A 115,343-nucleotide genomic window follows, 5' to 3' on the forward strand; every position below is an offset into this window, starting at 1 on the left:
GGGGCGAGCCGTTGATCACCCGGGACACCGTCCCCCGGCCCACACCGGCCCGTGCGGCGACCTCTTCCAACGTCGGCCGCCCACCGCTCCGGCCCCGTGCTCCGTGGCCTGCCACCATGGTCGCCTCCCGTTCACACCGCGCTGGCGTGGAATCTAACAGTCCTGATCCTCGTACGACGTCCGGAAGGTGGCCCTCGGGCTTTCGGCGCGACCGGCGAGACGACTGGTTACACGAGTCCAACGGTCCCACAGTCCTTCACGTCGCCCCCCGGCCCCACTCCCGTGGGCCCCCGCCCTCACTCCCGTCAGCCCCTGCGGCCGCACCGCGTCGCGACCGGCCGCGTCAGCGCGGGGACGACGCCTGCGCCCCCGCGCACGGGCCGTCGGCCGGTTCCGGACATGCCCGACCCTCGGCCCTCAGGTTAGTTAACAGCCCGATAACCGAAGACATCTCTCCGCGCTCGCTCCCTTGACACCCCCGCAGGAACCGACGACTCTTCAACACATCACTTGTGGGAGCGCTCCCACAGTACCTGGCACTTACACAACCCGCACGTTCCCCGCCCGAGCCGCTGTATGAGATAACGGGCCCAACAACGCCGTTGGCCGGGGGGTCGGCACGTCAGGGCATCAGGAGGACGCAATGCGAGCACGTACCCGAACCGCCCGCAAGACGGTGGTCCTGGCAGCCGTCGCCGCCCTGGGCGCGGGGCTGCTGGCCGGCTGTGCCGAGGACTCGGACGGCGGCTCGTCGAACGAGAGCGACGGCGACACCGGGGGCAAGACCACACTGACGGTCGGCACCTTCGGCGTCTTCGGCTACAAGCAGGCCGGCCTGTACGACGAGTACATGAAGCAGAACCCGGACATCGTCATCAAGGAGAACGTCACCACCAAGACCTCGGTCTACTGGCCCAAGACGCTCACCCGGCTGCAGGCGGGCTCCGGCACCGACGACATCCAGGCGATCGAGATCGGCAATGTGGCCGAGGCCGTCCAGACGCAGGGCGACAAGTTCGTCGACCTCGGCAAGGAGGTCGACAAGTCGCAGTGGCTGGACTGGAAGAACCAGCAGGCCACGACCAAGGACGGCAAGCTCATCGGGCTCGGCACCGACATCGGCCCGATGGCGATCTGCTACCGCAAGGACCTCTTCGAGAAGGCCGGCCTCGAAACCGACCGCGCCAAGCTCGCCGAGCAGTGGAAGGGCGACTGGGGCAAGTACGTCGACCTCGGCAAGGAGTACATGAAGAAGGCGCCGAAGGGCACCAAGTTCGTGGACTCGGCGTCCTCCGTCTACAACGCGGCCCTCGGCGGCGCGGCCGAGCGCTACTACGACGAGGACGGCAACCCGATCTGGGACAAGTCCAAGGGCGTGAAGGACGCCTGGGACGCGGCCATGTCCGTGGCGACCAGCGACATGTCGGCGAAGCTGAAGCAGTTCGAGACGCCCTGGGACCAGGGGTACGCCAACGGCACCTTCGCCACGGTGGCCTGCCCGGCCTGGATGATCGGCTACATCCAGGAGAAGTCCGGTGACTCGGGCAAGGGCAAGTGGGACGTGGCGGCGGCGCCGACCGCGGCCAACTGGGGCGGCGCGTTCATCGGTGTGCCGACGGCGAGCAAGCACCAGAAGGAGGCCGTCGCGCTGGCGAAGTGGCTGACCGCTCCCGAGCAGCAGGCCAAGGTCTTCGCCAAGCAGGCCAGCTTCCCGTCGACCCCGTCGGCGTACGCGACCCTGAAGCCGAGCCCCGACACCACCGCGTACTTCTCCGACGCTCCGCTGACGCAGATCTTCTCCGACTCGGCGAAGACGATCCCGGTGCAGTACTTCGGCACCAAGGACCAGCCGATCGGCACCGCGATCGCCGACATCGGCATCGTGCAGGTCGAGCAGAAGGGCAAGAGCCCTGAGGAGGGCTGGGAGGCCGCCAGCAACGAGATCAAGGACGTGCTCGGCCAGTGACCAGCTCCAAAGAGGCACTCGCGCACCCCGCGGCGAGCGCCGAGACCGCGCCCGGCGATGAGCCGGGCGCGGCCCGGGGCGCTCAGGGTCGTGGTACGCCGCCGCCCGGCACCGACTCGTGGCGCAGCCGGCTGTACCGCTGGGACATGAAGGCCTCCCCGTACGTCTTCATCTCCCCCTTCTTCCTGATCTTCGGGGCGTTCTCGCTCGTCCCGCTGCTGTACACGGGCTGGTACTCGCTGCACAACGTGCAGCTGGCCGACCTGGACAACCAGACCTGGGTGGGCCTGGACAACTACGAGAACCTGCTGTCCTCGGACTTCTTCTGGAACTCCCTCTGGGTCACCTTCTCCATCGGTGTGATCGCGACGGTGCCCCAGCTGCTGGTGGCGATCGGCATCGCCCACCTGCTCAACTACCGGCTGCGCGGCTCGACGGTGTGGCGGGTCATCATGCTCACCCCGTACGCCACGTCGGTGGCGGCGGCCACCCTGGTCTTCGTGCTGCTGTTCTCCTGGGACGGCGGCATGGTCAACTGGCTGCTGGACTTCGTCGGGATCGACCCCGTCAACTGGCGTGAGTCCAACTGGGGTTCGAAGTTCGCCGTCTCCACGATCGTGATCTGGCGATGGACCGGCTACAACGCGCTGATCTACCTCGCGGCGATGCAGGCGATCCCCGGTGACCTGTACGAGTCGGCGTCCCTCGACGGGGCGAACCGCTGGCAGCAGTTCATCCATGTGACGATCCCGCAGCTGCGGCCGACCATCCTGTTCACGGCGGTCGTCTCCACGATCGGCGCGACCCAGCTCTTCGGTGAGCCCCTGCTGTTCGGCGGGGCCGACGGTTCCAAGGGCGGCTCCGAGCACCAGTACCAGACGCTCGGCCTGTACATGTACGACCAGGGCTTCATGATCGGCAACCTAGGCAAGGCGTCCGCCATCGCCTGGACGATGTTCCTGATCCTGCTGGTCGTGGCCGCGATCAACCTGCTGCTCACCCGACGGCTGAGGAAGACCCCATGACCACGAGCGAACTGACCCGTCCCCGGGCGCCGCGGCCGGCGCCGGCGACGAAGGCATCCCGCCGCCGGGTGATGGGCGCGGGCAAGCAGATGCACGCTGGGCCGCTCACCTATGTCGTCCTGACCGTCTTCGCCGTGGGCTCGCTCGCGCCGCTGCTGTGGACGGCGATCGCGGCCTCGCGCACCAGCCAGCGGCTCGCCGAGGCGCCGCCGCCGCTGTGGTTCGGCGGCAACCTGTTCAAGAACCTGGAGACCGCCTGGGAGCAGGCCGGGCTCGGCACCGCGATGCTCAACACGACGCTCGTGGCCGGGACGATCACCCTCGGTACGGTGCTGTTCTCCACGCTCGCCGGGTTCGCCTTCGCCAAGCTGCGCTTCCGTTTCTCCAGCGTCCTGCTGCTGCTGACCATCGGCACGATGATGATCCCGCCGCAGCTGGCCGTCGTCCCGCTGTACCTGTGGATGAGCGACCTGAACTGGTCCAACCAGCTGCAGGCGGTCATCCTGCCCACGCTGGTCAGCGCGTTCGGCACGTTCTTCATGCGGCAGTACCTGGTCCAGGCGCTGCCCACCGAGCTGATCGAGGCGGCGCGCGTCGACGGCGCGAGCAGCCTGCGGATCGTGTGGCACGTCGTGTTCCCGGCCGCGCGGCCGGCGATGGCGGTGCTCGGACTGCTGACGTTCGTGATGGCCTGGAACGACTTCCTGTGGCCGATCCTCGCGCTGAACCAACAGAACCCCACGGTCCAGGTGGCCCTCAACGCCCTCGGCACCGGCTACATCCCCGACCAGTCGGTGATCATGGCGGGTGCGCTGCTCGGCACGCTACCGCTGCTGATCGCCTTCCTCCTGTTCGGCAAGCAGATCGTCGGCGGCATCATGCAGGGCGCCGTCAAGGGGTGACCCGGCCCACCACCGGGCACGCACCTCACAACCCCTTCGGGGGCTGGGCCACCGCCGTCCCGGCCCCCTGTTCTCTCCTCCCCCCACCCGCCACTGTCGGTCTCCACGACCACTATGGGAGCGCTTCCATGCCTGAACCCGTGAACCCGGCCACCCCGGTGACCTTTCCTCCCGCCTTCCTCTGGGGCGCGGCCACCTCCGCCTACCAGATCGAGGGAGCGGTGCGGGAGGACGGCCGTACGCCCTCCATCTGGGACACCTTCAGCCACACCCCGGGCAAGACCGCTGGCGGCGAGACCGGTGACATCGCTGTCGACCACTACCACCGCTACCGCGACGACGTGGCGATGATGGCCGACCTGGGCCTCAACTCGTACCGCTTCTCCATCTCCTGGTCGCGGGTGCAGCCGACGGGCCGGGGCCCGGCGATCCAGCGCGGCCTGGACTTCTACCGGCGGCTGGTCGACGAGCTGCTGGAGAAGGGCATCAAGCCGGCCGTGACCCTCTACCACTGGGACCTGCCCCAGGAGTTGGAGGACGCGGGCGGCTGGCCCGAGCGGGACATCGTGCACCGGTTCGCCGATTACGCGCGGATCGTGGGCGAGGCGCTGGGCGACCGCGTCGAGCAGTGGATCACGCTCAACGAGCCGTGGTGCACGGCGTTCCTGGGCTACGGCTCCGGGGTGCACGCGCCGGGCCGTACGGACCCGGTGGCGTCGCTGCGCGCGGCCCACCATCTGAACGTGGCGCACGGGCTGGGTGTCGCGGCCCTCCGCTCGGTGATGCCGGCCCGCAACGCGATCGCGGTGAGCCTGAACTCGTCGGTGGTACGGCCGATCACGAACTCCCCCGAGGACGTGGCGGCGGCGCGGAAGATCGACGACCTGGCCAACGGTGTCTTCCACGGGCCGATGCTGCACGGCGCGTACCCGGAGACCCTGTTCGCCGCGACCTCGTCGCTGACGGACTGGTCGTTCGTGCAGGACGGTGACGTGGCGACGGCCCACCAGCCGTTGGACGCGCTGGGGTTGAACTACTACACCCCCACGCTGGTGGGCGCGGCGGACAAGGACATGAAGGGCCCGCGGGCGGACGGACACGGGGCGAGCGCGCACTCGCCGTGGCCGGGCGCGGACGACGTCCTGTTCCACCAGACCCCGGGCGAGCGTACGGAGATGGGCTGGACCATCGACCCGACGGGCCTGCACGAGCTGATCATGCGGTACGCGCGGGAGGCTCCGGGGCTGCCGATGTACGTGACGGAGAACGGGGCCGCGTACGACGACAAGATGGACTCCGACGGCCGCGTCCACGACCCCGAGCGCATCGCCTACCTCCACGGCCACCTGCGCGCGGTCCGCCGCGCGATCGCCGAGGGGGCGGACGTCCGCGGCTACTACCTCTGGTCCCTCATGGACAACTTCGAGTGGGCGTACGGGTACGGGAAGCGGTTCGGTGCCGTGTACGTCGACTACGCGACCCTCACCCGTACGCCGAAGTCGAGCGCGTACTGGTACAGCCAGGCGGCGAAGACGGGCGCCCTGCCGCCGCTGGTGCCGACCTCGGCGTAACGGGCACAGGGCCGGGGGCGGTTCGGGGGGGCGCCCCTGGTCGTCGTGGTCGCTCGGCATGGTGACGCGGCGGGGACCCTCCACGGGGTCCCCGCCGCGTTCATGGCCGAGAGAGCGAAGCGCTCAGCGCTCGCAGCTGTCCTCGCGGTCGCTGATGTCCCCGATGCAGGTGTCGCTGCCGGAGTCCCCGAAGGAGCGGTCGTTGCCCTGGGAGGAGTCGAGGGCGTCCAGGCGGTCGTCGCCGTTCCTGCCGAACATGACGTCGTCTCCGAAGCCACCGGTGATTCGGTCGACCCCGCCACCGCCGAAGATGGTGTCGTGCCCGCCCTGAGCGTCCACGGTTGTCCCCGCGGTGGCGGCGGGGTCGAGCGTGATGACGTCGTCGCCCGCGCCGGCGGTGATGTTGGCGGGCACGCTGCCCGTGATGGTGACTATGTCCGCGCGGTCCCCCGAGTCGAGGGTCAGGGTCCGACCGTCGAACGGGCACCGGACCGTGTCGACATCGACCTGGGTGCAGCCGGATCCCGCGGTGACGGTGTCTCCGTCGTCGCTGATCAGGACGGAGTTGTTGGAGCGGGTGATGGAAAGCGTGTTCGCCTTCCCCGCTACGGCGTTGACGTAGATGCGAACCGTGTCCGACCTCACGCCGGTCGCCGCGTGCGCCTGTCCGGCCGACAGCACCGTCGCCGCTCCCAGCACCATGGTCGTCACGCCGGCCTGTACCGCTCTGCGCATTGACGTCTTCACTGCTCCTCCTCTTCCCCCTGATGAACACTGGCTGGTCTTGCCGTGATCCACCGTAGGGGCCGGGGAAGTGACAGGGCATGGGGGGCGGACCCCCAATTACCTTCTACGTTGTGGGAGTTGGGGGTGATGGTGCCGTCACGCCGCCTGCCCGCGTCCGTCACAGAAAGCTGCGGCGTGATCACCGAAGCGCTCCATGCACGGCATGCTAGCGGCCTACGAAAGGACAGGTCATATGACTTTGCTGGTCGCCGCCGTCATCGTCCACGACCGGGACGCGGGGCGGGTCGCGCTCCTCCGGCGGGGCGAGAACGCCAGGTTCGCGCGGGGGAGATGGCATCTGCCGGTCGGCAAGAGCGAGCCCGGGGAGCCGATCACCCGGACCGCCGTGCGCGAGCTGTACGAGGAGACCGGGCTGACCGTGAAACCCGAGGCGCTGGAGGTCGTGCACCTCGTCCACGCGGCCCGGGGCGTCGACGCACCGGACGGCTTCCTCACCGTCGTCTTCGCCACCCACGAGTGGAGCGGGGAACTGGAGAACCGGGAACCGGACAAGCACGCCCAGGTCCGCTGGACCGACACCGGCGCTCTCCCCGACGACTTCGTGGAGGGCGACGCGGCCGCACTGCACGGCTATCTCGCCGGCGGCCCACGGCTGTCCCTGCACGACTGGGAGTGATGCACGCGCAGGGCCGTGGCCCCCGGAAGGGGCCACGGCCCTGCGTGTCTGCGCATGCCCGGTGGAGACGGGTCGCGTGTGACGGGTCGGTGTGACGGTCGGTCCGGCGTCAGCGTGGTTCGCGTACGACCGCCACGTCCCCGGGCTCCACCCGTACCGTCGTCGAGTCGGCGTTCGTGGCGATGCCCTTGCCCGTCAGCAGTTCGGACGCGTCCGGGGCGATCGCGACCTCGGCCGCCGTCCCGCCGTGGTTGATCAGGAAGAGGTAGTCGGCGTCGGGGCCCCGGCGCACCGCCGCCTCCACACCTTCCGGGGTCGTCCGGACCGGCTCCACACCCGCCTCGGCGCGGATCCGGTCGAGCAGGGACGTCAGGGTCGTCGGGTCCGGGCTGGTGGCCAGGTACCAGGCCGTGCCCGAACCGTGGGCGTGGCGGGTGACCGCCGGGACGCCGGTCAGCGGGCCGGAGGTGTACGTCGTGATCGGCTCGGCTCCCGCCAGGGCGACCCGTTCCGACCAGAGGGAAGCCGTACCGCCGTCGCTCAGGTCCACCGACTCCCCCGGCAGCAGCGGGAAGAGCTCGTCCGTGCGGACGCCCAGGGCCTCCCGGAACGCGCCCGGGTAACCGCCCAGCCGGACATGGCAGTTCTCGTCCACCGCGCCGCTGTGGAAGCCGACCGCGAGGGTGCCCCCGGCCGCCGCGAAGGCGGTGAGGTTCGCCGCGCCCTCGTCGCCCACCAGGTACAGGCTGGGGGCCAGCACCAGCCTGTACGAGGAGAGGTCCGCGTCGGGACCGACGAAGTCCACCGCCACGCCGGCCCGCCACAGCGGCTCGTACCAGGCGCGGACCAGGTCCTGGAAGCGGAGTTCGCCGCTCGGCTGGGATGGGAGTTCCACCGCCCACCAGGCGCTCCAGTCCCAGACGATCGCGACCTCGGCGACACCCGTGCTGCCCCGCACCTCCGCCAACGACCGCAGGTCCGCGCCCAGTCGGACCACGTCCCGCCAGATCTGGCTGTCCGTGCCCGCGTGCGGCAGCATCGCCGAGTGCCACTGCTCGGCACCGGCCTTGGCGGCCCGCCACTGGAAGTACGCGATGCCGTCGGCGCCCCGGGCCACATGGGAGAGCGCGTTGCGGCGCAGCTCCCCCGCTGTCTTGGCCCGGTTGACCGGCTGCCAGTTGACCGCGCCGGTGGAGTGTTCCATCAGCAGCCACGGGCTGCCGCCCGCCAGGGAGCGCACCAGGTCGCCGCTGAGCGCGATGTCGATCTCGGACTCGGGGTCCGTCGACTGGAGGTAGTGGTCGTTGGAGACGATGTCCAACTCCGGCGCCCAGCGCCAGTAGTCGAGCTTGTCGAAGTTGAACATCACCATGAAGTTGGTGGTGGCGGGGATGGCGGGGGCCGCCTCCAGCAGCACCTCACGCTCCGCCTTGCACAGCGACAGCAGTGCGTCGCTGCAGAAGCGGCGCCAGTCCAGCTGGTGGGTCGGGTTCGGGACGGCGCCCGTCGCACGGGGCGGGATGATCTCGTCCCAGTCGTAGTACCACTGGCTCCAGAACGTCGTGCCCCAGGCGTGGTTGAGCGCCGCCAGGTCGTCGCCGTACTTCTCCCGCAGCCAGACCCGGAACGCCGCCGCGCTCGTGTCGCAGTGGCACTCGCCGTTGTGGCAGCCGTACTCGTTGTGGACGTGCCACATGACGACGGCCGGATGGTCGGCGTACCGCTCGCCCAGGACGCGGGCGATCCGCAGCGCGGCCTCCCGGTAGGCGGGGCTCGACGGGCAGAACGTCTGCCGGCTGCCGTACGAGAGGGTGCGGCCGTCCCGGTCGACGGGCAGCGCCTCCGGGTGCTTGACGAAGAACCAGGCCGGTGGGGCCGCCGTCGGGGTCGCCAGGTCGGCGGCGATGCCGTTCTCGTGGAGCAGGGCGAGGACCTTGTCGAGGCGGGTGAAGTCGTACTCGCCCTCGCGGGGCTCGATGAGCGCCCACGCGAAGATGTTGACGCTCACCATGTTCACGCCCGCCTCGCGCATGAGGCGTACGTCCTCGGCCCAGACCTCCTCGGGCCACTGCTCGGGGTTGTAGTCACCGCCGTAGGCGATGCCGGGCACCTTCAGTTCGCGCTTCATTCAGCGGCCTCCAGGCCCTTGGTCAGCAGTCGGCGGGTCGTGTCCACGCCCCAGGTGTCGAGCGACAGAAGTCGGTCACTGGACGCCATCAGGCCGCCCGTCGCCTCGACGTGGGCCGCCCAGCGCTCGCGGGTCTCCACGGCGGGGCGGGCCATCAGGCAGTCGGGGTCGTTCACCCAGAGGCGGCCGTGCTGCCACTGGCGGCCGGCGCCGGTGAACTCGGCGGGGTCCTGGCCGGGCTGGCTGTAGTCGTCCGCCTCGGGGCGCCGGTGCGGAGCCGTGTCGGGGCTGACCCGCATCGCGTCGAACAGGCCGAGGGAGGGGAGGATCGGCGCGCCGCAGCCCAGGAGGTAGGCGTCGGGGCCGATGGCGGCGCGGATCAGTTCGATCCCGGAGCGGTACGCGGTGAGCGCGTCCACATCGGCGTGGCGTACGCCGTCCAGCGCGCCCGCGTACAGGAAGTCGACCTTGAAGTAGTCGTAGCCCTCGGCGCGCAGGGTGGTGAAGACCTCGGTGAGGTACGCCGCCGCCTCGGGGTGGGTGGTGTCGAGGGCGTACAGGTCGTGGCCCCAGTTGCGGCCGGCGTGGGCGAAGCCGCCGTTGTCGTCGCGCACCAGCCACTCGGGGTGCTCGGCGGCCAGGGTGCACGCCGGGTCGACGAGGAAGGGGGCCGTCCAGATGCCCGCGCGGCGGCCCCTGGCCCGGATCGCCTCGGCGATGCCCGCGCGGGAGCGGAAGCGGCCGGAGAGGGTCAGCCAGTCGCCCAGGGCCTTCTGGTAGCCGTCGTCGATCTGGACGACGTCGATGGGCAGGTCGAGGGTGTCCATCGCACGGAGGTTCTCGTGGATGTCGTCCTCGGTGACGGAGGTGAAGTACTCGTACCAGGAGCACCAGACGGTGGGGGCCGGGCGGGGGGCCGGGAGGCCGAGGCCCGCCGCCCACTCGCCCAGCACCGCCTGGATGTCCGTGCCGGTCCACTCCTTCACCGGGCCGTCGGCGCTGATCTCGGCGATCCCGTCCCGGACCGCCAGGCGGACGGACGGGACCTCGCGCACGGGGTCGGGGGCGGCCCACAGGCGGACCGGTGAGCCGTCGCCCGGGTCGAGGGCCAGCAGGCCCTCGCCCTGGAAGGTTCCGGCGGGGGCGGTGACCCCGGGGCGGTAGCAGACGGTCGCCCAGTTGTCGTCGGTCGGACGGTACGGGGTCGCGTCGAGGGCGTAGGAGCCGCTGGGGCTCCAGGACTGCCAGCCCTCCTCGTGGACCCGTGCCGTACTGGTGTCCACGGGCAGGGAGACCACGTGGGTGAAGGGGTGGTGCACGAAAGGATCTCTCTGACGAAGTGGCCGGTCAGCCCTTGTTGGCGCCGAGGGTGAGGCCGCTGACGAACTGGCGCTGGAGTGCGAAGTACACGATCAGCGTGGGGATGGCGGTGAGCAGGGCGCCGGCGGCGACGAGGTTGGGGTCGGTGAAGTACTGGCCGGAGAGGTTGTTCAGGGCGGAGGTGATCGGCATGTTCTCGCCGGTGGAGATCAGGACCAGGGCCCAGAAGAAGTCGTTGTAGATCCAGATCGAGAGCAGCGTCGCCAGGGCGGCCATCGCGGGCTTGCACAGTGGCAGCACGATCTGCCAGTACAGCCGCCACACCGACGCCCCGTCGACCAGCGCCGCCTCGGTCAGTTCGTGCGGCAGGGAGCGCATGTAGTTGCTGAGCACGAAGGCGCAGAACCCGGACTGGAAGGCCACGTGGATGAGGACCAGGCCGAGGGCCGAGTCGTACAGTTTGCCGCTCATGGTGATGCCGGGCAGGTCGATGAGCAGGTACATGCGGTACAGCGGGGTGATGATGACCTGCTGCGGCAGGAGGTTGCCGGCGGTGAAGACCAGCAGCAGGAAGAGGTTGACGCGGAAGTCGAAGCGGCTGACGTAGAAGGCCACCATCGACGACAGGAACAGCGTGAGCAGCACCGCGGGGACGGCGATGATCAGGGTGTTCACGAAGTAGTGCGTCATCTCCGACTGGGTGAACGCGTTCGTGAAGTTGTCGAAGCTGAGGCTGTCGGGCCAGGAGACGTAGCCCTTCTCGCTGGTTTCGCCGTAGGGGCGCATGGCCGCGTACAGCGCCCACAGCAGCGGCGCGAGCCAGGCCAGGGCCATGCCGGCCAGGAACAGGTGCAGCAGGATCCGGGCGGGGCGGACGGGCGTGCGCTCCTTGCGGGCCCCGGCGGCGGGCGCGGTGGTGGTCTGGACGGTGGTGCTCATGCGCGCCGCTCCTTGCGGAAGGTCGCGATCAGGTACGGGATGATCACGGCGAGGGAGATGACCAGCAGGACGACGGCGATGGCCGAGCCGTAGCCGATACGGCTGGACTCTCCGATGATGTTGTTGGTGACCAGGATCGACAGCAGCTCCGTGCCCTCGGCGCCCTTGTTGAAGACGAAGACGAGGTCGAAGGCGCGCAGTGCCTCGATGATGGTGACGACCAGGACGACCGTGTTGGTCGGGCGCAGGGTGGGGAAGATGACGTTCTTGAACGTCTGCCACTCGTTCGCGCCGTCCAGGGCGGAGGCCTCGCGCAGCGAGGGGTCGACGCCCTTGAGGCCGGCCAGGTACAGGATCATCATGTAGCCGGTGTGGCGCCACGACGCGGCGACGAGGATGGCCCACAGGTTCAGGTCCGGGTCGCCGATCCAGTCGATGTAGTGGCCGGGCTTGTTGGCGCCGATGAGGCTGTTGATCAGGCCGGTGTCGGGGTTGTAGATCAGCTGCCAGACGAAGCCGATGACCGCCAGCGACATCACCACCGGCAGGAAGAACGCGGTCTGGTAGACGCGGCTGAAGCGGATCTGCTTGTCCAACTGCACGGCCAGGAACAGGCCCAGCGGTGTGGGGATCAGGATCAGCGCCACGAACCAGACGATGTTGTGCTCGACGGCGGGCCAGAACTGCGGGTTGTTGGTGAACAGTTCCTCGAAGTTGTGCAGCCCGACCCACTGGATGGAGTCGAAGCCGATGCCGTCCCAGGTGGTGAAGGCCAGCGCGATCGAGGCCAGGGCCGTCACCCACACCAGGGCGACATGCAGGAAGGTCGGCAGACCCGCCATCAGCCCCAGCGTGAGCCGGTCACGGCGGGTCAGGAGCCGCCGATGCCCCTGGGGCACCTTCGTGGCGGTCGTTGCGGTCTTTGCGGCAGGGCCGGAGCCCGGAGGCGGCGTGGCCGCCTCCGGGCTCTCGGTGGGGGTGGTCGTCATGTCAGGAGGTCATCCAGTCGTGAGGACGTCGGTCGTCTGGACGGTCGGTCGTGAGGACGGTCTGTCGTCAGGACGCGAAGATCGTCTTCTTCTGCCGCTCGATGGACGAGAGCAGGCTGTCGACGCCCTTGGGGTCGCGGATGAACTTCTGCAGCGCCGGCTGCATCACCGTGGAGGTGAAGTCCGGGCGGCTGTCACGGTCCATGAACTGGGTGAGGCTCTTGGCGCCCGAGATCATCTCGTACGCCTTCTTCTGCAGCGGCGTGTAGGAGGAGGTGTCGGCCTTGGTGGAGGCGGCCACCACGTTCGGGTCGGCCTTGAGGTAGATCTGCTCCGCCTCGGGGGTGCCGAGGAACTCCATGAGCTTGACGGCGCCGGACTTGTTCTTCGGGGCCTTGCTCATCATGAAGCCGTCGGTGGGGGCCTCGACGGTGTCCTGGCCGTACGCCGGGTCGATCTCCGGGAAGGCGAAGAAGTCGAGGTCGTCCAGGTCCGCCTTGTTGGTGAACTGCTGGCCCACGAACGAGCCCAGCAGGTACATGCCCGCCTTCTTCGACACCAGGGTCTGCGCGGCGTCCTGCCAGGTGCGGCCGACCGCGCCCTCCTGGTGGTACGGCAGCAGCTCGGCCCACAGGTCGAACGTCTTGCGGACCTTGGCGTCCGTCCAGGAGGCCTTGCCCGCCATCAGCTCGACGTGGAAGTCGTAGCCGTTGTTACGGAAGTTGAGCTGGTCGAAGGTGCCCATCGCCGGCCAGGCGTCCTTGTCACCGAAGGCGATCGGGACGAGCTTGTCCTTCTGCATCTGCTTGCACAGGGCGATCAGCTGGTCCCACGTGGTGGGAACCTCGTAGCCCTTCTCCTGGAAGACGCTCTTGCGGTAGAAGAGCGCCCAGGGGTAGGTGTACAGCGGCACGAAGTAGGACTTGCCGTCCTCGCCCTGGCTGAGCTTCTTCATCGCCTCGGGGAAGTTGCCCCCGATCTTGTCCCACACGTCGTCGATCGGGGTGGCGAGGCCCTTGGCCGCGAAGAACTGCATGCGGTAGCCGGCGAACCAGTGGAACACGTCGTCCGGCGTGCCCTGCAGATAGGAGTTGATCTGCTCCTGGAACGTGTTGTGGTCCTTGGTGTTCACGTCGACCGTGATCCCGGACTGCTTCTTGAAGGCCGCGTAGATCTCGGCGAACGCCTTCTTCGGCACCGCGTCCGACGCGTTGGAGCCGACGGTGACGGTCTTCGGGTCGGCAGCCGTACCGCTGCCGCCGCAGGCGCTGAGCAGGGGGACTCCAGCGCCGAGTACCGCGGCCCCGCCTATGCCGCGCAGCAGGGTGCGGCGGCTCGTGCCGGGGACGGAGAGACCGGAAGGTGTGAGGTGCATGTACGGCTCCCTGGGGACAGATGGTTCGGTCTCAATGGCCCTCGCCGGCTACTGATCGAAAACAATCAGAAACCAACTCGACCGAACACGGTGGCCGCCATAACAGCTCTATGTCATGTCATGCGTCAAGACCTCTTGTCCCCCTTTGTTGAAACGTAATCCCTGGTTGTCGAAACGTGACCGTCACACACGTGAGCCACATCACTCACGGACATGCACCCCATACCGGAACACAGTGGCCACACGGGCGATCGCACAGGCCCGATCACGACGAGACACGCGACCGCCCGGGGGTGAACAGCGCCCTGGTGTGTTTGCGCCGGCGTATGGACGCGCCCCGGTGTCCCTTGCGCCCCGCCGCCCCACCGTCCCGTGTGCCGCCCCCGGTCAGCTGGATCCAGATCCGCACCTCGGTCCCGCCCAGCACCGACGACCCGATCCGCACATCGCCGCCGGTCGACTCGGCGAGGCGGCGCACGATGTCGAGACCCAGACCGGTCGAGCCGTCGCTGCCGGAGCCCCTTCCCCGGGCCATCGCGGCCTCCGGATCGGCGATCCCCGGACCGGCGTCGGAGACCAGAACGATCACCGCGTCCTCGCCGTTGTGAACGTCGACCGCGAACGCCGTGCCCTCCGCCGTGTGCCGGAAGACATTGCCGAGCAGGGCGTCCAGGGCGGCGGCCAGGTCCGCCCGGGCCACGGGTATGCGCACCGGGCGCTCGACCCCGGCCACCCGCCACTTGCGCCCCTCGTCCTCGGCGAGCGCCGACCAGAACGCCATCCGCTCCCGGACCACCTCGGCCGCGTCGCACCCGGCACCCGGCCCCGCCGCGGCCGTCTGCGGCTTGGCCTCCCGTGCCGTGCGGATGATCGTGTCGACCTCCCGCTCCAGCTGCTCGACCGCCGCCCGTGTCTGCTCGGCGGCCGGCCCGTCGCCGAGGGAGGCCGCGTTGAGCCGGAGCACCGTCAGCGGGGTGCGCAGCCGGTGCGACAGGTCCGCCGCCAGCTCCCGCTCGTTCGCCAGCAGCTGGACCACCTGGTCCGCCATGGCGTTGAACGCCACCGCGGCCAGCCGCAGCTCCTTCGGCCCCTTCTCCGGGACCCGCGCCCCCAGCTGCCCCTCCCCCAGCTCGTGCGCGCTCTCCACCAGCCGCCGCGCGGGCCGGACCATCCGCACCCCGAGCCGGTCGGCCACCGCGACCGAGCCGACGATCAGCAGCACGCCCACCCCGGCGAGCACCGCCCACGCCGTGGCCACCCCGTTGCTCACCTCCGACTCGGGCACGTACACCTCGACGACGGCTATCTCGCCGGAGCTGAGCGCGGTGGGCTGCAGCAGCGTGGACCCGCCGGGCACCTCGGTGGTGGAGGCACGGCCCAGCTTCCGCACGGTCGCTATGTCCTCGTCGGAGGCCCGCTGCCGGCCCAGGTCGAGCGCGGCGGTCCCCGCGCCGTCCGCCGGTAGGTGCACCGCCATCCCGTCGTCCGACCCGGCCGAGGCGACGACCCGCTCCAGCTGCTCGCGGTCGGTGGTGATGGAGAGCGCCGGGGCGATCGCGGCGGCCTCCCGCTCGGCGCCCGAGAAGGCCCGGTCCCGCGCCATCTCCTTGATGACCAGCCCCAGCGGCACCGCGAAGGCCACCACGACCATCGCCGTCACCGCCAGGCACACCTTGACCAGCGCCCACCTCATGGCCGCACCACCCCGCACGTCCCGACCGGCGCCCGCCTCATGGCCGCACCACCGTCCCGACCGGCGCCCGCCTCATGGCCGCGCCCCCGGCGGCTCCAGCTTCACGCCGACGCCCCGCAGCGTGTGCAGATAGCGGGGCCGCGCCGCCGTCTCCCCCAGCTTCCGGCGCAGCCAGGACAGATGCACGTCGATGGTCTGGTCGTCGCCGTAGGACTGCTGCCACACCTCCGCCAGCAGCTCCCTGCGGGCGACGACGACACCGGGGCGGCCGGCGAGGAACGCGAGCAGGTCGAACTCGCGCCGGGTGAGGTCGAGCCGTACGCCGTCCAACTCGGCCTGGCGGCGCAGCGGGTCGATCGCGAGGCCGCCGACCCGGATCACGGTGGACGGTGGCACCTCGCCGGCCAGGGCCCGGGAGCGGCGCAGCACGGCCGACATCCGGGCCGACAGGTGCTCGACCGAGAACGGCTTGGTCAAGTAGTCGTCCGCGCCCGCGTTCAGCAGCCGGACGATCTCCGACTCGTCGTCCCGCGCGGTCGCGATGATCACGGGGACGTCCGTGATGCCGCGCAGCATCTTCAGTGCCTCCGAGCCGTCGAGGTCGGGCAGCCCGAGGTCGAGGATGACCACGTCGAAGCGGACGTGCGCGACCTCGCGCAGCGCCTCCAGTGCCGTACCGACGCTGCGCACGGTGTGGGCGGCGTCCGTCAGATGCCTGATCAGCGCCGAGCGTACGAACTGGTCGTCCTCGACCACGAGCACACTTGCCATGCGCCGCACCGTACGCCAAAGGGGCCGGGCCGGTCGGGGCCTGTGGACAACTCACGCGACCCCGGCTCGGCCACGACACCACCGGGGCTGGTGGGGCAGTATGGCCGCGATGCGCAGAGGACTCCTACACGTACTGGCCTGGCTGCTCGCCACGGGCGCGGCGGTCACGCTGACGTGGTGGGGCGTCCACACGGTGATGGCCGGCACCGCCTACGACCCGCCCCGCGCCCTGCCCATCACGGCCGCCGACACCCAGGGCCGGGGCGCGCCCTCGCCGATCACGCCGACCGCGCCCCCGGAACCGTCGCGCAGGGCCGACGAGCAACCGGGGGGCGAAGGCGACGAGCCGTCCCCGCCCCCCTCCGAACCGTCGAAGTCCGCGAAGCCCGGCCCCCGTCCGGGCACCGCAGACGCGACCGGTTCGGGCGGCCCGGCCGACCCGGGTGACGTCAGGTCCTACGACACCGAGGGCGGCCGGGTGGTGTTCTCGCTCGGCGAGGAGTACGCGACCCTCGTGTCGGCGACGCCCGGCTCCGGTTGGTCGATGCAGGTGTGGAAGACGGAGACGTGGATCCGGGTCGACTTCGCCGCCGGTGCGGACCGGGTGTCGGTGTTCTGCACCTGGCACGACAGCGCGCCGCGGGTGGACGTCCAGAACTTCTGAGGACCGTCGGGGCGGTGGCTCAGCGGAACACCGACGGCGGCGGCGCCGGTGAGCCCGTCGCCGCCGCGTCCGTCACCGGCACCGCCCCGCCCGTGAAGTCGGTGAGCGCGCGGCCGTGTTCGACGCGGCCGGGGTGCGGGTCGGAGGCGGCGCGGCGGGTCAGTTCGGCGATCGGGAGCGGTTGGTCGGAGGCGACGAGGACCGCGTTGCCGAATCGTTTGCCCCGCAGCACGGTCGGATCGGCGACCAGCGCCAGTTCGGGGAAGACGACGGCCGCGGTGGCGATCTGCGCGCGCAGATGGGCCAGCGGCGGGCCGTCGGCGAGGTTTGCGGCGTAGCAGCCGCCGGGCTTCACCACCCGCCGTACGTCCGTGAGGAACTCCGTCGACGTCAGGTGCGCCGGGGTGCGTGCCGCGCTGAACACGTCCGCGATCACCAGGTCCGCCCATCCGTCGGGCACTTTCGCGAGCCCTTCGCGTGCGTCCGTCGACCGCACCCGCACCCGCGCATTGGGGTCCAACGGCAGCTCCCGCCGGACGAGTTGCACGAGAGCCGCGTCGCGCTCGACGACCTGCTGGGTGGAGCGGGGCCGGGTGGCGGCGACGTACCGGGCGAGGGTGAAGGCGCCTCCGCCGAGGTGCACGGCGTGCACGGGCCGTCCGGCCGGGGCGACCAGGTCGATCACATGCCCGAGCCGCCGCTGGTACTCGAAGGACAGATGGGCGGGATCGTCGAGATCGACGTGCGACTGGGGCGCCCCGTCCACCAGCAACGTCCAGGCCCGGGCACGCTCCCGGTCGGGGAGCAGCTCGGCGAGCCCCCCGTCGACCTCCTCGACCACGGCGTCGGCATCCTGCCCCCGCCGCCCGCGCCCCTTCTTCGACCTGCCCATTCACCCATTATCGGCCTGGATACGGACAGCCGCGCCGCAGGGTGGGCGCACCCTTCGGGCCGCAGGCCCCTTCCAGGGGCGCGGGGAACTGCGCGATCAGCCACGGCGAACCGCAGCCGCCGGTGAACGAGACCCCCACGGCGACTGGGCGCACCATCTCACCGACAGTTGTCCGCGGCCTCGATCAACCGCGCCGCCTCACCCAGCGCCGCGCGCAGCACCGCCGGATCCGTCGCGAGGTCCACCTCACCCGGCGGCAACAACCACCCCGCCCCCTCCGGAGGGGCCAGCACGGCCCCCCGCCCGTCGCTCTGCGTGCACGTGCTCCCGGGCACGTCCCACGCGTCCGCCGTACCGGGCGGCACCAGGAACCCGAGGGTGTCGCACGTGTCGTCGTGCAGCACGGGCCCGACGGTCATGACGGGCCCCACCGCGTCGAGGGCGCCACGGCGGAGGATGTCGACCGCCTCCAGGCCCTGCCGCGCGGGCACGGTCACCAGGTCGCAATCGGAACGGGGTTCGAGGTTCTTCATCCGGGCCTCCCACGCCTACCAGCGCCCTGCCCAACGCGCCTCCCCGTCAACGGCTACGGCGGAACTGCGCCGCAAAGGATGGCAGTTCATGGCAGATCGTGGATGAGATATCCGGTTTGTAGCCAAACCTCGCGTGGGGGCCCCGATGGGGCGGGTACGTTCTTGCCCCGCCGGACACAGCGGAACCAACCGTGCACCACGCATACAAGTCCTACTGAATCCGGCATGGTTCGACGGTTCGCGAGAGAGGGCCCGGCCATGACGTCGTCATCGGTGACCTCGTCCCAGTCCCCCCGTCCACAACGACCGAATCTCGTCTTCAGGCAGCTGCGCGGGCAGCGTTCGCCGGGCGAGTTCGCCGCTGCGGTACGACGGGCCGCGCGTGAGATCGGCGAGCGGGTGAGCTGTGACGCTCGGTACGTCGGACGGGTCGAGGCGGGCGAGATCCGCTGCCCCAACTACGCGTACGAACGGGTGTTCCTGCATATGTTTCCCGGCCGAACGCTGACCGACCTGGGTTTCGCGCCCCGCGCGGAGGTACGCGGTCGGGGGGCGCGCCCCGCCGACGAGGCGCCCTCCCCTCGCAACAAGAGCCGCTCGCACTCCTCATACGGAACGGGGGGTGAGACGGAAGGTGCGTACGAGCCGTATGACACGCAAGAGATGTACGACATGCAGGACCCGCGGGGCGACACGGGCTACGTGCGCGGCCTGCGGGGCACGCAGCAGGCGTACCAGAACGACGAGGAGAGCGACGTGCAGCGTCGCGCGTTCATGACCGGAGGTACCGCCGCGATGGCGGCCGCCTCCTTCGGCCCCTTCACCCTCGGCGGCGCGGCCTCGGCCGCGACCCGGCCCGTGCACCGGGCGGGCACGGGGGAGGCGGGGGCCCTCGAAGCGGCCGTGCGCAAGATCCGGCTGCTCGACGACCGGCACGGGGCGGACGGGCTGTACCGCAGGGCCTCGGCGCCACTGCGGGCCGCGTACGCGCTGCTCGACGCGGGCACCACCCGGCAGACCACGGCCGACCGGCTCTACGCGGGGGCGGGCGAACTCGCCATCTCCGTGGGCTGGCTGGCGCATGACTCGGGGCGGTTCGACGACGCCCGCTCGCACTACGCGGAGGCGCTCGCCACGGCCCGGATGTCCGGGGACCCGGGTCTCGAGGCGCACGCGTTCTGCAACACGGCGTTCCTGGCGCGTGACGCGGGCCGCCCGCGTGAGGCGGTGCGGGCGGCGCAGGCCGCGCAGCGGGTGGCCCGCCCGCTGGGATCCCCCCGGCTGATGTCCCTGCTGGCGCTGCGGGAGGCGGGCGGCTGGGCCGGGCTCGCCGACCGCACCGGGTGCGAGCAGGCGCTGGCCCGTGCGCACGCCCTGTTCGGGCGGGGGGCCGCCGAGGCCGACCCGGAGTGGATGAGCTTCTACGGGGAGGCCGAGCTGGAGGGCCTGGAGGCGCAGTGCTGGTCCACGCTGGGCGACTGGCCCCGGGCGGCCCGGCACGCGCGCCGGGCGGCCGGTCTGCAGAACCCGCACTTCACACGCAACATCGCGCTCTACACCGCCGAGCTCGCGGACGACCTCGCGCGCGGGGGGCGTCCCGACGAGGCGGCGGCCGCCGGTATGCGGGTCCTCGACCTCCTCGACGAGGTCCAGTCCTCCCGTGTCCAGCAGATGCTGGCCGGCACGGCACGGGTGCTGCTGCCGCACCGGCGGGCGTCGGGGGTGTCGGCGTTCCTGGAGCGCCACGCGGGGGTCGCGCGCACGGCCTAGGGCCGGCCGACGATCAGCCCGCCAGGTGCCCCGTGTCGTTCCAGGACTCGATCGCCGGGTCTCCGTAGGCCCAGCCGAGGACCGACAGGGACGTCGGATTGAGGCGGACGCGGGCGGCGAAGTCGAGGTCCAGGCCGAGCCAGCGGGCGGCTATGGAGCGCAGGACGTGGCCGTGGGCGAAGACGAGCACGTCACGCTCGGCGGACCGCGCCCACGCGACCACCTCGTCCGCGCGCGCGGAGAGCTGCCGCAGGGTCTCCCCCTCGGGAACACCGTCGCGCCACATCAGCCAACCCGGCCGGAAGGCCTGGATCTCGGCGGGGGTGAGCCCCTCGTACGCCCCGTAGTCCACCTCCATGAGCGTGTCCCACTCGGTGGCGCGGTCGCCGAAGCCGGCCAGTTCGCAGGTCTCACGCGCGCGAGAGAGGGGACTCGTACGGACATCGACACCGGGCAACCCGTTCAGGGGCGCCCGGTGCAGACGCTCCCCGAGGAGCTTGGCGCCGCGCCGGCCCTCTTCGAGGAGCGGGATGTCCGTCCTGCCGGTGTGCTTGCCGAGCAGGGACCATTCCGTCTGTCCGTGCCGGGCCAGCAGGATGCGCGGTGCCATGAGCGACCTTTCCGGGGACCTTCTGCGAGAAGGGAGAAATGGGAGGCGGATGCTTCCATCATCGCTCACGCTGTCGTGGGGCAACCCAACAGGCGATCCCAGCGTCTTGGACATCGTCTTGCTCAAGGGCCACACCAGCACCACACACAGATGAACATCGACGCGTCGACGCGCACAGACGGGGGAGGACGTTCGGATGCCGCAGACCGAGGCGACCGAGGCACCGGTTACCAGAAGGACCGGTGCACCGGTTACCGAGGCGACGCCGGACACGCGGCTCCGCTGGTGGACCGAGCTACCGCTGATCCTGCTGGTGTACGGGGCGTACTCGGCCGGCCGGCTGCTCGCCCGCGGCGACACCTCCCACGCCGTCGACCACGGTCTGGCGATCCTGCGGATCGAGAAGGCGTTCCGGCTCAACGCCGAGCATCCGCTGAACCGGCTGTTCACCCGTGAACCCTGGATCGGGATACCCGCCGACTTCTGGTACGCCTCGCTGCACTACCTGGTCACCCCCGCGCTCCTGGTGTGGCTCTTCCGGTCGCACGCCGTGCGCTACCGCGCGGCCCGCACCTGGCTGCTGACCTCCACCTTCATCGGCCTCATCGGCTTCACCCTGCTGCCCACCTGCCCGCCCCGGCTGCTGAACCCGGCCCACGGCTTCGTCGACACCATGGCGCACTACAGCTCATGGGGCTGGTGGGGCGGCGAGGCCAGCGCGCCCCGGGGCCTGGGCGGCATGACGAACCAGTACGCGGCCATGCCGAGCCTGCACGTCGGCTGGGCCCTGTGGTGCGGGGTGATCCTGTGGCGCTTCGCGGGCGGCTCCCGGCTCGTGCGGACCGCGGCCGTCGCATATCCGCTGATCACCACGATCGTCGTGATGGGCACCGCGAACCACTACTTCCTCGACGCGGTGGCGGGCGCCGCCGTGATGGGGGCGGGCCTGCTGCTGACCCCGCTGGTGCTGCGGCTCGCGGACCAGTGGCGGGACTCGCTCGGCCTCTCCGCCGCGGCCGCGAGCCGGTTCGACGGCGGCGGCCCGCGGCCCGTGACGGAGCCTGCGGTTCCCGCCACCGTCGCCTCTCGGCCCTCGATTTCCCCAATTGTCAGTGGTGAGTGCCAGACTTCCCCGGGTGAGCGAATTCCACGGCAGCGGATCACCGACCCCGAGCCGGGTGCCACCCCCTCGCAGACAGGGGACGGCGCTGCGGCAGCGGCTCGCTGAGCTGCGCGGACCCGAGGTTCCCCCGAAGGCGCTGGACGCGCGCGCCCTGGCCGCGCTCGCGGCCAACCCGGGCTGTGAGCGCCGCGCGCTGCTGGACGGCGCGGGGGTGAACAAGGCGGTGCTGGCGGGCGCGCTCGGCTCACCCTCCGCCTTCGGCCAGTCCCAGTTCGCCTTCATGCGGGGCAACGCCTTCGAGGCCCGGGTCAAGGCCGACGGCGGCGCCGAACTGCTGCGGCTGGTGCACGAGAGACTGGACCCCGGTGCCGAGCCGCCGGTCTCGGCCTCGGTCCCCGACCTCGCCGCCGTCGGCCCCGAGGGCCGCGCCGCCCGTACGGCACTGGCGTTGCGCGAGGCCACGGACGCCGGCGGCTGGACGCTGCTGGACCACCCCATGCTCGCGCTCGACGTCGCGGGCTCCCCCGCGTTCCTGGAACCGGACGCGGTGGTGGTCCACCCGGACGGCACCTGGTCGGTCGTCGAGATCAAGTCCTTCCCGATGCTGGACGGTTCGGCCGACCCGGCGAAGGTGGGCGCCGCCGCCCGCCAGTCCGCGGTGTACGTGCTGGCGCTGGAAGAGGTCGCCGCCCGGCTCGGCGGCGAGGCGCGCGGCGGCGCCCCCGCGCCCGAGGTGCGCCACCGGGTGCTGCTGGTGTGCCCCAAGGACTTCACCAACCTCCCCACGGGCGCGGCGGTGGACATCCGCAAGCAACGGGCGGTAACCCGCCGCCAGTTGACCCGGCTGACCCGCATCGAGGAGATCGCGGACGACCTCCCCGAGGGCACCTGTTTCGCCCCCGACCTGCCCCGGGAGCAGCTGACCACGGCCGTCGAGGCACTGTCCGCGACCTACGCGCCCGAGTGCCTCGCCGCCTGTGAGCTGGCCTTCCACTGCCGGGGCCGCTCCCGTGCCGAGGGCGCGGTGACGTCCCTGGGCCGTGCGGCGCGCGCGGAGCTGGGCGGCCTCACCACCGTCGACGACGTCCTGGCGGCGGCCCACGGCCTCGCCGGCGACCCGGACGACCCGGCCGTGGCGGCGCTGCGCAGAGCGGCGGAGCTGCGGGCCGAGGCGCTGAGGGCCGCGGCCGCGCGCGGGTCCGCCGCCTCGCTTCCCGGCCCGGCGCCGGAGGGGGTTCCGTGTCGCTGATCGCCACCCTCGCCCGTCTCGAAGCCGTCAGCTCGGGCCGCGCCCAGCCCGCCGCCACCGTCCTGCACCGGCATCTCTCCGCCCGCCCCCTCGTCCTCGTGCCGCTGACCACCGCCGGTGAGGCCGGGGCCCCGCTCGGCGCGCTCGTCGGCACCGACCGGGACGCGCCCCGCCTGCTGGTGGTGCCCCAGCCCCGCGACCGTGACCTGCGCTTCGCGTTCCTCGCCGAGCTGGCGGACATCGTCCTGCCGTACGTGGACGGCTACGCGGACGTGGTGGAGGCCGCCGAGCGGAGCGAGACCGACCCGGAGACCGGCAAACGGGTCAAGGTCGAGGTCGAACTGTGCGCGGACGCGCCGCAGTTGATCCTGCCCAGCCGGACGGGCATCGACTTCGTGCGGCTCCTCGGCCGTTCCATGCGGTTCCGTCGCACCGCCGAGCAGGACCCGGAAGCGCCCCATCCGGCGCCGCCGCGCGTGCCGTTGCTCGGGCGGTGGCTCACGCACTTCGGGGAGCGGGCGCGGGTGCCGGGCTCCTCGCTGCTGCTCGCGCTCACGGATCTGCTGTCGAAGCACTGGGCCACCGGCCAGTCCGGGGTGGAGGACCAGCACCTGGCCTCGCTGCTCGCCTGGATCGACCCGCCGGAGGGGGAGTCGGGCGAGGCGGCGGCGCGGCGGGCCGAACTGGCGCGGGACGCCGAGGGCCAGTTGCTGTGCCCGCCCGCCGGGCCCGCGACCGACCCCGCGTTCGACAACAAGCTGCTGGCCCCGGCCATCGAGCGGTACGACCGGGCGCGGCTCGCGCTGGCCGCCGCCGAGGACGGCCTGGAGGCCGACGACCGGCTGGGGGCGCTGACCGCAGCCGAGCGGGAGATCCGCGCCCTGGTCGAGAGCCGCACCCGGCCCACCTGGGACGCGGTCTGGCACGGGCTGGATCTGTTGCGCGCCCTGCCGGAGGGCGCCCACGCGGCCGACCGGTGGACCCGCGACCGCTGGTCCTTCACCGGCCACCGCGACCGGATCGTCGCCGGGGAGCCCCCGCAGCCGCGCGTCGACGACGCGGTCACCGCCGCGAACAAGCTGGCCGCGCGCGAGCGCGAACAGGCCCGGCTCGACGCCCAGGAGGCCCTGGACGACCCCCTCGTGATGGCCGGGCGCCGGCTGTCCGGGGAGGCGTTCGCCGGCGAGGTCGTGGACGTGGTGATGGCGTACAGCGAGGGCAAGCGCCCGAGCCCGCGGCCACTGGTCACGGTACGGACGCGGGACCGGCCGCATCTGGGGGAGCGCGCGAAGGTGTACCGCTCGCTGGGCGGGAAGCCGCAGACGGCGGAGTTCGTCGGGCAGGAGCCGGGCGGGCCCGACGGGGCGACCGACGCGGGCGAGACCCTGCTGGTGCTGCGGATCATGGACAAGATGGGCCGCGGCAAGGAGCCGGAGGTGGGGTCCGTCCCCGAGAAGGGGGACCAGCTCTGCTTCACCCTCTTCGAACACGACCAGCGGGGTGGGGCGAAGCTGCCGGACCCGGAGGAGACACCGTGGACGCACGGCGGGCCACCGGGTGAGCCGGACGCCGTACCGCTGCCGGACCCGGTGACCGAGGAGGACGTCCTGTGACCCCCACCGAGGCCGTGCTCGATCCCGGGGCGGCGGCCGGCCGCGCCACCGACGCGATCCTGCGCGACACGCTGCACGGCGACGCGCGCGGTGTAGTCGTGGACTCGCCGCCCGGCGCCGGGAAGTCGACGCTCGTCGTCCGCGCCGCGCTCGAACTCGCCTCGGCCGGGCGTCCCCTGATGGTCATCGCGCAGACGAACGCGCAGGTCGACGACCTGGTGCTCCGGCTCGCCGAGAAGGACCCGGAGCTCCCGGTCGGCCGGCTGCACAGCAGCGACAGCGATCCGTACGACAAGGCGCTGGACGCCCTTCCGAACGTACGCAAGTCGACGAAGGCCGCCGAGCTGGCCGGGCTGGACGTGGTGATCTCCACGGCCGCGAAGTGGGCGCACGTCAAGGGCGTCGAGCCCTGGCGGCACGCGATCGTCGACGAGGCGTACCAGATGCGGTCGGACGCGCTGCTGGCGGTGGCCGGGCTCTTCGAGCGGGCGCTGTTCGTGGGCGACCCGGGGCAGCTGGACCCTTTCGCGATCGTGGGCAGCGAGCAGTGGGCGGGGCTGTCGTACGACCCGTCGGCCTCGGCGGTGACGACGCTGCTGGCCCACAACCCGGACCTGCCGCAGCACCGGCTGCCGGTGTCGTGGCGGCTCCCGGCGTCGGCGGCGCCGCTGGTCTCCGACGCGTTCTACCCCTTCACGCCCTTCCGCAGCGGCACCGGGCACGGGGACCGGCGGCTCGGGTTCGCGGTGCCGTCGGACGGCTCCGGCCCGGACCGGGTGATCGACGAGGCCGCCGAGTCGGGGTGGGGGCTGCTGGAGCTGCCGGCCCGGCACACCCCACGGACCGACCCCGAGGCGGTTCGGGCCGTCGCGCTGGTCGTCCGGCGGCTTCTCGACCGGGGCGGGGCGGCGACCTCGGAGCGGTCCGAGGAACCCGTGCCGCTGACCGCCGACCGGATCGCCGTCGGCACCGCCCACCGCGACCAGGCCGCCGCCGTGCGCTCGGCGCTGGCCGAGCTGGGGATCGCGGACGTGGTCGTGGATACGGCGAACCGGCTCCAGGGCCGGGAGTACGACGTCACGGTCGTCCTCCATCCCCTCTCCGGACGCCCCGACGCGACGGCGTTCCACCTGGAGACCGGGCGCCTGTGCGTCCTCGCCTCCCGGCACCGGCACGCCTGCATCGTGGTGTGCCGGGCGGGCGTGACCGACCTGCTCGACGACCACCCGTCCACCGAGCCGGTCCAGCTGGGGGTGACCGTGAAGTTCCCGGACGGCTGGGAGGCGAACCACGCGGTGCTGGCGACGCTCGCGGAGCATCGGGTGAGCTGGCAGCCCTAGGGCCCTGAGGACGCGGGGCGGTCGGCGTGGGCCGGGACGTCGCGGGGGCGTGCGCGCGCGACGCCCGGCGTGTGGGGCACCGGTCGGACTCGATGCCCACTTGCGCGGTCACGAGAGAATGGACGGTGGCCCTCCCCGGGACGCCCCGGGGGCCGGCCGACTGAACCGTCGTACGAGGAGGAGAAGACATGGCGGAGCCCACGTCGCGTCGGAACGAACCGCGGCTGCGGCCCGCGCCCCTGCTCTTCGAGCCGGCGGAGGCGGCCGGCGACCCCGAGCACTTCTTCGATCTGGAGTCGATCGACGATCCGCGGGCGTTGCTGTCGCGGGCGACGGAGTTGGCGCAGGCGTTCCGGGCGGCGGCGGACCGGGCCGTGGAGTTCCAGGCGATCGCCGCGGCCCAGCTCGCCGATCCTCGGCGGTTCGACCGGCTGACCTCGGCGGACATCGCGGAGCGGGCGGAGTGGACCGAGGACTACGCCAAGAAGATGGTGGAGTTCGGGCGGGATCTGTTGCGGGGGCGGGATGTGAGCGGGCCGGAGTCCATCTGAGGGCACGTGCGGCGGCCGAGCCTCGGTGACTCGGGGTTGCGGCTCAGCTGGGTGGGCTGGGGTGGGGTGGCTTGTGCGTTGCCCGGGTCGGGGCTGGACTGGGGCGGTTTCGCTCACCGGCGCTTGGCGGGTGCCGCTGCGCCCACCCTCCCCCACTCTCGGCTTCGCTCGAGCGGGAGGTACCCCATCGCCCCAGCGGCACGATTGCCCGCAGCCGGGTACGGCCCGAAACACCGTCTGGCATATGCCGAGTGGGCAAGATACCCCACTTGCCCACCTCGCGTACCAGTTTCCGGTAACTGCTCGGGGGCGCGCGGTCACGGGCGGTAGATCTAGACGCATGAGCGGTGGAGCGAGGACGGGCAGGTATCCGGAGGACGGGGTCGATGTCGCCGGGGTCACGGCGGAGGGGGCCGCTTGGCTCGCCTCGGCAGGAACGTATCCGCGGAGCACGCTGACGCTGTGGGAGGAGAGACCGACCACCCCGGTGGCGCTGCCGTGCGGCTCCGTCTTCGACGTCGTCAGCGTGCCGGCGCTCTTCGGGCGGCGCATGCTCGACCGGTTATGGACCGAGGGCCCCGGCTCCGGACCGGTCGCCGTCTACCGCGGGCGAGTGCTCCTGTTCGCCGCACCCGGCACCGCCCAACGGCTGCCCACCCTGCTGGAGTGGGAGGAGTGGGGCTCCCCCGGCCGCACCGGCGCGGTCCCGCCCCTGCTCTGTCACGGCACCGGTGACGCGGTCACCGTCCCGGCCGTGCTCACCCCCGAAGGCTCCCGAGACATCGACGGTTCCGGGGCCTCCGGGACCTCCGGCGCCCCCGGTGTCAGCCGCCTCGGCTCCCGTTGGCTCGTCGCCCCGGACACCCGGCGACCTTGGCTTCCGGGGCCCGACGTACTGCTCTGGGCGGCGGTGCGGGCGGCCCGGTCGGGCGCCTCCGCGACCGTGCGCGTATCGATTTTTCCTCCCGCCGATCAGGGTGCTAAGGTCTACGACGTCAGCAGGCGCCGCTAGCTCAGTTGGTTAGAGCAGCTGACTCTTAATCAGCGGGTCCGGGGTTCGAGTCCCTGGCGGCGCACGACACGAAAGAAGCCCTTCGCGGAAGCGAGGGGCTTCTTTCGTATGCCGCCACACGGGCCACCCACCCCCTTGCACAGCGCCCCTCAACACACGGCGCCACTCACCACACCGCGCCCCTCACCACACCGCGCCCCTCACCGCCCCGTCGTGATCCGCACGGTCCACGCGCCGGAGGCCGTACGCCCCTCCACGTCCACCCGCACGGACTCCCCCGGCACCGTGAAGCTCTCGCCCACACCGACCGGCGCGTCCGCGAGGGGCGGGTAGACGGACTCCTCCCAGCAGGCCTCGGTGCGCGGGTGGGCGTCGAGGACCTCCATGGGGCCGCCGCCGGACTCGGCCCCGCTGCGGATGCGGTAGACGAGGACGCCCTGCGTGCAGACGGAGGCGTCGTTCCCGACCGCGCCCCGCGCCTCGATACCGAGCGCGCTGTCGGGCCCCGTACGGACGACCACCAGTTTCGTACCCCGGCCGACACCGAACCCCCGCACCCCGGGCGCCACGCCGGCGACACCTCCACGAGCGGTGCCACCACCGGCACCGACACTGGCGTCGGCGTCGGCGCCCCCGACGCGCCGCCCCCCGCCGCCCGCGTACCCCACCTCACCGGCGCCGGGCTCCGCGCCCTCCTCCGTCTCCCCCTCGTACGCCCCCCGAGGGCCCGCCCCCACCGCCTCCAGCGTCAAACGGGTCGTCCCGGCGCCGCGTACGCACGTCACCTGGTGGGCCTCCAGCCAGCCCAGCTTCCACTTGTGCCAGGCGAACAGGTCCGGGGCCAGGGCGAACTGGCTGCCCATGAGGTCCCAGTCGCCGACGTGGGTGTCCCAGTCACCCTTGCCGTCGGCGGGGCGGTGGTAGAGGTCGGGGAGGTCGAAGACATGGCCGGTCTCATGGGCGAGGACGAGGCGGTCCGGCGGATGCCGTTCGAACACCGTGACCACCCGGCGCAGACCCGTGCCGTCGACCTTCAGCGGGGTCTGGAGGTTCACCACCTTCGTCGCGTCCGAGTCGACACCGGGCGCGTGCGGATCGGCCACGAAGTACACGATGTCGTAGCGGGAGAAGTCGACGTGCGGGTCGGCCGTGGCGAGGGCGTCCCTGAGGTAGGCGGCCCGGTGCGTCGCATTCCAGTCACGGCGTATGGCGTACGCCGTCGACGGCTGCGGCATCTCCAGCCACTCGCGGCGCGGATGGGAACGGAGGGCGAACTTGCCGTACGACGCGCGTTCGAAGAACTCGCTGGTGGCCGGAAAGTGATCCGCGGTCAGCTCGGCCGGTGTGGTGAGAGGGGCCGCGTCCGGGAATGACAAGAATACGAGTACGGCGTCGAGGTCGCGGGTGGGGCGTGGATACGCGGAATTCCAGGTGTCGAGGCCCTCCGAGTGGTGCGCCTGGGTGCGCCGCAGGGTGCACGGCTCCGACAGCGGTACCGCGGAAGGGGCCGCGATCAGGGAGGTCGCGGCTAGTGCGGTGAGGGAGGTGAGCATGGCCGCTGTGCTGCGCAGCACGGGCGCCCGGTCGCCGAGGAGTTCCTTCCAGGGGAGCGGACGCTGCACGGAGACCTCCGGATACGGATCTTGGGGACACCGCGTCCAGATTTTCGGAATTTGTAGTACTACGCCCTGTTTGCCTGCACCAGAAGGGTGAGGAACGGTCACTCGACCCCGCCCGCCCGCACCTCGCGGCACGGCCGTCGACACCCCGGGTGCTCACGGAACGTCACAAGCGATCCACGGAACGGGGAAGCCGATCAGCTCGGGGCAGAAACGATCTGTCAGATCAGGTCGTTGTTCAGGGAGACTGGAGAGTGGCTAGAAGGCCCTGGGGTCAGCCTCTATGATCGGCACACTTTCCTGCACGGACACGGCTTGAGCGCCCCTACGTACCAGGTTCGGCCGCTCCGACGAGACATATGAGATCCGTACGAAAACGAGTGCACTGCGGGAGCGAACGGTGAGCGGAACGTCCCAAGGGCCGGCGCCCGCGGCAGATCTCGTCGGGCCGGCGATTACAGAGCGTCACGCCAATGCCTCAGTTCAGTCGTCTGAGCCGTCGCAGCCGCCTCAATCGCCCCAGCCATCTCAGCCGCCTCCGTCGTCGGAGGAGAGTCCCACGACACCCGCCGCTTTCTCCCTCGCGCCGCTCGCCATGGCCGTCGTCGACCGGGACGGGCTGGTCGTCACCGCCAACGGGGCGATGGAGACCCTGCTCGGGACGGCCTCCGAACCGCTCGTCGGGCGGGTGGCCGCCGACCTGGTGGACCTGGCCTCGGACACCCGCACCTGGCACGCGTACCGCGAGGTGCTGCGCGGACGGCAGGCCCGGCTGCGCTGTACGCGACGGCTGAAACAGCCGGACGGGGCCTGGTTGTGGGTACAGGTCTCGGTGGCGCCGCTGCCCGAGGAGGAGCGGGCGGTCCTGCTCTCGGTCGCCGACATCAGCGCGAACCGTCAGCTTCAGGCCAGGCTCCGCCACTTGCAGATGCACGACCCGGTGACCCGTCTCCCCAACCGCACCCTGTTCTTCGAACAGCTCTCCGCCGCCCTCGAACGGGAGGCGTACGACGAGGCCGGCACCGGCCGTATCGGCCTGGTCTACCTGGACCTGGACGGGTTCAAGGCGGTCAACGACACCCTCGGCCACCGCGTCGGCGACCGGCTCCTCACGGCCGTCGCCGAGCGCCTCACCCGCTGCGCCGACGAGGCCGCGCTGCTGCGCACGGCCGGAACGGCGGCCGGGGCACCGCTGGTGGCCCGGCTCGGCGGTGACGAGTTCGCGCTGCTCGTGGAGGACTCCACCGGCACGGAGCAACTCGCCGATCTGGCCGACTCGGTCCTCAAGGCGCTGCAGGCGCCCTTCGACCTGGCCGGTCAACGGCTGTCCGTCTCCGCCTCGATCGGGGTCGTCGAACGGCAGTCGGCGAGCACCACGGCGACGGGGCTGATGCAGGCCGCCGACACGACGCTGTACTGGGCGAAGGCCGACGGCAAGGCCCGCTGGACGCTGTTCGACCCGGAGCGCAACGCCCACCGGATGACCCGTCAGGCCCTGTCGTCCACACTGCGGGCGGCCGTCGGACGGGGCGAGTTCTTCCTGGAGTACCAGCCGTTGGTGGGCATGGCGCAGGGCGAGGTGCGCGGGGTCGAGGCGCTGGTGCGCTGGCACCACCCGCAGTTCGGCCTGTTGACGCCGAATCGGTTCATCTCACTGGCCGAGGAGGACGGTTCGATCGTCCAGCTCGGACGGTGGATTCTGGCCACCGCATGTCGGCAGGCCCGCCGCTGGCAGACGGACCATCCCGACCGGGCCCCGATCTTCGTCAGTGTGAACGTCGCCGTCCGCCAGGTCTGGGACTCCGATCTGGTCGCCGATGTCGCCGAGATCCTCGCGGAGACCGGTCTCGCCCCGCACCTGCTCCAGCTGGAGCTCACCGAGTCCGCGCTCATGGGCTCGGCCGGCCGCCCCCTCCAGGCGCTCAAGGCCCTCAGCGACATGGGCGTCCGCATCGCCATCGACGACTTCGGCACCGGGTACTCCAACCTCGCCTACCTCAGCCGCCTGCCCGTGTCGGTGCTGAAGCTGGACGGCGCGTTCGTCCGGGGGTTCCAGTACGAGGACGGCGAGGAGGGCGGGAGCCCCGGCGGGACCGGGGCTCCCGCCACCGCCGGTGACGTCGGGGACGCCGGACAGCCCAACCCCGCCGACGAGATCATCGTCGAGGCGCTCGTGCAGCTCGCCCACCGGCTCGGGCTGTCCGTCACGGCGGAGGGGGTGGAGACCGACGCGCAGGCCTCACGGCTGCGCCGGCTCGGCTGCGACACCGGGCAGGGGTGGCTGTACTCCCGCGCGGTGCCGCCGGAGCGGATCGCGGAACTGCTGGGGGCGGCGGCCTGCCCTCAGGCCTGAGCGCCGCCCTCCGCCGGCGGCACGTGCGGCAGGTCGTAGGCGTCCGCGATCAGCTCGTACGAGCGCAGGCGGATGTCGGCGCTGTGGGCGTGGGTGGTGAGCATCAGCTCGTCGGCACCCGTGCGCTTGTGCAGGTCGTCGAGGCGGGTGCGGACCTCGTCGACGGTGCCGTGGACGACGTCCGCGTTCCAGGAGTCGATGAAGTCCTGTTCGACCACGCTGAACGGGTACGCCTCCGCCTCCTCCGGCGTCGGGACGAGACCGGGGCGGCCGGTGCGCAGCCGGACCATGTTGAGCGCGGCGGCCCTGACCTGACGGCGGGCCTCCTTCTCCTCGTCGGCGGCGAGGGCGGAGACGCCGATCAGCGCGTACGGGGCGTCAAGGACCGGTGAGGGGCGGAACGACTCGCGGTACAGGTCGAGCGCCGGGATCGTGTTGCGCGCGGAGAAGTGGTGCGCGAAGGCGAAGGGGAGACCGAGGGAACCGGCGAGGCGGGCGCTGAAGCCGGAGGAGCCGAGCAGCCAGACCGGGGGGCGGTGCGGGGACTGGACGCCGCCGGGTGAGCTGGACTGGATCGGGCCGGGGACCGCGTGGATACGGCGGTAGGGGTGGCCGTCGGGGAAGTCGTCGTCCAGGAAGCGGGTGAGCTCCGCCAGCTGCTCGGGGAAATCGTCGGCGCCCTCATTGAGACGGGCCGAGCGGCGGAGGGCGGCGGCGGTCGCGCCGTCCGTGCCGGGGGCGCGGCCGAGGCCGAGGTCGATACGGCCGGGGGCCATGGCTTCCAGCGTGCCGAACTGCTCCGCGATCACCAGGGGGGCGTGGTTGGGGAGCATCACGCCGCCCGAGCCGAGGCGGATGCGGGTGGTGTGGGCGGCGAGGTGGGCGAGGATCACGGCCGGGGAGGACGAGGCCACGCCGGGCATGGAGTGGTGTTCGGCGACCCAGTAGCGGTGGAAGCCTCGGCGCTCCGCTTGGCGGGCGAGGGCGACGCTGGTGCGCAGAGCGTCCGTGGCGGTGCGGCCGGCGCCGACGGTGACCAGGTCGAGGACGGAGAGGGGGAACTGGGCCGTGCCCTTGGTTTCGCCTCGTATCTCGTCTGTGGTCACGGTGGGGCCTCCTGGGGGCGGGCGGGGTCGCGGGGTGCGCAGGCGCGTACGGGGTGGGTAACAGGAGGGTGGCTCCGGTTATTCCTCGCCCCCGCCGCCCCTACCCGTCCCGTCCTCAAGGGGCTGCGCCCCTTTGACCCCCTTTCGCGCTCCACCCGGGGTAGGTGGGTACGCGCGGGTTCGGTGGGGGCTGGTCGCGCAGTTCCCCGCGCCCCTGGGAATCGGCCCTGCGGGCCTCTTCCTCAGGGGCCTCAGGGGCGCTTGTCCGGCTGCTACGCCTGCACGATCGGTTCGCGCGTGAACAAGGTGCCCAGTTCGGGGGCGTTGACCCTTCTGTCGGCCAGCCTCAGAGCCTCCCAGACCGTGACCTGGTTGGCGGTGAGGACCGGCTTGCCGAGTTCCTTCTCCAGGGTCGGGATGTGGGAGGCGGTGTGCAGGGCCGTGTCCGGCAGGAGCAGGGCGTCCGCGTCGGGGTGGTCGGCCGCGCGGGCGAGGGCGAGGACGTCGTCCAGGGTCCACGTGCCCACCTCCGCCGCCGTGATGATGCCCGCGCCCCGGACGGAGAGGACCTCGATGCCGGCCGCCGCGAGGAAGTCGACGAAGAGGCGGGCCACGTCGTCGGGGTAGGTCGCCGCGACCGCGACCCTGGTGGCGCCCACCTCCCGGGCCGCGTGGGCGAAGGCGAACGAGGTGGAGGAGGCGGGGAGGCCCGCGGTGCGGGCGAGGGTGCGGATCTGGTCGTGCGCGCCCTCGTAGCCGTGGACGAAGCTGCCGCTGGTGCATGCCCAGACGACGGCCTCCGCGCCGGACAGACGGAGGGCCTCGCAGCCGGCGGCGAGCCGTTCGGGGGCGCCCATCTCCCGCAGGGCGTCGACGCGGTGGGCGTCCTCGCCGATGTCGGTGTGCACCACGTCCACCCGGATGTCGCTGCCGAGCAGTTGCTCCATGCGCGGATAGTCGTCCTCGGCGGAGTGGCCCGGATAGAGGAAACCGAGTGCGGTCATGCCCAACCTTCCTGTTCTTCCGGCAGTACCGGCGGTGGCGGAACAGGTCCCGCACCGAACGTCTGCCTGGCCGACTCGTCGAGCAGAGCCTGGTACGGACCCACCGCCCGAGTACCCAGCTGACGCAGTGCCGCCCATATCGTCACCTGGTTGGCCGAGATCACCGGCATCCGCAGTTCCGCTTCCAGCTGGGGGATGACGTCGTAGGTGGGGAGGTTGGTGCAGGAGATGAAGAGGGCGTCCGGTGCGGTCGCCCGTACCGCGCGACGGGCCATGGCGACCACGTCGTGGTACGGGACCTTCCAGATGTGCCGGACGAGGCCGAGCGAGGCGCGGCCGGTGACCAGGATGCCCGCCTCGGCGAGGTAGTCCTCCAGGGACTGGGTGACCGAGACGGTGTACGGGGTGACCAGGGCGATACGGTGCGCGTTCAGCTCGGCCAGGGCGGCGAGCAGCGCGCCGGAGGTGGTGACGGCGTGCGCGGCGCCCGCGCGGATCATCGCCTCGCCCATCGCACGCTCCCCCGCCACCCCGCCGACGAAGCTGCCACTGGTGCAGGCGTAGGCCACGACCTCGGGCGCGACCTCGTTCAGCGCCCGGACCGCCTCGTGCAGCGTCTCGTGCTCGGAGACCAGCCGGGCCAGGTCGAGGCTCACCTCGACGGGGACGTACGGGGTGCGGGTGAGGTGCAGGGAGACGTCGTCCGGGACCCAGCGCCAGAGCTCGCGGTCGAGGGCGAAGTCGAACGGAGCGATGACACCGACGCCGCGCTGCGGACGGGGTCCACCGAGGAAGGAGACGTTCATGACAGCCACCGGCCTCACGGAGAGAGATGTGCGGACGACGGAACGTGCACAAGTCCGTGTTGACGAAGGTAGGTTCGAGTGCGAGCGTGGTCAATCAGTGCATGTCACACGCATCTCCACCGCCCACGTCTCGCCCCGGGGGCCTCGCCCATGACCTCGTCCCAGCGTCCGCGTCTCCTCGTCCTCGACGCCGAACCGCGTCCCCGGCTCGGGCGGCTCACCGGGCGGGCGACGGTCGAGTACGCCGACGCCTCGACGCTGGCCGAGCGGCTGCCGTACGCCGATGTGCTGCTGGTGTGGGACTTCACCTCGCACGCGGTGCGCGGCGCCTGGCCCGGTGGCGGGCCCCGGCCGCGCTGGGTGCACACGGCCAGCGCGGGCGTCGACCATCTGCTCTGTCCCGAACTGGTCGCCGCCGAGGACACGGTGGTGACCAACGCGCGCGGCGTGTTCGAGGCACCGATCGCCGAGTACGTGGCCGCGCTCGTGCTTGCCATGGCCAAGGATCTGCCGCGCAGCTGGGAGTTGCAGGGGCGGCGGGAGTGGCGGCACCGGGAGGCGCTGCGGGTGGCGGGCGGCCGGGCGTGCGTGGTGGGGTCCGGGCCGATCGGGCGGGCGATCGAGCGTCACCTCAAGCTCCTCGGTCTCCACACGGCCCTGGTCGGGCGGGTCGCGCGGCCCGGTGTCCACGGTCCCGAGGAGCTGGACCGGTTGCTGACCCGCGCCGACTGGGTGATCGCGGCGGCGCCGCTGACGGAGGCGACGACCGGCATGTTCGACGCCCGGAGGTTCGGGGTCATGCAGCCGTCCGCGCGGTTCGTGAACGTGGGGCGCGGGCAGCTTGTGGTGGAGGACGCGCTCGTCGAGGCGCTGCGCAAGCGGTGGATCGCGGGGGCGGCGCTGGATGTCTTCGAGCGCGAGCCGCTGGGCCCGGACGACCCGCTGTGGGAGGTCCCAGGGCTGATCGTCTCGCCCCACATGAGCGGGGACACGGTGGGGTGGCGGGACGAACTCGGCGCCCAGTTCGTGGAGTTGTTCGAGCTGTGGGAGGCGGGAAAGCCGCTGCCCAACGTGGTCGACAAGCAGCGCGGGTACGTGCCCGGGCAGTGAACTCCCCTGGGAGGGGCCGGATGTCGGAACCGACACGACTGACGCAACCGACGCAACCGACGCAACCGACGCAACTGAGCGAACTGTCCGCCGTGCGGCTGGTCGAGGGGTACCGCAAGGGCGAGTTCAGTCCCGTGGAGGTGGCGCGGGCGGCGCTGGAGCGGGCCGAGCTCGTGCAGCCGGACGTCAACGCCTTCGTGCGGATCGACACCGAGGCGGCGCTCGCGCAGGCGCGGGAGTCGGAGGGGCGCTGGCGGCGCGGGGAGCCAGCCGGAGCGGTGGACGGGGTGCCGGTCACCGTGAAGGACATCCTGCTGATGCGCGGCGGGCCGACGCTGAGGGGCTCCAGGACCATTGCGGAGAAGGGGAGTTGGGACGAGGACGCGCCCTCCGTGGCCCGGCTGCGGGAGCAGGGGGCCGTCTTCCTGGGGAAGACCACGACGCCCGAGTTCGGCTGGAAGGGCGTCACGGACTCGCCGCTCAGCGGGGTGACGCGCAATCCGTACGACCTCTCGCGTACGGCCGGGGGGTCCAGCGGGGGTGCGGCGGCGGCCGTCGCGCTCGGGGCGGGGCCACTGGCGCTGGGCACGGACGGGGGTGGCAGCGTGCGGATTCCGGCCGCCTTCTGCGGGGTGTTCGGGCTGAAGCCGACGTACGGGCGGGTGCCGCTGTATCCCGCGAGCGCGTTCGGCACGCTGTCGCACGTGGGGCCGTTGACCCGGGACGCGGCCGACGCGGCGCTGCTACTGGACGTGATCTCCGGTCCCGACGCGCGGGACTGGTCGGGGCTGGGGCCGACCCCGGGGTCCTTCGTGGACGCGCTCGCGGGCGGGGTGCGGGGGTTGCGGGTCGCGTACTCCGCCTCGCTGGGCGGGCAGGTCGCCGTACAGCCGGGTGTCGCTCGCGCGGTGCGGCGGGCGGTGGAGGGGCTCGCCGGGCTCGGGGCGTACGTGAGTGAGGCCGACCCGGACTTCTGTGATCCCGTGGAGGCGTTCCACACGCTGTGGTTCAGCGGGGCGGCGCGGGTGACGCAGCGGATGGGGGCGGGGCAGCGGGCGCTGCTGGACCCCGGGTTGCGGGAGATCCGGGACGCCGGGGCCCGGCTGTCCGCGTTGGACTATCTGGCCGCGGTGGATGTGCGGATGGATCTCGGGCGGCGGATGGGGGCGTTCCATGAGCGGTACGACGTGCTGGTCACGCCCGCGTTGCCGGTGACGGCGTTCGAGGCGGGGGTGGAGGTGCCGGGGGGTTCGGGGCATCGGCGGTGGACGGGGTGGACGCCGTTCACGTACCCGTTCAACCTGACGCAGCAGCCGGCGGCGAGTGTGCCGGTGGGGGTGGACGGGGCCGGGCTGCCGGTGGGGCTTCAGGTGGTGGCGGCCCGGCATCGGGATGATCTGGTGTTGCGGGTGGGGCATGCGTTGTACGAGGCGGGGGTGGCGGGTGTGCCTGCGCCTGCCGGCGGTGGCTCCCGCGGCTGATTCGCCCCCGCCGCCCCTACCCGTCCCTCCCCCAGGGGCGCTGCCCCTTCGACCCCGAGGGGGTGGGTGGGGGCGGGTGGGTTGTCGGAGGGGATGGGGGGCTGGGGTGGCCGGGGCGTGTGCGGGTGGGTGGGGGTTGCTCGCGCAGTTCCCCGCGCCCCTGAAAAGCAGGGGCTGCGCCCCGTGCTTTTCATCCGCCAGCCCCGTCGCCCTTCAGGGCCCGCAGGGGGCCTGATCTTTCAGGGGCGCGGGGAACTGCGCGAGGAGCCCCACCGGGCCGGCAGTCGCCCACGCACCCGAACCCCCGAGCCATGAGGCGCCCCTACGCCCTGCTGAACCGTAGCGTCTCCCCCGCCGCCCCCGTTCTCCACAGGTCGTTGCACGCGGCCGCCATCTCCTCCAGGCCCTCGACCACCTGGCCCCACACGATCCCCGGTACCCAGCCCACGTCACCGTTGAGGAGCAGGTTGTTGCGTTCGTAGAAGAGGGCCAGGTCCACCAGGGTGGTGTCGGGGCGGACCTGTTCGTCGTAGCCGTACGCGTGCGTGGCGAGTTCCGTGCCGGCGAAGGAGAAGTAGCAGAGGTCGCCGGGGATGGGTGTGACGGTGGGGTTCTCGAGGGGTGGCTCGTGGGGGGCGAAGGGCGGGAAGAGCGCGTAGATCTCGTTGCGGGCGTATTTGGCGTGGTAGACGTCTCCGGACAGCGGCAGGGCGTCCCAGACGGCGGCGCACGTGCGCGGCGCGCGATCGTCGAGGAGCTTCGCCCGGCACACGACCTGACGCTTGAGCAGGGAGATCTCTATGTAGCGGTCGGTCATGTCTTCCATGGTGCGGGCGGGGTCAAGGGCGCCTGAGGGACACGGTCGATGCCGGACGGCTGTGTGGAAGGGGCGTGAAGGCACCGGCGGTGGCGTGAATACATCGCATCGGGTCGGGTAGCCGCGCGCCCATGGCTCCAGCAACGAAGACCTCCGGGAGAACCGGGAAGACACGCGACCCCAGCCGCCGGTCCCTGCTCGTCGGCGCCTCCGCGCTCGCCACGGCGGGCGCGCTGGGCGCCGCCGGGTGCAGCAGGGTGGCCACGGCCTCCGGTACGGAGGGGGGTGAGCTGCTGGACCGGCTGCGGGCACAGGGCGTCGTCAGGCTCGGTATCGCGGGCGAGATCCCGTTCGGCTACATCGACACCGACGGAGAGCTGACCGGCGAGGGGCCGGAAGTGGCCAGGGTCATCTTCAAGCGGCTCGGTGTGGAGCGCGTGCAACCCGTGCCCACCGAGTTCGGGTCGCTCATACCCGGGCTGAACTCCCAGCAGTTCGACGTCGTGTCGGCCGGGATGTACATCAACCCCGAGCGCTGCGCGGAGGTCATCTTCTCCGAGCCCGACCACCAGATGCTGGACGCGTTCGTGGTGAAGAAGGGCAACCCGAAGGGGCTCAACGACTACGCGGACGTGATCCGGGCCAAGGCGAAGTTCGCCACGGGCTCGGGGTACGCGCAGATCGCGCACGCCGTCGAGGCGGGGTACTCCGAGAGCGACATCGTCATCGTGCCCGACCAGGTGGCCGGGCTGAACGCCGTGGAGGCGGGCCGGGTCGACGTGTTCGCGGGGACCTCGCTGACCACACGCGAGGTGGTCAAGAAGTCCCGCACGACGGAGGCCACGAAGCCGTTCGCCGCGCTCGTCGACGGCAAGCCGCGGGTGGACGGCGCGGGCTTCGCGTTCCGGCCGGCCGAGACCCGGCTGCGGGACGCCTTCAACGTCGAGCTGCGGAAGATGAAGGAGAGCGGCGAACTGCTGCGGGTGCTGCGGCCCTTCGGGTTCACCAAGGTCGAGATGACCGACCTGACCACGAAGGAGCTCTGTCGCGCATGACACCGGGACTCTGGGAACTGGTACTGCGCGGCGTCTGGGTCACCCTCCAGCTGCTGGTGTTCGGCGCGCTGTTGGCCACGGTCGTCTCGTTCGTGGTCGGGATCGCGCGCACCCACCGGCGGTGGATCGTCCGCTTCGTCGCGGGCCTCTACACCGAGGTGTTCCGCGGTACTTCCGCGCTGATCATGATCTTCTGGGTGTACTTCGTGCTGCCGCTGGCCTTCGGCTGGCAGCTCGTCCCGATGTGGGCGGGCGTCCTCGCCCTCGGACTGACGTACGGGGCGTACGGCGCCGAGATCGTGCGCGGTGCCCTGACCGCCGTGGATCCGGCGCAGCGTGAGGGCGGTATCGCGCTGAGCTTCACCCCGTGGCAGCGGATGCGGCTGATCCTGCTGCCGCAGGCGGTCCCCGAGATGATCCCGCCCTTCGCCAACCTGGTGGTCGAACTCCTCAAGGGCACGGCGCTGGTGTCGGTCATGGGCATGGGCGACCTGGCGTTCAGCGGCAGCCTGGTGCGGCTGGCGCTCCAGGAGAGCGTGGAGATCTACGCGTACCTCCTGCTCATCTACTTCGTGATCGCCTTCCTGCTGACCCGGGCCATGCGGGTGCTGGAGCGGCGGTTGAAGGCCGGGGTGGGCAAGGCCCCGGTGAAGAAGGCGGCTGTGCCGTCGGCGCGTGTCCCCGAGGGCGCGGGAGCGGGAGGTGGTGCCTGATGAACTGGGACTGGAACGCGGTCACCGACTTCCTGCCGCACTTCTGGGACGGGCTGCTGGTGACGCTCCAGGCGCTCGCCCTGGGTTCGGTCGTCTCCTTCCTGCTCGGCCTGGTGTGGGCGCTGCTCGTGCGGACGCCGACCCGCTGGGTGAGCTGGCCGGTGGGCGTGGTCACGGAGTTCATCCGGAACACTCCCCTGCTGGTCCAGCTGTTCTTCCTCTTCTATGTGCTGCCGGAGTGGGGGCTGACCTTCTCGGCGCTGACCACGGGCGTCTTCGCGATCGGCCTGCACTACTCGACGTACACGATGCAGGTCTACCGGGCCGGTATCGAGGCGGTGCCGGCGGGCCAGTGGGAGGCGGCCACGGCGTTGAACCTGCCGATGCGGCGCACCTGGACGGTGGTGATCCTGCCGCAGGCGGTCCGCCGGGTGGTGCCCGCACTGGGCAACTACGTGATCTCGATGCTCAAGGACACTCCGATCCTGATGGTGATCACCGTCCCGGAGATGCTGAGCGAGGCACGGCTCTACGCCCAGGAGACCTTCCGTTTCACCGAGCCCCTGACCGTCATCGGGGTGGCCTTCATCCTCATCTCCTACACGGCCTCCCTGCTTCTGCGAACCCTGGAGCGACGCCTTGTCCGCTGACACCCCGCTGATGAAAGAACCCGAGTCGCCCGGCGAGCGCGTGGCGGACACGAGCGAGCTGATCCGCTTCGAGAACGTGACCAAACGATTCGGCAGCAACACCGTCCTCGACCGGCTGGACTTCTCCGTCGACGCGGGCAAGCACGTCACGCTGATCGGCCCCTCCGGCTCCGGCAAGACGACGATCCTGCGCCTGCTGATGACTCTGACCAAGCCCGACGAGGGCACGATCACCGTCGGCGGGCAGCGGCTGTTCCCGGCGAGCGAGAAGCAGTGCCGTGAGGTCCGCAAGAACATCGGGATGGTGTTCCAGCAGTTCAACCTCTTCCCCAACATGAAGGTGCTGCGGAACATCACCGAGGCGCCCGTCACCGTCCTCGGGCTCTCCAAGGACGAGGCCGAGGCGCGGGCCCGGGAACTGCTCGACATGGTCGGGCTCGCCGACAAGTGCGACGCCTACCCGACCCAGCTCTCCGGCGGGCAGCAGCAGCGGGTGGCCATCGCGCGGGCCCTGGCGATGCGGCCGCAGGTGCTGCTCCTCGACGAGGTGACGTCCGCGCTCGACCCCGAGCTGGTCGCGGGCGTGCTCGACCTGCTCAGGGACATCGCCCGCACCACCGACATCACGATGCTCTGCGTGACCCACGAGATGAACTTCGCCCGGGACATCTCGGATCAAGTTCTGATGTTCGATTCTGGCCAGGTGATCGAGTCGGGCAGCCCCGAGAAGATCTTCGGCGATCCGTCGCACGAACGTACGCGGGAATTCCTCGGTGCGGTCCTCTGACTACGGTACGTGAGCGGCTGATCACACGGGAGCATTCGAGGTCCATCCGCCGGGCCATACCTCTGGCATATGCCAGAGTGCTGGTCCGGCAGTTGGGAGGCCCGGTGGTACCGGCATTTTCTCGCGAACAACCCCTCCACGTACGCTTCTTGGCCCGTATCGTGGGACACGGCAAGCTGTCCGAAAAACGGCCCGAGAAGCGCAGGGGGAAACCGTGGCGCTCAAGCACGAGCCGACCGCGCCGTACCACTCGGCCCAGGACGCGCTACGCGTCCTGGAGACGGTGGCCCGGCACGCAGGTGGCGTCACCGACGCCGAGATCGCCCGTCGCACCGGCGTCGACAGTGAGCGGTTGACCGCGCTCCTGCGGATGCTGCGTCGCGAGGGGTACGTGGAACAGACCACCGACGGCGCCTATGTCGCCGGTGCCGCACTCGCCCGGCTGGGCTCCACGCAGGGTCATGACCAGGCCCTGCGCGAGCAGCTCCAGCACACCCTCGACCGGCTGCGCGACTCCGTGGGCGCGGCCGTCTACGTCACCCGCTATCTGGACGGGGAGATCCAGGTCACCGGGTGGGCCGACAGCCCGGCCATGCCCGCCGTCCACGAGTGGGTCGACTTCCGCTCCTCCGCCCACGCCACCGCGTTCGGCAAGGGCCTGCTGGGCCAGCTCGACCTCAACGGCCGCCGCGACCACCTCTCGCGGCACCGCCCGGCCCGGCTCACCGCCCGCACGATCACCAACGAGAAGGTGCTGCTGAGCAAACTCGACGCCCAGACCCCCACGGTCCCGGTCCTCGACCTCCAGGAGTACGCGCCGGGCACGGTCTGCGCGGCCGTCCCCCTCACCGCGGGCTCCGCCGTCGGCTGCCTCGCCCTGTCCCTGCCGCTGCGGCACGCGCACCGGCTGCGGGCGGCGGCGCACACACTGAACCGGGAGGCCGCTCCGGTGCTGCTGTCGTTGGCGATCTAGAGGACGCCTGTTCCGCAGAGATCCAGCTCACGTTTAAGTGGTCGAAGGCACCCCTGCGGACCAGGTAGTATTTTCTCTGTCGCCAGCCGCGAAAGTGGAAGAGCGACGGAGTCTGCGCCGCTAGCTCAGTTGGTTAGAGCAGCTGACTCTTAATCAGCGGGTCCGGGGTTCGAGTCCCTGGCGGCGCACGATGACGATGGCGAGGTATGTTCGCGAAAAGCGCGAACATACCTCGCCATCGTCGTTCTTGCGCGGCTCCGCCGCGCGTTGTGAGGGCTCCGCCACCCACACCCCCTCGCGCCGTGCGGGCCTCAGCCTCGCAGGTACGCCAAGACCGCCAGCACCCGTCGGTGGGTGTCCTCCGCCGGCGGCAGGTCCAGCTTGCCCAGGATGTTGCCGATGTGTTTGCCGACGGCCGCCTCGGTGACGACCAGCTCCCGGGCGACGGCCCCGTTCGACTTCCCCTCGGCGACCAGCGCGAGCACCTCCCGCTCGCGCGGGGTGAGCGCCGCCAGCGGATCACGCCGGCGCCGCAGCAGCTGCCGTACGACCTCGGGGTCGACGACCGTACCGCCGGCCGCGACCCGCTCCACCGCCTCCGCGAACTGTTCGACCTGCCCGATGCGGTCCTTGAGCAGATAGCCGACGCCGGTGCCGTCCCCGGTGTCCAACAGGTCGGCGGCGTAGGTACGTTGGACGTACTGGCTGAGGACGAGGACGGGCAGGGCGGGGTTCGCCGCGCGAAGTGCGAGCGCGGCGCGCAGGCCCTCGTCGGTGAGGCCGGGCGGCATGCGGACGTCGGTGACGACCAGGTCGGGGGCGTACGAGGACACGGCCGTGAGCAGCGCGTCCGCGTCCCCGACCGCCGCGACGACCTCGTGTCCGAAGCGGGTCAGGACACCGACCAGCTCTTCCCGCAGCAGCACGCTGTCCTCGGCGAGCACGATCTTCAGCGCTGCGGGCACGGGATCTCCAGGGACAGGACGGTCGGGCCGCCGGCGGGGCTGTGGACGGTCAGTGTCCCATCGAGCACCGCGAGCCGGTCGGCGAGCCCGGTGAGCCCCGTGCCCCGTGCGGGGTCGGCGCCGCCCGTGCCGTCGTCGCGCACCTCCACCCGCAGCCGTCCGTCGGTGTGCCGTCCGGTGATCCACGCGCGCTCCGCCCCGCTGTGGCGGCCGATGTTGGCGAGCGCCTCGCGGACGGCGAAGTAGGCGGCCGACTCCACGGACTCGGCGAAGCGGGGCAGGTCCACGTCCAGTTCCACGGGGACGACGGACCGGTCGGCCGCGTCGGCGAGGGCGTCCGGGAGGCCGTAGTCGGCCAGCACCTGGGGATGGATGCCGTGGATCAACTCCCGCAGTTCGCCGAGGACCCGGTCGGCCTCCCGGTGGGCGGTGGCGAGCCGGTCGGCCAGTTCCGGCGGGGCGTCGAGGCGGGCCAGGCCCAGGGTCATGCTCAGGGACACCAGCCGCTGCTGGGCCCCGTCGTGCAGATCGCGCTCGATACGGCGCCGCTCGGCCTCGAAGGCGGCCACCAGCCGGGCACGCGACCGGGTCACCTCACCCAGGCGCCGTTCCGCCTCCGCCTCGCTCGGCGCGAGCAGCAGCCGGGCGAGCGCGGCCCTCAGTCGCGCGTAGCGGACCAGGGGCCACAGCAGCGCGAGGAGGAGGACGGCGCCTGCGGCCGTGCACAGCAGGGCCTGGCCGTAGGAGTCGATCAGCCAGAGCTTGGCGATGCGCGCGTCACCGCTGACGCTGCTGGTCGTCGCCAGCTGCGCGGGCGCCGCGATCATCGCCGCGGGCACGGCCAGCGCGACGAACAGCACGACCACGTCCAGCGGCCACAGCACGAACGCGAGCAGGGCGGTGTACGCCAGTTCACGCCAGGTCGACCGCTCGGTCAGCCGCAGCCGGGCCCAGGCGGCTGGACCGGGTTCGGCCGGGGTGGCGTGCGGGTCGGGCGGCGGCGGCGTGCGGGTGAGGGCGAGCCGTCGTCGTTCGAGGGCGCCGACGGGGATGCCCGACAGGACGGCCACGGCGAGCAGCGGCAGGCCCACGAGGAAGGGGGCCAGGGCGAGGCCGAGGGTGCCCAGGACCAGGAGCACCACCAGCAGTGTGGCACCGAGGAGGACACCGCTCAGCAGGTAGGCCACCGCGCGCGGCACATCCCGTACGACCGTTCGGATCATGGGGCCACGGTAGGCGGGGGCGACGGGCGGCGGCCATACGCCCAGGTGGTGTTCGGGAGGTAGGGCCGGCCCTACCTCGTCAGCAGTTCCTCCCGTCCGCGCGCCCGGTACTCCGTCACCAGTCGCGCGAGGTCCACCGCCGAGAACTTGCGGTACGCCCACTTCCCGGGCGGGCGCCACCAGACCGGGTCGGGGCAGCGGAAGCCCTCGCGGCGGAGGGCGGCACGCTGGATCTTGTTGGTGGCGGTGACCGGCATGGACCGGACGACCCGGACGAAGCGCGGCGTCATCTTCGTGCCCAGGTCGGGCTGGGACAGCAGGAACTCGGCGAAGCGGCAGGGGTCGAAGGTGCCCGCGACGGTCGCCATGACCTGGTCCCCGGCGACCGGGTCGGGCACCGCGTACACGGCGACGGCCTCGGCACCCTCGTAGCGGGCGAGGATGTTCTCGATGACGGCGGCGGCGAGGTTCTCGCTGTCGACGCGGAGGCGGTCGTCGGTGCGGCCGGCGAAGTAGAGGAAGCCGTCGGTGTCGCGGTAGAAGAGGTCGCCGGTCCAGTACCAGCCGTCGCGGCGGCGGGCGGCGTCCGCCTCCGGGTTGCGCCAGTAGCCCTCGAAGGGGTTGGGTCCCCGGTTGACCAGCTCCCCTATCGCATCGGTGCCGTTGAGCAGCCCGCCGTCGTCGCCGAAGAGAGCCGGCGGGCACTCCTTCCGGGTCTCGGGGTCCACCACCGCGAGGTCGTCATCGGGTGCCGCCCGTCCGATCGCGCCCGGTGGCGCCCCGGGCGTGCGCTGGATCGCCGCCCCGCCCTCGGACGACCCGTACCCCTCCACCAGCCGCACCCCGAACCGTTCCTCGAACGCCGCCGCGTCCACCGCCCCCGCCTCCGTGCCGAAGCCCATGCGCAGCGGGGTGTCCCGGTCGTCGGGGCGGGGCTCGGTGGCGAGCAGGTACTGCACGGCCCGGCCGACGTAGGTGAAGTACGTGGCCCGGTAGGCCCGTACGTCGTCCAGGAACGCGGAGGCGGAGAACCGGCGGCGCAGGGCGACGCCGGCCCCGGCGACCAGGGCGGGGGCCCAGTCGGCGATGACCGCGTTGCCGTGGAACATCGGCATGCAGACGTAGTGCACGTCGTCCCCTCGCACCCCGAAGCGGTCCACCAGTGCCCGGCCGGCCGCCGCGAGCCGCCCCTGGGAGCAGATCGCGGCCTTGGGCGCGCCGGTGGAACCTGAGGTGAAGTAGAGGAGGAGACGGTCGGCGGGGGTGGCCCGGGTGGCATCGGGCTCGGCGCCCGCGTACGGGGCGAGGAGGTCGGCGTAGGACTCGGTGTCCGTCACCAGGACGCGTACGCCGGGGAGTTCGAGTCCGTCGAGGAGCGGGAGGTGGGCCCGTTCGGTGATCAGCAGGCGGCACTCGGTGTGCAGGATGTCGCGGGCCAGTTCGGGGCCCCGTCGGGTGGGGTTGACCCCGGCGACGGCGGCGCCCGCGAGGGCCGCCGCGCTCAACCAGAGGGGGAACTCCGGGGTGTTGTCGAGGAGGACGCCGATGTGCGGATGGGCGTGCGGTGGCAGGAGGTCGGCGAGCAGGGCCGCGCGGGCGGCGGCCGCGGCGGCGACCTCGTGGTGGGTCAGGACCTGTTCCTCGAACCACAGCCCGGGCCGGTGGTCGCCCCACCGGTCGGCGACGAGCTGTGCGACCGTACGCCTTGTGGACTCCATGTCGGCGCACGGTAGTTGACATACCGTCAGTTGAGGAGGGTCACGGCGTCGGGAACGAGGGGTCTGTCGAGAACTGGTGGTAGGTGACCATGAAGAAGACGCAGAACGCGAAGGCCACCCCGAGGAAGGCGAGGATGCCGACACCGGCGGCCGCCTGCTTGACCCGCTCGCCGGGGGCGTGGGCGGTGGCCACCACGTTCGGGCCGTCGGTGTAGTGGACGGTGACGAAGTCGCCCTCGATCGTCGTCGTGGGACCGCCCTCCTCCTCGAACCGGATGGGGCGTCCGTCATGGGTGGTGAACTCGTAGACGTGGTGGATCGTGGTGTGCACCGAGCTGTGGTCCCCCGCGCCCCCGCTGACCGCCGTGAACGCCTTCAGACAGCGCGCCTCGGCCGTCAGTCCGCTGCTCCAGGCCCTTCTGACGCGCAGCCAGCGGATGAGCAGCCGGTACGCCATGAAGGCGATGAAGGCCATCATGACCGCAGGGATGAGGTAGAAGAAGACATCCATGGTGTTCCCCCGAAGTCCGGCCGCCGCCCTGGTCGGCGACGTGAGGGGAACGTACCCGCACGACGGCCCCGCGCAGCTCAAGGGATCCTCAGAACTGGCGGGGCCGCTGCGGGAGTTGCTCAGAAGGTGACGTCCGAGCAGGCGTAGAACGCGTTGGTGGTGTCGGCGATCGTCCAGACGGCGACGATCACATGGTGGCCGCTCAGCCCGGAGGGCAGGCGTCCCGTGTGGGAGAGCGTGGACGGGGGGCGCTGACCGTTGTAGGGGACGGTGAAGAACGGGGTCAGGTTGAGGTCGGAGCGGGCCAGGGCGTGGTTCTGGTTCCAGCCCGCCCTGGTGACGTAGTACTTGAAGTCGGTGGTGGCGTGCATGGCGGTGAACTGCCACCGGAACGTGTAGTTCTGACCTCCCGTCACCCTGGTGGTGGGCCAGGCGCCGCCGCCCGGCTTCGTGGACGCGTTGAGCTGGTTGAACCTGCTGTTGCCGCCGGAGCAGATCTGGCCGTCAGCCGGCCCTGAGCCCGGGAAGCCCTTCGGCCCCTCGACGCTCTGCGGTTCCCACTGGATGTCGCCGCAGTTGGTCACGGTGCCGTTCTGACAGAGCTTCTGCCGGCTGACGGGAAGGTCGGTGTAGCCGTGGCCGGTGGCGCCACCACTGGAGAGGACGAGCGCTCCGGTGGTGGCGAGGCCGACCCCGACGGCGTACCACTTGGTCCTGCTGTGCGTGCGTGTGCGCATGCTGCCGCTCCCTGGAGTACGTGGGGGTGTTTCCAGGTCTAGACCAAGTCCCAGATTATGGGTGCGGATTGAACATGTCCATACCAATTCCGGGGTTCACGGGGACACTTCGCGGCGCCCTGTATAGAACGCCACCGTCAGGTCCTTCACCAGCGCCTTGCGCTCGTAGTCGTCGAGTTCGACCAGGCCGCGCACGGTCAGCCGGGTCACCGTGTCCTCGACGGAGTCGACGACGGAGGTGAGCACGGTGTCCCGGTGCTGGGCGTCGAGTGCGGCGATCCGGCGGCGCTGCATCACGGCGGCCACCTCGGGCGCGTACTCGATCCGGACCGGCTGGACCGAGAACACCTCCATCCCGACCGGCGCCGTGTCCGCCGCCACCAGCCGGGTCAGCGCCTCCCCCACCGCCTCCGTGTTGCGCAGCGTCGAGTCGCGCACCAGCGCGCCCGGCGCCACGTCCGCCGGCAGCTGCGACAGCACCCGGGAGACCGCCGCCTCCACGCACTCGCGCAGATACCGCTCGTGGTCCTCGATCCCGAGCAGGGCCCGCGCGGTGTCCCTCACCCGCCACGCCACGAGGACGACGACCCGCAGCGCCACCCCGTTCGCGTCGACGGCCGCCATGGGCTCGCTCCGCCAGTGCCGCAGCCGCACGTCGACGCGACGGCGCAGCACCAACGGGTTCACCCAGAGCAGTCCGGTACGCCGGACCGTCCCCCGGTACCGGCCGAACAGCCCCAGCACCCAGGCCCGTCCGGTCCGCCCCCGGGCCAGCCCGCCGAAGCCGAACATCGTCAGCGCCCCGGCGCCCGCGTACGCGGCCCACTGCGCCGGCCCTGGTCCGGCGCCCGCGTACGCGGCCGGCAGCCCGAGCGCCCGTACCGCGAGGCCCGGCAGCACCCCGGCCCACCAGGAGGTGAGCACGCACCCGGCCAGCCCGCAGGCCCCGCCCAGCACTCCCACCATCCCGGGCACCACCCGCGCCGGGCGCTCGACCAGTTCGGGGTCGACCTCGACGGTGGGACGCGGCTTCATCGACGCGGGCCCCTGCCGCACTCTCGGCTGCTCGCCGGTGCCGCGCCGGCGGCCCACGACGGCGGGGGTGACCGGTACGGAGACCGGGGCGGGGTCGTCGCGGAAGAGCAGATGGACCGGGATCTCGGTGGTCGTCTCGTTCTGGATGAGCCGGGCGGGCCGCGCGGCCCCCTCGGGCTCCGGGGTGTGTGAGGTGGTCGTACTCATACGTGCCTCCATGCCTCCGCGCAGGAAGAGCCGTGGTGAGAGCCGGTGAGGGGGATGGGATGAGGGGTGAAGGGTGAGGGGTGAGCGGGCTGGAACGGCCGTCAGGAGAACAGGCGGCGCCAGGTTTCCGGTCCCGGATAGCCGTCCGCCGCGCCGCCCCGCCAGCCCTGGGCCCGCTGGAACGCCTCCACGTTCCGCCGGTCCGCCTCGCCCCAACGCGGCCCCGGGCCCGAGGTGTAGTACTTGCCGAACCCCTTCTCGACCAGCCGCTTCCCCAGCCGCGTGACGAACGCGTTGTCCGCGCCCGGCCGGAACATGCCGCGCCCCGGATAGCCGCGGACACCGTGCGAGGCGGGTGTCAGGGGGGTGCCCACGTCGTCGGGGGCATCGGACTCGACGGGCAACCCGGACGACCCGGGTCCGACGGACGAGCCGGGCCTGACGGACGACCCGGGCTTGAGAGGGGAGCTGGGCCTGAGGGGGGAGCCGGGATCGTGGAGGGAGCCGGGCTCGGGGGGTGAACCGGGCCTGGCGGACGGGCCAGGCCTGTCGGGTGTTCCCGGATTCCCCGTCGGGCGGTGCACCGCGGGGGGCCTGGGCCGGCCGGCCGGTGCGCCCTGGGGGCCGGAGCTTCCGGCCGAGGCCGGCGGGATGTCCCTGCCCCTCCCGGTGACCAGGTACGACCAGGTCAGCGGCCCCGGAATCCCGTCGGCGTGCCGGCCGGACCAGCCCTGCGCCCGCTGGAACGCCCGGGTGGCCCTGCGGTCGCTGTCCGACCAGATCGGTCCCGGGCCACCGGTGTAGAAGCGGGCCCCGCCGCGCGCCACCAGCATCTGGCCCAGCCGGGCGACGTGCTTGTTCCGCGCGCCGGGCCCGAAGGCGGCGGCGCCGGGGAAGCGATCCCCGGCGGACGGCCCGGCAGCCCCCTTCGCGCCGGTCTCGCCCCCCGGGGCGGCGGGTGCCTTGGCGCCCTCGATGCCGCCGGGGCCACTGCCGGAGACGCCGCCGGTGGACCCGTCGGAGCCGCCTGAGCCGTTGAGGGCGTCCGTCTCGTCGTCCGGAGAACCCGCGCCGTCGGAGACCAATCCCTTGTAGCGGTACGGCACATAGCGGGCCGCGTTGTTCCAGTACCCGTACGGCGTGGTCTGCCTGCGGGCGTACGGGCGGGCCGACTCGTAGGCGATGTAGTGGGTCCGCGCACGGTCCGTCCAGCCGCCGAAGATCACGACGTGCGAGCCCTGCTGCGGGTCCTTCGGATTGTGGAAGAGCAGAATGTCGCCGGGTTCCAGCCGGTCCTTGGAAATACGCTGCGCGAACTTGTCGAGGCTGCCCGTCCATTCGTTTCCGGGGAGATTCCAGGCCATGGAAACGAACCCCGAACAGTCCTGGCGATAACCGTCGGACCAGTACTCGCGCATGCTGTACGGCACCTCGTCCGCGATCCACTTCTTGGCCCGTTCGATGATCTCGGCGCGTGTGGTGGGAGGTGTCCTCACCCCCTTCAGCGGCTTGCCCCCGCCCGTCGGACGCCCGCCGGGACCGTGCAGCGGCGCCTTCTTCCCCTGCGGGGTCTTCGGGTCCTCACCTGCGGGAACGACGCTGGGGACGGTCGGACCGTGGGCCGCCGCGACCGCCGGCACGGCGTGCCCCGCGCCGAGTGCGGCGCCGGCGGCGGTGGCCACGACGAGGGCGTTCCGGGCTGTCCTGGCCGCCGGATGACTCAGATGGGCGTACCGGGTCGAGTGCGGCATGACCCGCCGCCAGTGGACACAGCCGGGGCATTCGCAATCGGCCCCCGGATCGATCTCCTCGAATGCCGGAGTCCCCATACGATTCCCCTCGCGAACCGACCCAAGAATTCCACGCTTCTGCACGCCCGTCAGTTTCGCAACTGTCATCCGCTGTCGCATGTTGACGGTCCAAATGATGTACCCGGCCGCCTTTGGCGGGAGCGCCGAGCGCCGGCGTCGTGCGTCGGCGCCGTGCGTCGGAACCTGGCGACACCTCGACCGGCCACCGCGGACGACGCCCTGCGCGGGGCCCCGGGGAGGTCGAAGGCCCGCGCCCAGGCCGTCCAGCCGGAGTGCGCGTGGTCGGGAGCACCCCTGCCCCTCCGGTAAAGTTCTTCTCGCGCGCCGCTAGCTCAGTTGGTTAGAGCAGCTGACTCTTAATCAGCGGGTCCGGGGTTCGAGTCCCTGGCGGCGCACAGACCGGAGAGGCCCCTCGCGAGTGATTCGCGAGGGGCCTCTCCGCATGTGCACATCACCCCGGGCCCTCCCCCCGCCCCCTCGCACTCCCCTCCCACTCCCCACAGATCCTCCATCAATGCACTCATATCCGCGTATGACCGGTAAACGCCGTGTTTCGCATCTTGCGATCAAGATGAACACCATAGAACCCTGGGCCGTAAGAGACTGCGGATACACGGCGGTTGGGGAGCCTTGGGCGGTTTGCGCCCTGGGATGGGGATCTGGGGCCCTCGACAAGGTGCGTGCCGTACGCGCTCAGGCACAAAAGATGCCGAGGGGGCATCAATGCAACCGGATGGTCTTCGTCCCGTGTCTCCATGGTGTAGATCACATGGTGACGATGACCCACTGATGCGTCCGTAACGGTCGAGGGGGACCGATTCGGACGAAAGACCGACGAACACACACTCGACGTGTGTGCGGGGGGATGACTCATGACGTCGACGCCGACGGGCGCCCGGCACAACCACGACCCATCCGATACGACCCGGCTCAAGGTGCCGTCGCACCGCACCGGAGCCCTGCGCAAGCTCAGGAAGGCCCTTCCGAGATACGACTACGAGCACTACAGCCGGCTCGCCGGCCCGCTCACCCAGCCCGACCCGACCAAGCCCTACAAGGTGCAGTACCGGTCGCTGATCTCCCAGGAGCCGCACCGCCTCAGGGTCGCCCTGATGCTGGCCGCCGCGCCGCTGCTCTCCCTGGTCCTGCTGGCCTGGCTGTTGCAGCAGGAGCACTGGACCAAGCGCGACTACGTCGAGTACGAGTTCCTGCCCGCCCTCGACCTGGTCATGCTGGTCTCGATCGGCCTGATCGAGTTCTTCCGCTGCATGAACGTGCTGTCCAACGCGCATGCCACCCTGGTCGCCCGCGACCCGATCCCGGTGGTGCCCGAGACCGGCACCAGAGTCGCCTTCCTCACCTCCTTCGTGCCCGGCAAGGAGCCGCTGGAGATGGTGACGAAGACCCTGGAGGCCGCGGTGCGGCTGCGCCACCGCGGACTGCTGCACGTGTGGCTGCTCGACGAGGGCGACGACCCGGATGTGAAGGCGGTCTGCGCGCGCCTGGGCGTGCACCACTTCTCCCGCAAGGGCATCGCGAAGTGGAACCAGCCCAAGGGTCCGCACCGCGCCAAGACCAAGCACGGCAACTACAACGCCTGGCTCGACGCGCACGGCGACGACTACGACTTCTTCGCCTCGGTCGACACCGACCACATCCCGCTGCCCAACTACCTGGAGCGGATGCTCGGTTTCTTCCGGGACCCGGACATCGGCTTCGTCATCGGCCCCCAGGTGTACGGCAACTACGACAACTTCGTCACCAAGGCGGCCGAGTCCCAGCAGTTCCTGTTCCACGCGCTGATCCAGCGCGCCGGCAACAAGTACGGGGCACCCATGTTCGTCGGCACCTCAAACGCCGTACGGATCAAGGCGCTCAAGCAGATCGGCGGGCTGTACGACTCGATCACCGAGGACATGGCCACCGGTTTCGAGATCCACCGGCACAAGAACCCGGCGACGGGCCGCAAGTGGCGCTCGGTGTACACCCCGGACGTCCTCGCGGTGGGTGAGGGGCCCAGCGCCTGGACGGACTTCTTCACCCAGCAGATGCGCTGGTCGCGCGGGACGTACGAGACGATCCTCAAGCAGTACTGGAAGGGCTGGTACTCGCTGCCGCCGACCAAGCTCTTCAACTACACGATGATGATCATCTTCTACCCGATGTCGGCGCTCAACTGGATCCTGGCGGCGCTTAGTTGTGCCCTGTTCCTGGGCCTCGGCGCCTCGGGCGTGAACATCGACCCGGTGGTGTGGCTGATGCTCTACGGCAACGCCTCCGCGCTCCAGATAGGCCTGTACGTCTGGAACCGCCGGCACAACGTCTCCCCGCACGAGCCGGAGGGCTCCGGCGGTGTGGCGGGCATGGTGATGTCCGCGCTGTCCGCTCCGCTCTACGCGAAGGCGCTGATCGATTCGGCGCTGCGCCGCAAGAGCAAGTTCGTGGTCACGCCCAAGGGGGACTCGGCGAGCCCGGACCGCTGGTTCGGCACTTTCCGGTACCACTGGTACTTCATCGTCATCTTCGGTGCCTCGATCGCCGCCGGGTTCGCTTTCGGCAACGCGCACCCCGCGATGATCATCTGGGCCACCTTCGCCATGATGATCACCGCCCTCCCCATCTTCGCCTGGCGCTACATGCTGCGCCAGGACCGGAAGAAGGCCGCCGCCGCGGCCGAACTGCAGGGGTCCATGGTGGCGCCGCCCGAGGCGGCTCCCGCACCGTTCGCGCCACCCCGCGCACCGCACGCCCCACACGCGCCGCACGCTCCCCAGCACAAGCCGAGCTGGGCGGCGTCCGGGTCGGGCAGCGGGGGTAGCGACCAGACCATGCAGATCGCCCTGGGCGGACTTGGGGGACGTAAGGAATGAAGGACCGTGCAGGCCGCCGCCGTGCCCGTCGCCTCGCGATCGGCGCGGCGGTGGTCCTCGCGCTCGCCGGGATGAACGGGCCGTGGGTGTACCGCTTCAGTACCGAGAAGTACCACGAGTACAAGATCAACAGACCCGAGTACAAGGCCGACAACGGGCACTGGCAGATCGTGGAGTTCCCGGAGAAGTACCGTCAGAACACCATCCACGCCGCCCTGTTGCACACCGGCAAGATCCTGCTGATCGCCGGCTCGGGCAACGACGCGGAGAACTTCGACAAGAAGAAGTTCGACACCCGTGTCTGGGACCCGGTCAAGCAGACGATCAAGCGGGTGCCGACCCCGGCCGACCTGTTCTGCACGGGTCACACCCAGCTGTCCAACGGCAATCTGCTGATCGCGGGCGGCACCAAGCGCTACGAGAAGCTGAAGGGCGACGTCACCAAGGCCGGCGGCCTGATGATCATCCACAACGAGAATCCCGACAAGGGGATGAGGCTGAAGGCGGGGACCCGGTTCGTCGGCAAGGCGAACGGCAAGACCTTCGTCCTCAAGGACACCGTCGAGCTGAAGAAGGCCGTCAAGACCTTCGATCCGGACACGGGCAAGTTCACCGGCAACAAGCCGGGGATCGCCCGCGCCTACGTCGAGGCCGAGCGCAGCGGCAAGCGGTACGAGACGGGGACGGAGGACAACTACAAGGTCGTCGGCCTGAAGGGCGAGGACGCGCGGAACACGTACGGCATCGCGCAGAAACTCGCCCTCGACAAGAAGGACTTCCAAGGGATCAAGGACGCCTACGAGTTCGATCCGGTCGCCGAGAAGTACATCAAGGTCGACCCGATGAACGAGGCGCGCTGGTACCCCACGCTGACGACCCTGTCGGACGGCACCGTGCTGTCGCTGTCCGGCCTCGACGAGATCGGACAGCTGGTCCCGGGCAAGAACGAGATCTACGACCCCGGGACGAAGAAGTGGACCTACACGAAGGAGGAACAACAGTTCCCGACCTACCCGGCGATCTCCCTGATGCAGAACGGCAAGCTGTTCTACTCGGGCGCCAACGCGGGGTACGGGCCGGACGACATCGGGCGCGACCCCGGGATCTGGGACCTCAAGACCAACAAGTTCACCAAGGTCCCCGGCATGAGCGACAGCAAGCTGCTGGAGACCGCCGGGACCGTGCTGCTGCCCCCGGCGCAGGACGAGAAGTACATGGTCATCGGCGGGGGCGGGGTCGGTGAGTCGGAGCGGTCCAGCAAGCGGACCCGGGTGATCGATCTGCTGGCCGACCGGCCGCGGTTCGTGGACGGGCCGCGGCTGGCGAAGGGCACGCGGTACCCGCAGGCCTCGATCCTGCCCGACGACACCGTCCTCATCTCCGGCGGCTCGGAGGACTATCGGGGGCGCGGCGACTCCAACATCCTCGAAGCGCGGCTGTACGACGCGCGGACGGGCCAGATGCAGCGGGTCGCCGACCCCCTGGTGGGCCGGAACTACCACTCCGGGTCGATCCTGCTGCCGGACGGACGGGTCGTGTTCTTCGGATCCGACTCCCTGTACGCCGACAAGGCCAACACCAAGCCGGGAGAGTTCGAGCAGCGGATCGAGATCTACACGCCGCCGTACCTCTTCCAGGACGCGCAGCCGACATTGACGGGTGGGCCGAAGACGGTGGCGCGCGGCGGGAAGGCGACGTTCGGGACGCGGCACGGGTCGTCCATCGAGTCGGCGCGGTTGATCCGGCCCAGCGCGTCGACGCATGTGACCGATGTGGACCAGAAGTCGATCGAGGTGGACTTCGAGGTGACCGGGGACGAGATCACGGTGACCGTGCCGAAGAACCGGAATCTGGTGCAGTCGGGCTGGTACATGCTCTTCGTCACGGATGATGCGGGGGTGCCGAGCAAGGCGCGGTGGGTGAAGGTGCCGTAGCGCTCCGCTGGGTTTCGCCGTGTTCGGGTGCGGGGGAAGTGAGGGCTGGTCGCGCAGTTCCCCCGCGCCCCTGAAAGCGAAAAGCACGGGCTCAGCCCGTGCTTTTCAGGGGGCGCGGGGGCTGCGCGAGCAACCACAACCGCCCGCAGTCGCCCGACCACCGCAGCCCACCCCGTGGGGCGCCCCGACCGTCAGTCGGACGCCTTCGCCAGATCCAGCGCGTACTCGGGCCACCACTCGCCCGCCTTGGGCCCGCCCTTGCACTCCCCGTCCGACTCCCCCGGGCGCTTGACCCAGAGGTACGCGTCCACGAGAGGGTCCGCGGTCTTCGTCGTCGGGGACTCCCCGAGCGCCCGCCCCGGCGGATTGCACCAGCGCTCGTCCTCGTCGCCCTCGTTCCAGGGGCCGTTGCCGTTGCGGCTGGTGTCGATGACGAAGGGCTTGTCCCCGATCTTCGCGGAGAGTTGCCTGCCGTACTCGATGGAGTCCTCGGTGGTGTAGAAGTTCGAGACGTTGACGGCGAAGCCGTCGGCCTGTTCGACACCGGCCCACTTGAGAGGGTCGTAGATCTGCTCGGGGTCGCCCCAGCCCGCGTTGCCCGCGTCCAGGTACACCTTCGTGTTCTTCAGCGCGCCCAGCGTCTCGATCGCGCCCTTCAGCAGGTCGTACCGCTCCGCGTGGAACTCCTCCGGCGTACAGCCGTCCACCACGTGCAGCACCGCGTCCGGCTCCAGCACGATCGTGGCCGGACGGTCCCCGATGCCCCGGGCCACGCCGTCGATCCACGCCCGGTACGCGTCACCGTCGGCGGCGCCCCCGCCGGAGTACTGGCCGCAGTCGCGGTGCGGGATGTTGTAGAGGACGAGCACGGCGTCCCGGTCGGCCTCCTCGGCGGCGACGGTGAAGCCCTTGGCCTCCCGCTCCGGGTTCTCCGGGCCGATCCACTCGCCGGTCGGCTGCTCGGCGATCCTGCGGATCAGCTTGGCGTCCTTGTCCTTGCCGGCCTTCTCGTAGGCGACGACCTGCGCCGCCGCGTTCCCCTTCGGGTTGACCCAGAACGGGTCCGTGCCGTCCGGCTGTTGGGTGATGCCGGAACCGGAGGCCCGGCCCTTCCCGCCGCCACCGCCGTCGTCTCCCCCGGAACAGCCTGCGAGGAGTAACGCGACCCCCATCACCGCCCCGCACGCCCGAACCCCGGCCCCCCTACCGCCGTACATCCAACTCCCCCTTGGGTGCACCGTGTCGTAAGCCCCAATCCTGACATAAGTCCCGCCTCGCCCACGAGGTCGTCACCATCCGCCCGGCGGCACCGACGGGACCACGCGCCCCGGAACGCGCCCGCACCGCCGCCACCTGCCTCCATGACGGAGCGCCACGATCCGTCGACTTGGCGTCAAACAGTCTCTGGCCGGTGCCGCCCCCACGCCCTGAAGTCGCGGTCGAACGGCCCCCGGTCGGCGGCGCCGGCGGGAGCGGGTCGCCGACGGGGCCGGGAGCACAGTGTCTTCGCAGGTGTCGGGGTTCCGTAGCACCGAGGGCTGTGCACTGATCGCTTTCCGGTCAAAGTCCCGCCCGTCACAGCGTCGTGCGGGCCAGGCGCTGTGACCGTCACGGCCTCGTTCCGCTGAGGTACGCGTTGACGACCACGTTCGCCGTGTAGGTGCGGCTCGCCTTGTCGAACGTGCCGCCGCAGGTGACGAGCCGGAGTTCGGCCCGCCCGGACTGCCGTACGCCGTAGGCCTGTCGGGCGTCGAACTCGTCGCGGCCGATGACCCGCACGTCGTCCACGGTGAACTCGGCCATCCGCCCGTCGCTGCGGGCCACCCGGATCTTCTCGCCGACGCGCAGCGCGCTCAGCTTGTAGAAGACGGCCGGCCGGGTCTCGGTGTCGACATGCCCGACGAACAGCGCGGCCCCCGTCGCGCCGGGCCGCGCGCCACCCGCGTACCAGCCGACGACGCCCGGCTGACCGTACGACGGCGGCTCGACCGCCCCGTCCCGGTCGAGGCCGCGCGCCACGACCGGCGCCTGCACCCCCATCGAGGGGATGTCCAGCCGCTGCGGTCGCGCGCCTTTCAACGGCTCGGCAGCGGGCGGCAGTTCGGCCTGGGCAGGCCGTCCCACGGCGGCCACGTCCCCGGTCGTCGGCGCGGCGCCGCCCTGCCGTACGTCGGTGACCTCGCGGCCCCACAGCCACAGCCCTAGCAGCAGTACGGCCCACGCGACACCGGTGACGACCCGGCCGGTCCCGCCGCCGGACCCACCGCCGGAACCGCGTTCGCCGACGCCGCCGTAGTCGTAGCCGTTGTCGGAATAGTCCCGTCCGGACACGACGGCCCCCTATTCCGTACGGCGGTCGCGGCCCCGGCGCGCACCACGCGCCACGACCGCCACCGCCGCCACCCCGGCGAGGACCAGGCCGACCACCGCGTGGCGGGCGCCGGGGCCGGTGTGCCGGGCGTCGTCCATGGAGTTGGCCGGGTCGGCCGAGCCACGCGCGTCCGCCGGGTCGGCCGCCGCGAGCTGGGCGGCCGCTCCGCCACCGCCCGCGCGGACGGGGGCGATCGGGGAGGAGGGCGACGAGGGCTGCCGGTCGGCGGGGCGCTCGCCGGCGGGCCGCTCGGCCGACGGCGGCGCTTCGGTCGCGGTCGGCCCGGTCACGGGCGGCTTGATCCCGGACGGCTCGATGCCTGGCGGCTCCGTCGACGGGAGGGTGATGCCGGCCGGGGGCCTGAGCCCCGTCGGCGGTCTGAGACCTGTCGGGGGCCTGAGGCCGGTCGTGGACTTGAGGCCCGTTGTGGGTTCGAGGCCGGTCGTGGGCTCTCCTTCGCCGCCGACCTTGATCGTCCCCGTGACCTTGTCCTCCCTGCCGTCGCAGGTGATCCGTACCGCGTAGGTGCCGGGATCGAGCGAGGAGCGGACGCGGGTCTCCCCGGCGAGCGTGCCGGGGCTCCAGCCGGTGAGCTGGGTGAGCCGCGCGTCCGCGACGAACGCGGCCGAGACGGCCGTTCCCGTCTTCCCGCCGCAGCCCGCGGCCCGCACCCGGACGTCGGTGCCCGGGACCGGTGAGGCCGGCACCACCGAGACGTTCCGCGGGTCGGTCGCGTGGGCCGAGGGTGCCGATGCGGCGAGCGCCGCCGCGACCACCACCCCGGCACAGAGAGTGACTCGCACTGAGCCCATGGTGAACCTCCAGACACCCCAGAGACTCCCCCGCCGGGCGGCGGGACGCATCCGGGGAGGCGCCCCGACTGCTCCGTACGGGTGTCAGGAGGTTTATCCGGGGCCGGGCACTCGGCGACCTCGCCGGGCGGGCGACCGACCGGCCGGACTCAGAGACGGTCCACGAGGTCCGCGATCGAGTTCACGACCTTCGAGGGGCGGTAGGGGAACTTCTCGATCTGCTCGGGGGCGGTCAGACCGGTGAGGACGAGGAAGGTCTCCATCCCCGCCTCGATGCCCGCGAGCACGTCGGTGTCCATACGGTCGCCGATCATCGCGCTGGTCTCCGAGTGCGCGCCGATCGCGTTGAGCCCGGTGCGCATCATCAGCGGGTTCGGCTTGCCCGCGAAGTACGGCTTCTGCCCGGTCGCCTGGGTGATCAGCGCGGCCACGGCCCCCGTCGCGGGCAGCGGACCCTCGGTGGAGGGGCCGGTCTCGTCCGGGTTGGTGGCGATGAACCGGGCGCCGCCGTTGATCAGGCGGACCGCCTTCGTCATGGCCTCGAACGAGTAGGTGCGGGTCTCGCCCAGGACGACGTAGTCGGGCTCGTGGTCGGTGAGGACGTACCCGATGTCGTGCAGCGCGGTCGTCAGCCCCGCCTCGCCGATGACGTACGCCGTGCCGCCGGGCCGCTGGTCGTCCAGGAACTGGGCGGTCGCCAGGGCGGACGTCCAGATGTTCTCCACGGGCACGTCCAGGCCCATGCGGGAGAGCCGGGCGTGCAGGTCGCGCGGGGTGTAGATCGAGTTGTTGGTGAGCACCAGGAAGGGGCGGCCGGAGTCACGGAGCTTCTTTATGAAGGCGTCGGCGCCGGGGATCGGCACGCCCTCATGGATGAGCACCCCGTCCATGTCGGTGAGCCACGACTCGATGGGCTTGCGCTCTGCCATGTGCGATCTCCTGCCGGCGGCTGTCGATATCTGCCGTACGTCCGCACGTCCGTACGCCTGTACATCCGTCGTCCGTACGTCCGGGTCCGCCCCAACCCTAGTGAGCCCTGGCAGAAAAGAGGAGGCCGATCTTGGGGGCTGAGACCGGGGTCGCTTCAGGTCAGCGGGGGTGTGGGGGCCATGGCCCCCGGCACCGGCACCGGCGTGGGAATCAGCGCCGACGTCACCATCTGCACGGGTGCCGGCGTCGAGCGTCGGGGCGGGTGCCGGTCTCGTGCCGTCAGCGGGTCCGTCTGCGGACCGTTGCCGTCAGAAGGCCGCCGGCGGCCAGCAGCAGGAGGCCGGTGACGTACGGGAGGGCCTCGCGCATGCCCGAGGCGGCCAGTTCGTCGGGGTACGGCCGCCGCTCGTCCGGTACGGCCGTCGTGCCGTCCCTCTCCTTCGCCGCCCCACCGCTGTCCTGGTCGGCCTCCGTCCCGCCCTCCTCCTCCTCGTCGTCGGTGATGCGGAAGCGGTAGTCGTTGGACTCCCCCACCCACGTGCCGTCGTCGCCGCGCCGCTCGACGACGGCCGCGTTCGCCACGACCTCGTTCGGCACGGTCGCGTCGGAGGTGAGGGAGAGGCGGACCTTGACGGCGAGGGTGCGGCCGGGGAGCACGGTGAAGCCGGTTCCGCCGCCGTTCCCGTCCCCGCCGAGAACGCCGACCAGTTCGTCCGCGTCGGTCCGTTCGAAGGTCACCGGCCGGGGGGTGGTGTCGTCGGCGTCGTCGTAGAACTCCAGCTGCGGCTGGCTCCGCTGCAGCGTGCGCGCGCTGTCGGCCAGCACGACGACCGGGTGGATGTTGCCGCAGGTCCGGGAGGTGGTGTTGGTGAGCTCCACGGCCCAGGTGCGGAAGCCGCCGCCGGCGACGTAGGTGGTGGGGCCGCCGCGGATCCGGGTCCGGATGGGAAAGGCGCCGCTGTCGTCACCGACGCAGCCGATCCGCAGGGCGTCCGACGCGGGCGCGGGCACGGTGGCCGCCGCCGCGGGACCACTGGCGAGCGCGGCTGCGGCGGCGAGGGCAAGGGTCAGGCACGTACACAGTCGCATGAACACATGACCATGCCACCCACCCGCCCCGACAAGCCCCGCCACGCCCCGGGGCCCGGGGATCACACCCGAATATCCGCTCGATCAGCGGAGTCACCGGCTCCCTTCGAGAGCCGCGGGCACGAGAAACTGCGGGCCATCGAGACGGCGCGAGAAGCCGCGGGCCACTTTCAAACGCCGGCTGCGCATACCCCCGGTCGCTTTTCAGGGGCGCGGGGAACTGCGCGAACAACCCCACACCACCCGCAGCCGCCCGCCAACCGCACCCCCACGGCACCCCGGCGCATCGCCCCCCACCCGCACGGCGCCCCGGCGCATCCCCGTCACCCCTCACCCGCTCCCCGTCACCCGTCCTCCCGCCCGAACAACGGCGCGAGCAGCAGCTGAGCCGCCCCCTCCGCAACCGCCGACACCCCACCCCCGGCAACCCGCACCGGCACGGCCGGATCCTCCCCCTGCAACCGGGCCCACTCGTCGAGCACGAACCCGACCCCCCGCACGAACTCCTCCGGCCAGGCCTCGACCGTACGCCCGCCCAACAGCACCACCTCGATGTCGAGGAGCCCCACGAGGTTGGCGGCCCCCGTCCCGAGCACCCGCGCCGCCTCCGCCACGTCCCCCCGCGCCACCGCCGCGAGGCACAGTGCCTCGACGCACCCCCGGTTCCCGCACTCGCACCTCGGCCCGTCCAACTGAACGACCTGGTGCCCGAACTCCCCGGCCCGGGTCCGGGCACCCCGGTGGACGGATCCGTCGATCACGAGTCCGGCACCCAGCCCCGTACCGAGGTGGAGGTAGGCGAAGGACCCGTGCGCCCCCGCGGCCGCCGCGAGCCTCAGGGCCGCCGCGTTGGTGTCCTTGTCCACGACCACCGGCACCCCCAACCGCCGCGCCAGCGCCGCCCGCAACGGAAACCCGTCCCACTCCGGAAACCCGGTGACCCGGTGCAACACACCGTGCAGATGATCGAGGGGCCCGGGCAGAGCGACTCCGACGCCGAGCACGGGGAGGAGAGGGGGACCATGAGGAACGGAGCCGGACCCCACGGCGACCACGGACGCGGCATCGGTGTCTGTTTCTGTGCCGGTGGCCGTTTCTGTGTCGGTGTCGGTGTCGATCTCGGTCTCGGTGTCGGTGTCGATGTCGGAACCCGGACCGGACCCGAGCCGCGAAGCCGCGTCACCGACCCCGTCGTCACCGCCCCGATAACCCCCGGTCCCCACCCCCCGCTCCTCACTCGCCTGCGCCAGCAACGCCTCCACCTCACGCGCCGCGCCCTCGACCACGTTCTCCGCCCCCGCGCCCAGATCCAGCGGCGCCTGTCGCAGCGCGACCACCGCCCCGGTCAGATCGCAGAGCACGGCCGTCAGCTCGTCGCGGTCGAGGTGGAGGCCGACGGCGTGCCCGGCGTCGGGCACGAGCCGCAGTACGGTGCGCGGCTTGCCACCGGTGGACGCCCGGTACCCCGCCTCCGTCGCCAACCCGTCCGCCCGCAACCGTGCGGTGATCTTGCTGACGGCCTGCGGGGTGAGCCCGGTCCGTTCCGCCAGCTCCAGCCGGCTTATCCCGGCGGCGCCCGCCCTGCGCAGCAGATCCAGCACCAGCGCCCCGTTGTGACTACGCAACGCGAGCAGGTTCACTCCCGCGACACCACCGGTCCGCCCGCGACCACCCCCGTTGCCGTCGCCGATCCCGTCGCCGAACCCGTCACCGATCCCGTTGCCGTCCACACCCCCATTGTCCCTCGCGCTTGCACTTTGGCAACAGCGTTGCTTAAGTGGGTGGTATGACAGGCACCAGCACAGACAGGCCCTGGCGTGTCGCCCTCGTCGGCTACGGCCTCGCCGGCTCCGTCTTCCACGCCCCGCTGATCGCCGCGACGGAGGGTCTGACTCTCGACACGGTCGTCACGTCGAACGCGGAACGCCAGGCGCAGGCCCGCGCCGAGTTCCCGGACGTACGGTTCGCGGCCACGGCGGACGAGCTCTGGTCGCGGGCAGGCGAGCTGGACCTGGTCGTCGTGGCCTCGCCGAACAAGACGCACGTCCCGATCGCCACCGCCGCCCTGGAGGCGGGCCTCGCGGTCGTCGTCGACAAGCCGGTGGCCGGTACGGCGGCCGAGGCGCGCGAGCTGGCCGCCCTCGCGGACGCGCGCGGCCTGTTGCTCTCCGTCTTCCAGAACCGCCGCTGGGACAACGACTTCCTGACCCTGCGCCGCCTCCTCGCCGCCGGCGAACTGGGCGAGATCCGCCGCTTCGAGTCCCGCTTCGAACGCTGGCGCCCCCAGCTGAAGGGCGGCTGGCGCGAGTCCGGCGACCCCGCGGAGATCGGAGGTCTCCTCTACGACCTGGGCAGCCATGTCGTGGACCAGGCCCTCACCCTCTTCGGCCCCGCCACCCTGGTGTACGCGGAGTCCGACCTGCGCCGCCCCGGCGCCGAGGCGGACGACGACACGTTCATCGCCGTGACGCACGCGAACGGCGTCCGTTCCCACTTCTACGCCTCCGCCGTCACCCCCCAACTCGGCCCGCGCTTCCGTGTGCTGGGCTCCGAGGCGGGTTACGTCAAGTACGGCCTCGACCCCCAGGAGGCGGCCCTCCGCGAGGGCGAGCGCCCCACCCCCGGCGCCGCCTGGGGCCAGGAGCCCGAGGACCTCTGGGGCCGCGTCGGCGCCGGCGACTCCCCGCTGACCGACGGCGGCCGCCCCGTCCCCACCGTCCCCGGCGACTACCCCGCGTACTACGCGGCCGTGGCCGCGGCGCTGCACGGCACCGGCGACAACCCGGTCACGGCGTACGAGGCCGCCGCCGCGCTCGACGTACTGGAGGCGGCCCGCACGTCCGCGAGCGAGGGCGTGGCGGTGAAGCTGTGACGACCCACGACATCCCAACCATCGAGGAACTGGAAGCGCAGGAGCGCCAGTTGGTGCTCCCCCGCTTCACCCACGAGGACGCCTGGGCCCTGGGCTCCCTGCTGGTGGAGCTGGCCCGCGTGCGGAACGCACCCGTCGCCATCGACATCCGCCGCGGCCCCCAGCAGCTCTTCCACGCGGCCCTGCCCGGCTCGTCGGCGGACAACGACGCCTGGATCGACCGCAAACGCCGGGTCGTGGAGCGCTACGCGAGCTCCTCCTACCTCGTCGGCGCCCGCTTCCGCGCCAAGGGCACGACCTTCGAGGAGTCCTCCCGCCTGGACCCCGACCAGTACGCCGCACACGGCGGTTCCTTCCCCCTGACGGTGGAGGGAACAGGCGTGATCGGCACGGTGACGGTCTCGGGCCTCCCCCAACTGGAGGACCACGCGATGGTGGTGGAGGCCCTGCAACACTTCAAGAGCACCCTGTAACCACCGCCCCCAAGGGGCGCGGGGAACTGCGCGACAAGCCCCAACGCACCCGCAGCCGCCACCGATCAGCAGCCCCCAGCCCCTTGGGCACCCGGCGCCCCAAGCGGAGCGCCTACGCGTCGACGAACTCCTGCCGCTGCCGCCCCAGCCCGTCGATCTCCAGCTCCACGACATCCCGGCCCGCAGGAACGGCTTCGGCTCGGGCTCCCCCAGAGCCACCCCCGCCGGCGTCCCCGTATTGATGACGTCCCCGGGGTACAGCGTCATGAACTGGCTGACGTACCGCACGACTTCACTCACCGCGAAGATCTGCTCCCCGGTCGTGCCGTCCTGCTTCAGCTCCCCGTTGACCCACAGCCGGAGCGCCAGCTTCTGCGGGTCCGGTACCTCGTCGGCGGTGACCAGCCACGGCCCCAACGGGTTGAACGTCTCGCAGTTCTTGCCCTTGTCCCACGTCCCGCCGCGCTCCAGCTGGAACTCCCGCTCGGACACGTCGTGCGAGACGGCGTACCCGGCGACATGCTCCAGCGCGGCCTCGCGCGACTCGACGTACCGGGCGGTCCGCCCGATGACGACGGCGAGCTCGACCTCCCAGTCGGTCTTGGTCGACCCGCGCGGCACGAGCACCGTGTCGTGCGGCCCGACGACCGTGTCCGCCGCCTTGAAGAAGATCACCGGCTCGGCGGGCGGCTCGGCCCCCGTCTCGCGCGCGTGGTCGTGGTAGTTGAGCCCGATACAGACGATCTTGCCGATCCGGGCGACCGGCGGTCCGATGCGCAGCCCCGCCGCGTCCAGCACGGGCAGCGCACCGCTCTCGGCCGCCTCGCGGACCCGCCCGAGCGCCGCCTCGTCCGCGAGGAGCGCACCGTCGATGTCCGGCACGACCTCCGAGAGGTCCCGCAGGACCCCCTCGGCGTCGAGCAGCGCGGGCCGCTCCGCGCCCGCCGTACCGACTCGCAGCAGCTTCATGGTCGCCAACTCCCTCGATCGTCCACCGCCCGACCGATGGGCGCGGCCATCGGAGGACTGGTCGATCGTCCAAGGTCATGGTCCACTCCGCAAGACCCGGTTCACGGACTGGACCACTCGCCCCGGGCCTCGGACCGACTACCGCTTGGTAGCAGCCGCCGACCTGCCCGTCCTCCCCGAACCCGCCGAACCCGCTCGCGACCTACCCGACCTCGCCCTGCGCGGCCCCGACGTACGAGGCGCACCCGATCCGGACTCACCGGAAGCGACCGCAGCGGCCTTCCTGCTCTTGGCAGTCCCGTCGGCCTTGGCAGCCCCAGTCTTGGCGGCCTTGGCGGCCTTGGTGGTCTGGGCGGTCTTGGTGGTCTGGGCGGTCTTGGTGGTCTTGCTGGCCTTGGCAGTCCCGTCGGCCCCGGCGGTCTCGGCGGTCTCGGCAGTCCCGTCGGTCTCGGCCTCCGGGAGCGGGTACAGCACCGCCCGCTCCACCGCCGTCCACGTCGTGCTGGTCACCACGTACAACGCGGCCGCCAGCGGCACCACCGCCACGGTGACCAGTGTGAAGAAGGACAGGAACGGCATGAACTTGCTGACGGCCCCCATGCTCGCCGCCATCCCGGGCAGCTGCTCGTCCGACACGGCCGGCACCCCGGCCGTACCGGCGGCCATCATCCGCTTCGTACGCCGGAAGTTGAAGACCGCGACCCCCGTGACGATCACGAACAGCCCGACGTAGACGAGCCCCTGCGCCCCGAAGACGCCGCCGTGGGCGAGCGCGTCGGCCCAGCGGTCGCCGAGCGGGGCGGCGAAGAGCCGGTGGGTGAGGAGGGCGTTGGCCTCGCCGCCGATCGTGGTGTTGGAGAACAGGTGGTAGAGCAGGAAGAAGGCCGGCAGCTGGCACAGGCTCGGCAGGCAGCCGGACAGCGGCGACACCTTCTCCTTCGTGTGCAGCTCCAGCAGTGCCTTCTGCAGCTTCTCGGGGTTCTTCGCGTGCTTCTTCCGCAGCTCCGCGATCTGCGGCTGCAACGCGATCCGCGCCCGCTGCCCCCGCGCCGCCGCCCGCGACAGGGGGTGCACGAGCAGTCGTACGAGCGCCGTGAACAGGACGATCGCGACGGCGGTCGCGGAGGCGTGGAACAGCGGCTGGAGCAGATCGGCGAGATGCTCGACAAGGTCAGCGAAAACGGACATGGGTGTGAGCCCTCCAGGGGTCTCGTCGTGCCGGTGAGAAGTGGTCGGACAGACCGAACTCGGCGCGACGGCCCACGTGCGGAGCACAGACCTCAGCCAGGACAGCGGGGAGCTGAGGCGAGGTGAGGGGGGTGGAGCGGGTGCGGTGTGCCCTACGCGGTGGCCGTCAGGAGGGCACGTCCGGGCGCGCGGGGGCGCGTACGCCCGCGTGCGTCGGGATCGCGTTGGGGCAGGAACGCCGTACGGCGTTCACGGTCCCGGATCGCCGTACGGACGCGCGTACGGGGTACGACGGGCGCGCAGCGCGAGGTGATCAGCGCGCAGGCGGCGAACGCGGAGCCGGCCGCGGCGGTGGCGGCGAAGGCGACGGCGGCGGAGAGCGTGCCGGTGTCTAGGACGGCGACCTCGAAGAGGAGCAGCAGCAACATCGCGGCGGGGCGAAGACTGGCCCAGCTACGGATCACGGCTCCCCCTCTCAAACAACTCACGGAACTCACGGAACTCCCGCAACTCTCGGAGCTCCCGAACGACTCTCGCACACATGCTCTCATCTGAGGCGTACCGAGCGCAGCTTCCCCCAGACGACGAGCCGGTACGTGGAGGTGTACGCGGGCGTGCAGGTGGTGAGCGTGAGGTAGTGGCCGGGCTCGCGATACCCGTAGGACGGCCGCACGTCGCTGCGCGGGACTGGCCGCAGGACCCCGCCGTCGCCGGGCGCGGTCTGCGGGAGCGTGCTGTCGACGACGTACGTGAGGACGGCGTCCCGCGTCTCGACGCGCACCTCGTCACCGGTTTCGAGCCGGTCGAGGTGGCGGAAGGGCTCGCCGTGGGTGGTGCGGTGCCCGGCGAGGGCGAGGTTCCCGGGCCGCCCCGGCTGCGCGGTCCCCGGGTAGTGCCCGACGAACCCCTTGTCGAGGACCTCTGCCCTCCCGACTCCTTCGGCGACGGGGGCTCGTAGATGGAGCCGGGGGATGACGAGCACGGCGTAGGCCTGAACGGCCTGAACGGACCCCGGGCCCACGCTCCCCTGAGTCCGGTGGGTCCGTACCGTCCACGCCCTCTCCGTCCGTGCCGCCTCCGCCCATGCCCGCTCCAGCGCGGCCACCTCCCGGGCCGCCCCTTCCTGGGCCTGCCGGTTGGTCCACCACAGCTGATGGGCGACGAAGAGCAGCAGAACGAGCCCGAGGGTGACGGCACACTCCGCGGCGACCCAGAGCGGGCGGGCCCGACCCGACAACGACCCCGGGACTTTCATCTCCCCTTCTCACAACCCTTGGAAGAAATCGGAGAAAGCGCTGTCACACCTCTCGACAACCTCACCACTCACCCCTGACTCTTCCGATGTCCCCACTCAGCAGTCCGGAAGGCGACGGATCCCTGTCCGCTCTCCTTCCCTCTCCTCGGCACCCGCACCCCCCGGAGCTGACATGACCGCATCCCCCGACCCCACGAACGACAGGCAGAGACGGACGGCGGAGTCCTCGACCCCCGACAGGACCGCGGGGCACTCGCCCTCCTTCGGCCGCAGGGCGCTCCTGGCGGCGGCCGGCGGCGCGGTCGTCGGCACCGCGCTCGGCACGGGCACGGCGAGCGCGGACGCGACGATCGCCGTCAACCCGGCCACGAAGTACGGCACTTGGGAGGGCTGGGGCACATCCCTCGCCTGGTGGGCCAATGTGTTCGGTGCCCGGGACGACTTCGCCGACCTGTGGTTCACCACGAAGACGACGACGTACAACGGCACGGCGCTGCCCGGCCTGGGCATGAACATCGCCCGCTACAACCTCGGCGCGTGCAGCTGGAACACGGTGGATGGCTCGGCCATGGTCAAGTCCCCGAACATCCCCGCCTTCAAGCAGATCGAGGGCTTCTGGCAGAACTGGAACAACGAGGACCCGGCGTCCTCGGCCTGGAACTGGAACGCGGACGGCAACCAGCGCGCGGCCCTGACGAAGGCGGTGGCGCGCGGCGCGACCACCGAACTCTTCGCGAACTCCCCGATGTGGTGGATGTGCCTGAACCACAACCCCTCGGGCGCCTCCGGCGGCGGCAACAACCTCCAGTCCTGGAACTACCGCCAGCACGCCTCCCACCTGGCGGCGACGGCTCTGCGCGCCAAGAACAACTGGGGCGTGAACTTCGCGACGGTCGACCCCTTCAACGAGCCGGCGTCGTCGTGGTGGACGGCGACCGGCACCCAGGAGGGCTGCCACATGGACCCGGCGGTCCAGGCCGCCGTACTCCCCCACATGCGCAGCGAGCTGGACAAGCGGGGCCTGACGAACATCCGTATCACCGCCTCCGACGAGACGAACTACGACACGGCCCGCTCCACGTGGAACTCCTTCAACGCCTCCACGAAGTCCCTGGTCAGCCAGGTGAACGTGCACGGCTACCAGGGCGCGGACGGCCGCCGGGACCTCCTCTACACGGACGTGGTGACGACGTCCGGAAAGAAGCTGTGGAACTCGGAGACGGGCGACAGCGACGGCTCGGGCTGGACCCTCGCCCGCAACCTCTGTTACGACTTCCGCTGGCTGCACCCCACCGCCTGGGTCTACTGGCAGGTGATGGACCCGACGGCGGGCTGGGGCATGATCAAGTACGACGCGAACACGCTCCAGCCGGGCGCGATCGAGACGAAGTACTACGTGATGGCGCAGTTCAGCCGCCACATCCGCCCGGGGATGACGATCCTGGACGCGGGCTCCAGCTACACGGCGGCGGCGTACGACGCGGCGGCGCGGCGCCTGGTGATCGTGGCGATCAACACCGCGTCCTCGGCCCAGACCTTCACCTTCAACCTGTCGGGCTTCACGACGGTGACGGGCGGCTCGGGCGGCCTGGTCCCCCGCTGGAACACCCACACCTCGGGCGGCTCCGACCGCTACCGCGCGTACTCGGACACGTTCCTGAACGGCAAGTCGGTGGCGGTCCCGTTCGCGGCGGGCGCGGTACAGACGTTGCAGATCGACGGCGTGACGATCTAGCGGGGGTGGAGGTGGGAGCGTGCGCGCCCCGGCAGTGGCACCCTCCCACCTCCCCGCCTCCACCCACACCTCGCCTCCGCCCCCTTCGGTCCCCCATCGGCAGTACGGTGTCGTCCATGCGCCCCGACACGCCTGCCGAGAACGTCGACCACACCGCCGAAGCGGCACGCCTGGAGCGGACCGCCGACCTCTACCCGGAGGACGCCGAGCACCTGCTGCTGCAGGCCGCGGCCCACCGGGAACTGGCCGGCGACCGCCCCACCGCGACAGCCCTCTACGACCGCCTGCTGTCGTCGTCCGCCCCTCTCGACAACCCCCACCTGGTACGCGCCCTCAAGGCCTCCAACCTCTGGGAGTACGGTCACGAGGCCGAGGCCCGCGCGATCATCGACGGAGTCCGCGCGGCCGCTCCGCGCGACCCGGCCCCGTGGGTGATCGTCGCCGAGGCCCTGGAGGCCCACGACGAACTCGAAGCGGCCCAGGACACCTTCACCGCGGCCGTGACCCTCCTCCTGACGGACGTGGCGGAGCCCCCGTACGCCACCCGCCCCCTCCTCTTCGGCCGCCACCGGGTCCGCCGCATGCTGGGCGCGACGCACGACAACTGGGACGCCGTGGCGGACACCCTCCACTCGTCCTCGATCTCCCTGGACGAACTCCACGACCCGAAACGCGTCTGGTCCCTGGGCTCGGACAACCCGGCGGAACTCCAGGCCGAGATCTCCCGCCTACGAGCAGAACTGGGCGCCTACCGCGAAGCCCTGTCCCGCCCGTTCCCGGTGGCGGTCCTGCACTGGCCGGCCCCGGAACTCGCGGAACTGGTGGGCGCGTACCCGGGCCTGACCGCGGAGTACCCCTCGCACGAGGAGCACCTGGCGACGATAGAGGCGTCGCTGCGGGAGCTGGCGACCTCCGGCACGCCGAACCTCGGCATCGTGACGGGCACGGTCCCGTCGTACGAGGCGTTCGCGGCGTCGGAGGGCACGTCCCCGGACGACACGACGCTGCTGCCGCAGTACGCCACGACGCTGGCGGCGCGGGGGTTGGCGGTGTCTTGGCCACCGCAGAGGGGGAGCGCTTGCTGGTGCGGCTCGGGGCGGGCGTACGAGACGTGCCACGGGGCGTAGCCGTTGAGGCATGGGCCGCACCCCATCCACTCCCTGTGAGCCGCTAAGCAAACCCGGCGTGCTTGCGAGACGCGACCGCGCCCCGAACCCCGCTCAGCAGCCCAGCCACCGCCCACCTGAACCCGGCCGGGCCACCCGCCCTCCCGGGCCGCTCGCTCGCTTCTCTCCCAGTGATTCCGCGGCCCGGGTCAAGGGTGGCCCGAAGGGCCATCGCCGAAGGCGACGCGCAGCGCCCTTGAGGCGGGCCGCGGAAGCGCGACACTGCAAAGAAGCGAGTGGCCCTACGGCAGCACCGAACCGCATCGCCGCCATCTCGATCACCAAGCCCCGGAGCGGCTGACCGCTCCGCTGTGATGGAATCGAACTGCAACCGACCGGACCGAGCCGCGATCGTGAGGCACAGCCGCCTTGAGCACGATGAAGCCGTTGTCGCCCGCCGTCTCCGCGCGCATGAGCAGACAGGTCAGCAAGGACACGGCCGCCGAACTGGCCGTTCGTCGCTTGCTCCACGCCGCCGGATTGCGCTACCGCGTCGAGTACCCGGTACCAGGCATGGCCCGACGACGCATCGACGTGGCGTTCACCCGAGCCAAGGTGGCCGTCCTGATCGACGGGTGCTTCTGGCACGGATGCCCGGAGCACGCCACGCAGCCGAAGTCGAACGCAGAGTGGTGGCGCAACAAGCTGGACCGGAACATGGCCCGCGATAAGGAGACGACGGATCACCTGACCGCCGCAGGGTGGATGGTGTTGCGGTTCTGGGAACATGAAGCCCCTGAGGAAGTGGCCGTGCGAGTGGCCGCAACAGTGGAACGACGTCTGGCAGAGGGAACGAAGGGACGTGAAGCGTGGGGGGACTGACGTTCGTGGATGTCTGCTCTGGAGCGGGCGGCCTGGCTCTGGGACTGGAACAGGCGGGGTTCGAACCGCGCCTGCTGCTGGACGAGGACGAGGTGGCCGTCAGAACCCTCAAGACCAACCGGCCACAGTGGAACGTACTCTGCGCTGATCTACTGGACTTCGACCCGGCCGAGCACCCCGTGAGTTACGACGTCGATCTCCTCGCGGCAGGTCTGCCGCGGGTGAAGTCGAGCGCGACCGTCGAACGGGCTGATTCGAACGAGGAGGAAGAACTGCTGAGGGCGACTGTCCTGCTCGCCCATGCGATCAAGCCTCGGGCCATCCTCATCGAGAACGTCCCTGGGCTCGCCGATTCTGACGCGTACCAGCCCTTCCGCGACTTCGCCCGGGCCGAACTCGCGCACCTGGGATACGAGTTCAGTTGGTTCGTCGTGAACGCCGTCGACTTCGGCGTACCGCAGAACCGAAAGCAAGGCGTCCTTGTAGCAGTCAAACAGTCGCTCGCCGAAGCGTTCCGCCCGCCGACGCCCACTGTGAGCGAACCGGCTACGGTCGGCGTCGTTCTGGGGCCGTCCATGGCCTCACACGGCTGGCAGGATGCCGCACGCTGGGCCGCTCAAGCCGATCAACCGGCTCCGACATTGGTCGGAGGCTCTAAGAACCGAGGCGGCGCGGATCTGGGGCCGACCGGGGCCAAACGGAAGTGGGCGACCATGGGCGTCAACGCACACACGGTGGGCGACCGAATTCCCGGTCAGGACTTCGTATGGGATCCCGAGCTGGGCAGGGACAACATGGTGAAGATCACGACTGAGCAGGCCGCGCTTTTGCAGGGTTTTCCCGAATCGTGGGAGATCGCCGGACTCAAGACCGCACGATATCGCCAGGTCGGCCACGCGACACCGCCGCCCGTCGGAGAAGCCTTGGGGCAAGCCATCGCCGAAGCGTTGAACCGGGATCCAGCAGTCTCCCCGGCCGGCTAGACTTCCGCCACATGACCAGCTCGGCGCCACACCAGCCCATCCTCGACAAGCCCTTTGTCCTGGATCTCTTCGCGGGACCCGGAGGGCTGGATGTCGCGGGTCACACGCTCGACATCCCCAGTCTCGGCATCGAGTGGGACAAGGACGCCTGTCTCACTCGGTACGCGGCCGGATTGGAGACCCTGCACGCCGATGTGAGCGCAGTCCGCAGGGACTCCTTCGAGTCGCTGCCCCCGGAGATCAATGTGCTAGCCGGCGGGCCTCCCTGCCAAACCTATTCCGTGGCTGGGCACGGTGCCGGCCGAAAGAACCTGAACAAGGTCAAGGAGTACATCGAGCGACTGACTGCAGGCGATTCCGACGAGGCAATCGACGAGGATCTGAAGACTCTCAGCGATCCGCGCACCGCCCTGGTCCTCGAACCGCTCCGATACGCCCTCCAGGCGACCAGGAGTCCGAACCGCGGAAAGCGCCCGTACGACGTGATCGTCCTGGAGCAGGTCCCGGCGGTCGAGGAACTCTGGCACCACTACGCCAAGGTGTTGCATGAGACGGGCCTTCCCGACGGCACCAAGTACAAGGTCGTCGTAGGCCTCCTCGACACCGAGACGTACGGGGTCCCTCAGAAGCGATCCCGCGCGGTACTGATCGCTCGTCGTGAAGGGCTCGATACACCGTCGCTTCCCGCACCGACCCACCATTCCTACGAGGCCAAGGCATGGAACCGTAGGAACAACGACGACCAGGCACCCGCATCGAGCCAGGTTCATCAGCCGACCTTCGACGAAGACCCGGCGACCGTGGCCGATGAACACGAAGAAGTCAATGGCGAGGGCCTGCAGCCCTGGAGGTCGATGGGTGAGGTGCTCGCCGACCCGGTGGGCACACATCCGGGCCGCGAAACTCCTTTCCTGGTCCGCTCGAACTACGGCAGTTCCGGCATCCCCGGAAGGCGCGGAGTGCGGAGCGATCAACAGCCCGCGTTCACCGTCACCGGTCGTATCTCTCGCTTCGTGGTCTTCCAGCACCTCGACGCGGACATCGTCTATGAGGGCCCACGGTTCAGCATGAACGAGGCGGGGATGCTGCAGAGCTTCCCGCCGGACTATCCGTGGTCTGGTAGGGCGCAGGCCCAGCAGGTGGGCAACGCCGTGCCGCCCCTGTTCGGGGCACACCTGCTGAGCGCCGCGCTCGGTCTTCCCGCGCCGGACACGGATGCCCTGAGCAAGCCGTGGCCGTCAGCCACGGATGAGGAGCAGGCCAAGCTCCGCAGCCACGGCTGCGGAGCGGCGGACGACTGCACCGCCAGGTGCCCGCGCCCGGAGGACCAGGCTCCGGCACGTTCGTCCGTGCGCCCGCCCAGGCAGTAGTCCGCAGGTCGCCGTTGGGGTGGGGTCAGTCCGCATTCCTCCTGCCCCTGACCGGCGCAGTCTCGAACAAGACCGCGAAGTAGTCCGCCAGCGCAGCCACCGACTCCTCCGGGACGGAGTCTTCGTCGGGCCCTATCGGGAGTACGTGCCGTGCGACCGGTGGGGCCGTGTTCGCCTCAGTGATCCACTCCCGCAACCGGGTGGGATCCTTGGGCTCGTCCGGGGCGAGGACGTCGTAGATCAAGGTCGCTCCGGCTGTGCTGATCGCCGTGGTGAGTCCGTTGAGTTCTCGTCCGGTCGTGATGTGGCCGCTCTTGAGGAGTCGGACCAGGGCCTGGGCCGTGGGACGGTGGTCGATCACGTCCATCCGCAGCACGGTGTGGATGAGGTCCTGGTTTCCGCAGGCGACCTCGACGGGCTCATAGTCCTGCCCGTTCCGGAAGAGTTCAGCCGCCCACCACAGACGGGAGAAGCACTGACGGTCCGCCGGGCCCCGGAAGCGGTCCGCAGCGACAGGCCGGTTCGACCGGTTCGCCGTTGCCTCCGGCAAGTGACGCCACACGACGTAGTCAGGGGCCACCGACAGAGCGAGGTGGTTCCACAGACGCTTGTCCGCCGCCTCCCGTCGCGTCAGCCGCAGCGTGGCGTGCAGGCGCGGCGCGAGCCACGCGTCGGCTCGGGTGCGATCTGCCCGAAACTCGAACATGGCGTCCTCCACCAAGCTCCGGATCGGCTCGACCGACCACCTGGCGTCGTCCTCCGGAAGCGGCTCGACCACTTTGGCCAGGTCGATGCCGCCGTGCACGTGTTCACCCTTGAGTAGTTCTTCGGTGAGGAACGGGTCGACGGCCGAGGTGGAGAGCAGCGCCAAGCGCTCGGGTACATGGCTCGGTGCTGTGATCACGTCTCACTCTCCCGGTTCATCTGTTCCAGACTGCGGATGGCGTAGGCGAGCGCCTTGGTGGCGTCCGCGCGGCGGACCGCCGCGTAGTGGATGCGGGTCTGGAGTTCCACCCAGCCCGAGTCTCCGGTGCGGCGGCGATGGACCTGTCGTAGGGCCTCTTCGACCTGCACGCCAGGCACCACGTCCGGGAGCATCTCCCGCAGCACCTCGCCCTGCCAGTCGGTCGGGAAGACAGGGCCGCCCCCGGGTTCCACCTCCAGGTCCCCGATGGCGCCGTGGAACACCGCGGTCCAGATGTCGGTGGCCATCTGGGCCACCAGGAGGTCACGCACCTTGCTGTCCACTCCGGAACCGCTGCTGTCCAACAGCCCGATGACCCCCTCGACATCCGTGTTCACGAACACGGTAGGGACTCTGGCCGAGGTGTCCACGATCCAGGGCGCGTCCGCGTACGCCTGCAACCATGCCCGTGAGCTCTTCCTGAACGACGCTTTCTGAACGTCCAGTTGGAGTCCACGAACGGGCTCGTCGGAGACCGTGTCGACGATCCAGTTCCGATCGGTCTCCGCGATCGACCGACCACGCACTTCGTCCACCGTCCCGACGGCGTACACGGCGAGGGAGGCCCGACCCGCGTGATCGTCACGAAGCACTTCCAGGGAGCCGGACCAGTCACGGCCGTCCTCGGCATCACGCGTGAGGTCCGTGGAGGTACGGACATTGGTCTCGCCATCGGTCAGAACGGCGAGGACGCGGAGGTCGGACCAGGCCGCATCCGGCGTGTTCGCCCCGGGCGGCAGTGTCGCAGAGAGACCGATCGTGGCACTCACCCAGTCGGCGTGGCCGGCGACACCGAGTGCGACCGTCTGCTGCTGGGTGGAGTACGCAGTGGTCTCCAGTTGGTCGCGGGTGCCGTCGAGGAGCTTGAGGGAGACCGAGGTCACCCTGAGAGCGACCGGCCGGTTGAGTCGCTTGTACGGGTAGATCTTCACGTCTCATTCCCCCTTGCCGGCGCGGAGTTCGAGAACGAGGCGGGTGAGAGTGGTCCTGACCGGGTGGCTGGTGACATCGGTGGCCCCTCGGAACTTCGCGCGACGGGTGCCGGGCGGGAAGATCAGGGTGCCGTCCTCCACCTCACAGCCTTCGACGGCCACCAGTTCCGCCCAGTCCAGTTTCGGGCGGCCACCGGAGCGCACGTCGAGCTGGGCGACCGGCACCATCGGGACGATCTCGTCACCACGTGCGATACTCACTTCCGCGGTGATCTGCCACTCCCCGTCGTCTCCGACCGTCGCGTCGAGCCCGGCCAGGACAGGAACCACCGGCCCAGACGGCGCTTTGGCCTTGGGCCTCGTCTTCACTGTCAACGCCTTGCGCAGGGCCTCACCGCCTTCGCGGCTGCCGCGTTTGGGGCGCGCGACGATTTCTCTGACCGCGCTGTTGACCTCGGTGGTGAGCGCGTTGATCCGCCGGTACGCGGCAGGCGACCAGCGCAGGGTCAACTCCTCCGTCTGTCCCCAGCGATCGTGCTCAGGTGGTTCCGCCGCGCGCAGGAAGTCCTCTGCCTCCTTCGCGAAGGGGGCGGTTTCACCGGCGGCCTCGCCCACCAGCAGTACGGCCTGGAACGGGTTCGTGCCGAGCGGCAGGTTCGGAACGCCAGCGGTCTTGACGGTCATACGGTTGCCCCGTAGCGAATGCACCTGGTTCTGCGCTCCCTTCCCGCTGTCGGCGTCGGTGGCCAGGTCGGTGACCAGCAACACAGCTTGGTGGGTGCCGAGGGTGCCTCGGGCACCTCCGGACAGTGGCAGCTTCAAAGGCACACTTCGCGCCGCCACCTGGCCGGCCTCGATGAGCCGGTCCACGGTGGTGCCCTCGTAGTGGGCTCGCAGGGCACGGGTTCGGGCGGGCTGCTCGACGGACGGGTCCACCTGCTCCTCAGGTACGACAACTTCACCGTTGCGAAGGGCACGGACGGAGGCCTCAAGGAGGGGGAGCCGGTTCCCCCCACCGGTCATCGCGGCCCAGAAGTCGCGCCCCAGCGCCTCCACAAGACGACGGTGCATCCTGCGGATGTCGCGGGTGTCCTCGGCACTCTCCTCGTCCATGGTGTCGTCGTCGACGTCCGACCCGTTCTCCTCCAGGCTGGCCACGTCATGCGCACCGACGATGAGGAAGGAGGTGCCGGGTTCGTCGCTCTCCCGGGCGAGATGCAGTCGAGCCACGGTCTCCTCGTCCGCCCACCAGGAACGGGCGACCATCGCGCCGGGAGAATCGGGATCGGGGCGTCCGAACCAGGCGGGGCCCGCGTACGACTGGCCGTCCACCTTCCGCCAGGGAAGTTCGAGACGGCCGATGACTCGTCGCTCCGTACGCCCCTCATGGGGCTCGGACAGAGTGGAGTTGATGAGCACGAGCCCCAAGGCGCTGGTGGCCCAAAGGGTCGCCTTTCCCAGGCCGTACGAACCACCCGCGCTGTGCCCCGACTTGAGGCTCTCCAACTGCCGCCTGACCACGGCAGCGAACTTGCCGTCCTCGTAGTCGTCGCCGACGAGCCCCGACGCGTTGTAGTCGTCGACACGCAGCAGGACCAGGCGGCCCTTCTCGTACATGTCCCGCACCCCGGCGTCCACGACCCGGCCGACCTTCTGGGTTCCCGCGCCCTCCGAGACGGCGGAGTAGTGGGGGAAGAGGTCGTTCCAGAGGATCGCCTCACGGAACGCGTCGAGTGCGTCTCCGGTCAGCTCGTGCAACGTATAGCGAACCTTGACAGGTCGCCCGGACTCGATGCGCCGTTCGTCGAGACTGTTCTGACAGGTCTCTCGGGCGAGTACCTGCACGTCGGCGTCGAACGCGAAGGCCGCGGCGTTGCCCAGTTCACGGCCGCCGTCCGGATACCCAGGGCGGTGGTACCAGGTGATCGGCAGACCGGCCTGGGTGTCAGTGGTGCGGGTGTGCACCGTGCCGACGTCCGTGCCGAGCGCCTTGGCGATCTCCACCATGACGGTCGGGCGAGGCGTCGACCTCCCGGTGATCCACGCGGAAATCGCGGCCCGCGTCAGCTTGAGTTCCTGGGCCAGTTCGGCCTGCGTCTTCCCCGCGAGCTTGAGCTGTCGGGCCAACCAGGGCCCGAACTCCTCACCTGTGTCCAACCGTGCCACCTGCGCTTCCCTCGGAGTCGTCTGCGAGCCGCAGGCGACTGACCTGCGAGGCTAATTTGACGCGGTGAACACTGTCAACCAACAGTTGATCGAACATGGACGACCGGAACACTTAGATCGATGGATAGGTTTGCCCGACCTTGGCACTCTATCGACCGATTTCCACATGCAGAGTCCCCAACTCCTCACCAGCGAGGGGCTGTTGGATTGACCAGTCCGATCAGCATCCGGTATTATTAGTGGCAGCGAAGCTTTCGCTCTGCCTGCAGGCTCGAACGCAAGTCGAGAAGTCGGGCAGCCTGCGATAGCTATATCCAAAAGCAGATGCAAGGCACAGGTTCGTAGGTGCGGACGAGTTCGGCATGGACACCTTCTCGTTCACATGTAACGACTAGTCAGACAGCCCCACGGCACGCTAAGCTGAATTTCCAGACAAACGTTTCACCCGAGATGCTTGCACCCATTTCTCACGAGGGGTCAATTGTGCCTTCACGCCCCCTGTGCGACCAAATGTGACAGGGGGACCTGACTATGGACGAGTACGACAGCCACGACCTGGATTCTCAGCGCGGCCTGAGTGCATTCAATAGCGCCATTACAATGGGAAGCATCGAGCCCAAGGCGGCAGCGGACCTGCTGAGGGGTCACCCGTGCGAGGATGAGTTCCTGGAAAGGTTCCCCCATCTGCGGGACTGTACAGAACCGCCCGATGACGACGACACCTGCCCTTCGGACTGACCACCTCCACAACTCTGTGCCGGGCATAGCCCGGGGTGCGTTCATGCCGCTTCACCAGCACAAACACGTGAAGGCGGATATTTTTGCGCACCCTTTGGCACCCCTCGAACGCCCATGGGCCGGCTGTACAAATTCGGCAGCCGGCCCGTCACGCACACCTTCATTCGAATCCGTGACACCTCAGGAGTACAGGACCAGTGTCGTCTTCGTTGTCTCCGGTAATTGAAACCGTTGTCGAACAGTCTTCCCGTGTCCTCAAGACCTATTCTGTGGACCCTGGTCTCGTAGCCGAGCATGCTAACGGAGAGCGTCGCATCACCCAGGGTGGATACGGCGATCGTCAGCTATTCGAGCTTGTCCAGAACGCGGCCGACGAAATTTCCGACGAGCCCGGTGGAAAGATCCACGTAGTCCTCACGGGAACCCATCTGTACTGCGCTAACGAAGGAAATCCTGTCACCCCCGATGGTGCTGAGACAATTCTTCGAATGAGTATGTCGAAAAAGCGCGGAGGACAGATCGGAAGGTTCGGCGTGGGCGTGAAATCGGTCCTCGTCGTGACCGATGCGCCGGAATTTTTCAGCAGCACCGGAAATTTCGGATTCGACCGCGCCTGGTCGTACGAGCAAATCAAGAAGGTGCCCGGCGTGACAGCTCGATACGGACAGGAATTCGACGCCCCTGTGCTGCGGATGGCCCGTCCTCTCGACGCGCAGGCCGAGCGCACAGCCGACCCCATCCTTGATGAGTTGCTGACCTGGGCCACCACCGTAGTACGCCTGCCCCTGTTGCCGAAGGCGGACCGTCGACTGGGCCTGGACATGCACGGCGGGCGCGCCAAGGAACACGGCGAGCCTCGCGACGAGTTCCCCGTGGGCTTCCAGCTCTTCTCCCCGCACGTGGCCAACGTCGTTCTGGAGGACCGCCGTCCCCGCCCCGCGGCCCTCCGCATGCTGACCACGAAGCAGGCCGGGGACCTGCACACCGTGATCGAGGAACGCAGCGGAAAGACCGCAACCACCATCCACTGGCGCGTGTTCACCACCTCGCACACGCCCGGCCCTGCGGCCCGCGCGGACGCCGGCGAACTCCATGACCGTGTCTCCCTCGACCTCTCCTGGGGCGTTCCCGCCCTGGAAAAGGACCCGTCCTCCGGCCTGTACGTCAACTCGCGGATCCGCGGCCGCGGCCGCTTCTGGTCCTTCTTCCCCACCAAGTACGAAATGTCCTTGAGCGGCATCCTCAACGGGGCGTGGAAGACCAACGAGGATCGGCAGAACCTGCTCGACTCCTCACCGTTCAACCAAGAGATGATCAGGGTGTCGGCGGCGTTGGTCGTCGACTCGCTTCCCGCTCTGTCGCCCGCCGAGGACCCGGCCGCCTACCTCCCCTTGCTTCCCGGACGAGTCAAGGAGGCGATCAGTTGGGCCGACGAGTTCCTGACTCGGGAGATCTGGGCCCGGACCGCGGCCCGTCCGTCGCTGCCCGACCAGGACGGTGTGCTGCGCGCCCCCGCCGAATTGCGCGTCCACCCCCGGTTCGACAAGAAGGACCTGAAGCGGTTGGCCGGGTGGCTGCGGATGTGGCACGAATGCCCAGGTCGTCCCTCGGACTGGCTCCACCCGAGCGTCGAAGCCGATGCCCTGCGTTCCGGAAAGGTCGAGCACATCCTCGACGCGGCCAGGCACGAACGAGCGGATGTCCGCGCGTGGTTGGAGGCCTTGGTCGGGAGCGGTACCGCCGAGGCCTCGGCCGTGGCCGTCCGAATCCTCGCAGACATGATCGAGGTCGGCTCCCCCTTCGCGGACGAGGCCCGCAAGGCACGCATCGTGCTCACCGAGGAGCACGGCCTCGTCTCACCCGTGCCGGGCCGGGTGTTCCGCCGCGCGGACCAGGGTGGGCTGCGTGAATCCCTTGTCTATGTAGACGACGCGCTAGCACAGGACCCTTCGCTGGCCCACGCGCTCAACGTACTCGGCATCCGCGAGGCAGACATCGAAGGGCGTTTCGTCAGCGTCCTCGATCAGGGCTTCGACAGATACCGCGACGCCGAGTGGCAGCGATTCTGGGAGCTGTTCCGCAAGGCCGGGATCCGCCAGTTGACGCACAAGGTGTTGGAGCGGGTTGCAACTCCCACTTCCACTCTGCGTGTGCGGACCGCCGATGGCAGGTTCCGGCCGATCCAGGACTGCATGCTTCCGGGCAGGGTGGTCGACACGCGACGTGACCCGAGCATCGCCGTCGACATGGCGTTCCACTCCGACGACGTCGTCTTCTTCGCACAAGTCGGTCTACGGGACCGGCCCACCACAGGAGTGCGCCCGAAGGAGGGCGAGGCCTGGTTCGAGGAGTACCGGGAAGCCATGCACTCTGCCTATCTGCATACTTTGGACGAGCGCGCGCAGCGCCCCGCGCTCAGCCGCGTGAAGGTCGAGGGAGCCGCCATAGGCGGCCCGCTTCACCTGTTCCGCCTGCTCTCCGAAGAGTCCCGTGCCGCGTTCCTCAAGGCGCTTCCAGACGACGCCGTGGTGGACAACTGGACCCGTCAGATCGGTGCGCAGAGCAGCACCCGACAAGCTGTGGAATCCCCGATCCGCTGGATGCTGTGGAACTACGGCACAGCCGCCACTTCCCAGGGCGTCAAGCCGCTGAAGGAGGCCGTGGGCCCTCAACTGGCTGCCTATCGTGATGTGTTGCCGGTCGCCGACCTGTCGGCGGAAAAGGCCCGCAAGTTGCGGCTTCCTTCGACGGTCGACGAAGTTCCGGCAGATCGCTGGGCCACGCTCCTCGACGAGGTCTCCCGGAGCGAGGACGACTCCTTCGTGGGCGCCACCTACGTGATGCTGACCCGGTTCGGCGCTGACTTCCCCGAGGACGCCCTCACCCGCTGTCGTATCGGGGACACCTGGGGAACCCGTCCCGACGACGAGATCACGCTCGCCGTCGGTCCTGCCGAATACGGGGTGCTCCGCGCCGAGCAGCTCCCCGCGTTGCTCGTGCCGACCGCCGGGGACGCCGAGCTGATGGTCGAGAAGTGGGGCATGCTCCGCTACGCCGACATGATCAGCCGGGAGACCCGTGAGGTCGTCGAGGGCGATCCGGTGCCCTTGGTCGAGCTGTATCCCGGCCTGCGCAGGCACCTCAACAGCTCCAACAGGAACAGTCTGGTGCAGCGGTGCACCGAACTGGAAGAGGTCACCCGCACGCCCAACGGAACCCAGGCCACCCCCGTGGACGCCGTACGTCAGGACGGCACCGTCAAAGTCCGTGTCCCTCTGGATCCCGAACCGATGCTCCGGCTGATCGACCGCGAACTGGGTCTGGGCCTGGGCGCATCCGGCTGCCGGGCCGTGCTCGAACATCAAGACCGGATGGCTCGGGACAGCGCGATGCAGGAGGCCCGGAAGGCCGTGCGCGACACCGACGACGTGGTCACCAAGATCGAGCTGCTGGTCGGGGCGGAGGCGCTCCGGATCGGTCTCCCCGAGGGGTTGATGGAGGCGGAGCTGCAGGCGACCGACGGCGTACAGCCCTCGGGGCGGAGGATCGCGCAGATGGCCTTCAACGCGCACGGCGACGGTGTCCTCCATCAGCACGCCCGCGACATCCAGGCGCGGTTCCCCGACGCTCCCGTCGCCTACACCGGCTCCTCGTCCGCCGTCTCATTCGTGTCGGACCTGCAGCTTCCTGTGTCCTTCGCGGGCTCCCGCACCCCCTCCCGACCGGCGTTCGAGATCATCGAGGGCCCTCGGGACTTCCCGAGCCTCCACGCGTACCAGGAGGATCTGGTCCGCAACATCACCACCATGCTCGACCGCCTCGCTCCCCAGCGCGGCATGCTCTCGCTGCCGACCGGCGCGGGCAAGACTCGGGTCACCGCCGAGGCCGTGATCCGTTGGGTCAAACGCGTCGGCGACCTGAGCGGACCGCTGCTGTGGATCGCGCAGAGCGACGAACTGTGCGAACAGGCCGTGCAGAGCTGGAAGTTCGTCTGGAGCAAGGTCGGTGCGGAGCGTCCGCTCACCGTCAGCCGGCTCTGGGGCAGCAACGAGGTCGGGAACGTCGTCGATCACCCCCACCTGGTGGTCGCCACCGACGCGAAACTGGATCGCTGCCTGGACACCGAACCGTACGCATGGCTGCGTCAGGCCTCACTGGTGATTGTGGACGAGGCCCACACCGCCGTCTCCCCGCGGTACACCGCACTCCTGCGGCAGTTGGGGCTCACCCAGTACGAAACCGGTCGGCACCTGCTCGGTCTGACGGCCACGCCCTTCCGCAACACCAACGAGGAGGAGACGCGCCGTCTGGTCGGGCGCTTCGGGAACCGTCGTCTCGACGAGGGTGTCTTCCCGTCCGGTGATCCGTACCGGGACCTCCAGGAATGGGGGATGCTCGCGCAGGTGGAACACCGCACCCTGGAAGGCGGTCGGATCGAACTGACCCGTGACGAAAAGGCTCAGGCCGAACGAATGGCGATGCTGTCCCGTGCCGCCGAGCAGCGGCTCGCCGACGACCACGCGCGCAGCAGGCGCATCGTCGACTCAGTGGTCGATGTGGTCGACGACGGGCCGACGCTGATCTTCGCCACCTCCGTCGACCATGCCAAGTACTTGTCGGCCATGCTCAACGACCGGGGCATCCGGTCCGCAGCCGTGGACGCGACAACGAGCGACCAGGACCGCCGCACACGCGTAGAGCAGTTCCGCGAGGGACGCATCCAGGTGCTCACCAACTACGGCGTGCTCGCCCAGGGATTCGATGCCCCGGCCACCCGTACCGTGGTGGTGGCCCGCCCCGTCTACAGCACCAACGTCTATCAGCAGATGATCGGTCGCGGCCTGCGTGGTCCGCTCAACGGCGGTAAGCCCACCTGTCTGATCCTCAACGTCAGCGACAACATCGCGAACTTCGACACCCGACTCGCTTTCACCGAGTTCGAGCACCTGTGGAGCAGAACGTGACCGACGCCTACCTCGACAGCCCACCGCTCACCGACGAGCAGCGGGCCGTGGTCGAGCAGCCCTGGGACGCCCGTGTTCTCGTCACCGCGGGCGCCGGGGCGGGCAAGACGCACACGCTGGTGCGCCGGCTGGACGCGCTGTGCGGCCACGAGGACCCCGACGAGGCGTTGGAGGCCGCCGAGATCCTGGTCCTCACTTTCTCCCGGGCCGCCGCCCGCGAGTTGCGCGAGCGCATCGCCCGGCACGGGGAGCGGGCCGGGCGGGTGCGGGCACAGACCTTCGACGCCTGGGCGTACGGGGTGCTCCTTCAGTGGCAGCCGGACGGCGAGTGGGGTGCGGTCGGCTTCGACGAGCGGATCGGGGCTGCCGCGCGGGCGGTCGAAGAGGGCGCGCTGGAAACCGGCGACGCCGTCCCGCCTGCCCATGTCGTGATCGACGAGGTCCAGGACCTGGTGGGCGGGCGTCGAGAGCTGGTGGAGACGCTGCTCGACCGGTACCAAGACAGCTGCGGTTTCACCGTCGTCGGTGACGCCGCCCAGTCTGTCTACGGCTTCCAGATCGAGGACTCGACCGAACGCGCCGACGAGACCGGTCGGTTCTTCGACTGGCTGCGCGGCTCGTACCCCGACGAACTCGTGGAGCTGCGCCTCACACGGAACTTCCGCGCCGTCACCCCCGAGGCCCGGATCGCGTTGACGCACGGTCCCCGGCTTCAGCGGGTCACCGACGCGGACGAGGCGGCGACCGCGTACGAGGAACTGCGCGAACTACTCCTTGATCCGGCGAACGACCTGGGCGACCTTGCCGATCCCTTCGCCCTGGAGGGATTGCGGACCTTCCCCGACACCTGCGCGATCCTCACCCGCGACAATCGACAGGCCTTGGTGGTCTCCGAGCTGCTCCATCGGCACGGCGTCGAGCACCGCCTGCGGCGCTCCCTCGAAGAGCGGCCGGTGCCGTACTGGGTGGCCGAGTTGCTGCGCTGCACGGAGGCGACCGGCCTCACCGAGGACCGGTTCCGCTCGCTGCTCTCGAAGATCCCCCTGCCGTACGAGCCTGACGTGACCGTCCTGTGGACAGTGCTGCGGCGGACCGCCCGCTCGGCCGGACGTGGTGTGCTCGATCTGGAGCGACTGCGTCGCGCGGTCGCCGACGGCAGGTTCCCCGACGAGGCCGCCGACCCGGAGACCTCACGCCTCGTCGTCTCCACCGTGCATCGGGCCAAGGGGCTCGAATTCGACCGGGTGATCGTTCTAGCCCCACCGACCATCGCCGAGCTGCGCAAGCAGCACAAGGACGACCTGGACCTCCCTGCCGAGGCCCGAGCCCTGTACGTGGCGATGACTCGCGCCCGCGAGGACCTGTACTACGCGCTGTCACCCAAGTTGCCGATTCTCAAGCGGGCCGGCGGACGAAAGAACGGCCGCCGATACATCGGCGGATGGCGGTCGTACGACAGATTCGGCCTAGTGGCCGAAGCGGGGGACGTCTGCCAGGACAACCCACCCGGCCACGAGAGCGACGCCGTGGCGACCCAGGCGTACCTTTTGACACGGGTAGGGCCCGGGCAGGAGGTCGTTCTGCGCAAGCGGCACGATGTACCGATGGGTGAATACCAGAGCCCGCCGTACGCCTTGCTGCACGACGGTCGGGAGATCGGAGAGGCGTCGGAGCGGTTCCGCGAGGAGCTGTTCCAGGTGCAGAAGGTGAACCGGTCATGGGACCCCTGGTGGCCCGACGAGATTCATGGTGCCCGGATCGACACCCTGGAGACGGTGACGGGCAGCGCCGCCGCCGGCGCCAACGCCGGTCTTGGTGATCGGGGAGCGTGGATCGCTCCCCGGATCACCGGCATCGGAAAGTACCGACGGGCTGACGAGAACGAGGAGCAGCGCGCATGACGCAGGTGGCAGGCCGGCACGCCGAGCACTATCGGGTCAGGGACGAGGATCTGCTGGTCGGGCTCCGCCGCGAGCTTCTCGGTCCCGCCGCGAACGCCTCGGCGGAGGATCAGGACGAGATCCTCACCCAGGACGCGCCGATCGATAGATACCTGACCGGGGTCCTCTACCCGCGACCGGCCGACCCGACGTCGGAGCAGCGGATCCGTGAGGACGACGCCGAGCAGGACGGCCTGGACATCGCTCCGCTGCGCACGGGTGACAGCGTCGAGGAGTCCGGTACCGCGCAGGAGGTGGGCGCTGCGGGCTCCCGCCGTCCGTCGTCGATGGGGTTGACCTTCGCGGTGGACCCGGCCATAAGCGACGCGATCGTCGTCTCGGCACGAGCCGCCCTCTACGAACCCACTGATCCGGAGGGCAAGCCGATCGAGGCTCGGCGTGCCGAGGCTCGGACCACGTCCGACCAGCGGGAGCAGTGGCGGCGCAGGGAGCTGGAGCTGCCGGACACCGAGGTGGACGTGACCACTCCAGCCCCCGACATGAAGTTCGAACTCGGCGCGGGGGCCCGATTGCGGGTCAACGTCCGCCGTCCCCATCCGACCACCGGCACGGTCACCGTCACCGTCACGCTCGTCAACACCCACCAGGTCGGCGAACGCGAACTCCAGGACGCGTTCTCCCTTTTCCAGTGCGGTCTCACAGTCCGCGCGGTCAACGGCTCCACCGCGTTCGTCGAGCGCCCAGCCCCGGCCTTCGCCCATGACAAGGAGGTCGCCACCAGCAGGCTGCTGCACCGCCACGCCCCGACCTTCGCCGTCGGCCACGGCTGTGCCGCCGAATGGGACTGGACACCACCACCGGTCGGCATGACGGACACCCGAAGGGCCGCCGTCGCCGAGGTGCGGAGCGAGTTCGTGCCTTCCGTGGAAGTACTGCTCACCGACTCCAATCCGGAGATCGACAGCTCGGCGCTGTCCATGCTGGGGCTCGCTGAGAAGCCCGAGATCGACGTCCTGAGTGCTCTGGAGGATCTCGCCACCGGATACGAGACCTGGATCGGCCGGAAGGCGGCGGAAGCGGACGCGTTGGCGGGCGATCCTCACGAGCAGCCCGCGCGGGACCAGGTGGATGCCTGCCGTGAGGCGCTCGACCGAATCCGCGAGGGCATCGAGCTGCTGCGGACCGAGCCCGACCTGATGAGGGCGTTCCGGCTCGCCAACCGGGCCATGGCCGACCAGCGCGCCCGCAGTGCCTGGGTGAAGAGCGGACGCGTCGGCGACCCCGACCCGGCCGCCGGTCGCTGGCGCCCCTTCCAGATCGCGTTCGTGCTGCTCTGCCTGGCAGGCATCCACGACCCCCACCACCGAGACCGCGAAGTCTCCGATCTGCTGTGGTTCCCCACCGGTGGTGGCAAGACCGAGGCCTACCTCGGTCTCATCGCCCTCACGTCGTTCCTGCGTCGTCTCCGTAAGGGCGCGGACGGCGGTGGCGTCACCGTCCTCATGCGCTACACGCTGCGGCTGCTCACGCTCCAGCAGTTCGAGCGGGCGGCGATCCTGCTCTGCGCCATGGAGAAAATGCGGCGCCGCACGCCCGAGTTGGGGCACGAGGAGTTCTCCATCGGCATGTGGGTGGGACGCTCGGCGACCCCCAACAAGCTGGCCGTGGCGGACCAGAAGCTCGACGAGCTGCGCAGGAACCTCGACAAGCGCCTCGCCACCGAGAACCCCGTCCAGTTGCACGCCTGCCCTTGGTGCGGGACCCGCCTGGACGCCCGGAACTACGAGGCCGACGTGGACGCCAAGCGGATGCACGTCCGCTGTCCCAACACGGACTGCGAGTTCACCCACGGTCTCCCCGTCCACCTGATCGACGAGGCGGTGTACGACGCACGGCCGACACTGGTGATCGCCACCGTCGACAAGTTCGCATCGATGCCGTGGCGTCCGGAGACAGCGGCACTCTTCAACCTCGACGACCTGGACGGCGCCACTCCACCCCCTGAGCTGATCATTCAGGACGAACTCCACCTGATCTCGGGCCCGTTGGGCACCCTCACCGGCTTGTACGAAACCGCCGTTGACGCGCTGGCGCGCCGCCCCAAGGTGATCGCCTCCACCGCGACGATCCGTCGCGCCGCCGACCAGGGACGCCACCTCTTCGCACGCGGCGTGCGCCAGTTCCCGCCCGCTGGCCTTGACGCTCGCGACTCGTGGTTCGCCGTGGAGACACCCCGCGAGGACAAGGCGAGCCGCCGCTACGTCGGCCTCCTGGCACCCGGCACCAGCCAGTCCACCCTGCTGATCCGCACGTACGCCACTCTGCTGCACCGAGCCAAGAACGCAGAGACCACCGACGAGGTGCGCGACGCGTACTGGAGCCTTGTCGGCTACTTCAACAGCCTCAGGCTGCTCTCCGCGGCCGAACTCCAGGTCCACGACGATGTGGTGGCCTATCTGGAACTGCTCGGCGCGCGCGAGGGGGTAGAGGTCCGCCCGGTCACCAACTATTCGGAGCTGACCAGCCGGGTCGACGCCAGCGAGATTCCGACCCGTCTCAAAGGCATCGAGAAGAGATTCCCCGACGACGACGCGGTGGACGTCCTCCTGGCCACCAACATGATCGCGGTGGGCGTGGACGTGGACCGCCTCGGTCTCATGGCCGTGATGGGCCAGCCGCAGACGACTGCCGAGTACATCCAGGCGACCAGCCGTGTCGGCCGCGCACACCCCGGCCTGGTGACGGTCATGCTCAACTCGACTCGGTCCCGGGACCGTTCCCACTACGAGAGCTTCCAGCACTTCCACTCGGCGCTCTACCGGGAGGTCGAGTCCACCTCGGTGACACCGTTCTCCGCTCGCGCCCGCGATCGGGGCCTGCACGCGGTGATCGTCGCTCTGGCCCGCATCCTGATCGAGGACGCCCGCCCCAACCCCGGCGCGGGCAAGGTCGAGTCCTACGAGCACATCCTCCGAGGCCGCATCAAGTCCGTGCTCCTGAAGCGCGTGGAAGCGGTGAGCCCCGAGGAGGTCGAAGCCTCGTCCCATGCCTTCGACGAATTCGTCGAGTGGTGGTGCAAGGAGGCCAGCAATCACAGTGACCTGCTTTTCGAGCCGAAACGGGGCAGCCGCGCTCCCTCGCTGCTGAAGGCGTACGACGACGAGTCCGAGGACGCCGAGGCCTGGGCCACGCTGTGGAGCCTGCGCGATGTCGACGCCGAGTCCGCCCTGTTCATGGAGGGAACCCGATGACCCCGCCCCCCGCCCGCCGCCGTCGGACCGACGCGAACGGCTCGGTGCCCGCCCACAGCCTCCCGCGACGCGGTGCGGTCCGCCGCGCCCAGGCGATCACCACGTACGGCATCGGTTCGCTCATCGCCGTCGACGCCGAGTCCTTCGTCGTCTCCGGCCTGGACGACGCCGATCGGAGCTGGAGCGTCGACGAGTCGCCTCGGATCCACGAACGACGACTGGCCCGCCTGCTCGGCGTGGACTACTTCCGGTTGCCGCCCGCGTCTGGCGACAGCAGCAAGGACGGACTCAGAGTCCGGCGCTTCCCCTTGATGCATTCCTGCCCCGAATGCGACGACCTGCAGCGGCACCGTGACTTCAACCCGCCGGCCGGTCGTAGCGTCTGCGGCACGTGTGGCGCCGACCTCGTCCCCTCCCGTTTCGTCGTCGCGTGCGAGGCCGGGCACCTCGGGGAGTTCCCGTACTGGCAGTGGGTGCACCGTTCCAAGGATCGGGGTGCCTCGACGACCGGGCAGTGCGGGGGGAGACTCAAGCTGCGTACGTCCGGGCGTACGTCCTCGCTCCGTTCGATCCTCGTCTCCTGCACCTGCGGAAAGGCTCCCGAGGTCTCGATGGAGGGCTCATTCCGCAGAAACGCTCTGAAAGATCTGGGCCTCAAGTGCTTCGGACCCCGCCCGTGGCTCGGCACGGGCGCTCTCGCCCAGGAGTGCGGGCTCCCGTTGCGCACACTTCAGCGTGGCTCCTCGGCGGTGTGGCAGCCGGTGCTGAAGTCCGCGCTCTCCATCCCGCCGTGGAGCAACGGTCGCGCGGATCCGCTGGCCGAGCACTGGGACGCGCTCCGCGTGTACGACAGCCGCGAGCACGTCGAGATCTATCTGAAGGGTGTTTTCAAGGGCAGCTGTCCCGTATCCCTGGACGAGGTGATGGACCTGCTCGACGCGGAACGCGAGGAGGACTCCGACGGCGAGGCGGGCCCCACGTTCGACCATCGCTATCTCGCCCTCCGCAACAAGGAGTACGAGCGTCTCCGCTCGGGCAACGACGAGGGTGAGGACTCCCACGAGGAGCAGTTCGTCTGTGAGAGCCCGCTGGGCGACCAGAGCATTCTCGGCCCGCTCGGCGTCACGGGGCCGATGCTGGTGAAGAAGCTCCGCGAGGTACGCGCCCTGAAAGCGTTCACCCGACTCGCCGATCCCGACTCCACGACCGAGTCGAAGGAGATGCCGCTCTCCAGCTCCCCCTTGCGCTGGCTCCCGGCCATGGAGGTACGCGGCGAAGGAGTCTTCCTCCGCCTGGACGAGGACCGGCTCGGCACCTGGGAGAGAGCCACGGCGGTGGCCGCGCGGGTCGAGCGGATGCGCACCGCTCACCAGCGGGTGCTGGAGCAGCGGGCCGAAGACCCGAGCAGCGTCGTTCCCTCCCCGGCCACCCCTCGCATGGTGCTGCTGCACACCCTGGCCCACGTCCTCATCAACGAGTGGAGCTTGGACGCGGGCTATCCGGCCGCTTCCCTGCGCGAGCGCCTGTACACCGCTGACGACATGGCGGGAGTGCTCATCTACACTGCGACGAGCGACTCGGCGGGCAGTCTCGGCGGGCTCGTCGCACAGGGCGAGCCGAAACGTCTCGACCAGGCGATCCGCTCGGCCGTCCACCGTGCCGCCTGGTGCTCCTCCGACCCGCTCTGTGTCGAGTCCGAGGCGTCCGGCACGGGCGGAACCAATCTCGCCGCGTGCCACGCCTGTGTGTTGCTCCCCGAGACGAGTTGCGAGCAGAACAACATCCTGCTCGATCGCGCACTGCTCGTCGGGACACCGGAGGATCCTCATCTGGGCTTCTTCGCAGGCCTGTTGGATCAGTGACGTCAGTGCCACAAGGGCGGGCCGGCAGAAGGAAGAGGCTGATCCTCCTGCCGGTCCGCAGCACAACGCTCCGCGCCCGTCTGTCAACTCCGCCTCTTTGCCGGGCGCTTCCGGGCAGCGCACCTTGTCTCCTCGTTCGCTTGGATCTGTGACTCGAACCTGGTCTGGGCGTGGTCCAGAACCTGGTCCGGGTCTTTGCCGTGCGCCCGGAGCCAGTGCAGGAAGTCAGTGATCACTCCGATCACCGTCTCTTCGGCCAAGGCCGTGCTCATCCTGTTGTCGACGGCCGAAGCAGGCGGCGACTTCGTCGTGGCGTACACGTCGAGCAATGTCTCGGCCCTCGACACACCTGGGTCGTCGAAGCGACCGATCCGCGGCATGGCACCGGTGTTCAACTCGCACCAAGTGACCTTCCGGCCGTCGTGGAGCTGAACACCCCAGCGGTCGGCGACGGCATCGACGAGCGCCATGCCGCGCCCGCCCTCCGCATCGGCGTCCACGTCCATGAGCGTGGGCAGGGCCCGGGTGTCGGGATCATGCACCTCGATGCGCAGGTGCGTGCCACTCATCGAGACCGCGAGGGTGGCCGGGGTGCCGGGACCGACGTGCGTGATGACGTTCGACACCAGTTCGCTGACGCAGAGTTGAGCCTCATCCACGACCTCTCGCAGGCCCCAGAGTCCCAGGTGCAAGCTCATCAGGTGCCTCAGGGCAGCGACCTCCTCGGGGTCCGCCGTGAAGGTCAAGTCCCACGGCTGCCGGGACGCACACGGTTTCTGGATCACTCGGACCTCTTTCGTCGTATGCCGACTCCACCCCGACCTCACCCGCTCGACGGAGTGTCCACGCCCACTCACACTGAGTAGCGCCGACAGTCAGAATGCAGCCGGCACATCCCTGCGTGCAATGTGCACAGCGGGATTCCCACTTCCGAGTGATTGGCAGGCGGCGCCCTTGGCGCGAGACTGAATGCCGCTATTCGACGGATGGTTGAGAAGGTTTCGAGATGGCCGGTTCACCGACGGCACGGCGTCGTCGTCTCTCGATCGAGCTGAAGAAGCTGCGCGAGACAAGCGGGCTGACGTGCGCTCAGGTCGGAGCAGCGCTGGACTGGAGCGGCTCCAAGGTCAACCGGATGGAGACGGGCAGCGGACGGGTACAACCGTCGGACGTCGATGCCCTGTGCCGGTTTCACAGTACGAGCGACGAGCTGCGCGAATTTCTCAAGTCCCTTGCCCGGCAGGCCAAGACGCGCGGCTGGTGGCAGGTGCACGGCGCCGGCGTTCCCGAATGGTTCAACATCTACATCGGGTTGGAGCAGGACGCCTCGGTGCTCCGCCAGTATCAGTGCGAGTTGCTGCCGGGCCTCATGCAGACCGAGGAGTACGCCCGCGAACTCCACACGACGGGTGCTCACATGTCCGTCCAGGACATCGACAGGGCCGTACGCGTTCGCATGGAGCGGCAGGCCATGCTCGCTCGACCCGACGCGCCCGACGCCTGGTTCGTCGTGAACGAAGGGGCCGTGCGCAACGTCGTCGGGGACCGGGCGCTGATGCGGGAACAGCTGGAACGCGTCCTGGAGTCCGCCGAACTGCCGTCCGTGACCTTGCAGGTCCTCCCCTTCGACTCAGGGACCTGCCCGGCGACAGGCTCGTTCACGATGCTCGGCTTTCCGGCCCCGGAAGACCCGGATCTGGTCTACCGGGACGGCATCACCGATGCCGTCTACCTCGAAGGCGAGCATCATGTTCGTGAGTACACGAGGGCGTTCGACGGTCTGCGAGCCGCGGCTCTGAGCCCTCGACGGTCAGCCCAGTTGATCAAGTCCGTCCTGAAGGAATGCGCCAGATGAACATCGCAGAGGCCGGCGACGACCACCGTCCGAGGTGGTTCACGTCCTCGTACAGCAACGGCGCGGGAGGCGAGTGCGTCGAGTGCGTGATATCCGACGACCACGCACTCATACGTGACTCCAAAAACCCGAACGGCCGCGTCGTCGCCGTCGGCAGCAGTGCTTGGCGCCCCTTCATCCATGCCCTGAAACACAGGAGGCCGACACACTCGTAAATTCAGTCCGGGCCGTCCGGAACGAGCCCATCCACCGCTGGACCAGTGGAGCACGCTTCACGGCAACGCCCGTCTTCCTTGCACAGCCTTTCCCGGACTGTGTTGCGGGAGCCGCGTGACGCCTTGGGGTTCGAGGAGGTTCACCTGACCGGCGGTTCTTCGCGCGGTCGTGGTGTCCCTCGCAGGTCGTGTCGCTTCAGTTGCGTGCGGAGAGGCCCGGCCGTGTTGCCATGACGCCCGCTGTCCGCCGACCGCACGCGGATTCCCTGGGACGTCAGCTGCAGGAGCCGATTGTCTGTTCTTCGTCTTGTGGCGGCGGGTGGTGTAGCGGGCTGCGTCGGCGGTGATCGCCGTGGCGGTCACGCGTCGGCCTCGCGGCGTCCCACAGCGGCCGCATCGGGTATGACGAGCAGCTTGCCAGTGGTACGCCGAGCCTCCAGATCGCTGTGGGCCTGGGCAGCCTCGGACAATGTGTAGCGGCCCGTTACGGTGACCTCAAGCGCCTTGGAGCGCACCCACTCGAACACATCGGCGGCTCGTCGGAGCAGTTCGGACCGATCGGCGATGAAGTCCCCGAGGCTGGGCCGGATCAGGGTCAGCGAACCGCCGTGGGCGAGCCGAATCGGATCAAACGACGGCACGGCACCACTTGCCGCGCCGAAGAGCACGAGATGGCCGCGGGTTCGCAGGCTGGCGAGGCTCGCCTCGAAGGTGTGCGCGCCGACGCCGTCGAAGACGACCGGCAGTCCCTGACCGCCGTTGAGCCGTCTCACCTCGGCTGCGAGATCGTCGACCGCCGAGGAAAGGATCACCTCGGCGGCCCCGGCACGCTTGGCCAGCTCGGCCTTCGCCGTGGTCGACGTCGTGCCGATCACCCTGCCGCCGAGATGGGTGATGAGCTGGGTCAAGAGCAGCCCCATGCCACCGGCAGCCGCATGCACGAGCACCGTGTCGCCCACCTGAACCGGGTAGGCGTCCTTGACGAGATAGTGCGCGGTCATGCCTTGGAGGAGCACGGCGGCGGCTGTCTCGAAGCCGATATCGTCGGGCAGCGGCACCAGCCGGGAGGAGTCCACGACGGCCCGCTCGGCATACGTGCCGGGAATCTCCACCCAACCGACCCGGTCCCCGACTGCGACGTCAGCGACGCCGGGTCCGACTTCGACGACCGTGCCGGCGCCCTCAGCACCCGGGGTGAAGGGCAGCGGGAGGCTGTACCGACCTTCGCGGTGGTAGACGTCGAGGAAGTTGACCCCGGACGCGGCGACCTCCACGACCGCCTCGCCCGGACCCGGCCGCGGCTGGTCCACCTCGGCCACCTGCAGCACCTCGGGACCGCCCACTTCGTACACCTGAATCGCTCGCATGACCCTCCAATGATCGGCTTCTCCCCACCAACCCCGTTGACGGCGATCCGATTCCCGGCAAGCAGACCAGCCCGCCGCCCCCGCCGAGAGCTGAGACGCCTGCATTGCACCCAGGTCTGGGACAGGAGACCGAGGCTGTGTGTATGGCGGGTGCCTGACCCCGCAGTCCGTCAGGTTGGATGGCACCGTGGTGAGACGACCCATGACGAAGAAGAAGCAGCCCCCTTCGGCATACCGAAGGAGATCATCCTGCTGACTGGGCAAGACGTGTGGCCCTACGCGTTCATCGCCGACGACTCGGGTGGCGGATGCGGCAAGGTCCCGATGCCCGCCGACGCCGCCTCCGAGGAGGTACAGACGGCGATCTTCACACACCTTGCGGGCCTTACCCGCATATTCCACGGCGTTGAGATCGACGTTGAGTGGTCCTCCCTGACGCCGGACTCGTGGGTAGGCCACATCCGGCGTGTCACCGCGGAGGAGCCTGCTCCGCCTGGCGCGTTACCTGAAGTCGGCTGACCACGGATCGGCTCACCGGGCACCGAAAGCGTCCAGACCAACACGTCGACGAGCCTGCAGACCGCCAGCAAACCGTCCTCGTCGCTGATGTCGTACCCGTCGTGAGCCGCGGGGACCAACCGGTGTACTCAGCTCCTACATCATTCGGGATGACACGCACGGTAGGTGTTCTCGCGGGCCTGCCGGGCGAGGCTCTCCCAGCCCTTGGCCGAAGCCGCGTCCGCGAAGCGGACTTCCCAGTGGCCGTGTGGCGCCGGTGGGGCGGCGCGGTCTCCGCGGCGCCCGGTCATGCGATGTTCCTGGGGTCGGGTACCGGGCCGTAGTCCTCGGAGTGGTGCCGGGTCAGCGCGGCCAGGAGTTCCGGGTCGGAGTAGACCTCCGCGGTGTGCTGCCAGGCGATGAGCAGTTGGGCGACGGAGGCGGTGTTGCCGACCGAGTCGGCGGCACGCATGGTGTCGACCAGTTCGACGGCGAAGGCGTGGAGATCGGGCTCGGGCAGGAAACGGACCCAGGGGAACGCCTCCGGCAGTATGTCGAGGAGTAGTTCCATGCTGCCGGGCTCCCGGCGAGCCATCGCGGCCAACATCCGAGTGGCCGCGGACACCACCGTCTGGTCCTGCTCGGCCCGCGCCGCGGTGGTCAGGACCAGATCCTCTCCGTCCCGGCGGTGCAGCAGCAGTCTCGGCGATTCCTGTAGCCGAGCGAGTGTCTGCTTGTTCTTGTTCACCAGCTCGGAGAAGTTCACGGCGGCGCTCTCGGTACCCATAACTTTGAAAGTACTTCGAAGCTCGTGCGGTCGCCATCGCTCGGAGGAGTGATGGCGCAAGGTGCGGCCACGAGTAGGGCCCCGTCAACCGGCGTGGAGTATGCGTGTCTCCGCCGTGGCCGGGAGCGGCTTCGTCCACCAGTGGTCGTGGCGGCGGTACGGGGTGGGGTCCGAGCGGGCGGTGAGGAGGGTGTGCAGGGCCGTGGCCTCCTCCGTGAGGGCGTTCCAGACGGCGGTGGGGAGGGGGTGGAAGGCCGTGGCCTCGATGGAGTCGGGCAGGGGGCGCCAGATGCCGGCCACCTTGCCGTCCACCAGGAGGGTCGGGAGTACGTCTCCGTTCATGCGGGTCACGTACGGGCGGTACTCGGGTGGGAGGAGGCGGCCCCGGTCCGCGTAGGCCAGGAGCGTGCTGTCCCACATGGCCAGCAGGCGGGGTGGGGCGGGGGTGTCCTCCGGGGGGCGTGGGGCGCCCGGGATGTCGTACAGGGTTTGGCCGGTGTCCGTGGCGTGCAGGGTTTCGAGTTCCTCCGGCATGGCGGACAAGGCCGTTTTGATGCGGCGCTGTTGGATCAGTGCGAACTGGGCCATGTCCGCGACCGTCGCCGGGCCGAAGCCCTGGAGATAGCGGCGGATGAGGGTACGGAGGCCTTCGGCGGCCGCTTCCGGATCCGTGAGGGACGGTCGCGGGGAGGCCGCCACGTAGGACTGGCGGGTGTCGAAGGACCAGGGGCCGCCGGTCGGGGCGTGCCACAGGGGCGCGTAGTGGCGAAGCATGCGATGGGCGGCGGTGTCCGCCGGGGTGGCGGTAGCGGCAGTGCCCAGGTGGTCTTCCAGCCAGGTTCTGAGTTCGGCTGCCGTGCGCGGGCGGGCTTCGGCGTACGTCAGGAGGTGCGGGAGGAAGGCGTCGGCGTCGGCGGCTGTCAGGCCGCAGGCGCGGTAGCGGGGGTCGCCCAGGCGGGAGCCTCGGAGGGTCGGTTCCATCGCCTCGCGGAACGGGGTGTAGTCGTCCGCGTGGACCGTGTGGACGGTGACGCGCATCAAGGTCGCTCGGACGAGGCGGTGGTCGGCGAGCGCCGCGTCCAGCGTGGTGGGGTCGAAGGGGGACAGGCGGTTCCACAGGGCGATGTACGGGGACGCCGGGTGCTGCGCTTGGAGGGCCACGATGCGTCGTATCGCCGTCGGCACGTTCAACTCCGCGCGGGCGAGGAGGAGTTGGCGGGCGAGGGTCGCGCGGTTGAGGGCGCGGGCGGTGAGTTTCGTGGTCCCCATGGGGGGATTCTCTCCCGTCACCCACCGCGGTTCCTTCGCCCTCTTCGGTCTGTGCCGCAGGCCCTGCCCTTCCCCGTCGGGGGGAGGGCAGGGCCTGCGGTACGCAGGGGGCCGGGTGCGGCCTATGGCGTCTTCGCCTCGCCCTTCGTCAGGAGCCACTCCTCGTGCAGGGCTCCCAGGGGGATCTTCGTCTGGAAGATCGGGGTGCCGAAGACGGAGAGCTGGAGGTTCAGGGTTCCGGTGAGGTCGATGCCGCCGTACAGGGCCCAGGAGCCCTTCGCCGAACCTGTGCCGTTCGCCGAGCCTTCGGCGGTCGCGTCGGCCTCGGCGCGGAGGTACGGGGCGATGTCGGCGGTGACGCCGACCGTGCCGTAGAGGCCGACCGTCGCCTCCGCGCCCATCGCGGCCTTGACGTCGCCGACGGCCGTGACCGTCGTCTTCAGGGGCTCTCCGGTCATGTTCGACTCGCTCACGCCCTGCCAGCCCTTGGCCCAGGTGAAGTTGCCGCCGACGCGGAAGTCGCCCTTGAGGTCCTGCTCGACGTCGACCGTGACGCGGCCGTCGGCCTCGACCTGGAAATAGCAGACGAGGTCGAGGTTGACGACGATCGGGACCGGGCCGACCTGGATCACGGGGTCGGCGTGAAGTTCGGCGAAGGGGATGCGGATCGGCTTGCCGTCGGTCGAGCCCGCCGCGCGGCCCTTCAGCGACCACTGCGATGCCCAGTCGCCGGTCAGGCCCAGGAACGCGCCGCCCGGCGATGAGCCCGTGCCGGCGCCGGAGCCGTCGTACGAGAAGGCGACCTCGGGGGCGAGTTGGACGAAGCCCTCGACCGAGGCCGCTGCCGAGGCGGGGGCGCCCGGCGCGGTCTCCACCGCCGCGCCCACGTCGATGCGCAGGCTGCCGAGTGGGAGCTTCGCGCCCTCGGGGCCGAAGGTGAGGTCGCCGGTCTTCGCCCAGGAGACCTTCACGCCCTGGACGAGCGGGTCGACGTCCAGGGTGGAGGGGTCGACAGGGACCGTGCCGTCCGCCTTGCCCTCGCCCAGGACGGAGTTGAGCTCGGCCGGCTCCGTCTCGACGGTCGTGCCGCCGTCCGCCGCCGTGCCGACGATCTCCGTCACCTCGGCCAGCACGCCGTCGGGGGCGCCGGGGGCGGGGGCGCTGGCTATGACGTCGCCGACGGCCACGGCGGGCTTCGGCTTCGGTTTCGGTTTCGGCTTCGCACCTGTTCCGGTGCCGGGGTCGGTTCCGGTTCCGGGGTCGGTGGCGGTTCCAGGGTCGGTGGCGGCGTCGCCCTCGTCGGAGCCCTGGGAGGCGGAGGCGGTCCTCGACGGAGTCGCGGACGGTTCGGCGTCCGGCTCGGACGCCGGTGCCGTGATCACCGCCCGGCCGCTCTTTCTGTCGTACGACGCGACCTTGAGCGCGGATTTCTCGGCCTTGCCCAGCCGGTCGGCCGCGTTCGTGTCGGCCACGGCGGTGGGGGTGGCGTCGCCGGTCGAGGCGGACACGACGGCGAGTTGCTCCTCGGCCGCGCCGGACGCGGGAGACTCGGCCGTCGTGGCGGCCGCCTTGTCTGCGGTGGCGGGGGAGTCGGTGGAGCAGCCGGTGATCAGCAGGGTCGCGACGGTGATCGCCGACAGTACCGACAGTTGGGTGTGTCTTCTGAGTTTGTGCACGCGTGAGTCCTCGGGAGCGGTGACAGGGGGGTGCGCTTCAGGAGGGAGAGAGAACGAGGCGGCGCAGGGCGGGCATGGCGGCACACATGCCCTCACGGCCGTGCGCACGCGGCGGTTACCCCCCAGTAGCCACGCATGAGCATGCCAGGCCCAGGGGATGCCGTGGACCACTTCTCCCGCAGCCGGCCTGTGACCTGACTCACGCCACTTGCCCTTGTCGCCCGCCCCAACTTCCTTTTCGGTGAGGAGAGTTGAGATATCAGGGCACTGCCGCATGCAGTCGGCGCGGCCGGTCCAGATGTGCGTCGCGACCCTCAGGATCAGGGAGTCCGGGCCGGAGCGAGCCGTTCCGGTTACCCGTGGTTCCGTTCGCGAAACGGGTGCATGGTGTGTACATCCGCTGAAGGCGCGCTGGAGGCGGGCGTGTTGGGCGCCACTCGGGGTAGCGGACCAGCAACGCGTGATCACGAGAGGGGGTCCGGGTCGGCGTCGCCGTCGCCACGGGTCCGGCTGTGAGCGTGCGAAGGGGACCCGTACTGGAGATGGATGAGACGCATGCTCGATGTCTTTGGGATTGACGCCCGCACCGAATCCGTCTACCGGGGGATGTTGGCCCATCCCGAAGCCGGAGTCACCGGTCTGAGCGACGCGTTAGGCCTCTCCCGGGACGAGATACGTACCGCTCTCGACAGACTCAGCGAAATGGCGCTCATACGACCGTCCGCCGAGGATCCACAGCGTATGCACGCCCTCAATCCCCAACTGGGGATGGAAATGCTGATAGCCCGGCAGCAGGCCGAACTCGCCGTTCAGCAGCAGCGGGTGGAGGAGGGCCGCGCGGCGGCTGCGCGCATTCTCTCGGAATTCGCGCTCGACGATTCCGCGACCGTGAAGGGCGACGCGGAACACGTCGAGGGCCTCGACAATATCCGGGACCATCTGGCCGCGATGAACAACGAGGTCGAGGACGAGTTCCTGACCTTCGCGCCCGGCGGCGCCCAGACCGAGGCGAACATGCGCAACTCGCGGCCGTTGAACCGTCGGCTGCTGGACCGGGGTGTACGGATGCGGACCGTCTATCTCGACAGCATCCGCAACGACTCGGCCTCCGTGGCGCACGCGGAGTGGCTCACCTCCCACGGGGCGCAGGTACGGACGGCGCCCTCGCTGCCCAACCGCATGATCATCTGGGACCGGCGGGTCGCGTTGATCGCCGCGAACAGCGACGACACGGGGGCCGGGGTCACGATCCATCGGGCGCAGGGCACGGTGGCCGCGCTGGCGGCGCTGTTCGAGAACGTGTGGCGGACGGCCGAACCGTTCGGGGTGGACGGGCAGCAGCCGGAGCCGGACGGGTTGAGCGCCCAGCAGCTGGAGGCACTGCGGCTGCTGGCGCTGGGGCACACGGACGAGATGGTCGCCAAGCGGCTCGGGGTCTCGGCGCGCACCGCCCGCCGCATCGCCACCGCCCTGATGGAGCACTTCGACTCCCGCAGCCGCTTCCAGGCGGGGGTGCGGGCGGCCCAACAGGGCTTCATCCAGGGCTGAGGCCGACGCGACACGACGCGACGGGTGCCTGACGGCTGTTCGGACGGGTGCCTGACGACTGCCGACAGCAGGCCGGTGGGCGCGGTTCGTGCGAGTCGTTGAGCGAGTCAGGTGTGACCGGTCGGGTCGTATCGAGCGCGATCGCTCGAGTGCGTGAGGTGTGGCCGGTCCCGGCCATGGCCCGAACCGTCCAGCGACCGTCGGCAGGGCATATGCGGCGAGCGCCCCAAGCTAGGGGGATGTATCTCGTTCACCTTGCCCTGGAGCCGTCCGGTCGGGGGGCCGGCGGTGTTTCCCTGCCCGCGGACACCGGGCCGGCGATCGCCGCGAGCGCCGGTGAGTCCGACGGGCTCGAACATGTCACCGTGCACCGGGACGATCCCACGCGGCCGGTGGTGGGGTTCTTCCTGCGCGCGGCCTGCCTCGAAGAAGCGGAGAGCAGGGCGGTACGGCTCTGGCGGCGGACGGTCGCGTGTCGGCCCGACCTGCGGAGCTGGCAGGTGCGGTGCTCTGAATCGCCCCTCCTCGTGCCGGACGAGGGATGGCCCTGGTGGCCCAGGACTGAATAGGCCACGGCCAGTTTGGGCCATCGGTATCCACTTCCCACGGCATCTCCGAGCCGCAAAACTCTTGCTTGTCGGAAGCACCCCATCACCCTCACAGGAATGGGCACGGAGTTCATGGAATTCATGGAGTTCATGGCACGCGAGGCGGTCATGGCGTTCGCGACATCCCAGGGACCTGTTCGTCATACACAGGACGACGACTCCGGCTGGCAGTGAACCGCACCAGCGGGGGCCGGAAAACCCAGGAAGGGAATTTCGTGAGTGCAGTGAGTGCAGTGCGTACAGTGAGTGCACAGCGCGTCCAAGTACAGGGAAAATCGTTCGGAGAGCTGGCCGAGGAATTCGGTACGCCGTTGTTCGTCTACGACGCGGACGTGCTGGAGGGGACCTTTCGCGAACTGCGCGGTCTCCTGCCCGAGTCCGTCGACATCTTCTTCTCGCTCAAGGCCAACCCGAACATCAGCGTGTGCGCCTTCCTCGGCGCGCGGGGAGCGGGCGCCGAGGTCTCCTCGTACGCCGAACTCGTCACCGCGCTGCGGGCCGGCGTGGCGCCGGAGGACATCATCTTCCTCGGGCCGGGGAAGGACCTGCGGGAGCTGACGGCCTGTGTCGAGGCCGGGATCCACGCGGTGGTGTGTGAATCGCTGGAGGAGCTACGGCAGTTGGACCGGCTCGCGGCCGAAGCCGACGCCGAAGCCGAGGCTGTCGCCGACGCCCGAGCGTTCGCCGACCGCAGGGTTCCCGTGGTGCTGCGGGTGAATCCCGCCTTCAGCGCCAAGGGGTCCGGGCTCGCCATGGGTGGCAAACCCCGGCAGTTCGGCATCGACGAGGAGGAACTGCGCGGCGCCAAGAGCGAGTTGGCGGAGTTGCGCAACGTCCGGGTGCGGGGCGTCCACGCGTACATGGGGACCCGGTTCCTGCACCACGAGGACGTGGTCCGCAACACCCGCGAGGTGCTGGCCGCCGCCGAGGATCTGGCGGGGCTGCTCGGATTCCCGCTGGAGACCGTGGACTTCGGCGGTGGTCTGGGGGTCGCCTACTTCGACAACGAGGACGACCTCGACCTGACCGCCCTCGGCGCGGGCATGCGTGCCGCGATCGCGCCGTTCGCCGCGCGCAACCCCGGGTGCCGACTGATCATCGAGCTGGGACGCTTCCTCACCGCGACGGCCGGCACGTACGTCGTACGCGCCCGGTACGTGAAGGAGTCCAGGGGTGAGACGTTCGTCGTCGCGGACGGCGGGACGAATCACCACATGGCGGCCGTCGGGGTCGGAAGCTTCGTCAAACGGAACTTTCCCGTCGTCCATCTGGGACCGGTACAGGGACAGGGACAGGGACAGACAGAGGGACCGGAACAGGGACAGGCACCGGGTCCGGCGTCCGAGGCGCCTCTGCGGCGCTACACCCTCACCGGCCCCCTCTGTACGCCGAACGACGTGGTCGCCAAGAAGGTGGAGCTGCCCGAGGTGCGGCCCGGGGACCTGTTGGGGGTCCAGCGTTCGGGGGCGTACGGGCCGACCGCGTCACCGGGGCTCTTCCTGAGCCACGGCTATCCGGCCGAGGTACTCGTCCACCGCGGCCGCGCGCATCTGGTCCGGGAGCGGGACACCACCGAGGACCTGCTCGCCAAGCAGCGGCTCGTCGACTTCGACGGGATGCCTTGAGCCTGCGGATCGGCGTCGACGTCCTCGACCGTGAGGAGCTCCGCGCCTTGCTCGGCCGACCGTGGTTCCTGCGGTTCGCCTACGCCCCCGAGGAGACCGCGCTCGCCGACGCGATGGGGGCCGAGCGGCGGCTGGAGTTCCTGGCCGGGCGGTTCGCCGCCAAGGAGGCGGTGCTCAAGGTGCTGGGCACCGGGATGCTCCAAGGCGTCGCGCCGTACGAGATCTGCGTGGACCGGGACACCGACGGGGCGCCCTTCGTCCGGTTCCGGGGGCGGGCGGCGCGGTGGGGGCCGCCGGAGATCTCCCTGTCCATCACGCACAAGCAGAACGTCGTCGCGGCGGTCGCCATCGCCCTGCCCGGCGCGGCCTGCGGATGCGACGACTACCCCACCGAAAGTGCCATCGACAGAGAGGAGTTCGCCATCATGTCGCCCACGGCGGACAGCGACGAGGACCACCACCGCAGCGCGGAGCGGCACTCGGAGCACCACACCACGGCCTTCCTGCGCGTACGGATCGGGCAGGAGGAGGCCCACTACGGCGGCGGGCTGGTCGACGGCGCCCGGATCCTGCGGCTCTTCGGGGATCTGGTCACCGAGATCACCGTACGGACGGACAGCGACGAGGGGTTGCTCTCCGAGTACTCGGAGATCCGCTTCACCGCGCCCGTGCACCCCGGCGACTACATCGAGGCGAGCGGCCGTCTCGTGCGCAGCACCCGGTTGCGTCGGATCGTCGAGCTACAGGCCCACAAGGTGATCGCCGCGAAACCCGGTGCCGGTGCCGGTGCCGGTGACAGCTCGGCCGAGGTTCTCGACGAACCCCAGCTCGTCTGCGCGGCCACGGCCACGACGGTGGTGCCGATGAGAAGGGCCGCGAGGAGGCGTGGGAGGGGCGTGGTCATGGCCGCGAGCGCCCCCAGCGCAGAGACCGGCCCCGCCACCGCAGCCACGGCCGACACCTCCGCCGCCGGCGCCACCACCACAGCCGCCGCGGCCACCGCGACGAGGGAGCAGTGATGCCCGCAGAGTCCCAGCAGTTCCCGGCCCCGCCGACGCACTTCCCCCACCCCCTCCCCCATCACCTCCCCAACGCCCTCCCCCACCACCTCCACCAGCTCCTCGATCTGGCCGCCGAGCGGGACCCCCGGGCCGCCGCCCTGAGCACGAGCGGCGGTGGTGTTCTCTCCTACGGCGAACTGGCTAAGGCCAGTGCGCGGTTGGCCGGGCGGCTTCGGCGGGAGGGTGTGCGCCGGGGTGACCGCCTGGTCGTGAAGGCGGCGGACGGGCTCGGCGTGGCGACGCTGGTGTACGCGGCGTCCCGCATCGGGGCGGTGTTCAGCGTGCTGCACGAGGAGGTGCGCGGCGGCCCGTTGGAGCACGTGCTCGGCGACTGCGAGCCTCGTGTCCTCGTCTCCGACGACCCGAAGGCCCTCCGCACCGCGGCCGGGGCCGGCGTGACGGCCGTACGGATCGAGGATCTCGTACGGTCGGCTCGGGACCCGCAGTCGCCCTGCGCCGACGCCACCGGCACGCCGCACACCCCCACGTCACACCCCTCCGACGGCCCTCTTCCCCTCACGACCGACGGCCCCACCACCGACGACCCCGCTCCCCTCACGACCGACCCCGTGAGCCTCATCTACACCTCAGGCACCACCGCGCTGCCGAAGGCCGTCGTGAGCACCCACCAGCAGGTGTTGTTCGCGGTGTCGGCGATCCAGTCGTGCCTCGGATACCGGGCCGACGACGTCGTGTACTGCCCGCTGCCCCTCTCCTTCGACTACGGCCTCTACCAGCTCTACCTCTGCGCGCTGAGCGGCGCCCGACTGCATCTCGGCACCGTCGCGGAGTCGGGCCCGCCGCTGCTGCGGAGTCTGGAGGAGAGCGGGGCCACCGTGCTGCCGGGGGTGCCGTCCGTGGCCGACCGGCTGGCGTGGCTGTTGCGGCGCGGCTCCGGCGGGGCGGCGGGCGGCCGGCTGCCGAGGCTACGGCTGCTCACCAACACCGGGGCGGCACTGTCGGAGACCACCATGGCCGCACTGCGCGGCGCCCTGCCGGGGCTGCGGATCCAGGTGATGTACGGCCTCACGGAGTGCAAGCGCACCGCGATCATGCCACCCGACGGCGATCTCGCCCGGCCCGGCTCGTGCGGTCTGCCGCTTCCCGGCACCGAGGTGTTCGTCGTCGGGGACGACGGCGAACGGTTGCCGGCCGGGGAGATCGGTCAGTTCGTGGTGCGCGGACCGCATGTGATGGCCGGCTACTGGCGGCGCCCCGACCTGACCGCCGAGCGCTTCCCGCGCGCGGAGGGGCTCTTCCCCGAACTGCGCACCGGCGACTACGGCAGGCAGGACGAGGAGGGCTACCTGTACTTCTCCGGGCGCCGCGACGACCTCTACAAGGAGCGTGGCTTCCGGCTCAGCGCCACCGAGGTCGAGGCCGCGGCGTCCCGTGTCGAGGGCGTCGTGTCGGCCGCCGTCCTGCCTCCCGACGGGCAGCGGTCCGCCGTGCTCGCCGTGGTCGCTGACCTGCCGGCCGAGGCCGTGCGCGAGCGCATGCGCGACCTGATCGAGCCCTTCAAGATCCCGCGTCGCTGCGTACGCCTCGACGCGCTCCCCGTGAACGGGAACGGAAAGGTCGACCGGAAGGCCCTGGCCACCCTGGTCGCCTCGCCCGACCCGTTCACCACCCCGGCGCCGACTCCGGCCCCCGCCACGCCCACGGCCCCGGTTCCCTGAGCGCCCTCTCCCCCGCCTACGCCCCCGACCCCAGCAACCGACCAACCCGCCAACCCCACCAACCCCACCCCGAAGGACTCGCAATGGATCGTCAGAACGTCGTCGCCGCGCTGGAAAACGCCCTCACCCACGTCCTCGAACGCCCCGTCACCGGTCTCCACGGCGACATCCGGCTCTTCGACGACCTGCACCTGGACTCCACGACGATGCTGGAGATGCTGATGGCCCTGGAGGACTCCCTGGGGCTGGTCGTCGACCCGGAGGAGCTGGACGCGGACGACTTCGTCTCCGTGGACACCTTCACCGACTTCGTCCTCGCCTCAAATGTCACCTCGGACGTCACCTCGGGCGTCACGTCGGGCATCCCCGAGCAGGCCGCCGTATGACCATCGCCCCGCCCGACCTGAGCGTCTTCGAGACCCTGGAGTCGGAGGTCCGAAGCTACTGCCGGGGCTGGCCCACCGTCTTCGACCGGGCCCGGGGCAGCCGGCTGTACGACGAGGACGGCCACCCGTACCTGGACTTCTTCGCGGGCGCCGGTTCCCTCAACTACGGGCACAACAACCCCGTACTGAAGCGGGCTCTGCTCGACCACCTGGAGCGGGACGGGGTCACCCAGGGCCTCGACATGGCGACCACCGCCAAGCGGACGTTCCTGGAGACGTTCCAGCACCTCGTACTCCGGCCGCGCGACCTGCCGTACAAGGTCATGTTCCCGGGGCCGACCGGCACCAACGCGGTGGAGGCCGCGCTGAAGCTGGCGCGGAAGGTGAAGGGCCGTGAGGCGGTCGTCTCCTTCACCAACGCCTTCCACGGCATGTCGCTCGGCGCACTCGCCGTCACCGGCAACGCCTTCAAGCGGGCGGGAGCGGGAGTGCCCCTGGCGCACGCCGTGCGGCTGCCGTACGACAGTTACCTCGACGGCTCCACGGATGGCGCTCCCGAACTCCGCTGGTTCGAGCGGCTGTTGGCGGACCGGGGCTCGGGGCTGGACGTGCCCGCCGCCGTGATCGTCGAGACCGTGCAGGGCGAGGGCGGGGTCAACGTCGCCCGTCCCGAGTGGCTGCGCGCGCTGGCCGCACTGTGCGAGCGGCACGACATGCTGCTCGTCGTCGACGACATCCAGATGGGCTGCGGACGGACCGGTGCCTTCTTCTCGTTCGAGGAGGCGGGCATCACGCCCGACATCGTCACCCTCTCCAAGTCCATCAGCGGGTACGGCCTGCCGATGTCGCTGACGCTGTGCAGGCCGGAGCTGGACGTCTGGGAGCCGGGCGAGCACAACGGCACCTTCCGCGGCAACAACCCCGCGTTCGTCACCGCGTCCGCCGCGCTCGCCGCGTACTGGGCCGACGACCAGACCGAGAAGCAGACCCTCGCCCGCGGCGAACAGGTCGAGCGGGCGCTGCTCGCCCTCGTCGAGGAGCACCCGGACGCCGTCCACCGGGGGCGCGGTCTGGTCTGGGGCGTCGAGTTCACCGACCGGGGCCGGGCCTCGGCCGTCTGCCGCCGTGCTTTCGAACTCGGGCTGCTATTGGAGACCTCGGGCCCCGAGGACGAGGTCGTGAAGCTGCTGCCGCCCCTGACCGTCACCGCCGACGAACTGGACGAGGGCCTGCGCGTCCTGGCCCGAGCCGTCCGCGAGACCGCCTGACCACGGCGACCCACCTTCCACACCGACCACGAACCCGCCTCATCACCAACCCGCCTGACCACCAACCCGCCTGACCACCAACCTGCCTGACCACCAACCCGCCTGACCACCGAAAGGGCTGAACTCACCGTGATCGTCCGATCGTTCAAGGACATCGAGAACACCGACCGTCATGTGAAGGCGAAGTCGGGCACCTGGGAGAGCAAACGCATCGTGCTCGCCAAGGAGCGGGTCGGCTTCTCCCTGCACGAGACCACCGTCTACGCCGGCACCGAGACGACCATGTGGTACGCCCACCACATCGAGGCCGTGCTGTGCGTGGCGGGCGAGTCCGAGCTCACCAACGAGGAGACCGGCGAGAAGCACTGGATCACTCCGGGCACGATGTACCTCCTCGACGGCCATGAGCGGCACACGCTCCGGCCGCGGACGGACTCCCGATACGTCTGTGTCTTCAACCCGCCGGTGACCGGCGCCGAGGACCACGACGCGACCGGCGCGTACCCGCTGCCGACCGAGGCACCCGCCCTGACCGCCGAGGGGGTGGGCCGGCCGTGACCAGCTCCATCGCCCCCCGGACCGACGCGGAGAACGCCACCCGGACCGACGCGCAGAACACCGACCGGGCTCCCGCCGAGAAGTCCGCCCCGGCCACCACCACCCCCGAACCGACCCGCCGGGCCGTCTTCCGCGAGCCCCGCCCCGAAGACGGCTTCGCAGTCTGGGAGTTGGTGAAGAACACGCCCGGGCTGGACACCAACAGCCCCTACTCCTACGTCCTGTGGTTCCGGGACTACGCCGACTGCTCGCTGCTCGCCACCGTGAACGGTGAGATCGTCGGCTTCCTCACCGGCTACCGGCGTCCGGACGAGCCCGATACGTACTTCGTCTGGCAGACGGCCGTCAGCCCCCGGCACGGCGTCCCGTTCCTGGGCGTACGGCTCTTCGAGGCCGCGGCCGAGCGACAGCGCGAGCGCGGTGCACGCCATGTCGAGGCCACCGTGTCCGCCGACAACAAGGCCATCCTCATGGTCCTCAAGCAGTACGCCCGCAAGCGGTCGGCCGAGGTCACCGAACGCGTGCTGTTCCCGGCCGCGTGGCTCGGCGAGGGCCACCACGACGAGGTCCTGCACCGCATCGGCCCCCTCACCCCCCTCACAACCGAAACCACCGGTACCACCGGCACCTCCGACACCACCGACACCACCACCCACCCCTCGCACCGTTCGAAGGAGCAGGCATGACGACCGCCCTCACCCGCACCGACCGCTACCCGACCCGTGTCACCGGCGAGGCCGTCACCCAGCCGCGCGTCGACCCGACCGTGTGGGGCACCCGGGAGGGGCCGCTGACCCGGCGCGAACTGGAGCGCTACGAGGCCGACGGCTTCCACGTCTTCGACAACCTGCTGAGCGAGCAGGAGGTCCAGCTCTACCGTGCGGAACTCCGGCGGCTGAGCGAGGACCCGGCGATCCTGGCGGGCGACCGCGTGGTGCTGGAGCCGGACTCCGACCGCCTCCGTTCCGTGTTCGAGGTGGAGAAGGTCAGCGAGGTCTTCGCCGATCTGCTCGCCTCGCCCCGGCTGACGGACGTGGCCCGGCAGGTGCTGGGCTCGGAGGTGTACGTCCACCAGAGCCGCGTCAACTACAAGCCCGGCTTCGGCGGCGCCCAGTTCGACTGGCACTCGGACTTCGAGACCTGGCACGCCGAGGACGGTATGCCGAGGCCGCGCGCCTTCAGCGTGTCGATCGCGCTGAGCGAGAACTACGAGTTCAACGGGCCGCTCATGGTCATGCCGGGGACGCACCGCACGTTCGTGCCCTCGGTCGGCGAGACACCCCCCGACTTCCACAAGGAGTCGCTGCGGGTGCACCGGATCACCGTGGGCTCCCCCGGCCCCGAGCACCTGACGCGGATGGCCCAGGAGCACGGGATCCGGCAGATCGCCGGGCCCGCCGGGTCCGCGGTGATGTTCGACTCCAACCTGATGCACGGCTCGAACGGCAACATCACCCCGTTCGCGCGGTCCAACATCTTCATCGTCTACAACAGCGTGGAGAACACCCTGGAGGAGCCGTACGCGGCCCCCGTGCCCCGCCCGCAGCACCTGGGCAACCGGGAGTTCCCGCGCGGCATGTGACCGACGGCGCGACCGTACGGCGGCGGCACGACCGTACGACCATGGGGCGGCCCCTCCTCGAAGGGGCCGCCCCCTCGGCGTCACGTCGCCCGGAACGTCGTCCGGTACGCGCTCGGGGACGTGCCCAGCGTCTCCTGGAAGTGCCGGCGCAGGTTGGCCGCCGTGCCGAGGCCCGTGCGGGCCGCGATCTGGTCGACCGGCAGGTCCGACTCTTCCAGCAACTCCCTTGCCCGCTCGACGCGTTGCTGGGTCAGCCAGTTCATGGGGGTCGTCCCCACCTCGTCGCGGAACCGCCGGTTGAAGTTGCGCACGCTCATCGCCTCCCGTGCCGCCAACTGCCCCAGGGTCACGGGTTCGTGGAGGTGCCGCAGCGCCCACTCCCGGGCTGCGGAGGTGGCGGGCGCCGCGAGGGCGGGCACGGGGCGGCGTACGTACTGGACCTGGCCGCCCTCGCGGTGCAGCGGCACGACCGTACGGCGGGCCACGTCACCCGCGACGGTCGTGCCGTGGTCGCGGCGGATCATGTGCAGGCACAGGTCGATGCCGGAGGCGCAGCCGGCGGAGGTCAGGACGTCACCGCCGTCGGTGTAGAGGACGTCCGGGTCCAGCTCGACCCGGGGGAACAGGCGGGCGAACAGGTCGGTGTACCGCCAGTGCGTGGTGGCCGTGTGGCCGTCGAGCAGTCCGGCGGAGGCGAGGACGAAGGCTCCGGTGCAGATGGAGGCGATCCGGGTGCCGGGGCGGATCCGGGCGAGGGCGTCCGCGAGCGGCGCGGTGAGGTCTGGGGTGTCCTGGACGTAGTCGTCGTGGGAGGACAGGACGATGACGGTGTCCGCCTCGGCCAACGCCTCCGGGCCGTACGGGACGTTGACCGTGAAGTCACCGTCCGTACGGGTGGCACCGGCTCGCAGCCCGCACGTGACGACCTCGTACAGCGGCTCGCCCTCCGCCGTCGCCCCCTCCCGGGCCTGCCCGAACAGCTGGTGCACGATTCCCAGTTCGATGGGCAGGAGCATCTGACGAGCCAGTACGGCGACACGATGGCGTCCCGGATGGGCGAAGACAGGCATGGCCATAGTCATGGCCACATTCTTGCGCACCTGGTCCATCTGGCCACTCGCAGGGGCGGGTCCCGGCCGACAGGCTGGGCATATGGCTGAGCTGACGACCCCCCGGAACCGCCAGGACGACGACGGCACCACGCCCCGCGACCACGACGACGGCACCACGCCCCGCGCGCACGACGACAGCACCACGCCCCGCGACCACCATGACGGCAACGCCCCCCGCCTCCACCGCGCCTGGGCCGTGGCCCTCGCCGCCGGGGCCGCCATCGTCACCGCCGGGGCCTTCACCACCGTTCCCGGGCTGCTGGTGACCCCGCTGCACGAGAGCTACGGCTGGGACCGGGGCCAGATCGCCCTCGCCGCCTCGGTGAACATGGTGCTGTTCGGCCTCACGGCCCCCTTCGCCGCCGCGCTGATGGACCGGGTCGGCATCCGGCGCGTGGTCGTCGGCGCCCTGCTGCTCGTCACGGCGGGCGCGCTGCTCACCAGCGTGATGGCCCAGCCCTGGCAACTGACCGCGTACTGGGGCGTGTTGATCGGCCTGGGCAGCGGATGCCTCACCATGACGTTCGCGGCGAGCATCACGGGCAACTGGTTCGAGCGGCGGCGCGGCCTGGTCACCGGAGTGCTCAGTTCCTCCAGCCACCTGGGGCAGCTCCTCTTCCTGCCGCTGCTCGCCTGGGGGGTCGACCGGCACGGCTGGCGCCCGCCGGTGGTGACGCTCGCGTTCGTCGCCCTCGCGGTGGCCGCCCTCGTCCTCCTGCTGCTACGCGACCACCCGGCGGACGTGCGCGCGAAGCCGTACGGGGCGACGGAGTTCGTACCGAAGCCGCCGCCGGCGTCGGGGGCGGCACAGCGCGCCCTGAAGGTGCTGTTCGACGCCGCACGGACCGGGCCGTTCTGGGTCCTGGCCGGGATGTTCGTCATCTGCGGCGCCTCCACCAACGGGATCATGTGGAGCAACTGGGCCCCGGCCGCCCACGACCACGGCATGCGCGCCACGGCCGCCGCGTCGCTGCTCTCCCTGATCGGCGTGTTCTCCGCGCTGGGCGCGGTCTTCTCCGGCTGGCTCACCGACCGCTTCGACCCGAGCCGCCTGCTGTCCGCGTACTTCGCGGTCCGCGCGCTGACCCTGCTGGCGCTGCCGATGGTGTTCTCGTCCACCGTCACCCCCACCATGGTCGCCTTCGTCGTCATCTACGGCCTCGTCGACGTCGCCACCGTCCCGCCGGTCATCGCCCTCAGCGACCGCGTCTACGGCGAGGACGGCCCGATCGTCTTCGGCTGGGTCAACTCCGCCCACCAACTCGGCGCGGGTGCCTCCGCGTTCCTCGGCGCCACGGCCCGTGATCTCTTCGGCGCGTACGACATCGTCTGGACCGGCCTCAGCGCGGTCTGTCTGGCCGCAGCCCTGCTGGCCGTGGCCGTACGGGGGCCTCGGGGCGCCCGGCGGTCGGCGGCGCAGTAGCCTCGGGCGCGACGGACCTGGCACAGGACGCGGGAGGCAGTGATGGCGAGGGTTCCGACGGCGGCGGTGGCCGCGAGCGGGCTCATCGGCGGGTACGGGGTGGCTCGCTGGACGAAGAAGCGGCCGCTGGGCGGGGCGGTGCTCGCGGTGGCGGGCGCCGCGGCGGCCCAGCAGTGGCAGAAGGCGGCGGGCGGCAAGGCCGCGGGGGCGCTGACCGCCGGGTACGTGGCCGCGTTCGCCGGGTCACATCCGCTGGCGAAGAAGGTGGGGGCCTGGCCGGCGGTGTTCGGGGTCGCCGGGGTGGTGGCGCTGGCGTCCTGGGCGGTGGCCGACCGGAAGGGGTAGCCGCCCCCGGAAGGGTAGCCGTGCCCGGAAGAGGGGTGGGGAGTCCGGCCGGTCGGGGGCTGCGGGTCGTCCGTGGTTGCTCGCGCGGTTCCCCGCGCCCCTTACGGGGCGCTCACGAACGCTCCCCCCGGAACGCCCTCCGGTACGCGTACGGGCTCGTTCCCACCACCCGCTTGAAGCGGTCGCGGAAGGCCGTCGGGGAGCCGAAGCCCGCCTGGGTCGCGATGCGGTCGACGGTGTGGTCGGTGGACTCCAGCAGGTACTGGGCCCGACGAACCCTCGCCCGGTGCAGCCACTGCAAGGGCGTCGTGCCCGTCTGTTCGCGGAAGCGGCGGTTCAGCGTGCGGGTGCTGGTGCCGGCGTGGAGGGCGATGTCGTCCAGGGTCAGATCCCGCTCCACGTTCTGCTCCAGCCAGCGCAGCAGGGGCTCCATGGCGGCGCCGGCGGGCGCCGGGGGCTGGTCCTGCACGATGAACTGCGCCTGGCCGCCCTCCCGTTCGAGGGGCATCACACACATCCGCGCGGTGAACGCGGCGACCGCCGAGCCGTGGTCCTTGCGGATCATGTGCAGGCACATGTCCATGGCCGCGGCGGCGCCCGCCGAGGTGAGGAACTGGCCGTTGTCGACGTAGAGGACGTTCGGGTCGACGGTGACCTCCGGGTGACGGGCCGCCAGGTCGGGGGCCGCGATCCAGTGCGTGGTGGCGCGCAGCCCGTCCAGCAGCCCCGTCGCGGCGAAGAGGAACGCGCCCACGCAGATCGACGCGATCCGCGTCCCGCTCGCCGCCGCGGCGTGCAGCGCCTCCGTGACCCCCGGCGGCAACGGCAGGGTCGGGTCGGCCGTCCCCGGCAGGATGATGGTGTCCGCCTCGGCCAGCGCCTCCAGCCCGTACGGCGCGCGGACGCTGAACGGCCCCGCCCGCACCACCCCGTCCCCCGCCGCCGAACAGACCCGCACCCGGTAGGCCTCCCGCCCGTCCGGCAGCCGCGCCCAGCCGAAGGTGTCGACGGGAGCCGACATGTCGAAGGGGATCACGTCGTCGAGCGCCAGTACGGCCACGGTGTGCATGGCGGGAGCGTAGGCCCGCACCGGGTTCCGGCCAACAGATCCCGGACTTCTCCCACGCTGCCGTGCCGTCCTTGGCGGGAATCCGTTGAGGCATGGCAATCCAGCCACTCCTCCGCGATCTTTCCCCGCCCTACCGTTCCCCTGTGACCAAGTTCCTTCTCTCCCTCCACGTGCTCGCCGCGATCATCGCCGTCGGGCCCGTCACCGTCGCGGCCAGCATGTTCCCGCCGAGCGCCCGCAAGGCGCTGGCCGAACCCGACAGCGAGCGGGCGGTGTCGGCCGTACGGCTGCTGCACCGGATCTGCCGGGTGTACGGCGGCGTTGGCATCGCGGTGCCCGTGCTCGGGTTCGCCACGGCGCTGAGCATGGGGGTGCTGAAAGACGCCTGGCTGATCGTGTCGATGCTGCTGACCGCCCTCGCGGCGATGGTCCTGCTGGCGCTGGTGCTGCCCCGGCAGGAGGAGATCCTGGAGGGACTCGGCGGCACCGCCGTCGGCACCGGCACCGTCACCGGACCCGCGGCCGGAACCGGCACCGTCACCGGACCCGCGGCCGGAACCGGCACCGTCACCGGACCCGCGGCCACCGCCCGACTCGCCATGTTCACCGGCGTGTTCAACCTGCTCTGGGCGACCGTCACGGTCCTCATGATCGTGCGACCCGGTTCGACCACCGGAGCCTGACGTCCCGGAGCCTGACGTCCCGAAGCCGCCCCCGCTTCACACGCGCCCACCGGCGGGTGCATGATCCGGCCATGCATCCTCAGCAGACGCCCTCCCAGACCTACCTCGCCTCCGTGGCCGCCCGTCTCGCCGCCGACGGGTGCCGTACCTGGTGGGAGGAGTGGGCCGGGGTGCCCGTGCTCGTCGGGCGCCGGGCCGACTTCCGGTGGAGCTGGATGGGGACGAAGCTGCACCTGTTCACGGTCGCGGCGGCCGTCCAGGAGATAACCATCCCGACCATCGAGACCTTCACCGACCAGGTGCTGACGTACGCGAAGAAGACCAAGGGCGGTCTGCCGGCCGGGATCCAGAACGGCATCGGCGCGTTCCCGGTCCTGGTCAGCGACCGGGTGGACCCGGCGGCCGTCCGCTGGGCCGAGGCCCAGCAGCGCAACAAGTGGGCGTGCATGGCCCGCCCCGTGGTGGTCGACAGCACCCAGCAGTACGTGGGCTCGTACCGCGGCACCCCGGCCATCGGCCTCGCCTACTCGTCGTTCTTCGAGCAGAAGGCCCGGCAGTACTTCTACGGCTGACGGGCGCCCGGACGGCGGCCCGGCGGTACTCCTACGGCTGACGGGCGCCCGGGCGGCGGCTGCTCGGCGAACCGGGCGGTGACCGGACCGTCCTGGGACCGGCTGTGGATCAGCCACCGCTCGTCCACCGGATCCGTCCGGAACCGGCGTGCCACCGAGGACGCGACCAGCACCCACGCACCGAGCACCAGCGTGAAGAAGGCCCAGGACAGAGGCCATACGTCCGCGTCAGGAGGCTCGGGAGGTGCGTGGAAGGCCACGTACATCAGGGCCGACGGCGGCACGGCGACCAGGAGCAGCGGCCAGGCCAGGGCGTCCCGGTGGCCGAAGTAGGCCGCGAGGAGCAGCAGGACGAGGGCGAGGACGGCGACGCCCGTGACGGTCACGGGCGTCGTCTCCGTGAGGGAGCCCTCCAGTTCGGGGCGGTCGCGAAGATCCCAGGGCAGGCACAGGCGGTACGCGGCCGCGGCGAGCGCGGCGCCGAGCAGGCGGGTCAGCCAGCGTTCCGGCCAGGGGCGCGTGCGCAGGGGGCGGAGCAGCTTCTCGGTCATGCGTACGAGGTTTCCCGGCCGACCGCCCGCCCCGACAGAGTACGGATACTCAGTCCGCCTGAGCCACACAGCCGACCGCGCCCCCGAAAGGGGCGCGGGGAACTGCGCGACCAGCCACGACGGCGCGGCAGACGACCGACCGCCTGGCCGACCCCGACTCCCCCTGCCTCTCAGCGGAGCGCTTTCGCCGACAACGGCTCCGCGACGTCCTCCAGCGACCGTCGCTCCGCCCGCACCGCGAGGAACGCCGCCACCAGGCCCGCCGCACACATCAGGGCCGCGCCGATCTGGAACGCGAGGACCGTGTCGGCGACGACACCGGACTCCGTCAGCTCGGCGAAGAGCAGCGGCCCGCTGATACCGCCGGCCGCCGTGCCGATGGCGTAGAAGAAGGCGATGGCCATGGCCCTGGTCTCCATGGGGAAGACCTCGGAGACGGTGAGATAGGCACTGCTCGCCCCCGCCGAGGCGAAGAACAGCACCACGCACCAGCAGGCCGTCAGGGTCACCGCGTCGAGCGAACCCCGGTCGAAGAGCCAGGCCGTGCCGAAGAGCAGCACCCCGGAGAGCAGATACGTCCCGGAGATCATGATCCGGCGGCCGACCGTGTCGAACAGTTTGCCGAGCAGCAGCGGGCCCATGAAGTTGCCGGCGGCGATGCAGGCGAAGTAGTAGCCGGTGTCGGAGGTCGGGACGTCGAAGAACGTCGTGAGGATCGCACCGAAACCGAAGGTGATCGCGTTGTAGAGGAACGCCTGTCCGATGAAGAGGGAGAAGCCGAGGACGGCACGGCGGCGATAGCGGGAGAAGACCGTACGGGCGATCAGGCCGAAGCCGACACCGCCGCGCTGATGGATCGTCATCTCCCGGTCGGCCGACGGCAGCGGGCGCCCCTTCTCCTCCTCCACCTGTCCCTCCACCTCCGCGACCAGCCGTTCGGCCTCCTGTTCCCGGCCGTGGATCAGCAGCCACCGCGGACTCTCGGGGACGTTCCGGCGCACCAGCAGGATCACCAGACCCAGCACCACACCGAGGGCGAAGGTCAGCCGCCAGCCGACGTTCGCCGGGAAGAGGTCGGTGTTCAGCGCGACGATCGACAGCAGCGACCCGCCGATCGCGCCGAGCCAGAAGCTGCCGTTGATGACGATGTCGACGCGGCCCCGGTACTTGGACGGGATCAGCTCGTCGATCGCCGAGTTGATGGCCGCGTACTCGCCGCCGATGCCGAAGCCGGTGAGGAAGCGGAAGAGGAAGAACCACCAGGTGGAGAAGGAGACCGCCGTCAGCGCGGTCGCCGCCAGATAGACCACCAGCGTCACCATGAACAGCTTCTTGCGGCCGAACCGGTCGGTCATGTGGCCGAAGAAAAGAGCGCCCGCACAGGCGCCCGCGACATACAGGGCAGCCGCTATGCCCGTGACCTGCGCGGACGTGATCGGCAGCCCGCTGCCCTCCTCGGAGAGCCGGCCCGCGATATTGCCGACGACGGTCACTTCCAGACCGTCGAGGATCCACACGGTGCCGAGTCCGATCACGATCGTCCAGTGCCAGCGCGACCAGGGCAGCCGGTCCAGGCGCGCCGGAACGGAGGTGGTGATCACTCCCGGTGATCCCGGTGATGCCGGTGATCCCGGTGACTTCGGGGCGGTGACGGACATGGGTGCGGGCTCCCTCCACATCGAGCGAACTCGCCCCGAGTGCCCTGCCGGAGAGCGGTTACGCCCCCAGCGCCCGCGACACCGTGTAGATCAGCAGCCCGGCCAGCGAACCGACCACCGTGCCGTTGATCCGGATGAACTGCAGGTCACGGCCGATGTTGGCCTCGATCTTCTTCGTGGTGTGCTCGGCG

At 70.5% G+C, this 115,343-nt stretch carries 96 protein-coding genes, 3 tRNA genes and 3 pseudogenes (2 of these 102 only partly in view); 54 read left to right on the forward strand and 48 right to left on the reverse strand.

Annotated features, from left to right (window positions below; translation table 11 throughout):
- Nucleotides 1-115, reverse strand: partial view of a LacI family DNA-binding transcriptional regulator gene (locus tag GWK25_RS35870; RefSeq protein WP_215457836.1) — the 5' portion only. It extends 941 nt beyond the left edge of the window; 115 of the gene's 1,056 nt are visible here — the first part of the coding sequence; it begins with the start codon at nt 113-115; its stop codon lies off the left edge, out of view.
- A gap of 528 nt (nt 116-643) precedes the next feature.
- Here GWK25_RS35870 and GWK25_RS35875 point away from each other — a divergent pair.
- The 4 genes from GWK25_RS35875 (at nt 644) to GWK25_RS35890 (ending at nt 5,464) form a co-directional block, all read left to right on the forward strand.
- Complete coding sequence (locus GWK25_RS35875; protein ID WP_215455663.1) at nt 644-1,966, forward strand: ABC transporter substrate-binding protein; 1,323 nt, start codon at nt 644-646, stop codon at nt 1,964-1,966.
- Nucleotides 1,963-2,991 (forward strand): carbohydrate ABC transporter permease, encoded by a 1,029-nt coding sequence (locus tag GWK25_RS35880; RefSeq protein WP_215455664.1) that lies wholly within the window; start codon nt 1,963-1,965, stop codon nt 2,989-2,991. Before GWK25_RS35875 ends, GWK25_RS35880 begins: the two co-directional genes overlap by 4 nt.
- Nucleotides 2,988-3,893, forward strand: coding sequence for a carbohydrate ABC transporter permease (locus GWK25_RS35885; protein ID WP_215455665.1), 906 nt, complete (start codon nt 2,988-2,990; stop codon nt 3,891-3,893). The genes GWK25_RS35880 and GWK25_RS35885 overlap by 4 nt, the downstream gene beginning before the upstream one ends.
- Nucleotides 3,894-4,021: 128 nt before the next feature.
- The gene (locus GWK25_RS35890; RefSeq protein WP_215455666.1) at nt 4,022-5,464 is read left to right on the forward strand and encodes a GH1 family beta-glucosidase; all 1,443 of its coding nucleotides are present in this window, start codon (nt 4,022-4,024) and stop codon (nt 5,462-5,464) included.
- 123 nt (nt 5,465-5,587) lie between these two features.
- Here the strand turns inward: GWK25_RS35890 and GWK25_RS35895 are convergent, their stop codons facing one another.
- On the reverse strand, nt 5,588-6,199 hold the full coding sequence (locus GWK25_RS35895; protein WP_215455667.1) for a calcium-binding protein: 612 nt from the start codon (nt 6,197-6,199) through the stop codon (nt 5,588-5,590).
- A 244-nt stretch (nt 6,200-6,443) separates the two neighbouring features.
- Here GWK25_RS35895 and GWK25_RS35900 point away from each other — a divergent pair, with 244 nt between their 5' ends.
- A complete protein-coding gene (locus GWK25_RS35900) occupies nt 6,444-6,887 on the forward strand; it encodes an NUDIX domain-containing protein (RefSeq protein WP_215455668.1) in 444 nt (147 codons plus the stop codon).
- 109 nt (nt 6,888-6,996) lie between these two features.
- Here GWK25_RS35900 and GWK25_RS35905 read toward each other — a convergent pair whose 3' ends face one another.
- The 7 genes from GWK25_RS35905 to GWK25_RS35935 all read right to left on the reverse strand — a co-directional run bounded on the left by GWK25_RS35905 (nt 6,997) and on the right by GWK25_RS35935 (nt 16,102).
- Entirely contained in the window at nt 6,997-9,015 is a 2,019-nt protein-coding gene (locus tag GWK25_RS35905) for a beta-galactosidase (protein WP_215455669.1), read from the reverse strand.
- Nucleotides 9,012-10,334 (reverse strand): glycoside hydrolase family 36 protein, encoded by a 1,323-nt coding sequence (locus GWK25_RS35910; RefSeq protein WP_215455670.1) that lies wholly within the window; start codon nt 10,332-10,334, stop codon nt 9,012-9,014. The genes GWK25_RS35905 and GWK25_RS35910 overlap by 4 nt, the downstream gene beginning before the upstream one ends.
- Before the next feature lie 28 nt (nt 10,335-10,362).
- Nucleotides 10,363-11,274, reverse strand: a complete 912-nt coding sequence (locus GWK25_RS35915; RefSeq protein WP_215455671.1) for a carbohydrate ABC transporter permease — start codon at nt 11,272-11,274, stop codon at nt 10,363-10,365.
- Nucleotides 11,271-12,263, reverse strand: coding sequence for a carbohydrate ABC transporter permease (locus GWK25_RS35920; RefSeq protein WP_215455672.1), 993 nt, complete (start codon nt 12,261-12,263; stop codon nt 11,271-11,273). Before GWK25_RS35920 ends, GWK25_RS35915 begins: the two co-directional genes overlap by 4 nt.
- 67 nt (nt 12,264-12,330) lie before the next feature.
- Nucleotides 12,331-13,638 (reverse strand): ABC transporter substrate-binding protein, encoded by a 1,308-nt coding sequence (locus tag GWK25_RS35925; RefSeq protein WP_215455673.1) that lies wholly within the window; start codon nt 13,636-13,638, stop codon nt 12,331-12,333.
- Nucleotides 13,639-13,903: 265 nt separating this feature from the next.
- Nucleotides 13,904-15,331, reverse strand: coding sequence for a HAMP domain-containing sensor histidine kinase (locus GWK25_RS35930; protein ID WP_215455674.1), 1,428 nt, complete (start codon nt 15,329-15,331; stop codon nt 13,904-13,906).
- Between the two features lie 72 nt (nt 15,332-15,403).
- On the reverse strand, nt 15,404-16,102 hold the full coding sequence (locus tag GWK25_RS35935; RefSeq protein ID WP_215455675.1) for a response regulator transcription factor: 699 nt from the start codon (nt 16,100-16,102) through the stop codon (nt 15,404-15,406).
- Nucleotides 16,103-16,202: 100 nt separating this feature from the next.
- On the opposite strand from GWK25_RS35935, the gene GWK25_RS35940 reads away from it, so the two are divergent.
- Nucleotides 16,203-16,766: a hypothetical protein gene (locus GWK25_RS35940; protein ID WP_215455676.1), complete on the forward strand. Its 564-nt coding sequence runs from the start codon at nt 16,203-16,205 to the stop codon at nt 16,764-16,766.
- 19 nt (nt 16,767-16,785) lie between these two features.
- Here GWK25_RS35940 and GWK25_RS35945 read toward each other — a convergent pair whose 3' ends face one another.
- Nucleotides 16,786-17,658, reverse strand: a complete 873-nt coding sequence (locus GWK25_RS35945; RefSeq protein WP_215455677.1) for a spermidine synthase — start codon at nt 17,656-17,658, stop codon at nt 16,786-16,788.
- A 158-nt stretch (nt 17,659-17,816) separates the two neighbouring features.
- Nucleotides 17,817-18,191 (reverse strand): hypothetical protein, encoded by a 375-nt coding sequence (locus GWK25_RS35950; RefSeq protein ID WP_215455678.1) that lies wholly within the window; start codon nt 18,189-18,191, stop codon nt 17,817-17,819.
- Nucleotides 18,192-18,449: 258 nt separating this feature from the next.
- Here GWK25_RS35950 and GWK25_RS35955 point away from each other — a divergent pair, with 258 nt between their 5' ends.
- Nucleotides 18,450-19,961 carry a hypothetical protein gene (locus tag GWK25_RS35955; RefSeq protein ID WP_215455679.1) on the forward strand — a complete coding sequence of 504 codons (1,512 nt, stop codon included), beginning with the start codon at nt 18,450-18,452 and terminating at the stop codon, nt 19,959-19,961.
- A gap of 13 nt (nt 19,962-19,974) precedes the next feature.
- Here the strand turns inward: GWK25_RS35955 and GWK25_RS35960 are convergent, their stop codons facing one another.
- The gene (locus tag GWK25_RS35960) at nt 19,975-20,571 is read right to left on the reverse strand and encodes a histidine phosphatase family protein (RefSeq protein WP_215455680.1); all 597 of its coding nucleotides are present in this window, start codon (nt 20,569-20,571) and stop codon (nt 19,975-19,977) included.
- Nucleotides 20,572-20,767: 196 nt separating this feature from the next.
- Between GWK25_RS35960 and GWK25_RS35965 the strand changes: the two genes are divergently transcribed.
- The 7 genes from GWK25_RS35965 to GWK25_RS35995 all read left to right on the forward strand — a co-directional run bounded on the left by GWK25_RS35965 (nt 20,768) and on the right by GWK25_RS35995 (nt 27,523).
- Nucleotides 20,768-21,799, forward strand: a complete 1,032-nt coding sequence (locus tag GWK25_RS35965) for a phosphatase PAP2 family protein (protein ID WP_215455681.1) — start codon at nt 20,768-20,770, stop codon at nt 21,797-21,799.
- A complete protein-coding gene (locus tag GWK25_RS35970; protein ID WP_215457837.1) occupies nt 21,750-22,943 on the forward strand; it encodes a hypothetical protein in 1,194 nt (397 codons plus the stop codon). The genes GWK25_RS35965 and GWK25_RS35970 overlap by 50 nt, the downstream gene beginning before the upstream one ends.
- Nucleotides 22,934-24,556: a hypothetical protein gene (locus GWK25_RS35975; RefSeq protein WP_215455682.1), complete on the forward strand. Its 1,623-nt coding sequence runs from the start codon at nt 22,934-22,936 to the stop codon at nt 24,554-24,556. The genes GWK25_RS35970 and GWK25_RS35975 overlap by 10 nt, the downstream gene beginning before the upstream one ends.
- Nucleotides 24,553-25,896 (forward strand): AAA family ATPase, encoded by a 1,344-nt coding sequence (locus tag GWK25_RS35980; protein WP_215455683.1) that lies wholly within the window; start codon nt 24,553-24,555, stop codon nt 25,894-25,896. Before GWK25_RS35975 ends, GWK25_RS35980 begins: the two co-directional genes overlap by 4 nt.
- 188 nt (nt 25,897-26,084) lie before the next feature.
- A complete protein-coding gene (locus tag GWK25_RS35985; protein ID WP_184893663.1) occupies nt 26,085-26,447 on the forward strand; it encodes a hypothetical protein in 363 nt (120 codons plus the stop codon).
- Nucleotides 26,448-26,787: 340 nt separating this feature from the next.
- Nucleotides 26,788-27,459 carry a bifunctional DNA primase/polymerase gene (locus tag GWK25_RS35990; protein ID WP_215455684.1) on the forward strand — a complete coding sequence of 224 codons (672 nt, stop codon included), beginning with the start codon at nt 26,788-26,790 and terminating at the stop codon, nt 27,457-27,459.
- Nucleotides 27,450-27,523, forward strand: a tRNA-Lys gene (locus GWK25_RS35995). Before GWK25_RS35990 ends, GWK25_RS35995 begins: the two co-directional genes overlap by 10 nt.
- A gap of 136 nt (nt 27,524-27,659) precedes the next feature.
- On the opposite strand, the gene GWK25_RS36000 is transcribed toward GWK25_RS35995, so the two are convergent.
- Nucleotides 27,660-29,081 (reverse strand): M6 family metalloprotease domain-containing protein, encoded by a 1,422-nt coding sequence (locus GWK25_RS36000; RefSeq protein WP_215455685.1) that lies wholly within the window; start codon nt 29,079-29,081, stop codon nt 27,660-27,662.
- Between the two features lie 592 nt (nt 29,082-29,673).
- Here GWK25_RS36000 and GWK25_RS36005 point away from each other — a divergent pair.
- Nucleotides 29,674-31,431 (forward strand): EAL domain-containing protein, encoded by a 1,758-nt coding sequence (locus GWK25_RS36005; RefSeq protein WP_251829195.1) that lies wholly within the window; start codon nt 29,674-29,676, stop codon nt 31,429-31,431.
- Here GWK25_RS36005 and GWK25_RS36010 read toward each other — a convergent pair.
- The 3 genes from GWK25_RS36010 to GWK25_RS36020 all read right to left on the reverse strand — a co-directional run bounded on the left by GWK25_RS36010 (nt 31,422) and on the right by GWK25_RS36020 (nt 34,347).
- Complete coding sequence (locus GWK25_RS36010; RefSeq protein WP_215455687.1) at nt 31,422-32,537, reverse strand: LLM class flavin-dependent oxidoreductase; 1,116 nt, start codon at nt 32,535-32,537, stop codon at nt 31,422-31,424. The two genes, GWK25_RS36005 and GWK25_RS36010, sit on opposite strands and share 10 nt — an antisense overlap.
- A 272-nt stretch (nt 32,538-32,809) precedes the next feature.
- Nucleotides 32,810-33,541, reverse strand: coding sequence for an aspartate/glutamate racemase family protein (locus GWK25_RS36015; RefSeq protein ID WP_215455688.1), 732 nt, complete (start codon nt 33,539-33,541; stop codon nt 32,810-32,812).
- Entirely contained in the window at nt 33,538-34,347 is an 810-nt protein-coding gene (locus GWK25_RS36020) for an aspartate/glutamate racemase family protein (RefSeq protein WP_215457838.1), read from the reverse strand. Before GWK25_RS36020 ends, GWK25_RS36015 begins: the two co-directional genes overlap by 4 nt.
- Before the next feature lie 150 nt (nt 34,348-34,497).
- Here GWK25_RS36020 and GWK25_RS36025 point away from each other — a divergent pair, with 150 nt between their 5' ends.
- Nucleotides 34,498-35,457: a D-2-hydroxyacid dehydrogenase gene (locus GWK25_RS36025; protein ID WP_215455689.1), complete on the forward strand. Its 960-nt coding sequence runs from the start codon at nt 34,498-34,500 to the stop codon at nt 35,455-35,457.
- 20 nt (nt 35,458-35,477) lie between these two features.
- Nucleotides 35,478-36,938: an amidase gene (locus tag GWK25_RS36030; RefSeq protein WP_215455690.1), complete on the forward strand. Its 1,461-nt coding sequence runs from the start codon at nt 35,478-35,480 to the stop codon at nt 36,936-36,938.
- Nucleotides 36,939-37,260: 322 nt separating this feature from the next.
- Here GWK25_RS36030 and GWK25_RS36035 read toward each other — a convergent pair whose 3' ends face one another.
- A complete protein-coding gene (locus GWK25_RS36035; RefSeq protein ID WP_215455691.1) occupies nt 37,261-37,755 on the reverse strand; it encodes a DUF3830 family protein in 495 nt (164 codons plus the stop codon).
- A gap of 131 nt (nt 37,756-37,886) precedes the next feature.
- On the opposite strand from GWK25_RS36035, the gene ehuB reads away from it, so the two are divergent.
- The 6 genes from ehuB to GWK25_RS36065 all read left to right on the forward strand — a co-directional run bounded on the left by ehuB (nt 37,887) and on the right by GWK25_RS36065 (nt 42,121).
- On the forward strand, nt 37,887-38,810 hold the full coding sequence (gene ehuB / locus GWK25_RS36040; RefSeq protein ID WP_215455692.1) for an ectoine/hydroxyectoine ABC transporter substrate-binding protein EhuB: 924 nt from the start codon (nt 37,887-37,889) through the stop codon (nt 38,808-38,810).
- On the forward strand, nt 38,807-39,523 hold the full coding sequence (ehuC, locus tag GWK25_RS36045) for an ectoine/hydroxyectoine ABC transporter permease subunit EhuC (protein ID WP_215455693.1): 717 nt from the start codon (nt 38,807-38,809) through the stop codon (nt 39,521-39,523). The genes ehuB and ehuC overlap by 4 nt, the downstream gene beginning before the upstream one ends.
- Complete coding sequence (gene ehuD / locus GWK25_RS36050; RefSeq protein ID WP_215455694.1) at nt 39,523-40,173, forward strand: ectoine/hydroxyectoine ABC transporter permease subunit EhuD; 651 nt, start codon at nt 39,523-39,525, stop codon at nt 40,171-40,173. The genes ehuC and ehuD overlap by 1 nt, the downstream gene beginning before the upstream one ends.
- A gap of 10 nt (nt 40,174-40,183) precedes the next feature.
- The gene (gene ehuA / locus GWK25_RS36055) at nt 40,184-40,960 is read left to right on the forward strand and encodes an ectoine/hydroxyectoine ABC transporter ATP-binding protein EhuA (protein ID WP_184893637.1); all 777 of its coding nucleotides are present in this window, start codon (nt 40,184-40,186) and stop codon (nt 40,958-40,960) included.
- A gap of 214 nt (nt 40,961-41,174) precedes the next feature.
- Nucleotides 41,175-41,933: an IclR family transcriptional regulator gene (locus tag GWK25_RS36060; protein ID WP_215455695.1), complete on the forward strand. Its 759-nt coding sequence runs from the start codon at nt 41,175-41,177 to the stop codon at nt 41,931-41,933.
- A 114-nt stretch (nt 41,934-42,047) separates the two neighbouring features.
- Nucleotides 42,048-42,121, forward strand: a tRNA-Lys gene (locus GWK25_RS36065).
- A gap of 123 nt (nt 42,122-42,244) precedes the next feature.
- Here the strand turns inward: GWK25_RS36065 and GWK25_RS36070 are convergent.
- From GWK25_RS36070 to GWK25_RS36085, 4 genes are all read right to left on the reverse strand, one after another.
- Complete coding sequence (locus tag GWK25_RS36070) at nt 42,245-42,898, reverse strand: response regulator transcription factor (RefSeq protein ID WP_215455696.1); 654 nt, start codon at nt 42,896-42,898, stop codon at nt 42,245-42,247.
- Complete coding sequence (locus GWK25_RS36075; RefSeq protein ID WP_215455697.1) at nt 42,883-44,121, reverse strand: sensor histidine kinase; 1,239 nt, start codon at nt 44,119-44,121, stop codon at nt 42,883-42,885. Before GWK25_RS36075 ends, GWK25_RS36070 begins: the two co-directional genes overlap by 16 nt.
- Nucleotides 44,122-44,192: 71 nt before the next feature.
- The gene (locus tag GWK25_RS36080; RefSeq protein ID WP_215455698.1) at nt 44,193-45,839 is read right to left on the reverse strand and encodes a long-chain-fatty-acid--CoA ligase; all 1,647 of its coding nucleotides are present in this window, start codon (nt 45,837-45,839) and stop codon (nt 44,193-44,195) included.
- Between the two features lie 40 nt (nt 45,840-45,879).
- Entirely contained in the window at nt 45,880-46,350 is a 471-nt protein-coding gene (locus GWK25_RS36085) for a DUF3592 domain-containing protein (RefSeq protein ID WP_215455699.1), read from the reverse strand.
- On the opposite strand from GWK25_RS36085, the gene GWK25_RS44385 reads away from it, so the two are divergent.
- Complete coding sequence (locus tag GWK25_RS44385; RefSeq protein ID WP_286014572.1) at nt 46,349-46,480, forward strand: hypothetical protein; 132 nt, start codon at nt 46,349-46,351, stop codon at nt 46,478-46,480. The genes GWK25_RS36085 and GWK25_RS44385 overlap by 2 nt on opposite strands.
- Here the strand turns inward: GWK25_RS44385 and GWK25_RS36090 are convergent.
- From GWK25_RS36090 to GWK25_RS36100, 3 genes are all read right to left on the reverse strand, one after another.
- Nucleotides 46,470-47,087 carry a lytic polysaccharide monooxygenase gene (locus GWK25_RS36090; protein ID WP_215455700.1) on the reverse strand — a complete coding sequence of 206 codons (618 nt, stop codon included), beginning with the start codon at nt 47,085-47,087 and terminating at the stop codon, nt 46,470-46,472. The genes GWK25_RS44385 and GWK25_RS36090 overlap by 11 nt on opposite strands.
- Nucleotides 47,088-47,183: 96 nt before the next feature.
- Nucleotides 47,184-48,329 (reverse strand): SPFH domain-containing protein, encoded by a 1,146-nt coding sequence (locus GWK25_RS36095; protein ID WP_215455701.1) that lies wholly within the window; start codon nt 48,327-48,329, stop codon nt 47,184-47,186.
- 101 nt (nt 48,330-48,430) lie between these two features.
- Nucleotides 48,431-50,158 (reverse strand): peptidoglycan-binding protein, encoded by a 1,728-nt coding sequence (locus tag GWK25_RS36100; protein ID WP_215455702.1) that lies wholly within the window; start codon nt 50,156-50,158, stop codon nt 48,431-48,433.
- 303 nt (nt 50,159-50,461) lie between these two features.
- Between GWK25_RS36100 and GWK25_RS36105 the strand changes: the two genes are divergently transcribed.
- The 3 genes from GWK25_RS36105 (at nt 50,462) to GWK25_RS36115 (ending at nt 54,944) form a co-directional block, all read left to right on the forward strand.
- Nucleotides 50,462-50,535 (forward strand) — tRNA-Lys (locus GWK25_RS36105).
- Nucleotides 50,536-51,012: 477 nt separating this feature from the next.
- Nucleotides 51,013-53,010 carry a glycosyltransferase family 2 protein gene (locus GWK25_RS36110; RefSeq protein WP_215455703.1) on the forward strand — a complete coding sequence of 666 codons (1,998 nt, stop codon included), beginning with the start codon at nt 51,013-51,015 and terminating at the stop codon, nt 53,008-53,010.
- Entirely contained in the window at nt 53,007-54,944 is a 1,938-nt protein-coding gene (locus GWK25_RS36115) for a kelch motif-containing protein (RefSeq protein WP_215455704.1), read from the forward strand. The genes GWK25_RS36110 and GWK25_RS36115 overlap by 4 nt, the downstream gene beginning before the upstream one ends.
- A gap of 191 nt (nt 54,945-55,135) precedes the next feature.
- Here the strand turns inward: GWK25_RS36115 and GWK25_RS36120 are convergent, their stop codons facing one another.
- The 6 genes from GWK25_RS36120 to GWK25_RS36145 form a co-directional block, all read right to left on the reverse strand.
- Nucleotides 55,136-56,161: a glycoside hydrolase family 6 protein gene (locus GWK25_RS36120; protein ID WP_215455705.1), complete on the reverse strand. Its 1,026-nt coding sequence runs from the start codon at nt 56,159-56,161 to the stop codon at nt 55,136-55,138.
- 391 nt (nt 56,162-56,552) lie between these two features.
- Entirely contained in the window at nt 56,553-57,275 is a 723-nt protein-coding gene (locus tag GWK25_RS36125; protein ID WP_215455706.1) for a class F sortase, read from the reverse strand.
- Nucleotides 57,276-57,284: 9 nt separating this feature from the next.
- The gene (locus tag GWK25_RS44615; RefSeq protein WP_308404401.1) at nt 57,285-58,118 is read right to left on the reverse strand and encodes a hypothetical protein; all 834 of its coding nucleotides are present in this window, start codon (nt 58,116-58,118) and stop codon (nt 57,285-57,287) included.
- Nucleotides 58,119-58,276: 158 nt separating this feature from the next.
- Entirely contained in the window at nt 58,277-59,056 is a 780-nt protein-coding gene (locus tag GWK25_RS36135) for an HAD-IIA family hydrolase (protein WP_215455707.1), read from the reverse strand.
- A 280-nt stretch (nt 59,057-59,336) separates the two neighbouring features.
- Nucleotides 59,337-60,146 (reverse strand): cell wall protein, encoded by an 810-nt coding sequence (locus GWK25_RS36140; RefSeq protein ID WP_251829196.1) that lies wholly within the window; start codon nt 60,144-60,146, stop codon nt 59,337-59,339.
- A 344-nt stretch (nt 60,147-60,490) separates the two neighbouring features.
- Complete coding sequence (locus tag GWK25_RS36145) at nt 60,491-61,876, reverse strand: ROK family protein (RefSeq protein ID WP_374200663.1); 1,386 nt, start codon at nt 61,874-61,876, stop codon at nt 60,491-60,493.
- Between the two features lie 56 nt (nt 61,877-61,932).
- Here GWK25_RS36145 and GWK25_RS36150 point away from each other — a divergent pair, with 56 nt between their 5' ends.
- Both GWK25_RS36150 and GWK25_RS36155 read left to right on the forward strand, forming a co-directional pair.
- Complete coding sequence (locus tag GWK25_RS36150; protein WP_215455709.1) at nt 61,933-63,018, forward strand: Gfo/Idh/MocA family oxidoreductase; 1,086 nt, start codon at nt 61,933-61,935, stop codon at nt 63,016-63,018.
- An 11-nt stretch (nt 63,019-63,029) separates the two neighbouring features.
- Nucleotides 63,030-63,491 (forward strand): heme-degrading domain-containing protein, encoded by a 462-nt coding sequence (locus GWK25_RS36155; protein WP_215457841.1) that lies wholly within the window; start codon nt 63,030-63,032, stop codon nt 63,489-63,491.
- Between the two features lie 112 nt (nt 63,492-63,603).
- Here GWK25_RS36155 and GWK25_RS36160 read toward each other — a convergent pair.
- The 4 genes and pseudogenes from GWK25_RS36160 to GWK25_RS36175 all read right to left on the reverse strand — a co-directional run bounded on the left by GWK25_RS36160 (nt 63,604) and on the right by GWK25_RS36175 (nt 66,903).
- A pseudogene (locus GWK25_RS36160) lies at nt 63,604-64,460 on the reverse strand (fumarylacetoacetate hydrolase family protein).
- A 465-nt stretch (nt 64,461-64,925) separates the two neighbouring features.
- Nucleotides 64,926-65,648, reverse strand: a pseudogene (locus GWK25_RS36165) (YidC/Oxa1 family membrane protein insertase); the annotation flags it as partial.
- A 152-nt stretch (nt 65,649-65,800) separates the two neighbouring features.
- The gene (locus tag GWK25_RS36170) at nt 65,801-66,112 is read right to left on the reverse strand and encodes a DUF6412 domain-containing protein (RefSeq protein WP_215455710.1); all 312 of its coding nucleotides are present in this window, start codon (nt 66,110-66,112) and stop codon (nt 65,801-65,803) included.
- Between the two features lie 83 nt (nt 66,113-66,195).
- Complete coding sequence (locus GWK25_RS36175) at nt 66,196-66,903, reverse strand: class E sortase (protein WP_215455711.1); 708 nt, start codon at nt 66,901-66,903, stop codon at nt 66,196-66,198.
- A 172-nt stretch (nt 66,904-67,075) separates the two neighbouring features.
- Between GWK25_RS36175 and GWK25_RS36180 the strand changes: the two genes are divergently transcribed.
- The 5 genes from GWK25_RS36180 (at nt 67,076) to GWK25_RS36200 (ending at nt 72,979) form a co-directional block, all read left to right on the forward strand.
- On the forward strand, nt 67,076-68,638 hold the full coding sequence (locus tag GWK25_RS36180) for a beta-1,6-galactanase (protein WP_215455712.1): 1,563 nt from the start codon (nt 67,076-67,078) through the stop codon (nt 68,636-68,638).
- 116 nt (nt 68,639-68,754) lie between these two features.
- Nucleotides 68,755-69,765, forward strand: a complete 1,011-nt coding sequence (locus GWK25_RS36185) for an SEC-C domain-containing protein (RefSeq protein WP_215455713.1) — start codon at nt 68,755-68,757, stop codon at nt 69,763-69,765.
- A 450-nt stretch (nt 69,766-70,215) separates the two neighbouring features.
- Nucleotides 70,216-70,626 (forward strand): very short patch repair endonuclease, encoded by a 411-nt coding sequence (locus tag GWK25_RS36190; RefSeq protein ID WP_215457842.1) that lies wholly within the window; start codon nt 70,216-70,218, stop codon nt 70,624-70,626.
- On the forward strand, nt 70,614-71,609 hold the full coding sequence (locus GWK25_RS36195) for a DNA cytosine methyltransferase (RefSeq protein ID WP_215455714.1): 996 nt from the start codon (nt 70,614-70,616) through the stop codon (nt 71,607-71,609). Before GWK25_RS36190 ends, GWK25_RS36195 begins: the two co-directional genes overlap by 13 nt.
- 11 nt (nt 71,610-71,620) lie before the next feature.
- On the forward strand, nt 71,621-72,979 hold the full coding sequence (locus GWK25_RS36200; RefSeq protein WP_215455715.1) for a DNA cytosine methyltransferase: 1,359 nt from the start codon (nt 71,621-71,623) through the stop codon (nt 72,977-72,979).
- Between the two features lie 25 nt (nt 72,980-73,004).
- On the opposite strand, the gene GWK25_RS36205 is transcribed toward GWK25_RS36200, so the two are convergent.
- The 3 genes from GWK25_RS36205 to GWK25_RS36215 are packed head-to-tail and all read right to left on the reverse strand — an operon-like array spanning nt 73,005 to nt 77,032.
- Complete coding sequence (locus GWK25_RS36205) at nt 73,005-73,883, reverse strand: DUF6339 family protein (RefSeq protein WP_215455716.1); 879 nt, start codon at nt 73,881-73,883, stop codon at nt 73,005-73,007.
- A complete protein-coding gene (locus GWK25_RS36210; RefSeq protein ID WP_215455717.1) occupies nt 73,880-74,875 on the reverse strand; it encodes a hypothetical protein in 996 nt (331 codons plus the stop codon). The genes GWK25_RS36205 and GWK25_RS36210 overlap by 4 nt, the downstream gene beginning before the upstream one ends.
- A 3-nt stretch (nt 74,876-74,878) precedes the next feature.
- Nucleotides 74,879-77,032, reverse strand: coding sequence for a helix-turn-helix transcriptional regulator (locus tag GWK25_RS36215; RefSeq protein ID WP_215457843.1), 2,154 nt, complete (start codon nt 77,030-77,032; stop codon nt 74,879-74,881).
- A 944-nt stretch (nt 77,033-77,976) separates the two neighbouring features.
- On the opposite strand from GWK25_RS36215, the gene GWK25_RS36220 reads away from it, so the two are divergent.
- Genes GWK25_RS36220 through drmB form a run of 4 tightly spaced genes read left to right on the forward strand, consistent with a single transcriptional unit; the run spans nt 77,977 to nt 89,757 of the window.
- Complete coding sequence (locus GWK25_RS36220; protein WP_215455718.1) at nt 77,977-82,743, forward strand: DEAD/DEAH box helicase; 4,767 nt, start codon at nt 77,977-77,979, stop codon at nt 82,741-82,743.
- Complete coding sequence (locus GWK25_RS36225) at nt 82,740-84,644, forward strand: UvrD-helicase domain-containing protein (protein ID WP_215455719.1); 1,905 nt, start codon at nt 82,740-82,742, stop codon at nt 84,642-84,644. The genes GWK25_RS36220 and GWK25_RS36225 overlap by 4 nt, the downstream gene beginning before the upstream one ends.
- Entirely contained in the window at nt 84,641-87,895 is a 3,255-nt protein-coding gene (locus GWK25_RS36230; RefSeq protein ID WP_215455720.1) for a helicase-related protein, read from the forward strand. The genes GWK25_RS36225 and GWK25_RS36230 overlap by 4 nt, the downstream gene beginning before the upstream one ends.
- Entirely contained in the window at nt 87,892-89,757 is a 1,866-nt protein-coding gene (drmB, locus tag GWK25_RS36235; protein WP_215455721.1) for a DUF1998 domain-containing protein, read from the forward strand. The genes GWK25_RS36230 and drmB overlap by 4 nt, the downstream gene beginning before the upstream one ends.
- 83 nt (nt 89,758-89,840) lie before the next feature.
- Here the strand turns inward: drmB and GWK25_RS36240 are convergent, their stop codons facing one another.
- Nucleotides 89,841-90,542, reverse strand: a complete 702-nt coding sequence (locus tag GWK25_RS36240) for an ATP-binding protein (protein ID WP_308404402.1) — start codon at nt 90,540-90,542, stop codon at nt 89,841-89,843.
- Nucleotides 90,543-90,763: 221 nt separating this feature from the next.
- On the opposite strand from GWK25_RS36240, the gene GWK25_RS36245 reads away from it, so the two are divergent.
- Both GWK25_RS36245 and GWK25_RS36250 read left to right on the forward strand, forming a co-directional pair.
- A complete protein-coding gene (locus tag GWK25_RS36245) occupies nt 90,764-91,612 on the forward strand; it encodes a helix-turn-helix transcriptional regulator (protein WP_215455722.1) in 849 nt (282 codons plus the stop codon).
- Complete coding sequence (locus GWK25_RS36250) at nt 91,609-91,827, forward strand: DUF397 domain-containing protein (RefSeq protein ID WP_215455723.1); 219 nt, start codon at nt 91,609-91,611, stop codon at nt 91,825-91,827. Before GWK25_RS36245 ends, GWK25_RS36250 begins: the two co-directional genes overlap by 4 nt.
- Nucleotides 91,828-92,186: 359 nt before the next feature.
- Here the strand turns inward: GWK25_RS36250 and GWK25_RS36255 are convergent, their stop codons facing one another.
- Nucleotides 92,187-93,194 (reverse strand): quinone oxidoreductase, encoded by a 1,008-nt coding sequence (locus GWK25_RS36255; protein WP_215455724.1) that lies wholly within the window; start codon nt 93,192-93,194, stop codon nt 92,187-92,189.
- 150 nt (nt 93,195-93,344) lie between these two features.
- Between GWK25_RS36255 and GWK25_RS36260 the strand changes: the two genes are divergently transcribed.
- Complete coding sequence (locus tag GWK25_RS36260; protein ID WP_251829197.1) at nt 93,345-93,713, forward strand: hypothetical protein; 369 nt, start codon at nt 93,345-93,347, stop codon at nt 93,711-93,713.
- Nucleotides 93,714-93,853: 140 nt separating this feature from the next.
- Here GWK25_RS36260 and GWK25_RS36265 read toward each other — a convergent pair whose 3' ends face one another.
- From GWK25_RS36265 to GWK25_RS36280, 4 genes are all read right to left on the reverse strand, one after another.
- Nucleotides 93,854-94,003, reverse strand: a complete 150-nt coding sequence (locus GWK25_RS36265; protein WP_215457981.1) for a hypothetical protein — start codon at nt 94,001-94,003, stop codon at nt 93,854-93,856.
- Nucleotides 94,000-94,479 carry a hypothetical protein gene (locus GWK25_RS36270; protein WP_215455725.1) on the reverse strand — a complete coding sequence of 160 codons (480 nt, stop codon included), beginning with the start codon at nt 94,477-94,479 and terminating at the stop codon, nt 94,000-94,002. The genes GWK25_RS36265 and GWK25_RS36270 overlap by 4 nt, the downstream gene beginning before the upstream one ends.
- Before the next feature lie 84 nt (nt 94,480-94,563).
- Nucleotides 94,564-95,748, reverse strand: a complete 1,185-nt coding sequence (locus GWK25_RS36275) for a winged helix DNA-binding domain-containing protein (RefSeq protein ID WP_215455726.1) — start codon at nt 95,746-95,748, stop codon at nt 94,564-94,566.
- A 122-nt stretch (nt 95,749-95,870) separates the two neighbouring features.
- Nucleotides 95,871-97,424, reverse strand: coding sequence for a hypothetical protein (locus GWK25_RS36280; protein WP_215455727.1), 1,554 nt, complete (start codon nt 97,422-97,424; stop codon nt 95,871-95,873).
- 702 nt (nt 97,425-98,126) lie between these two features.
- Here GWK25_RS36280 and GWK25_RS36285 point away from each other — a divergent pair.
- The 9 genes from GWK25_RS36285 to thpD all read left to right on the forward strand — a co-directional run bounded on the left by GWK25_RS36285 (nt 98,127) and on the right by thpD (nt 107,739).
- Complete coding sequence (locus GWK25_RS36285; RefSeq protein ID WP_308404403.1) at nt 98,127-98,972, forward strand: helix-turn-helix domain-containing protein; 846 nt, start codon at nt 98,127-98,129, stop codon at nt 98,970-98,972.
- Between the two features lie 850 nt (nt 98,973-99,822).
- Complete coding sequence (locus GWK25_RS36290) at nt 99,823-101,205, forward strand: alanine racemase (protein WP_215455729.1); 1,383 nt, start codon at nt 99,823-99,825, stop codon at nt 101,203-101,205.
- Nucleotides 101,202-102,224, forward strand: coding sequence for a holo-ACP synthase (locus GWK25_RS36295; RefSeq protein ID WP_251829198.1), 1,023 nt, complete (start codon nt 101,202-101,204; stop codon nt 102,222-102,224). The genes GWK25_RS36290 and GWK25_RS36295 overlap by 4 nt, the downstream gene beginning before the upstream one ends.
- Complete coding sequence (locus GWK25_RS36300; protein ID WP_215455730.1) at nt 102,224-103,945, forward strand: class I adenylate-forming enzyme family protein; 1,722 nt, start codon at nt 102,224-102,226, stop codon at nt 103,943-103,945. The genes GWK25_RS36295 and GWK25_RS36300 overlap by 1 nt, the downstream gene beginning before the upstream one ends.
- Nucleotides 103,946-104,028: 83 nt before the next feature.
- Entirely contained in the window at nt 104,029-104,331 is a 303-nt protein-coding gene (locus GWK25_RS36305; RefSeq protein ID WP_215455731.1) for a phosphopantetheine-binding protein, read from the forward strand.
- The gene (gene ectB, locus GWK25_RS36310; RefSeq protein WP_215455732.1) at nt 104,328-105,599 is read left to right on the forward strand and encodes a diaminobutyrate--2-oxoglutarate transaminase; all 1,272 of its coding nucleotides are present in this window, start codon (nt 104,328-104,330) and stop codon (nt 105,597-105,599) included. The genes GWK25_RS36305 and ectB overlap by 4 nt, the downstream gene beginning before the upstream one ends.
- Before the next feature lie 129 nt (nt 105,600-105,728).
- Nucleotides 105,729-106,157, forward strand: a complete 429-nt coding sequence (locus GWK25_RS36315; RefSeq protein WP_215455733.1) for an ectoine synthase — start codon at nt 105,729-105,731, stop codon at nt 106,155-106,157.
- Nucleotides 106,154-106,843, forward strand: a complete 690-nt coding sequence (ectA, locus tag GWK25_RS36320) for a diaminobutyrate acetyltransferase (protein WP_308404404.1) — start codon at nt 106,154-106,156, stop codon at nt 106,841-106,843. Before GWK25_RS36315 ends, ectA begins: the two co-directional genes overlap by 4 nt.
- Nucleotides 106,840-107,739 carry an ectoine hydroxylase gene (gene thpD, locus GWK25_RS36325; protein ID WP_215455734.1) on the forward strand — a complete coding sequence of 300 codons (900 nt, stop codon included), beginning with the start codon at nt 106,840-106,842 and terminating at the stop codon, nt 107,737-107,739. The genes ectA and thpD overlap by 4 nt, the downstream gene beginning before the upstream one ends.
- Before the next feature lie 80 nt (nt 107,740-107,819).
- Here the strand turns inward: thpD and GWK25_RS36330 are convergent, their stop codons facing one another.
- On the reverse strand, nt 107,820-108,815 hold the full coding sequence (locus GWK25_RS36330) for a GlxA family transcriptional regulator (protein ID WP_251830572.1): 996 nt from the start codon (nt 108,813-108,815) through the stop codon (nt 107,820-107,822).
- 76 nt (nt 108,816-108,891) lie between these two features.
- Here GWK25_RS36330 and GWK25_RS36335 point away from each other — a divergent pair, with 76 nt between their 5' ends.
- Together GWK25_RS36335 and GWK25_RS36340 are read left to right on the forward strand one after the other, a co-directional pair.
- Complete coding sequence (locus GWK25_RS36335; protein ID WP_215455736.1) at nt 108,892-110,274, forward strand: MFS transporter; 1,383 nt, start codon at nt 108,892-108,894, stop codon at nt 110,272-110,274.
- A gap of 42 nt (nt 110,275-110,316) precedes the next feature.
- Nucleotides 110,317-110,619, forward strand: coding sequence for a hypothetical protein (locus tag GWK25_RS36340; RefSeq protein ID WP_215455737.1), 303 nt, complete (start codon nt 110,317-110,319; stop codon nt 110,617-110,619).
- A gap of 112 nt (nt 110,620-110,731) precedes the next feature.
- On the opposite strand, the gene GWK25_RS36345 is transcribed toward GWK25_RS36340, so the two are convergent.
- On the reverse strand, nt 110,732-111,688 hold the full coding sequence (locus GWK25_RS36345; RefSeq protein WP_215455738.1) for a GlxA family transcriptional regulator: 957 nt from the start codon (nt 111,686-111,688) through the stop codon (nt 110,732-110,734).
- Between the two features lie 143 nt (nt 111,689-111,831).
- Here GWK25_RS36345 and GWK25_RS36350 point away from each other — a divergent pair, with 143 nt between their 5' ends.
- Complete coding sequence (locus GWK25_RS36350; protein ID WP_215455739.1) at nt 111,832-112,371, forward strand: protease; 540 nt, start codon at nt 111,832-111,834, stop codon at nt 112,369-112,371.
- A 71-nt stretch (nt 112,372-112,442) separates the two neighbouring features.
- Entirely contained in the window at nt 112,443-112,943 is a 501-nt protein-coding gene (locus tag GWK25_RS36355) for a levansucrase (RefSeq protein WP_215455740.1), read from the forward strand.
- An 89-nt stretch (nt 112,944-113,032) separates the two neighbouring features.
- Here GWK25_RS36355 and GWK25_RS36360 read toward each other — a convergent pair.
- The 3 genes and pseudogenes from GWK25_RS36360 to GWK25_RS36370 all read right to left on the reverse strand — a co-directional run.
- Nucleotides 113,033-113,494, reverse strand: a pseudogene (locus tag GWK25_RS36360) (hypothetical protein); the annotation flags it as partial.
- 170 nt (nt 113,495-113,664) lie between these two features.
- Nucleotides 113,665-115,152, reverse strand: a complete 1,488-nt coding sequence (locus GWK25_RS36365) for an MFS transporter (RefSeq protein ID WP_215455741.1) — start codon at nt 115,150-115,152, stop codon at nt 113,665-113,667.
- Nucleotides 115,153-115,210: 58 nt separating this feature from the next.
- Nucleotides 115,211-115,343, reverse strand: the final stretch of a protein-coding gene (locus tag GWK25_RS36370; RefSeq protein ID WP_215455742.1) for a DUF445 domain-containing protein. The gene runs 1,205 nt beyond the window's last position; only the last 133 of its 1,338 coding nucleotides appear in the window; its start codon lies beyond the right edge, outside the window; it ends in the stop codon at nt 115,211-115,213.

This window comes from Streptomyces sp. ATCC 21386 (assembly GCF_018728545.1).
Classification (GTDB): Bacteria; Actinomycetota; Actinomycetes; order Streptomycetales; family Streptomycetaceae; genus Streptomyces.

Bases quoted from the DNA above. Each gene is read 5' to 3' on its own strand.
- GWK25_RS44385 (WP_286014572.1), top strand. From the start codon at position 46,349: ATGGTGTTCCCCCGAAGTCCGGCCGCCGCCCTGGTCGGCGACGTGAGG.
- GWK25_RS36140 (WP_251829196.1), bottom strand. From the start codon at position 60,146: ATGCGACTGTGTACGTGCCTGACCCTTGCCCTCGCCGCCGCAGCCGCG.
- GWK25_RS36015 (WP_215455688.1), bottom strand. From the start codon at position 33,541: ATGACCGCACTCGGTTTCCTCTATCCGGGCCACTCCGCCGAGGACGAC.
- GWK25_RS35895 (WP_215455667.1), bottom strand. From the start codon at position 6,199: ATGCGCAGAGCGGTACAGGCCGGCGTGACGACCATGGTGCTGGGAGCG.
- GWK25_RS36135 (WP_215455707.1), bottom strand. From the start codon at position 59,056: ATGGCAGAGCGCAAGCCCATCGAGTCGTGGCTCACCGACATGGACGGG.
- GWK25_RS35925 (WP_215455673.1), bottom strand. From the start codon at position 13,638: ATGCACCTCACACCTTCCGGTCTCTCCGTCCCCGGCACGAGCCGCCGC.
- GWK25_RS36185 (WP_215455713.1), top strand. From the start codon at position 68,755: ATGCGCCCCGACACGCCTGCCGAGAACGTCGACCACACCGCCGAAGCG.
- ehuB (WP_215455692.1), top strand. From the start codon at position 37,887: ATGGCTCCAGCAACGAAGACCTCCGGGAGAACCGGGAAGACACGCGAC.
- GWK25_RS36030 (WP_215455690.1), top strand. From the start codon at position 35,478: ATGTCGGAACCGACACGACTGACGCAACCGACGCAACCGACGCAACCG.
- GWK25_RS36200 (WP_215455715.1), top strand. From the start codon at position 71,621: ATGACCAGCTCGGCGCCACACCAGCCCATCCTCGACAAGCCCTTTGTC.
- GWK25_RS36355 (WP_215455740.1), top strand. From the start codon at position 112,443: ATGCATCCTCAGCAGACGCCCTCCCAGACCTACCTCGCCTCCGTGGCC.
- GWK25_RS36075 (WP_215455697.1), bottom strand. From the start codon at position 44,121: ATGATCCGAACGGTCGTACGGGATGTGCCGCGCGCGGTGGCCTACCTG.
- GWK25_RS36365 (WP_215455741.1), bottom strand. From the start codon at position 115,152: ATGTCCGTCACCGCCCCGAAGTCACCGGGATCACCGGCATCACCGGGA.
- GWK25_RS35900 (WP_215455668.1), top strand. From the start codon at position 6,444: ATGACTTTGCTGGTCGCCGCCGTCATCGTCCACGACCGGGACGCGGGG.
- GWK25_RS36035 (WP_215455691.1), bottom strand. From the start codon at position 37,755: ATGACCGACCGCTACATAGAGATCTCCCTGCTCAAGCGTCAGGTCGTG.
- GWK25_RS36100 (WP_215455702.1), bottom strand. From the start codon at position 50,158: ATGGGGACTCCGGCATTCGAGGAGATCGATCCGGGGGCCGATTGCGAA.
- GWK25_RS36270 (WP_215455725.1), bottom strand. From the start codon at position 94,479: ATGGGTACCGAGAGCGCCGCCGTGAACTTCTCCGAGCTGGTGAACAAG.
- GWK25_RS36005 (WP_251829195.1), top strand. From the start codon at position 29,674: ATGGCCGTCGTCGACCGGGACGGGCTGGTCGTCACCGCCAACGGGGCG.
- ectB (WP_215455732.1), top strand. From the start codon at position 104,328: ATGACCATCGCCCCGCCCGACCTGAGCGTCTTCGAGACCCTGGAGTCG.
- GWK25_RS35875 (WP_215455663.1), top strand. From the start codon at position 644: ATGCGAGCACGTACCCGAACCGCCCGCAAGACGGTGGTCCTGGCAGCC.
- GWK25_RS36335 (WP_215455736.1), top strand. From the start codon at position 108,892: ATGGCTGAGCTGACGACCCCCCGGAACCGCCAGGACGACGACGGCACC.
- GWK25_RS36120 (WP_215455705.1), bottom strand. From the start codon at position 56,161: ATGTACGGCGGTAGGGGGGCCGGGGTTCGGGCGTGCGGGGCGGTGATG.
- GWK25_RS36275 (WP_215455726.1), bottom strand. From the start codon at position 95,748: ATGGGGACCACGAAACTCACCGCCCGCGCCCTCAACCGCGCGACCCTC.
- GWK25_RS35915 (WP_215455671.1), bottom strand. From the start codon at position 11,274: ATGAGCACCACCGTCCAGACCACCACCGCGCCCGCCGCCGGGGCCCGC.
- GWK25_RS35950 (WP_215455678.1), bottom strand. From the start codon at position 18,191: ATGAAGAACCTCGAACCCCGTTCCGATTGCGACCTGGTGACCGTGCCC.
- GWK25_RS36230 (WP_215455720.1), top strand. From the start codon at position 84,641: ATGACGCAGGTGGCAGGCCGGCACGCCGAGCACTATCGGGTCAGGGAC.
- GWK25_RS35965 (WP_215455681.1), top strand. From the start codon at position 20,768: ATGCCGCAGACCGAGGCGACCGAGGCACCGGTTACCAGAAGGACCGGT.
- GWK25_RS35990 (WP_215455684.1), top strand. From the start codon at position 26,788: ATGAGCGGTGGAGCGAGGACGGGCAGGTATCCGGAGGACGGGGTCGAT.
- GWK25_RS36095 (WP_215455701.1), bottom strand. From the start codon at position 48,329: ATGAGTACGACCACCTCACACACCCCGGAGCCCGAGGGGGCCGCGCGG.
- GWK25_RS36180 (WP_215455712.1), top strand. From the start codon at position 67,076: ATGACCGCATCCCCCGACCCCACGAACGACAGGCAGAGACGGACGGCG.
- GWK25_RS35960 (WP_215455680.1), bottom strand. From the start codon at position 20,571: ATGGCACCGCGCATCCTGCTGGCCCGGCACGGACAGACGGAATGGTCC.
- GWK25_RS36175 (WP_215455711.1), bottom strand. From the start codon at position 66,903: ATGAAAGTCCCGGGGTCGTTGTCGGGTCGGGCCCGCCCGCTCTGGGTC.
- GWK25_RS36265 (WP_215457981.1), bottom strand. From the start codon at position 94,003: ATGACCGGGCGCCGCGGAGACCGCGCCGCCCCACCGGCGCCACACGGC.
- GWK25_RS35885 (WP_215455665.1), top strand. From the start codon at position 2,988: ATGACCACGAGCGAACTGACCCGTCCCCGGGCGCCGCGGCCGGCGCCG.
- GWK25_RS36255 (WP_215455724.1), bottom strand. From the start codon at position 93,194: ATGCGAGCGATTCAGGTGTACGAAGTGGGCGGTCCCGAGGTGCTGCAG.
- GWK25_RS36245 (WP_215455722.1), top strand. From the start codon at position 90,764: ATGGCCGGTTCACCGACGGCACGGCGTCGTCGTCTCTCGATCGAGCTG.
- GWK25_RS35935 (WP_215455675.1), bottom strand. From the start codon at position 16,102: ATGGCAAGTGTGCTCGTGGTCGAGGACGACCAGTTCGTACGCTCGGCG.
- GWK25_RS36250 (WP_215455723.1), top strand. From the start codon at position 91,609: ATGAACATCGCAGAGGCCGGCGACGACCACCGTCCGAGGTGGTTCACG.
- ehuA (WP_184893637.1), top strand. From the start codon at position 40,184: ATGAAAGAACCCGAGTCGCCCGGCGAGCGCGTGGCGGACACGAGCGAG.
- GWK25_RS35905 (WP_215455669.1), bottom strand. From the start codon at position 9,015: ATGAAGCGCGAACTGAAGGTGCCCGGCATCGCCTACGGCGGTGACTAC.
- GWK25_RS36150 (WP_215455709.1), top strand. From the start codon at position 61,933: ATGACAGGCACCAGCACAGACAGGCCCTGGCGTGTCGCCCTCGTCGGC.
- GWK25_RS35890 (WP_215455666.1), top strand. From the start codon at position 4,022: ATGCCTGAACCCGTGAACCCGGCCACCCCGGTGACCTTTCCTCCCGCC.
- GWK25_RS36345 (WP_215455738.1), bottom strand. From the start codon at position 111,688: ATGCACACCGTGGCCGTACTGGCGCTCGACGACGTGATCCCCTTCGAC.
- GWK25_RS36085 (WP_215455699.1), bottom strand. From the start codon at position 46,350: ATGGATGTCTTCTTCTACCTCATCCCTGCGGTCATGATGGCCTTCATC.
- GWK25_RS36115 (WP_215455704.1), top strand. From the start codon at position 53,007: ATGAAGGACCGTGCAGGCCGCCGCCGTGCCCGTCGCCTCGCGATCGGC.
- thpD (WP_215455734.1), top strand. From the start codon at position 106,840: ATGACGACCGCCCTCACCCGCACCGACCGCTACCCGACCCGTGTCACC.
- GWK25_RS35920 (WP_215455672.1), bottom strand. From the start codon at position 12,263: ATGACGACCACCCCCACCGAGAGCCCGGAGGCGGCCACGCCGCCTCCG.
- GWK25_RS36330 (WP_251830572.1), bottom strand. From the start codon at position 108,815: ATGGCCATGCCTGTCTTCGCCCATCCGGGACGCCATCGTGTCGCCGTA.
- ehuD (WP_215455694.1), top strand. From the start codon at position 39,523: ATGAACTGGGACTGGAACGCGGTCACCGACTTCCTGCCGCACTTCTGG.
- GWK25_RS36025 (WP_215455689.1), top strand. From the start codon at position 34,498: ATGACCTCGTCCCAGCGTCCGCGTCTCCTCGTCCTCGACGCCGAACCG.
- GWK25_RS36300 (WP_215455730.1), top strand. From the start codon at position 102,224: ATGCCCGCAGAGTCCCAGCAGTTCCCGGCCCCGCCGACGCACTTCCCC.
- GWK25_RS35985 (WP_184893663.1), top strand. From the start codon at position 26,085: ATGGCGGAGCCCACGTCGCGTCGGAACGAACCGCGGCTGCGGCCCGCG.
- GWK25_RS36110 (WP_215455703.1), top strand. From the start codon at position 51,013: ATGACGTCGACGCCGACGGGCGCCCGGCACAACCACGACCCATCCGAT.
- GWK25_RS36090 (WP_215455700.1), bottom strand. From the start codon at position 47,087: ATGCGCACACGCACGCACAGCAGGACCAAGTGGTACGCCGTCGGGGTC.
- GWK25_RS36285 (WP_308404403.1), top strand. From the start codon at position 98,127: ATGGCGCTCATACGACCGTCCGCCGAGGATCCACAGCGTATGCACGCC.
- GWK25_RS36080 (WP_215455698.1), bottom strand. From the start codon at position 45,839: ATGGAGTCCACAAGGCGTACGGTCGCACAGCTCGTCGCCGACCGGTGG.
- GWK25_RS36305 (WP_215455731.1), top strand. From the start codon at position 104,029: ATGGATCGTCAGAACGTCGTCGCCGCGCTGGAAAACGCCCTCACCCAC.
- GWK25_RS36020 (WP_215457838.1), bottom strand. From the start codon at position 34,347: ATGAACGTCTCCTTCCTCGGTGGACCCCGTCCGCAGCGCGGCGTCGGT.
- ehuC (WP_215455693.1), top strand. From the start codon at position 38,807: ATGACACCGGGACTCTGGGAACTGGTACTGCGCGGCGTCTGGGTCACC.
- GWK25_RS35955 (WP_215455679.1), top strand. From the start codon at position 18,450: ATGACGTCGTCATCGGTGACCTCGTCCCAGTCCCCCCGTCCACAACGA.
- drmB (WP_215455721.1), top strand. From the start codon at position 87,892: ATGACCCCGCCCCCCGCCCGCCGCCGTCGGACCGACGCGAACGGCTCG.
- GWK25_RS35940 (WP_215455676.1), top strand. From the start codon at position 16,203: ATGGCCGCGATGCGCAGAGGACTCCTACACGTACTGGCCTGGCTGCTC.
- GWK25_RS35945 (WP_215455677.1), bottom strand. From the start codon at position 17,658: ATGGGCAGGTCGAAGAAGGGGCGCGGGCGGCGGGGGCAGGATGCCGAC.
- GWK25_RS36340 (WP_215455737.1), top strand. From the start codon at position 110,317: ATGGCGAGGGTTCCGACGGCGGCGGTGGCCGCGAGCGGGCTCATCGGC.
- GWK25_RS36190 (WP_215457842.1), top strand. From the start codon at position 70,216: ATGAGCAGACAGGTCAGCAAGGACACGGCCGCCGAACTGGCCGTTCGT.
- GWK25_RS35930 (WP_215455674.1), bottom strand. From the start codon at position 15,331: ATGAGGTGGGCGCTGGTCAAGGTGTGCCTGGCGGTGACGGCGATGGTC.